Here is a 95937-nt window from a genome sequence, read left to right as displayed (position 1 = left end):
CCCATAGCCGCCGACCGCGAAACTTCGAACGTCCGTCCAACGCCACTGCAGGGATCCTTCTCAGCAGAAGAGAGGCCGCACCCCACACCGGATGCATGCCGCGCGTCAGCGTGGCGGCCGGAGGTGAACTGTTGGGGCCGCGACCGTGACGGTCTCCTGTCTCACAGGGGACACGTTGACGATCACCAGGCCCGGTTGTTCTGGTGTGCGGCGATCAGGTCGGGTTCGGGCTGCCCTCGCCTATCGCGTCGAGGTCGCGTCCGTGCCCCGCAGTTCGACCCCGCGCATCACGACTCCGGACAGGTCGGCACCGACGAACCGGGCGTCACGCAGGTTCGCGTCGACGAACTCCGCTCCTCGCAGCTCGTCTGACCCCGTGAACCTCGCCATGCCTGCTCCTCGTCGAGCACCGTCGCGGGCTGATAATCCGCCGACCGTAGTACTCGGTCGGCGCGTGCGCAGCCCCACATTCCCGGCCGCCTTGGAGTGCCGGTCGGGGTCGTCGGGCTTCCGGAGCCGCCGTCCTAGCGGCGGGCGTCGGCGGCGCCGCACAGCCGCAGCGCGCTCTGCAGGAGCAACGTCGCTGCCCTACCGGTGTTGAGGCGTCCGGCGGCGACCTGTTCGGCCGCGGTGCGGGCCAGCCCCACGATGGCCTCGGCGAGCCAGGTGGCGGGCAGCGTGCGGTCGAAGTCGCCGGCGCGCTGGCCCCGGCGGATGAGCTCTTCGAGCCGGGCGGTGCCGGCGTGATGCGATTCGGCCGCACCGGGCGGGTTGCGGGTGAGGGCGGGCGCGAGCAGGTAGGGGTAACGGCGGATGAGTTGCCAGCTGATGTCGAGGTACTGGCGCAGCGCGTCGACGGGCGGCGCGGTGTCGAGGCGGGCGGCGTCGATCGCGGCGAGAGTTTCGGCTCCCGCGGCCTGGATGAGGGCGGCGATCAGGGCTTCGCGTGAGGGGAAGTGCGCGTAGACGGTCTGGCGGGTGACGCCGGCCGTGGTGGCGATGTCTTCCATGCTGGCATCGGGTCGCTCGCCGAGAACCGTGCGGGCCGCGTTGAGGATGGCGTCGATGCTGCGCCGGGCGTCGGAACGGCGGCGGCGGGTCGGCGTGGTGTCATCGAGCGTTTCGGCCATCGGTAAGAAGATACCCGCTCGCGGTAACCTTGACACTATGTAAGAGCTGAAATAGCTTATACAGCATGTCAAAGAACGGGATGGCCGGAGACTGCCTCGCGATCGAGGCACACGGTCTGGTCAAGGTCTACGGCGAGACCCGGGCACTGGACGGGATCGACCTCGCGGTCCAGCGGGGCCAGGTGTTCGGGTTCCTCGGCCCCAACGGAGCGGGCAAGACCACCACGATCCGCATGCTGGCCACCTACACCCGGCCGGACAGCGGCACCGCCCGCGTCCTCGGTCACGACCTGGTGAGCGAGGCGGACGCGATCCGGGCCCGGGTGGCGGTGACCGGCCAGTTCGCCTCGCTCGATGACGACCTGACCGGGTACGAGAATCTGACCATCCTCGGCCGCCTTCACGGACTGTCCCGCACCGCCGGCAAACGGCGGGCCGACGACCTGCTCGCCGCCTTCGACCTGACCGACGCGGCCGCGCGCACCGTGGGTGGCTACTCGGGCGGGATGCGCCGCCGGCTGGACATCGCGGCCAGCCTGATCGTGACCCCCGACCTGCTGTTCCTCGACGAGCCGACCACCGGGCTCGACCCGCGCAGCCGTGGCCAGGTATGGGAGCTGGTCCGTCAGATCGCCGCGGTCGGCACCACGGTGCTGCTCACCACCCAGTACCTCGACGAGGCCGACCAGCTCGCCGAGCAGATCGCGGTCATCGACCACGGCCGGATCGTGGCCGAAGGCACCAGCGCCCAGCTCAAGTCCCGCGTCGGCTCGGGCACCCTGCACGTCCGGCTGCTCGACGGCGAGCAGCGTCCGCGAGCGCAACGCGTCCTGGCCCGCGCACTGGCGGGGACGGTCCACCTCGCCGCCGACCCGCTCGCCCTGTCCATGCTGCTTGCTAACCCGGCCGACGCGACCGACGTGGGCCGGCTGGTCGGGCACGCCATGACCCAGCTCGCCGACGCCCGGGTGGCGGTCGCCGAAGTCGCCCTCGGACAACCCAGTCTGGACGAGGCGTTCCTCGCCCTCACGGGCCACACCGCCAGCCCCACCACCGACCACGAGGACGTGAAGGCGTGAGTAGCCCGGCGACCATCGCGCGCCCCGCCGCGGCGGAGACCTACCAGATCGATGTGCTGCTCACCGCTGGCCAGCCGCGCCGGCGTGCCGGGGCACTCGCCGCCTCCGCGACGTTCGGCCGGCGAGCCATGCTCAAGATCAAGCACGATCCCAAACAGCTTGTCGACTCGGCCGCCATCCCGATCCTGTTCACCGTGCTGTTCACCTACCTCTTCGGCGGCGCCATCAGCGGCTCGCCCGCCAACTACCTCAAGGTCCTCCTGCCCGGCACGCTGAGCATGAGCATCGCCATCGTCACCATGTACGGCGGTGGCCGCCTCGCCAAGGACGTGACGACCGGAGCCTTCGACCGCTTCCGTTCCCTGTCCGTCTGGCGCGGCGCGTTCGTGCTCGGTGGCCTGCTCAGCGATGCCGCCCGCTACCTGTTCGCCTCCGCCATCGTGGTGGTCCTCGGACTCGCCATGGGCTACCGGCCCGACGGCGGCGCGCCGGGGGTGCTCGCCGCGGTAGCCCTGGTTGTCGCCTTCGGGCTGTCCCTGTCCTGCGTGTGGGCCGCGGTAGCCCTGCTCATTCCCGACCCGGCCGTCGTCATCAGCATCGCCAACGTCGTGCTGATGCCGCTCTCGTTTGCCAGCAACGTCTTCGTCGCGCCCCAGACGATGCCCGGCTGGCTCCAGGCCGTCGTCACAGTCAACCCCATCAGCCACGTCGCCGACGCGGCCCGGGACCTGATGAACAACAGCGGTGGCGCCGGCGGCCCGGTCGCCTGGTCCCTCATCGCGACCGCCGCCATCACCCTCGTGTTCGCGCCACTCGCCCTGCACCTCTACAGCAGGCAGAGGTGACCCGCGCCGTCGCACGTCACGTGCTGGCGCAACCGCGCTCTCATCAGACGGAGGGCGCGGTCTCGGCCACCCGGTCGGCGAGGAAGCGCTGTTCCGGCTCGGTCTGCGCGAGGTCGAGCGCCCGGCGGTAGGCGTGGTGGGCCTCGCCGTCGCGGCCGGCGCGACGCAGGAGTTCGGCGCGGGTCGAGTGGAAGTACCGGTAGTGGTCGAGGTCGAGGCGGTCGAGGATGGCCAGGCCGGCCTCCGGTCCGTCGATCTCGGCCACGGCGACGGCCCGGTTCATCTCGACGATCGGGGAGCCGGTCTGCCGGGCGAGCGTCCCGTACAGCGCGGCGATCTGCCGCCAGTCGCGCGGCTGGTACAGGTGCAGGTCCGCGATGGCCGCCTGGACCAGGTAGGGCCCGGTACGCCCTCGTGCCATCGCCCGCCTCAGCAGCGCGCGGCCCTCGTCGATTTGCCGCATGTCCCACCGGCCGCGGTCCTGATCGTCGAGGGGGACGACCTGGCCGTCGCGCAGGCGGGCCGCCTTGCGCGCGTCGTGCAGCAGCATCAGCACCAGCAGCGCGAGTACTTCGGACTCGTCCGGCATCAGGTCGGCGAGTGCCCGGCCGAGGCGGATCGCCTCCGCGGCGAGATCGACCCGGCCGCCGCCCCAGCCCTGATTGAAGATCAGATAGACCACGGCCAGGACGGCCGCCAGCCGGTCGGGTAGCTGGTGATCGGGCGGTACGGCGAACGGGATGCCCGCGTCGCGGATCTTGTGTTTGGCCCTGGTCAGTCGCTTGCTCATGGTGTCGAACGGTAGGAGGAACGCCAGCGCGATCTCCTCGGTGGACAGGCCGCCGAGGGTACGCAGGGTCAGCGCCACCTGCGCCTCGAGAGCGAGGGCCGGGTGGCAGCAGGCGAAGACCAGCTCCAGCCGCTCGTCCGGGATCGCGGCGGTGTCATCCATGAGTGCCTCCGGTCCGGCCGGCCCGGCCTCGAGGTCGCGGGCGAGCAGCTTCGTCTTGGCGGCCAGGACCTGCTGCCGGCGCAGCTGGTCGATAGCGCGGTTGCGCGCGGTCGTGACGAGCCAGCCGGTCGGGTTGGTCGGCTCCCCGTCGCGTGGCCACCGCTCGGCGGCGATGGCGAACGCTTCGGCGGCCGCGTCCTCGGCCAGTTCGAGGTCGCCGAGGATCCCGACAAGGGTGGCCAGCACCCGACCCCACTGGTCGCGGAAGACGGCGTCAAGCGCCACGGAAACGCCCGTCGAGGATGGGCCGCACCTCGATGGCCGTGCCGCACCTGGCCTCCCGCAGCATCTCCTCGGCGGCGGCCAGTGCCCCGTCGAGGTTGTCGGCCTCGACCAGGATCAGGCCGGCAAGATACTCCTTGCTGTCGATGAACGGTCCGTCGGTCAGCAGGATGCCGCTGCTGTCGTTGCGCAGCGTCGTGGCCGACCCGGCCGCGTGCAGCCGTGCCCAGCCGGAGACCTTCGGCCCGTCGAGCAGGTCGACAAGGCCGTCCGGAATCGGGCGCGATGCCCGGTCCGTGTCCTCCGGCGGGTCGTAGGCCAACAGGGCGTACTGCATGGGGTCCTCCAGTCGCGGGTGGGTGCCGGTTACGAGTATCGGACGAACGGCGCCACCGCAGACGGACAGAACCCGTCCAGGAAATTTCTCTCGGCGGTGGTGTCCGTCCGGGGCGTGGCCGTTCGTCACTGCTGCAGATCCGCCCACACCGACCCGGCCGACGTCCTCGTCGCCGCCCGACCGAAGGGACCACAATGCCCGACATCCTGCACCGCATCAGCATCGACGCCGCGCCGCAGCGGGTACACGACCTCATCGCCAGCACCGACGGCATCGGCCGCTGGTGGACCGGATGCCCGGCCGGCGGCGAACACACCATCGGTTCCAGCTTCAGCATCTCCTTCGGCAAGGCCGAAGCGCCGGCCGCCGTCATGGAGGTCGTGGCCGACACCCCGGAGCAGGTGGTGTGGCGGGTCACCGACGGACCCGACGTCTGGATCGACACCCAGATCACCTTCGCCCTGCGACCCAGCGGCCAGGGCGGCACGACCCTGCTGTTCACCCACGCCGGCTGGCGACAGGCCGACGAGTTCATGAGCGGATGCAGCACCAACTGGGGCGCCTACCTCACGAGCCTCAAGACCGGCGCCGAGAGCGGCGCGTTCGCGGCCTACCCCGCCGGCGAGATCAGCCGCTGGGGCTGAGTACGGCTCACGAAGAACGCCGGCCGGCCCGACTCGACCTTCTGGAGGAACGATGACCACCGAACCCACGCCCAGCCCGGACATCGCGCGGTTCGAGCGCACGTACGACGCTCCGGCGCAGCTCATCTGGGAGCTGTGGACCACCGCCGCCGGCCTCGACGAGTGGTTTGCCCCCGACGGCTTCACAAGCCGGGTGAGCGAGCTGGCTCTGCGGCCCGGCGGCCAACTGCGGTACACCATGACCGCGACCGCGCCGGAACAGGTCGCGTTCCTGCGCAACGCGGGCATGCCGCTGTCGAGCGAGGTGTGCAAGACGTTCAGCGAGGTCGCGGCGCCGACCCGCCTCGCCTACCGGTCACTGATCGATTTCGTACCCGGCCACGAGCCGTACGAGCACCTGACGACCATCGACATCGAGTCCGCCGGTGACCGTACGAACGTAGTCATGACGCTCGAACCCCTCCACGACGAAACCTGGACGCGTCAGCACCGCGCCCATCGCGTCGACGAACTCGACAACCTGGATGCGGCGATCAGGCGGCGCGGCGTCTGAAGCCCCGATGCCGCCGCGCGGCGTGGCACGCTCGCGGCGGCATCGGGCTTCGCGGCGCCGACGGCCCGCAGCGCCCATGACGGGCAGCGCCCTACGACCGGCCCGGTTCGTGCCGGGTCAGCGCCACCCGGGCCGCCGCCGCCAAGACAACACACTGGCCCAGGAGGATGGCGATGGACCGCCACCACGCGAACACCGTGTGTACCCAGAGCTGGTCCTGCACCGGTGCCAGATGCGTGAGGTCCACAGTGGACGCGGCGGCGGCGAAGCCCCAGCGGGTCTGGGCGACCCAGGACACCTGCTCCAGGACCCGCTGCCCGTTTGCCTCGAAGAGGCCACCGGAGAGGATCAGTTCTGCCATGACCACCATGACCAGTACCGGCGTGGTCTGCTCGACGGTCTTGACCAGCCCGCTGATGACCAGACCCAGGATGGTCGATGCGACGGCGACCAGGCCGACCGCGAGCATCACCTCGATCGTCGGGTTCGCGATGACCAGGTACTCGCTGGGCGCGCCGCGGCCGAACAGCGCGAGATAGACGAACACGACCACCTGCAGCGAGTTGATGAGCGCGAACACAGTGATCTTGGAGGCGAGGTAGGCGCCCGGCGAGAGGCCGACCGCCCGCTCCCGCCGGTAGATCGTCGCCTCCTGGACTATCTCCCGGATGGCCGGCGCGATGCCGAGGAACGCCGCACCCATCACCAGGACGACCAGCAGCCGCTGCGCCTCCAGGCTCCGGCCGTACAGCGGTAGCGGCGGGTTGGACAGTCCGTAGTCTCCCGGTACGGCGTGGGTGAGCACGGCCAACGCGACCGGCAGGCCGAGCAGGAACAACGCGTACCCCCGGTCGGCAACGATCACCCTGATCATCCGCAGGCACAGGGTGAGGTACTGGCGCACCGGTGCGGCGGGATGCACGGCCCGATTGCGCAACGGCAACCCCCGCAGGTTGGCCGTGTGTGGCCTGGCCCTACCGACGATGGGCGGCCCGGGGTCCCGGTCCACGGAGCCGGCCTGGCCCGCCGGTGCTGCCGATTCCGCGGCGTTCGGCGGGGCGCCGGTGGCCGGCGCGGCGCTGGACGGCGCGGCGCTGGGCAGCCCGGCGTTGAGCGGCGCGGTCACGGATTGCGCGGCCGTGCCGTCGGCGTTTGCCGTCGGCGTAGCGGCGAGGGCCGTGGGCGCGCCAGCGCCGGAGCCCGGCGACGCGGCGACCTCCGGCTTGGCCGCCCCCGCCTTGCCGTCCCCCGGCTTGGCGTCACCTGCCTTGCCATCCCCTGGCTTGGCCTCCCCCGGCTTGGCCTCCCCCGGCTTGGCCTCCCCCGGCTTGGCTTCGCCCGGTTTGGCCTCGACGGAGGCGGAGACGCGCACCCCGGCCGTCGCGTACCGGCGATAGTGCTCGGACTCCCGGTAGCGTCGGGTCCACTCCTCGGGCTTCTTGGTGATCATGTCGAAGACGTCGGCATAGTCCTCCGCCCCGAAGAACTCCAACACGTCCTCGGGCGGCCCGAAGTAGCCCATCGTGCCGCCCGGACACATGATCAGCACCCGGTCGCACAGGTCGAGGTGCAGCACGTTGTGCGTCACCACGACTGCGGTGGCGCCACGGTCCGCCAGTTGCCGTAGCTCCTGCATGACCTCCCGGTCCAGGGCCGGGTCCAGGCCCGAGGTGGGCTCGTCGAGGCAGAGCATGGACGGCTCGGTGAGCAGTTCGAGGGCGACCGAGGTGCGCTTGCGCTGCCCGCCGGAGAGCGTGTCGATGCGCTGCCGGGCGCGTTCGGTGAGGCCGAGGGTGGCGAGAACCTCGGCCACCCGGGCCTTGCGCTCCCGGCGCGGTACGTCGTCCGCGAAGCGCAGCGCGGCGGCGAACCGCAGCGCTCGCTGTACGGTCAACTGCCGGTGCAGCACGTCGTCCTGGGGCACCATGCCGATGCGGTAACGCAGTTCCGCATAGTGGGAGTACAGGTCCCGCCCGTCGTAGCGGACCGTGCCACCGCTCGCGGGTCGGATCCCGGTGACCGCTCTCAGCAGTGTGGACTTGCCGCAGCCGCTCGGCCCGATCACGCCCAGCAGGCTCCCCTCGGCCAGACCGAACCTCACCTTGGACAGCAACAGCTGGCGCCCGATGGTCACCGAGAGGTCGTCCACCACCAGCGAGGTCGGACCCGTGTCGAGGTACTCGTGCAACCGGTCGCCGTCGAAGACAAACTGGTGCCGTCCGATGGACAGCAGGTCGCCGGGCTGCAGCGGCGCGCGGGAGACCTGCTGGCCGTTGAGGTACGTGCCGTTGCTGCTGCCGAGGTCCACCACCACGTACCCGGTCTCGGACCGGCGCACCTCGGCGTGCCGGCGCGACACCAGCAGCTCCTTGAGCGCGATGTCGTTGCTCGGTCCGCGGCCGATGGTGATGGTGCCGTCGGCGTCGTAGGCCGCACTGGCTTCCCGGCCGGCCACGGCGGCGGGCATCACTACCCTGGCCCGCCCCACGACCCGGGGACTCAGCGGTTCGGGCGGCTGCGTGATCGTCTCCACGCAGACCATGATGCAGGGCCGGTGCCACCCCGGTTCGACGGGAGAGGGCCCTTGGCCGCCATAAGGCTAACTCCGACCAAGGGCCCCGTCGCGTTACTTGCCGGTCATGAACTCGTCGATCGACAGTGGACGGTTCACGATGCGGACGTCACCGATCCAGCCGTGGAAGATCTGGTCGATCTTGCCGCCGTACTCGTAACCGCCGACCATCCACGGCAGGCCGAGCGAGGCTATGCCGGTCGACACCGTGGAGGGGTTGTCGATGGTCGGGCAGCCGTCCACGTACATGACGGTGTGCTTGCCGTCGTTGACCACGGCCACGTGCCACCAGGTGTCCTCCGGCAGGCTGTGACCCCAGTTCGTCGTCGGGTAGGTCTGGTTCAGCGGGTAGATGTTGAACTGCGGTTCGCGGCCATCGGAGAAGCTGAGCGTGGCCACTGGCTCCTGCGGGTCGGTGTTGCGGCCGCTCTTGCCGGCCTGCCCGGCCTCGCCCCACCGGCTGAGCACCGCCGACCAGGCGTTGTTGCTGGAACTCCAGTCCAGCGGGAACTTCACGAACGCCTCGACGGTGTACCCACGGCCGAACGTCTCGGCATTCAGCGCCGCCTTCGCCGCCGTGGTCAGGTACGTGCCGTGCAGCGGGTTCTTGGCACCGGCAAAGCTCAGGCTGGCGTGGCCCGGCTGGTCGGGGTGGTGGTCGTCCGACCAGGTCAGGGCGTGGTTCGAGCCGTCGCCGAGGTCCCATTCGGCGAGCTGGACGAGCGGTTCGCCGGAGTTGGCGGTGATGTTCAGCCGGTAGTAGCCGTAGGCGGTCGTGTTGGTGAAGCTGTAGGTGTTGGCGACGAGCCTGCCGCTGAAGCTCTGACCCGTCCGGGTGTCCAGGTCGGTCCACGCGCTGCCGTCGTTCGACCCCTGCAGGGTGAAGTCCCTGGGGTCGCGGCCAGGCGTGTCGTTCGCGGACGTCAGGGAGTACGACGCCACCACGACGGGCTTGGCCATCCGGTAGGTCACCCAGCCGGACGGGCTGAACGCCAGCCACTTGGTCGACGGATCGCCGTCCTTGAGGTTCACGGCGACCTCGTTCGGCGCGTTCTCGGCACTCGCGGTGACCGCACTGACCTGGCCACGCAAGCTGCCGGGGACCGGGTCGCCAACCGCCTGGACGGTCAGGTCGTTGCCATGTCCGGACAGGTCCCGGATCGTCTGGCTCCCGGTCACCGGGGTGCCGTTCGCGCCACCGTTGTCGAAGCGCCAGTAGGCCAGGGTGCCCGGCACGACCAGCTTGTTGGCCGGCCGGGCGGAGCGCACCGGCACCGGGATGAATCGGGAGAAGCGCCCCTCAAAGTCGATGTCCATGGAGAAGTAGTCGGTGGCCGTGGTGAGCCGCGCCTGCTGGGCGGCCAGCGCGTTGCGCTTCTCCGGGTCCTGAGCCAGGATCCACGGTGCGATGGTCTCGACGTCGACGGTGTTGCGGGCCAGGTCGAAGTGGTACAGCCGAACCATGCCGGCACCACCGAAGTAGCGGTTCTGGTAGTTCGTGATGTGCAGGTGCACGTCATTGCCCGCGGCGTTCCGCTTCGTCATGCGCGCGGCCGGCCAGTAGTGGCCGTTGAGGGTCAGGAACACCTGGTCGTTGTTGTTGATCAGCTGGTCCCAGACCTGGTTGCCGTAGTCGGAGAGGGCGGCGTTGCTCTCCGGGTCGCCGAACTGGTACGGGTACACGTTGTCCCCGTACGTCGGACCGACGATCTCGTGTGCGGTCAGGATCACCGGCAGCTTCGGGTGATCCTTGATGAACTGGTTGGCCCACGCGAAGCCCTGCGCCGTGGTCCGCCAGTCCATCGCCAGCATCAGCCACTCGCGGTCGGCCGCCTGGAAGATGTGCGCGGTGTTGTATCCGGTCGGATCCGACCCGGCGAACGTCTTCGAGTGCTTGAACCGCTGCGGTCCCATGGTTTGCAGGTACGACGTGGAGCCCCGGCTGTCGTCACCGCTCACGTCGTGGTTGCCGGCCACCACGCTGTACGCGACGCCGTGCGAGTCCAGCAGGTCGAAGGTCTTGCCGACCGCCTGGAACGACGACGGGTCGGCGTCCTCGGTCAGGTCGCCGAGGTGCGCCATGAACACGATGTTGTTGCCGGAGTCGCTTCCGCTGTTGTTGATGATGTAGCGGAAGGACTCCTCCTGCGGCGCCGAGTTGATGCTGTTCTGACTGCCCCAGTACAGGAACTGGGTGTCCGGCATGACGGCGATGGTGAACTGTTGGCTGTTCGGGTCCGGGTTCCACCGGCCGATGCCGCCGCCCGGAGCGGCTGGCTGGTGGGCGCTGTCGGCGAACGCGGGCGTCGCACCGATGGCACCGAGGGTCGCGGCTCCCGCGCCGGCCAGCGCCGCGTTGCGGAGAAAGCCCCGCCGGTTCTGTCCCGTCGGCGTCGGCGGGTTACCGCCGTTGTGGTGAAGGCACATTGCTTCCCCTTCTGGGGGTAAAGAGTTTCAGCGCACGGACGCTACCCAGCACGGTTCAATGCCGGACAGACGTCAGGTGACGGGGGTTGATCAGCATTCTTACCGGGCATGGAAGCCACGGTTACCCTTGCTGATGGCCGGTTGGCCGATCTGGTCCTCTTTGTGTGGGTGGTCATGCAGCCCTTGCGTCACAGCTATACCAACGACACGCGCAGTGATGGGCGCGTTGTGGTGAAACGGTACGAGGGGCCCGATGCCGTGGCGCGGCGCGACCGTGAGCGGCTGATGCTGGCCACACTGAGTGGCCTGTTGCCGGTGCCGACGCTGATGGATGCTGAGGTCGGCGGCGAGTTGCGCATGGGATTCGTCGAGGGAGTGCACGGCCAGGAAATGATCGAGGCGGGCATGGCTGGGCCTGTGCTGCGCGCGTGCGGTCAGACGTTGCGCCAGATCCACGATCTGGACATCACGGAGGTATTTCCTGATCGGCGGCATCCGGTCGATGCGGTGCTCGTCCATGGAGATTACGGACCGAACAATGTGCTGCTGGACCCGGCCGGGTTCAGCATCGCGGCAGTGCTGGATTGGGAATGGGCGCACCCCGGCGATGCCGTCGAGGATCTGGCATGGTGTGAGTGGATCGTTCGGATGCATCACGGTGCGCACGTTCCGCTGCTGGATGAGTTCTTCGACGCCTACGGGTGGCACCCCTCCTGGGAACAGCGACGGGCGGCGATGGTGGCACAGTGCCAACGGCTGCTGGACATGTGCCGTCGCTGGAGTGCCGAAGCGGTGCGGCTCTGGCAGCACCGCTTGGACCTCACCGCCGGGTGGGCCGAATAGCGCCCCGTCACCATTAGCGCTTCATGTCACCGATCGTTTCGCGGGGGCCCATCCACCACACCGCTCTCCCACTGGAGACGCGTACAGCGGAGTCACCCGCCGCGACGAGTGTGGGGAGAACCCAATGCGTCATCGATTCCTGACCGGACTGGCCGCCATGGTCGCGTTCGCGCCCGGCCTGCTGGCGTTGGCTGTCTCGGGCACCGCCGCACAAGCCAGTCCGGCTGCCGCGGCCGACACCGTGGCCGCGAGCTCATCGCCGAGCCTCCCGCCCCTGGCTCCCCCGAGCCGGCCGTTCGCGTACAACGTGACCGACACCTCCGCCACCCTGGCCTGGTACCGCCACGACAACGAGTTCCGCTATGAGCTGGACCGTCTCGTCGACGGCGCCTGGCAGCCCTACTCGTTCCTTCCGATCAATTCGACAAAGCTGACCGGCCTTTCTCCGAGCACCACCTACACATTCGCCGTCTTCGCCTACGCCCTGCCAAACTCCGGCTACACCACCAGCCCGCTCTCCGAGCCCGGCAGCTTCACCACCCTGCCCCCGGGCGGCAACCCACCGCCCATCGGCGGGTTGTCCTGCCGAGTCGACTTCTCCAGCTACTACTCGGGCGGATTCAACGCGGCAGTGACCATCCACAATGGAGGTACCGTCACGGTCCCCAGTTGGACGGTCACCTTCACCCTCCCGACCAATGTGCGAGTGACCTCGGTATGGAACGGCGCATCCACGATCAGCGGTAGCGCCGTGACGATCGTCAACGCCGGGTGGAACGGCAACATCCCACCGACCGGAAGCGCGACGCTGGGCTTCGCGGGTACGGACGCGCCCCCGTTGCTTCCGCCCAACGACATCGCCGTCAACGGAGTCCCCTGCGCGGTATTCGCGCCCTGAGCCGGCCTCATCCGGCCCGGCCCGTACCGGGCGCCGACCCGCCCGGTACAGGCCGGCACGCGCGGTCACGCATGCGGACGGCGCTCAGCCAGCCGTGCGGTCAACCGGGCGCGCCGCTGCGGCCACTCGTCGGCCACGATGGAGTACATCGCCGAGTCCCGCAGCTGGCCGTCCTCTCCGGGAGTCCACGACCGCGACCAGCGGCGCAGTACGCCCTCGAATGTCCCGCCCACGCTCTCGATCGCCGCGCGGGAGCGGCGGTTGCGCGCATCGGTCTTCAGGTCGACCCGGGCCACCCCGAACGCGGTGAACGCGTAGTCGAAGAGCAGCAGCTTCGCTTCGGCGTTGATCCCCCGGCCCTGCGCCGACGCGGCCAGCCAACTGAAGCCGATCTCGATCGCGCAGAGCCCGGTGCCGTCCGGCCACGGCCGCGGATCCCAGTACGCGGTCGCTCCGACCGCGCGACCCGATGCCTTGTCCACCACGGCAAAGGGCGCCAGCCTTCCGGAATCCGCCCTGGCGAGCTGGGCGTCGATGTACGCGTCGACCTCGGCCGCGGTCGGCACCCAGGTGAACGCGTACGAGCTTCGGTCCTCCTCACACGCCGCGGCGAGGTCGGTGGCGTGCCGGTGCCCCAGCGGCTCGAGGCGGACCAGGCGACCCTGCAGCACCGGGCAGGTGAGGACGGTTGGGGACGACGGGACAGACATGCGTGGCCTCCGGACGAGGTATCGCGGCTTGCCCGGCGCACCGCGCGCCGGGCCGGGTCGTCACCCGGGGCACCCCACCCACGATTGGAGGGTTGCCGGCCAGCGAGCCGGGGCTTGATGCTGGCACTCGAGACCTCGTCGGCAATCTATCACCGGCCGGCGCGCCTGCCGGGATCGGTGAAACTACACAACCGGCTACCGAAGGTCGGTGAGCCGGTGGGCCATCGCGGTGCGCGAGCGCACGTCGAGCTTGGCGAAGATGCGGTTGAGGTGCGACTCGACGGTGCGGCGGCTCAGATACAGCCGGTCGGCGATCTCCTTGTTGCTCAGCCCGGTCGTGGCCAGCTCGGCGATTTCCCGTTCGCGCGGCGTGAGCGATACCTTGCCCGCCACCGGTGTGCCGGCAAGCATCGATGACAGCCAGGTGGCGCCGTGGTCGCGGTAGCCGGCGGCGGCACGGGCCAACGCCTGCCCGGCCTGGTGGGCCTGGCCCGCCGCCCGGTACGCGGCACCCGCGAGGTGGTGGGCGAGTGCCTCCTCCACCGGGGTACCCGCCGCGGCGAACCCACCGGCCGCCGCGTCCGCCGCGGCAACGGCCCGCTCGACCCGCCGCTGCCGGAAGGCGGCGAATCCCTCGCTCAGCCGGGCGAGCGCGTGCTCGTACGGGAGCCCGGTGGCCGCGTCGAGCGCGCGCCCCGCGGCATCCGCGGCCCCGGCGAAGTCCCCGGACTCCGCGTGCGCGAGCGCCGCGATCGCCGCCCGCGCCACCACGGTCGGTGGGTGCGCCGACGGCCGGGCCTCGTCCTCGGCGAGCAGGTCGAGGCCGGTGCGGGCGTGGCCGGCGGCGGCGTGCACGAGCGCCAACTCGTTGCGGTAGGTGCGCCGCCAGGCGCGGGAGCGCGGCAGCTCGGTGTCGCCGGTGCTGTCGGCAGTGACGGCGAGGACGGCGGCCGGGCCGGCGATCCACAGGTGCGAACGGAACCGGGCGGCGGTGGCCATGGCGCGCATCTCCGGGCTGCCGACCCGGTCGGCGGCGGCCAGCGCGTCCTCGGCGCTGTCCATCGCCCGGGCCAGCCGCCCGGTACGGGTGTGCAGCAAGGCTTCCATGCACAGCAGGTACGGCGACGCGCTGCTCGGCCCGAGCACGTCGAGGATTCGCCGGGCGCGGTCGAGGTGCCGGGTGGCGTCGGCGAAGTGGCCCAGTTGGATCTCGGTCAGCGCCAGCGGCGAGACGACCTCCACGTACGGGCGCAGGTCGGCGTCGCTGACGGCGTCGATGGTGCCGGCGGCGTCGACGATGTGACGGCGCGCGGCGGCGGTGTCCCCGGCATAGAGCGAGCCGAGCGCCAGCAGTGTCCGCGCCGCCCCGACGTGGACGCGACGGTCGGGGTCGAGCAGCGCGAGCGCCCGCTGGGCGTGGCACACGGTCGATGCCGGGTCCTCCCGGAACGCGTCGACCGCGGCGAGTTCGACGCGCAGCTTGGCCTCGCCGAACGGATCGAGGTCGCCGCGGGCCAGCCGCGCGTTCAGGGTCGCCGCGGCCTCGGCGAACCCGCCCAGCTGCCGGGCCACGGCCACGCCGAACGCCTCGGCCTGGGCACGGATCGGCGCTGGGGCGTGGCGCAGCCGCTGGAGCACCTCCCGGCTGCGTTCGAGCTGTCCGCCCCGGCCGAGCGCGCGGGCGTGCCACAGCTCGACGGTGGCGCGCTGTTCATCGCTGTCCGGCATGATGCGCAGCGCGGTGCCCAGCCAGCGGGCGGCCTGTGCCGGGGCCTCGTAGGCGAACGCGACGCCGGCCTCGACGAGGGTGGCCGCCGCGGCTTCGTCGCCGTACTGCGCGGACTGTTCGGTGTGGTAGGCCACGACGGGCAGCGGCGCGCGACGGGTACGCAGGAATTCGGCGGTACGGGCGTGGGCCTGGAAACGCCACGCGGACCCGGTCAGCGCGTGCGCGGCGGCGCGGATGAGCGGATGCCGGTAGAGCACCCGCGCGCCGTCGGTACGCACGAAGCCCAGCCGGTCCAGTTCGTCGATGGCCGCGACGACGGCCGCGACCGGCAGATCGGCGACCGCCGCGATGAGATCGATCGTGGCGTGGTCGCCGACCACCGCGGCGACGTGGGCGACCCGCTGCACGGGCGCGGCGAGGGCGGTGATCTCGGCGGCCAGGCCGGCGAGGATGCGCCGCTGCGAGCCGGCCAACCAGTCGGCGTCCGCCGGGCCGTGCCGCTCGGCGAGCGCCGCGAGGTCGTCGAGCGTCCGGTCGGGCAGCCGGGACAGTGCCGCGAGGTAGAGCGGGTTGCCGAGCCCGGCACGAAGAATCAGCGTGCGCCGCCGCCGCGGCACGCCGGTCAGTAGGCGCTGCACGTCGTCCGGGGCCAGCGGTGGGAGGTCGAGCACGATCGCCGCGGCACCCAGCCGGTCGATCGCGCCGACGAGCCGGGCGGGTGCGGCGGTGCCGCGAAACGCGATCGCGATCAGCAGGGGTACCCGCGGCGGCCGCCGGATCAGCTGTTCGGTGAGTTCCAGCGAGGCCGGGTCGGCCCAGTGCACGTCGTCCAGCAGTAGCGCGGTGCCGGGTGCGGCCGCCTCGGCGAGTATCCGGCGGGCGCCGTCGTGTACCCGCGACCGGGTGGCCGGCTCGCCCAGCTCGCCGGCCGGTACCAGGTCGGCGTAGACGCCGAACGGCACCTCCTGCTCGAACTGGGTGGCGTGGCCGGCGCGGACGAGCAGGCCCGCGCGGGCCGCCCGGCGTTCCAGCTCGGCCAGCATCCGGGTCTTGCCCATGCCGGCCTCGCCGCAGACCTCGACGGCGACGAACCGGCCGTCGAGGACCGCCGCAACCGCGTCGTCGAGCCGTGCCAGTTGCGTGTCCCGGCCCACCAGCGACATGCCGCCGCCTCCCCGAAGCAGTTCCGCCGTCCCACTGGCTGTTCTCGAAAGCCAATGGTCCCATCGATGGGTGACGATTACGGAACTGTTGGGGAGGCGACAGCCGTGCCGGATCGCTACGCCGTGGCGTACACGTAGAACGGATCACCGTCCAGCACCCGGTAGGGCGTGTAGACCTCGTTGGACAGGCTGCGGCCGAGGCTGACGTTGGAGGCCAGGTCGACGTGCCCGATCAGGCAGTGCTCGTTGCCGGTCCACCTGACCTCGTACCAGACCCACTGCCCGCCGGCCTGGGTGTACCCGACCTCGGCGCAGTTGGCGAACCTGAGGCCCAGTTCGCCGCCGCTCTGGTGGGTGCTCGCGAACGCGTACTCGTCGCAGGAGTCGGTGCCCCCGAACGAGATGAACCCACTGCAGACGGCGTTGCGGTTCGCGTCCATCCTGCCCTGGTCGGTCTGCCGGGTCAGCGGCGTGACCAGCCCCCACCCGTCCGGCAGGTACAGCTCGGCGATGTCGATGTTCAGCGCGGCGGCCCCGTACGCGGCGACCGACGCACCCCAGATCGGCGTCCACTCCGGGAAGACGCAGCCGGCTCCGACGTTGTTCAGCTCGCCGTCGCAGCGGATCGTGGGCGGCCCGTACCAGTAGAGCGGCCCGGTGGAGGCAGCGGACGGGACGAGCAACTGGAAGACGTATCCGGTGGCGCTGTAGGTGCGCGGGCCGAACGTCACTCCCTCGTACACGGTCTGGCCGTAGACGGTCTGCCCGGGGCTGATGAGGTTGTCCCAAGCGGACCCGTCCAGGAGTGTGCAGCTGCCATCGCAGTAGCCGACCATGGTCAGCTCGTGGGTGGTGTCTCCGAGCCCCCAGTAGTCGTAGAACGTGATCGTCTCGTTCTCGAAGTACGTCGTGCGGTTGTACTGGAGACTCAGATCCTGGTTGACCTGGAAGAACGCCTGACCGAGAATCTCACCGTCGTTGGCCTCGAAGATCGTCTCCGTGATGTAGCTGATCATGCATGCGCCGTCCCGCTGGTACCACCAGATTCCGGTCTCGAGGGAAGCGCAGGGCGGCACGACTGCCGGCGTCATGCCGCCCTTGGGCGGCATCGATCCGACGGTGGTGCAACTGACCGTCTTCTGTCCCTTGGCCGCGAAGGACTTGAGGTTCGCCTGCGCCGTCGCGCAATCGCCCTTGTTGGTCACGTTGGCTTTGCTGGATTTCATCGCCGGCTTCTTCGGCGCGGGCAGTGTGAGCTGGTGCAGCGTGGCGCCATTGCCTGGCTGCGCGGGCGCGGTGAACGCGGCGCCGGGCGTGACCGTGACCACGCCCAGCGCGACCATCGCGATCGCACCCGCGACCGCGGCGGTTCTGACTGTGCGTCGAAAGAACACTGACACCTCCTCCGGGGAGCATCGGATGTGCACATCCAGAGCGAATCGTCGGTGTTGGCGGGCGAACCCGAGTCGGTGAAAATACGCAACTGGCTACGGAATTCGCGACGGCGCGACCGTCAGGCGGCCGCAGGATCGGGATCACTCCGCCGTGGATCACTCTGCCGTGGCGGCGCCTTCACCCCCCGGGGGGAGGTGGCCGGCCCGGGGCCGGCGCGATGCTCAAGCCATGATCGACGTGTTTCGACAGGACAAGGTCCGACCGGTGCGGCGCTGGCGGCAGTGGCCGCGCTGGGTGGCCACGGCGACGTTCTGCTGGGCGGTCGCCTATGCCGGATTCGGCGTACTGGTGGCGGCGACCGGCACCCCCGCCCTGTATCACGGCCCGCATCGGTGGCCGGCCGGCTTCGACTGGGCCATTGTCGCGGTGGCCGCGGCGGTGGCGGCCGCCGCGCTTGCCGCCACCCGGCCGCGCCGGCGGCCGGGGGCCCGACGAGCCGTGCTCTCGTTGCTGTGGGGGCTCTGCCTGCCTGTCGCGATGCTGGCCTTCGGCCTGCTGATGGACCTCATCGAGCTGGTGTTCGCGCAGACCGTCGACAGTTGGCTCGCCACCGCGAATCAGGTTCTGGCCGCGGCGGGCGCCGTTCTGCTGATCGGAACCGCGCTCAGTTTCGGGCACGCGACCCGTGGCAGCTGTCCGCGCTGCGGCAGGGTCCATGACGCGTCGTTCGTCGCGGTACGACCGCAGCCGTCCACTCCCCCTCGGCGGGTTCGCCGGCTGGCATGGGCGGGAGCCGCCGGGTTCGTCCCGTACGCCGCCATGAAGACGACCTGGGCGGTGGGCGGCACGTTCGCGGGGATGAGCGGTGCGGAGATTGTCGCCGACTTCCGCCGCAACGGCACCTCCGGCCTGATCCTCACCCTCGAATCGTGGGGCATCGACGTCACCGCGCTGCTGGCCGCGCTCGGGCTGTTCCTGCTCTTCGGTCTGGTACGGCCGTGGGGGCAGGTCTTCCCCCGGTGGATCCCGCCGCTGCGCGGCCGGCGGGTACCGCGGTGGCTGCCGCTGATCCCTGCCTGGCTCGGTGCCGCCACGCTGGCGCCGTACGGGGCGGCGGGCGTCGTCTACTGCGCACTCGGTACGGCCGGCCTGGTCACCATGCCCCGCGGGCAGTTCCCGTCCTCGGGCGACGCCCTGCTGGTCGCCTGGTGCGGGCTGGGCCCGTTCGCCGTGTTCGGTGCGGCGCTGGCCGCTGCCGCCTGGTCGTACCAGCGGCGAACCCGACCGGCCTGCGGCGTGGTTACGGAAGGCCGTTCGGGTTCACGAAGCCCGACTCGTAGGCCGCGATGACGGCCTGGGTGCGGTCGCGACAGCCGAGCTTGGCGAGCACGTTGCGGACGTGGGTCTTGACGGTCTCGACACCCACGACCAGATGCTCGGCGATTTCCGGGTTGGAGCGGCCGGTGGCCATCAGCCGCAGCACCTCCGCCTCGCGGTCGGTCAGCCGCGCGGCGCGCACGCGATCGTCGCCGGACCCGCCGTACGCCCCGGCGAGGCGACGGATCGCGGCCGGAAACAGCACCGAGTCGCCGGCGGCGATCACCCGGATGGCCTCGACCATCTCCGCCGGCCGGGCGCGCTTGAGCAGGAAGCCGGCCGCCCCGGCGCGCAGCGCGTCGTAGACGTACTCGTCGTTCTCGAACGTGGTGATGACGAGCACCCGGGGTGGGTCGGCCGAGGTGGCGAGCAGGTGCCGGGTCGCCTGGAGGCCGTCGATCCCCGGCATCCGCACATCGATGAGCAGCACGTGCGGCCGGGTTCGCGCGACGATGTCGGGGACATCCGCGCCATCCCCGGCTTCCGCGACGACTTCCAGGTCCGGCTGTGCGCCGACGATGGCGCGTAGCCCGATCCGGATCAGTTCGTCGTCGTCGACGATGGCCACCCTGATGGTCACGGTTGCCTTTGTACCGGAAGCCGTACCCGAAGCCGCCACCGGCCTTCGTCGGGTCCGGCGCTCATCGCCCCGCCGAGCAGCGCCACCCGCTCCCGCATGCCCGCCAGTCCCCGCCCCTGTCCGGTCCTCCGGCCGCCGGTGCCGCCGGCGTTGGCCGCCTCGATCGTGAGCAGCCCACGTTCCACCGTGAGGTTCACGTCGACCGGTACCGGGCCGGCGTGGCGCAGTGCGTTGGTGATGCTCTCCTGCACGATCCGGTACCCCTCGCGGGAGACCGCCGCGGGCACCTCGGCGACCGCGCCGCGTACGATGAGCGACACCTGCGCCCCCGCCCGCCTGGCTTCATCGACGAGACGGTCGAGTTCCTCAAGCGTCGGCTGAGGTCTGTGCCGGTGCGGCTCGTCGTCGCGCAGGACGCCGAGGAGCTGGTCGAGTTCTTCCATCGCGCCGCGCCCGGTGTCTTCGATCGATTCGAGCGCCCGCCGGGCGAACGCCGCGTCGGTGTCGAGCAGTTCCCGTGCGGCGGCGGCCTGCAGCGTGGTCACGGTCAGCGCGTGCCCGATCGAGTCGTGTAGCTCGCGGGCCAGGCGGTTGCGCTCGGCGAGCCTGACCGCGCGGGCCTCAAGGGCGGCGACGCGTTCGCCCACGGACGGGCCGAGCAGGACCGGCGCCATCGTCGCGGCGAGTGCGCCGAGTCCCGCGACCGCGTAGCCGGCGGCCACCAGCACGGCGAACGCGAGCATCCACGTCAGCACGCTGTGCTGACGCGGGAGGGACACCAGCGCCAGCGGAACCGCCACGACAAGCGTGGCTCCGACAGCCCCACCGACCACGACATGCACCGCGAACCACAGCGCGGAGCGCAGCCGCGCCTCCCGTTCCGGCTCCGCCCGAGGCTCGGGCAGCTCGATGCCCAACAGCCAACGGACCGCCGCGATCTGCAGAGCGCGGGTACCGGACAGGAACGCGGGCACCAGGGTGACGGGCGTGACCACCGCAGCGACCAGCAGGGTGAGCGGGCGTTGCGTCCGGTGGTCAGCCAACAGGTGGGCGAAGGCGTCGACCAGCAACGCGTACGGCAGCGCCAGCACTCCGCCGAGCAGAAGGTAGACGCCACGACGGTACGTGGCGCCCCGCGTCAGCGGAGCGAGCATCCGGCGCATCACGACTACAGTCTGTCAGCTATCCGCGGCAGGGCGCGCGGTGAGCGTCGCGTCGTCGGGGCGGGGAGCACGGCGGCGACGCCGGTAGTAACTCACGGTCACGATGCCGAGCAGCGGGCCCCATGCCGCCAGCGGGGCGTACGCGATCGCGAAGGCAACGGCCTGCCAGCCGTGCACGACCAGACCGATGCCGCGGGTACCGTCGACCATCCGGCCCAGACTCACCATGACCAGGGTGTACGGGAAGATCAACGTCAGTGCCGTGGCTCCGAAGGCGGCCGGGATGACCGCGGCGCGGACCGGTACCCGGCGGCCACCCAGGCCGGGGATCCACCTCGGCACTGTCTCGCCCCACTCGCTGACCAGCCCCACGGTCAGGTACGCCAGCGTCTCGCTGACGAGGCTGAGCGCGACGGCGTACCACGCGCCGGTGAACAGCACCGGACCGTGATGGCGCGCGAGCGTCGTGGTGCGCTCCAGCAGCGGCCCGTGGAAGGGGATGGCGGCGATGCGCCAGACGCAGGACGGCAGCACGGTCAGGGTGGCCGCGTACGCAGCCCACACCGCCCAGCGGGGAACACCGGCCGCGATGCGTCCATGCGTACTCGCCAGCGCCGCGCGCGCGGTCGCGGATCCATGGGAAATCATGCGCTTCCTTCCGACGGGGAGAGACGGTCAGCACTGCTCCCGACGATCGCAGCAGAGCCGAGTCCCGGGCCTCCCCCGGCAGAGGGATCGGACCGGCCCGCGGAGGGATACCGGAGAACCGCGCCGCGGAACGTCCTCACAGTGACGGGCGGGCCTCCCGAAGAGGAGACCCGCCCGTCACGGCGCCGGCGCGTACCCTTGCCTCAGCGCACGGAGGCCGCACGGTTACTGGCCGCGGACCGTGCCGCACCAGGAATCGCGGTCAGCGATCAGAAATGCCAGAACTGGTCGGGGTTACCGGTCGCCGGACCGAGCCGCAGTGCCGCGCCGTTTGCCGTCGACCCATCCTTGACGCAGATGACCCAGAGCCCGTCATGGCTCGGGTCGAAACTGGCCTTGTAGTTGGCGATGTAAAGGGGTTCGGCGGGGTCGGAGAGGTACCCCCAGTACTGGTCCGGGTTGGACGGTCCGTAGCACGTTCCGGCTTTGATCGACGCGCCGTAGGCGGTGCTGCCGTTCTGGACCGCGAGACACTGACCATTGTTGTTGATCAGTTGCTGCCAGCCGTCGGCGTTGGGTGCCCCCCAGTGCCAGATCTGGTCGTCGGCGCGGCTGGAGCAGGTCAGGTCCACGGCGAATCCACCGCTGATTGCGATGCACCTGCCCTGAGCGTAGTTGTTGTGGATGGCGAAGGTGTCGCTGGCCGCCGCAGCGGGCGAAGCGAGGCTGACGACCGCAGTCAGCAGGGCTGCCGCGGCGATCGCCAGTGTCCGAAGCCGGCGGGGCGGGGATCCGGGGACACGCATCTTGCCTCTTTTCCATGGGGGGATGGGATGTGCGGGAGGCGCCTCAGATTCCAGTATCCTGATGACCGGACTTCAGACCATGTCGATGCCCGCCACGCGCTTGAACATCCGCGCCGGTCTCACTCTGCTGCCACTCTCGGCGGTACGCCCGCGGCGGCATCCCGTACGCCGCGGTGAAGGTACGTGTGAGATGCGGCCCGTCGGCGAAGCCGAACCTCATCGCGATCGCGTAGATCGGGACGTGGGCCTGGGCCGGGTCGACCAGGTCTTGCCGGCACCGTTCCAGACGCCGGTGCCGGATCCAGCCGGCCACGGTCAGCCCTTGCGCGCTGAACAGGCGATCCAATGTACGCGGCGCGATGTGGTGAGCCGCCGCCACCATGGCCGGGGTGAGCCGAGCGTCTTCCAGATGCCGATCGATGAACGCCTGTACGCGGGTCAGCAGGATCTGCCGGCCGACGTCCGGCGGCACGCCATCCGGAACGTTGAGCGCGTGCCCGAGCAAGGCGTCGATCAGGTTGACGACGGTGGCCGACAGCCGCGCCGCTTCGGATGCCGGGAAAGCGTCCGAGTCATCGACGATCTGGCGCAGCATCAGTGTCGCCAGTCGCCCGATCCCGCTGCTCGACGGCAGCCGGGTCGCGGTCAGCGACCGTACCGCGTCGGCCCGGGTGGCGAGCACGGATCGGGGCACGGAGAGCATGAGTAGACGGCCGGCACCGCCGTCGACTCTTCGCCAGCCATGATGTGGGCGAGAGGTGTCATAGAACGCCATTTCCCCCGGGCCGAGGATGATGTCCTGACGGTCCTGGCTCAGCGCGGTGCGTCCGCCGAGATTCAACAGCAGCCGGTACGCCTCCGGATCGGACTGCCGGATGAGCGCCGAGGTGCGGGCCACGTCCATGGCGAACCGCCCAGCCGTGGTCAACGACGTCATGGTGACCGGACCGAAGTCGATCAGATCGACCCTCACCGCGAGGTCGCACGCGCCGAAGAAACGAAAGTCGATCGGCTCCCGGGCTCGCAGCGATTCGTCTCTCAAGCGTTCGAAACGCTCCGCCGGAAGCAGATCGCTCCCGACCACCGCATCGGCCATCACCGACCGCCTTCCAGCGCGACCACTCACCAAGCATGGCACGCATTCATAACCGTCGCTGTCATCACGGCCCGCTCCGTTCGTGGACCGGCCGCCCGATCTCGGCGGACCACCGGATCCATGGTCGGCTCACCGGTCCGCGACGACATCGCGCCTGACACTGCTCGAAACGGCCACAGCCGCGAGCGCCGCGGCGTACCCGAGCAGGACCAGCGCGGCCCCCCACTGCGGGAGCGCGTCCGCACCGGCCATCGGAAGCCGACCCAGTGCCTCGCCGGCCGCGAAGGGCAGCCACTTGCCCGCGCTGCCCAGGAGCTGGCCGAGCACCCCCTCGACGAGCGCGATCCACGCCAGGGCGGCGGCGATCGCGCCGGCGAGGTTGCGGACCAGCGCCCCGACGCCGACGCCGACGGCGGCGAACAGTGCGCACGCGGCCACGCCACCGACCAGGGTGCGCCACAGCTCGCCGTCGGACAGGTCCAGCGAACCGCCCCGCGCGGCCAGCCAGATCGCGGCGGTAACCAGCGCCGTCACCGATCCGGCGATGCCGAAGCCGAACCCGGCGGCGGTGTACACGCCGAGCTTGCCGGCCACGACCCGGCCCCGCCGCGGCGTGCTCAGATACGTATCGACGATGGTCCGGTGACGGTACTCGCCGGCTACCGCGACGATGCCCAGGACGAGCGGGAACAACGCGGTCAGGCCGACGTGTGCCACCGCACCGACCGCGATGGCCGGGTCGTGCACGGCACCTCGGCGCAGCCGGCCACTAGCGCCGGCGACGACGACGGCCTGCGCGGCGGCCAGCAGCAGCCACGGGCTGCGGATCGTCCGCAGCTTGAGGACTTCGTTGCCGATCAGCTCGGTCATCGCGTGCTCCTCAGGTCGGCCCCGGCCGGGACTCCCTCACCGTCCGGTTCGGTCAGTTTCAGGAACGCGGCTTCCAGGGAGGTACCGGTCCGGGTCAGGTCGGAGAGCGGACCGGCGAATCGCAACCGGCCGGCATTGACGACCAGCACCCGGTCGATGGTCTGGGCGAGTTCGGCCAGTACGTGACTGGAGACCACGATCGCGCACCCCTGGCCGGCCAGCTCCCGCAGCAGGGTACGCAACCAGGCCATCCCCGCGGGGTCGAGCCCGTTGCCCGGCTCGTCCAGGACGAGTACCCGTGGCTCGCCCAGCAGCGCGGCGCCCAGCCCCAGCCGTTGCCGCATCCCCAACGAGTAGCCACCCACCCGCCGGTCGGCGGCGCCGGCCAGACCCACCTGGTCCAGGACCGCGTCGACGCGGGTCCGGGACACGCCCGCGAGCTGGCCGACGATGCGCAGGTGGTCGCGGCCGCGACGACCGGGATGGAACCCGGTCGCCTCCAGCACCGCCCCGACCGTGCGGCGCGGCTGCCGGAGCTGGTCGTAGCGCAGGCCGTCGATCAGCACCTGTCCGGCGGTCGGCCGGACCAGTCCCACCATCATCCGCAGGGTGGTGGTCTTGCCCGCCCCGTTCGCGCCGAGGAACCCGGTCACCTGCCCCTCCGGTACGTCGAAGGTCAGATCCTGTACCGCCCGTACGCCACCGAAACGCTTCGTCAGTCCGCGTACCGAAACCGCGCTCATCTTCGGACCCCCGACCTCGGGTCTGCCATCGCGACATCTCCTCCTGTTCACCCTGTCTGTCCCGCGCGCCCCTGCAGCGCTCCCCCGGGAATCCGTTCCCACTCTGGTCGCCGGACGGCTCGGGGTCGTCGCCCGGCCGCGGCATCTTCGCCGTACGCGCCGCCTCGCGCGTCGCCGCCGCCGTACCGCGCCGGCGGTACCTCACCGCTACGGCGAACGGACGACGCCGCCGCGGCCGGCGGTCGCCTACCGTGGTGAGCGTGGCGGCGAACCAGGGCAACCGCGCGGCCGGATCCAGACTGTCGGCTCCGGCGGGCGGCGGCGCGGCCATCGTGAGTTCCCGGCAGGGTCACGGTGTGCTTCACCGGGTGCGCCGTGCCGCGCACCGCAGGCCACACGCCGACATCGCGATCGCGGCGATCCTGTTCGCGGTCGTCCTGCTCACCGCCGTCGCCGGACCGCCACAGGGTCGCGAGCCGCTGGATGCGACCTGGGTACTGGCGGCCGTCGCCTGCGCGGCGTTGACCGTACGGCGACGGTGGCCGTTCCCGGTTCTGGTGGTCTCGTCCCTGACCGCCGAGGCGTACCTGGCGCCGCAGGCCGGCCACGACGGCGTGCTGCTGCTGGCCGCGCCTCTGATCGCGTTGTACACCGTCGCCGAAGCCAGCGCCCGCCGCCGCGCACTGCTCATCGGCGGCCTGGCGGTACTGGCCCTCGGTGGCGCGCACATGCTGTTGAAGCCGACCGCCTGGATCGGCGCGGAGAACATCGCGCTCGCGGCGCTGGGCGGGCTCGCGGTCGCCGCCGGCGACGCTGCCCGCAACCGCCGCGCGTACCTGGCCGAAGTCGAGGACCGGGTGCGCCGCGCCGAAGACGACCGTGAGCGGGAGGCTCGCCGGCAGGTCACCGATGAACGGCTACGGATTGCCCGCGACCTCCACGACGTGGTCGGCCACCAGCTCGCTCTGATCAACGTCCAGGCCGGGGTCGCCGCCCACGTCCTCGACGAGCAGCCGGACCAGGTGCGCCAATCGCTGGTACACATCCGGCAGGCCAGCCGCACCGCGCTGGAAGAGTTGCGCGACACGATCGGCCTGCTGCGCGAGTTTGACGAGCCGGATCCGCCGACCCGGCCCACCGCGGGGCTGGCCGGCCTGGCCGACCTGATCACCTCGTTCCGCGACTCCGGACTGCGGATCGACGACAGGGTCGAGGGCGTGGTACGCCGGCTTCCACCGGCCACGGATCTGACCGCGTACCGGATGATTCAAGAGTCCCTGACCAACGTCCGCAAGCACGCGGGCGCCGTGACCGCGCGACTGCGCCTGGACTACCAGCCGACAGTGCTGCGGATCGTGGTGGACAACGACGTGAACGATGCCGCGCTGGCGCGATCGGCGGACGCCGCCCGGCCGGCCCCCGCGTCGCCGGACGGAACGGGGCACGGCATCGTCGGCATGCGGGAACGCGTCGCCGCGCTCGGCGGCGACCTGCGTGCCGGCCCGCGCCCCGGTGGCTTCCAGGTCTGCGCCACTCTGCCGCTGCCCGCACTGCCGCTACCGACACTGCCGCAACCGACACTGCCGCAACCGACACTGCCGCTGCCCGGCCGGGCGCGACCGGATCCCGAGGGTGCCAGTTGACCATCCGCGTCCTGATCGCCGACGACCAGCCCTTGTTGCGCGGCAGCTTCCGACTGCTCATCAGTACCGTGCCGGACCTTGAGGTGGTAGGCGAGGCATCGACCGGGCGGCAGGCGGTCGAGCTGGCCCGGCAGCTGCGCGCCGACGTGGTGCTCATGGACATCCGGATGCCCGACCTGGACGGGCTGACCGCCACCCGAATGATCACCGAGAACGACGACCTCGCCGGCGTGCGGGTGCTCATCCTCACCACGTTCGAGATCGACCAGTACGTGTTCCAGGCCCTGCGGCACGGCGCCAGCGGGTTCCTCGGCAAGAGCGCGGAGCCCGAGGAGTTGCTGAACGCGATCCGGGTGGTCAGCCGGGGAGACGCCCTGCTGTCACCGGCCGCGACCCGGAGCCTGATCGCCCGCTTCCTGCGGTACCCGGACCAGGACGACCCGCCGACGCCGCAGCGCCTGGCCGTACTCACCGACCGCGAACGGGAGATCCTGACGCTGGTCGCCACCGGACTGTCCAACGACGAGATCGCCGCGCATCTGGTACTGAGCCCCGCGACGGTGAAGACGCATGTCAACCGCGCCATGGTGAAGCTGGGCGCACGTGATCGCGCCCAGCTCGTCGTGATCGCGTATCAAACCGGGCTGGTCGCGCCCGGCCCGCGGTGAACCCGCCCGCCCCTATCACGAGGACGAGCGCCGCTACGGGTATCGCGCGTCGATGGTCGTGGTGACGCGGCCGGTCGCGAGGTCGTACACGTGGCCGGAAACGCTCACCTTGGGCGAGAGCAACGGTGAGGTGAGCAGGCGCTCGACGTCGGCCTTGACGGTGGCGCTCGGGTCGGCGACCGCGGAGGCTTCCAGCGTCCCTTCGGAGAGGCCGGTTGCCTCGGCGGCCCTCTTCCGGAAGTTCGGATCGGCGAGGAAGGCGGTTCCGCACTGGGTGTGGTGGATGACGGCGACTTCGAAGAGGGTGTCGGTCGCGCCCTGTCCGCCGAACAGCTGCTCGGCGAGGAAGGCGAGATAGGCGACGTCGTCGATGACGGCCTGGGTGACGCGTCCACCTGTGTTGCGGATGACGGGAGCGTCTCCGAGCTGGAGTCCGAGGGTGATCGCGGGATCGACCCGGTGGTCGAGACAGGTGACGACGAGCACGGGTGCGGTGGGCACGCCGAGTGCCGTGGGGACGAAGGTACGGGCGAACCGCTCGTTGTGTTCGAGCAGTCGAGTCAGCTTGGTCACGGTGACTCCTTCGAGGGCTGGTGTCAGTTGATGGGGTCGGCCCGGATGTCCACCCCGCGCGGTTAGTGGACGCTGTCCACATTAACGAGACAAGTGGACGCTGTCCACTTGCTATCCTGTCGTCGTGACAACCGGCCAGGCAGCGGGAGAGACACACCAGGCAGAGCGCCGACGCCGTCCCCGGGGCGCCGTCCGCGACAGCCTGGTCTCTGCCGGGCTCGAACTCGCCCGTGCCGGTGGCCCGGATGCCGTCCTGCTACGTGAGGCGACCCGGCTGGTGGGTGTCGTACCCAACGCCGCCTACCGGCACTTCGCCGACCGGGACGAACTCCTCGCCGCGGTGTGCGCGGCGGCGATGCGTGAGCTCGCCGACCGCATGGCCGCCGGTGTCGCCCGCGTACGCGGCAAGCACGGCGACGCCGCCGCGGCTCGCCGCCGCCTCGGCGCGATCGGCACCGCGTACCTGGAATTCGCCCGTCAGGAACCGGGGCTGTTCGCCGCCGCGTTCGCTGTGCCGCAGCAGCACGCCTACGCCAATGTGGACGATGAGACCGGGCAGGACCGTTCGCCCCTGGGCCAGCTTCGCGCCGTCCTCGACGAACTGGTCGACGCCGGCGTGCTGGACCGGCGGCGCCGCGACGGCATCGAGTACCCCATCTGGTCCACCGTCCACGGCCTGGCCGTGCTCGTCGGGCAAGGACCCCTGCGCGACACCCCCGACGCCGCCCGGCATCACCTGGAGCAGCTGACGCTCGGCTTCATCGCCAACGGCCTGACGACGGCCTGATCCAGGCGCAGGCGCTGCGCTACGCGTCTTCCTGGCGGCGGACCGTGCCGGCGCTGCCGACCAGCGTCCCGACCAGGCCGATCACCAGGGCGACCAGGATGCCCAGACCGGCGAAGGCCCACGAACCCTGCTTGCCGCCGAGCCCGAGCGGACCGAGCAGGTATCCCTGCCAGTCCAGCCAGCCGGCGTACGTGTTGGTGACCAGGCCCCAGCCGATCGCCGTGCCTCCGACGACTAGCGTCAGCGGCAGTGCGCGCAGGTTTCCGTAGCGGCCGCGCGGGTCGAACAGCTCGTCCTCGGCGTAGTCGCGGCGGCGCAGCGCCACGTCGGCCAGCATCACGCCGGCCCAGGCCGCGATCGGGACGCCCAGCGTGATCAGGAAGCCCTGGAACTCGCCGATGAAGGTGCTGCCGAAGAAGACCACGTAGATCGTTCCGGCGATCATGATGACGCCGTCGACTCCGGCGGCCAGGTAACGCGGGATGCGGACGCCGGCGGTCAGCAGGGCCAGGCCGGACGAGTAGATGTCCAGTACGGCGCCGCCGATCAGGCCGAGGACGGCAGCGATCGCGAACGGCACCAGGAACCAGGTCGGCAGCAGCGTGGTCAGCGCGCCGATCGGGTCCGCGCCGATCGCGCCGGACAGGCTCTCCGAGGAACCGGCCAGGAGCAGCCCGAAGACCAGCAGGACGACCGGTCCGAGCGCGGCCGCGAACGTGGTCCAGCCGAACACGCTGCGACCGGACGCGGTCCGGGGCAGGTAGCGCGAGTAGTCCGCGGCGGCGTTGACCCAGCCCAGACCGAATCCGGTCATGAGGAACACCAGCGCGCCGATCACGTGCTGGGTGGAGCCGGCTGGCAGCGACGAGACGGTCGACCAGTGGATGTGCCCGGCGGCCAGCACCATGTAGACGACCGTGAGCACGGCCGTGACCACGGTGATCACCGTCTGCAGGCGCATCACCACGGCGAAGCCGGCCACGCCGGCCAGCACGGTGATAGCCGAGACGACGACCAACGCGACGACCTTCGTACCAGTGCCACCGCCCCAGCCCAGCCGGGTGAACACGGTCGCGGTGGCCAATGTGGCCAGGATGACCAGTACCGTCTCCCAGCCCACCGTGAGCAGCCAGGACAACGCGGCGGTGAGGCGATTACCGTTGACGCCGAAGGCGGCCCGGGACAGCACCATCGTCGGTGCCGAGCCCCGCTTGCCGGCGAGCGCGATCACGCCGCACAGCGCGAACGAGACCACGATGCCGACGATCCCGGCGATCACCGCCTGCACGAACGAGACCCCGAAGGCCAGCGTGAACGCGCCGTAGCTGACGCCGAGCACCGAAATGTTCGAGGCGAACCAGGGCCAGAACAACGACCGCGGCTGTCCGGAACGCTCGCTCTCGGCAATGACCTCGATGCCGTTCAGCTCGATCCCGGTGCCGGCCACGGCTGCCGGCGTCACCTCTTCCGTGCGGGCCATCGTCCACCCCCTCGCGGGCCCTCCCATGAGGGCATCCACGTCCCATCCTGCCGTCACTGATCCCAGGTTGGTATCAGCGGTTCCGGCCTTTCGGGAGGGGAATATCTCAGTCGACGACGACCTGGAAGTTCACCGGGCGGTTGCCGGGGAACGCGATGCGCCCGGACGCGTCTTCCATCTTGAACCGTACGAAACAGAAGCCCGGACTGTTCGGAGCCGTCACCGCGACCTCGATGTCGACGATCTGGCCCGGCTCGGTGTCCTTGATCGGTACGTCCGTGATGGTCTGGCACTGGTCGCGTTGTTGTGGAAGGTCGATGCGATGCAGCGCGTACCCACGCCACGGCACCTTCCCGATGTTCTTGAATCGCCAGATTTTGGTGAATGTGCTGCCGCGCGGGACGTGCGTGCAGTCCGGCAGCGTGATGTCTCCGATGAAGGCGCCCGCGTCACCCGGGTTCGGCGGCGTCGCGACCGGCGGGTTGGACTGCTGCACCGGACAGTCGCTCGCGGTCAGCGGCCGGGCAGTCGCTGGGGAGCCATGCCGGGACTGCGGGTTGCCCCCGCCGGACGCGGCCACACCGATCACCACCGAGCCGGCCACCAGCGTGCCGGCGAAAGCCGCTGCCAGGACGACGAGGCGGGGCCAGCGTCGAGGCGCCCGTACGGGAGCATCCGGCGGGGCATCCGGCAGGCAATCCGCCGCGTCCACCTGACCGCTGTCGTCCGGGCTGTCGTCCGGGCTCTCGCCGGGCTCTGAGGTTTCCGGTGATCCGGCCACTGACCGGACTATCTGATTCGCCTGCTCCCACCGCTCGCGGAAATCGGCGGGGTCGGCGAGGCATGCCTTGACGAACTCAGCCGTGGTCGGCCAGCTCGGCAGGCGGTGGCCCTGCACGGCGTCGTGCAGTGTCGTGTGCGAAATGGCGTGCGATCGTCCGGACATCGTGCGGAAGGACGGTGAACCCGCCGCAGCACGCAACGCGCGAAGTGCAGCCGCGAACTCCTCGATCGCCTCCGCGCGCGGCATCGCCACACGGTCGACCACACCCTGCTCCTGCCACTCGTTCTCGCGCCGCAGCCTGAACAGCCCGGGAGTGAGGTTACCGCGCATTCGAGGAGCGAGATAGAGGTTGATCGTCAGGAGTGGATGTGCTGGAGCGCCGGAGGGCCGCCGGCCATACACGTTCTGGCCTGCGGCGGCCCTCCGGCCACCCGATCGGTTCAGCTCACGATGTCAGGGTGATGTTGTCGTAGTAGTAGTTCAGGATCGTCGAGTAGCTGTCGCCGGCATTGGCCAGGTCACGCGAGCCGTACTGGGACATCCAGTCACCGGTGACCCAGCCGCCGCAGGCGGTGGTCGTCGAGCAGTAGTGGGCCTGCAGGATGGCCCCGCCGCGCGTCATGCGGGTGCCCCACGTGGCGTCGACCGCGGAATTGGTCGCCGTCGTCGCCGAACCGGGCTTGTAGACCTGACTCGACGTGTTGTCGTAGACGTCGAAGCATGCTCCGCCCGAGGTCTTGTTCGTCGAATGCAGGGCCCAGTACCAACCGAAGCTCTTGACCGCCATCGCTCCGGCCTTGAGCGACTCTGCCGGCCAGCTCGAGATCCACTCGTTGGGCAGGACATTCTTGACGTAGGTCTCGAAATCGACCCGGTCGACTCGTCCGAGCGAGACTCGGTACACGAGGATGGTCGTGGGCAACTTGGTGTTCGTGCCGTCGGTCGTGCATCCGGTCGGCGGTGTCGAGCTGAGGAACTGGTGGGAGGCGTTGTTGTTCTTCAGCGTCGCGTTGAGGTTGCCCTTGGCCCCGGCCGCGAAATCCTGGTACGACCCGGCATAGCCGCTGTTGTAATACACCCGCACGGTCTGGCTGCTGCGGTTCCACACCGACGCGGCGTTGTTCTTCACGCAGAGACCCTGGCCGGCGCCCGCACCCTTGAAGTCGTAACAGCTTGGCTCGGTGGTGCCGTAGTCGCTGACCGAGCCGGTGAAGTCCGACACCGAGCCGAGCTCGCCGCTGTTGTAGTAGTAACAGAACTCGCCGCTGTCGCACACGCCGTCACGCGAGGCCGCGGCGGCCGCACTCGCCGGCGCGGTCAGAAGGGCGCCGCTCAAGACAAGGACAATCGCTGCGAACAGTGAGGTCAACGCCGCTCGTCTTCGTACCGTCATCGGTGATGTCCCGTCTCTAGAAGTGGAGCATGTGTTGGAAGTCGGCCTGGGCGCTGCTCACGTGGACGTGTGAACGGGTGCCGTAGGCGAGGGGGTTGTTCCAGTTGTATTCCTCGACGTCGAACGATCCGTCGCTGTACACCTTGTTGACGTAGGCGACGTGGCCGACCTTGTGCACGTCATTCACCGCGATCGCGCCGACCGTCGGCGTCGTGTTGACCGTCACGCCCGCCGCCCGAGCCGCGTCGTCCCAGTGCCCGGCGTCACCCCAGACCTGGCCGTGCCAGGTGTTGCTGAAACTGGGCACGCCCAGCCGGCTGGCGATCCGGTACGCGGCGAAGGCGGTGCAGTTGTTCTGCGCGAAACCACGGGCGTTGCCGTCGTAGTCGTTGCGCGGAGTCTGGGCGCCGCCACCCGATGAGGTGAGGAACTGGTGTGAGGCGTTGTTGTTCTTCAGCGTCGCGTTGAGGTTGCCCTTGGCCCCGGCCGCGAAATCCTGGTACGACCCGGCGTACCCGCTGTTGAAGTACACCCGCACGGTCTGGCTGGTGCGGTTCCACACGGACGCGGCATCGTTCTTGATACAGAGCCCCTTGCCGGCGCCCGCACCCTTGAAGTCGTAACAGCTTGGCTCGGTGGTGCCGTAGTCGCTGACCGAACCGGTGAAGTCCGACACCGAGCCCTGCTCGTCACTGTTGTAGTAGTAACAGAACTCGCCGCTGTCACACACGCCGTCACGCGAGGCCGCGCTGGCCGGTTGGGCAAAGAGCAGCACGGGTGCGGCAAGTGCCAGGGTGGTCGCCGCACCGGTGAGGATGCGGTGGAGCATCTTCATTCCCTCGTACTCCTTCTTGTCTCATCGACTGCTGTCTGGCGGCCTTCGCGAGCACGTGGTCAGGCGTGCGTGGTCACGGCCGGCGGGCGGAAGGGTGGACAGTGCGCAGTGGTTGCGATCCATGGCCGGGCGGCCGGTCAGCCGCCAATGTCAGGACATTCATGATCGTGGACGGGCACGTGCGCGCACGGAAGACCGGAGGGTGTCCGAATCGCAGGGCGGCCTGTCAGCATGCCCGCCACCTGGGCAGATTCGGTGTTGTCAGAACCGCGTCCGGGTCCGTCTTACAGTCCGGGTGTGGCCGCGACTCACTGTTCAAGATCACGCGTTAACTCATCGACGGCCGCCGGCCTCGATGCCGGCGGCCGTCAGCGGACAAGAGCGTCAACCCCGACAGCGCGAACCCGTCAGGTCGTCTGCTGTTCCTCGCGGCGCTCGCCCGGAAACGAACGGAACTCCACCACGGTCAGCCCGACCGCGACGGCCGCCTCCTCGGCCCGCACGTGCCACTGCGCGAGAACCTCGTCGGGCACACCCCGGTACGCGTCGAGGTGGATGGCCCAGTCGTCCTCAGTGTCCTCGTTCCGCCACAGGTCCAGCTCCAACCCGCCGGGGATGACCCGGGTACCCAGGTGCGCGTCCTCCCGGTCGGTCAGCCGGCCCATCGGGCGCAGTTCCAACCGCCCGCGCAGCTCATCCAGGCGCGCCTGATCCAGTCGACCGGCGAGGATCAACAACCAGTGCGGCTCCGACCTCATCTCGCCTCCGTCAGCGGGGTTCGTGAATGCGAACCGCGCCTGCAGCGCGGCATTCAGGTTGTACACATAGCCGGGGTGGTCGGGGTCGTCGGCCCCGGCCCGGGTGAACGGATCCACCTCGGCCGAGGCCGCCGCGGTCAGTGCAGGTTCTGCACCGGGCCACCGGTGAACGGGATCGCGTAGACCGTCCGGATCCCCGCACCGTCGGCGCTCTCCGTCAGGCCCCAGATCTCGTCGGTGGTCATCGGTGCGACCCGCGGCCAGTACGCGAGATCCTCCGGTGGACCGGCGGCCCAGTTTCCTCCGCTCGCGCAGGTCGTGGTGTCCCGCAGGTCACCGACCCAGGACACGGAGAAGACACCAGGGCTTAGCCCGCAGCCCTTCTGGAACGCGAAGTTCAGCCGGCCGTTCCCGTCGGTCCACGTCATGCCACCCTGCAGCCCGTCATAGTGGACCGCCCGGTAGGCGTCCTGCACCACGGTTTTCCCGCCGCTGGTCGTCAACAGGCCGGGATTGGTCGCCGCGCTGGCCGGGTTCAGCTGGTACCGGACGATGCGGCCACCGTTGACCCCGCCGTACCACTCGCCGGTCACGAGCTTGTACGGCGCCGCCCCGGTCTTGTCCAACGACAGCCAGGAGAAGCACAGGTAGTTGGGGTCGATCGGGCCGGCGGAGGCGCAGGACCCGGGCGTCTGCGGCTGGAAGTACCGGTGGACCTCCGGCACGACGTACGCATAGCCGCAGGCGCTCGACTTGCCCGAGCTGATGCCGACCGTGGTGACGTTCGATCCGTACGTGGTGACCCTGGCGAGCTTGTTCAGGTCGAAGACGCGGATGCCGTGTGTGGTGTCGGTGACGTAGATGTAGTCGCCGTACCAGGCGATCCCGCCACCGTGGCCAGTGACGAAGGTGTAGTTGCTGGCTGTGCTGCTCGTACTCGTCGGCTCGACGAGCAACACATGGCGGTACTCCTTCGTGTCGCGGTCGATCAGGGTGAGCTTGAGCAGGTTCTGGGTCTGGCAACCGCTGCCTCCCGATCCGGACGCGGTCTGGTAGTGCCAGCTGACGGCGACGACCCGGTCACCTTGGATCGCCCCGTCGGAGCCGTCCGCGTCGCCGGTGGTGGCGATGCCCTGGGGATCCCATGCCGCGGTGGTGTCGTCGGCGTGGGAAGGCGACCAGCACCACGCGACCGTGGTGGGCACCGTCGGCAGTCCGGAATCGCCCGCGGGGCACGAGGTCATCGTGCGCAGGTTCATCCAGGGGTCGGTCGCGCCGGCCGAGTTCGTCGTGAAATTCGTGGTGATGACGTCGGTCAGCGTCGCGTGACTGGTCAGGTAGGCGGAGTAGAGGTGGTTGGTGGCCGCCGCGTAGCTGGTGTCGGTGAGTTGGAACTGTCCCGAGGCCAGGCTCACGGCCGCGATGTCGGAGGTCGTCTCGGCGTTGACGGGTTCCTGGCCGGCCAGAACGGTGACTGTGCAAGCGACCGCCACGCCGATGATCAGGCGGCGGGTTGCGGAACGAAGAACCACGGGTGGTGTCCCTCCGGTAGCCGAGCATGATCCATCGACCGTAATGGTTCTCTCGGCTTGCCACCACCTTCCGTCGCACCGCCGTGTCACGGGGCTCGGGGCCTGGGGCTCGGGGCCCCGTGACACGCTGCGGCCGGGCGGATCGGCGTCCGGTCGGCGGCGGGCTCGGTGTCAGGCGTCGATCGCCTGGTAGAGCGTGGTCCAGAAGTCGTGCATGAGCCGCACCGGATCCGGGACGGACGCCCCGACCTGGGTGAGCAGGATGCCGGTGAGCTGGTTGTCGGGGTCGGCGTAGGTCGAGGTACCGCTTCCACCGTCCCAACCGAACTGGCCGATCGGCGCGTAGTCGCCGCGGTAGGTGCGCACCGCCATCCCGAAGCCCCAGCCGCCGTGCTGACCCTGGCCGAACGATACGTGGACGTTGTTGCGGGCCAACGCGTCTCGATCGGCCTGCTGCTCGGGCGTGAGGCGGTTGGTGGTCATCAGCTCGACGGCGGGCCGGGACAGGATCCGTTCGCTCCCGTGCATCCCGCCGTTGAGCAGCATCCGGAAGTAGGCGTGGTAGTCGTCGGCGGTGGAGACCAGCCCCCCGCCGCCGCCCTGGAACGCCGGAGGCTTGCTGTGGCGTCCTCCCTCGGCCTCGTCCCACACCAGGAACTCTCCGGTCTCCGGGTGGGGGGCGTACAGGGGTGGCAACCGGTCCAGCTTGTCGGCGGGTACGTGGAAACCGGTGTCCTTCATCCCCAGCGGATCGAAGATGCGTTCGCGCAGGAACGTCTCGAACGACTGGCCCGAGACCCTGGCGACGAGCACCCCGAGGAGATCGTTGCTGATCTGGTACTGCCAACGCTCTCCGGGCTGGTGCATCAGCGGGAGCGTGCCAAGGCGGCGCATCCACTCGTCCGGCTCGGGCATCGGCTCCGGGAGATTGGGCGTGAGCCCCTGCTCGAAGACCTTGTTCATGATCGGAGTGCCCAGCGACGTCATGTCCATCCCGAGCCCGAACGTGGAGGTCAGTACGTCCCGCACGGTGATCGGCCGCCGCGCCGGGACGGTGTCGTCCAGCGGGCCGTCGACCCGCTTCAGCACCTGCCGGTTGGCGAGCTCGGGCAGCCACGACTCCACCGGGTCGTCCAGCCGCAGCCTGCACTCGTCGAGCAGGACCATCGCCGCCGCCACCGAGACCGGCTTGGAGGTCGAGGCCATCCGGAAGATCGTGTCCCGGCGCACCGGCGCGCCACCGTCGTGGCGCATCGTCCCGATCGTTTCGACGTGCGTCTCGTCGCCCCGGCTGACCAGGGCGACGAGCCCGGGAATCCTCCCGGAATCGACAGGCCGCGCCAGCACGTCGCGCAGTCTGCGCAACCCCGCCTCGGAGAAGCCGCGCTGCTCGGTATGGGTGATGGACATGGTTGGGTACTCCTTTGATCGAACGAGGGATGGTGGAAAGCGTCAGCAGCCGAGCCGGTCGGCGATCACATCCAGCATTTGCCGCAGGTCGCGCGACATGCGGGTACGCAGGCCGATCTCGGCGATCCCGGCCGCGAACCCGGGATGGTCGGGCAGGACCCGGTGGACGCGATGGGTCACCCGGGTACCCGCGGGGCAGGCGGTGGCGGCGTGCACCCCGGCGTACCAGCTCTGCACCGCCACCCTGGACCGGGTCCAGTCCACCTGGATCTCCACCGGTCCCACCGGCCCGGCCAGCTCGGCGCGGTACCCGCCGGAGCCGGACCCGGCGACGACGGTCATCGCCCCCTGGCGTGCCGCCGAAGCCCTGGCCAGTACCAGCAGGTTGTCATCGCCAACCCGCCCCTCGGCGACGGCGAGCAGGAGCGCGGCGACCGCCACGACGGGCGCGGCGAGTGTCGCCTGCACTTCCCAACGGGCGGGCAGCGCGTCCAGTTCGGCGAGCAGGGACGGTGTCGTGTGCATGGCGAAGAGCCTCGACGCGGCGGCCGGTCCGGGACAACCCGCGCCGCGCCTTCCGGGACGCGGGACGCCCCACCGACAGCCCGCTGACCTGCGCAATCATCCCCGGCGGATGGCTGTCAGGCGGGTGTCCCGGGACGGGACGGGACACCGCGCCGCCCGTGGGACAGGCTCAGGAAACCCGGGCCAGACCCGTTCGCGCCGCCGACACCAGATAGTCGAGGCCGTGCGCGGTGGCGATCTCCAGCGCCGCCTGGAAGTGCCGCGCCGCGACGTCCCGGTCGCCGGTGGCCAGGCATGCCTCCGCGTACGGGAGGAGGATGCGCGCCATCCGATGCGGCTCGCCGGCCCGTTCGAGAATCCGCATGGCCTCGGCGTGCCCGGACGTCGCCTCCTCGGTACGGCCGAGGTGGCGCAGGACGACGGCGGTGTCCGTGAGGCTGATCGCCTCGAAGATCGGATGGCGGGTCGCCCGGTTGAGCGCGACGGCCTGCTCGGCGAGGTCGAGGGCGGTCTGGGTGTCACCCAGGCCGAGCGCCGCCCGGCCGAGCACGTCCAGGCACATGCGCTCCTTCTGCCGGTCCAGCCCACGCGCGGTCTCGATCACCTCCGAGACGACCTCGCGGGCCTCGCGGTACTCCCCCAGCTGCACCAGCGCCTGGCCGAGACCGGCGCGCACCCGCACCTGGGCGGCGGTCTCGCGGGGTGGCAGCAGCGCGGTCGCCTGGCGCAGGAGTTCGGCGGCACCGTCGGGGTCGGAGACGTACAGCCGGATCTCCGCCAGCTGTTCGAGGGTGATGACCTCACTGACGATGTCGCCTTCGGCGACCATCAGCACGCGGGCCGCCTCAAGCTCCGGTACCGCCTCCTTCAGCCGGCCGAGACGCATCAGCGCGGCGCCCAGCAGGTACCGGTGCGAGGCGAGCACCCGGGGTACGCCGAGGCGTTGCGCGGCGGGCATGCTGACCTCAAGCCCGCGACGCAGCTGCGCCATCCCACCGCGTCGCGCGTGAGCCATCAGGGCGAGCTGCCCGAGCCCGACCGCCGGCGCGTCGATGCGCAGGTGGACGGCGAGCGAGAACGTCGCGGTGAGGTTGGCCCACTCGGTGTCCATCCAGTCGACGGCCGTGTCGTGGTCGGCGAGGTCGGGAAGCGCGGGGGGTGGCTGTGACACGACGACCGGCAGGGAGATGACGATCTCGACCAGCTTCTTCACGGCCAGCATGCCGCTGAGGTAGTAGTCGCCCAGCCGGGCGATCGGCGGTACGGGATCGGCGGCGGCGTCGTCGGCGCGGGCGGCCTGCCGCAGCAGGTCGTGCATCCGGTAGCGACCCGCCGCCGGCTCCTGGACCAGATGGACGTCGACCAGGTCCTCCAGCAGGGAACGGGCGTTGGCCAGCGGGATCCCGGCGAGGGCGGCCGCGCCGTACGCGTCGATGTCCTCGCCCGGCACCAGGCCCAGCAGTCCGAACATCCGCCGCTGGGCGGGGTCGAGCTGCCGCAGCGACATCTCGAACACGTCCGACACCGCCAGCTCGCCGTCGCGCAGCCGTTCCACCAGGGTGTCGAGCGTCCACGCGGGCCGGTGCCGCAGGCGCGCGGCGGCCACCCGGATGGCCAACGGCAGATTCCCGCACCTGCGCAGCACCTCGCCGACGTCACCGGGCCGAGTCCCGCCCACGGATTCGACGAACAGCTGCGCCGCCTCCTCGGTCGGCAGAACGTCCAGCGAGACCGGCTGGACGCCGTCCAGCTCCACCATCCGCCGCCGGCTGGTAATCAGGACGAAGCTCCGGCCGGCGCCGGGCAGCAGCTCGCGCACGTGGTCGGCGTCGGCGGCGTTGTCCAGCAACACGATCGCGCGCCGCGTGGCCAGTTCCGACCGCCACAGCGCGGCCCGCTCGGCGACCCCGTCGGGAATCCTGCCGGGTGGCAGGCCGAGCGCGGCCAGCAGCACCCGCAGAGCCTCCCCGGGCTCGACCCGCTCCCGGCCCGGAGTGAACCCGTGCAGGTCCAGGTAGAGCTGGCCACCGGCGAAGTCGGCGGTCAGCAGGTGCGCGGCGTGTACGGCCAACGCGGACTTGCCCACCCCGCCCATGCCGTCGATCGCCACCACCGACGTGGTGCGCGCGGCGCCGAGGAGGGCGTCCAACTCCGCTCGGCGCCCGGTGAAGGCGGTGATGTCGTGTGGCAGGTCGTTGCGCACCGGTGCCGTGCCAGCCGTGCTCACCGATGGCCCGTCCTTGGCCCGCTCCCACACCTCACGCAGTGGCCTGGGGTCGCGACCGGCCGCCTTGCACAGCGCCACCACGGTCGGCCACGGTGGAACGGCCTGGCCGGAGAAGTACCGCGACAACGAGGAACTGCTGACGTGGATGTCGCGGGCGAGCTCGCGCAGGCTCCGTCCGGTCAGGTCACGCAGCTGCCCTAGCCAACCCGCCAACTCCTCGTGCACCCCTGCCAGCCTTTCTCCACTCCGCGCGCTGATCCTAGATGGAGGGGTTAGGTCCGTTTCCGGCCATCCCTCGGTAGATCGCGGGTAGCCTGGGCGAGTAGGAAGGACGCCGACGAAATCCCGTGGCGTCAGACGAAGAAGCTGTCGTGGCGGACGAAGAACTCCGCACGTTCGGCATCGTTGAGATCTGCGAGCTGGGTGATGCCCTCGAAGTACTCCTCGCGAGGGGCACCGGGGGCGAACAGCATGAGCATGGAAGCGGGTTCGCCGGACTCGTTGCGGAAGGCGTGCAGCCCACCGACCGGGACGTACAGGTAGTCGCCGGCGGTGGCGTCGATCCACCGTAGGCCGTCGAACAGCCGCATGGTGCCCGACAGGATGAAGAACGACTCCGACATCGCCTTGTGGAAGTGGGTACTCGGTCCGCCGAACTCGGGACCCATGTCCACCCGGTACAGGCCGTACTCACCGTTGGTGGAGGACGTCGTGGACAGGTAATGGTAGGCGGTTCCTTTGCCGACGGTAGGGCCAGAGGAGAGGACAGGCCGCGAGAGGTAGTCGGGCTCGGCGGTCGCGGGCCGGAACAGGGCGCTGACTTCCCCGTGGTTGCCGAAAAAGCGAGGGTCGGGGTAGCTCATCTGGTACTCCCTGGAGGTGTCAGCCGTGGTCGTGGATGTGTGTGCCCGCTTGTCCCATTTCCGTAGCGTCACCAGGCTATGACGACCGGCCACGCGGGGAATCTGTCGCCTGACTGGTCCCACCGGTGACCGATAGCAGTCAGGCGCGAATTGTGATCGATAGCTGGTGCACGCGCACCGCTCGCAGCGTGCCGGGCAGGGTCGGCGCGCCGACGAGATCGAGGGCGGCGTCCGCCGCGGCTTTATTCCCACCCGGGCCGGCAGCCGCCGGCCGACCATCACCGATCTGAGGTACCGAGCGATGCGAGCAGTGCCGATTCGCGGGCGGTCGGCTCGTACGGCAGGTCGGTGTTGGCGCGAAACCAGGCGAACGTCTCGGCCAATCCGGTCGCGAGCCCGACCGGTGCCGGGATTCCCGCGCGGCGGCCGGCGCTGGTGTCGAGGATGAAGTTGTAGTCCCGGAACGGGAAGTACTCGCGCGCGGCAATCGTCCGGTCCTCGACGTGTATCACCGTGGCCCTGCGTACACCGGCCGCGCCGGCCAGTGCGACGACGTAGTCGTCGAAACTGTAGGCCGCCGGCTCGCCGACGTTGTAGACGCCGGCGGGTACCTTGCCCGCGACGGCGGTGACGACCGTCTCAGCGAGGTGGGCCACGGGACAGAATTGGATGCGGGTCGTGCCGTCGCCAGGCACCAGGACCGGTCGTGCCGCGAGCATCCGGGCCCACAGGAACTGTTCGCGTTGCTCGTTGTTGCCGGGGCCGTAGACATAGGGCGGCCGGAGCATGACCAGTTCGCTGAAGTCGTAGTGGCGCAGCAGCCTTTCGCAGTCGGCCTTGGCCGTGCCGTAGGTGCCCCAGATCACATCGCCGGGGGTGGGTGCGTCCTCGGGGAATGGCAGCGCCGTGGTGGTGCTGTCGTAGACGGCGCCGGAGCTGATGAACACGTAACGTGGAACGCCCAGGCTCCGCAACAGCGGCGCGGTGCTTTCGATGTGGCGTGGTTCCGTGCCGGAGACGTCGACGACGGCGTCGAAGACGGCCCGGACGGCCGCGGACATCGAGGCGGGATCCGTGCGGTCGGCGACGAGCTGGGTGACCCGCGCTCCCCAGACCGGGTTCGTGCCCCGGTTGAGCACGGTGACCCGGTGCCGTTCGTCGAGCAGCGCCCGCACAATGTGTCGGCCGACGAAATTCGTCCCGCCCAGCACGAGGACGTCCATCCCTACCGGCACCTCCGAGGCAGCTGAGCCTGTCCCGATTCGAACGGACCGGGTCGAGTGGGTTTCACCCTAGCCCGAGGCCAGGTGTCGCGGTTGGTGCCGAACAGGTCACTTCCCGGTTCGGGGCGAGCCAAAGCCAACGGTGCCCTCGGCGATCCTGCCCGTGCTCATTACTCCCGGATCCGGTCGTTACGCACAAGGCGTGTCCGTCATCGTGGTTACCGATGGGTCCCTCACGACAGCACCAGCTGGGTTCGGAAAGTCGCGGTGTCGTCGCAGGGGGCCGATGAGTAGCACCAAGATGCTCAGAGTGGTCGCGATGGCTGCGATGATGATCACCTCACGTGGCTCGAAGACCTGGCCGAGCAGAGCCCCGGTCAGCGCCCCGAGTGGGATGCTGCCGTAGGACACCAGACGGGCCGTGGCCGTCGTCCTTCCCAGCAGGTAGGTAGGCACGTAGGTCTGCCGGAAGCTCGCGGTGATGATGTTGGAGGCGACAATGCCTGCCAGCGGGATCACGGCTGCGATCAAGAAGAACACCAGCCGGCTTCCCGGTCCCGTCAGGGGCATGAGCAACACGAACGGGACTGTGCAGACCTCACAGAGCAGCATGCCGCGTGCGGTGCCGAACCGCCGCGCGACCGACGAAGACAGCATCGCTCCCACGACGCCGCCCAGACCCCTCGCCGCGATCAGCACACCGACGACACCCGGCTCCAGGCCGACAGATCGAACCAGGAACACCACGAGAACGGCCTCCATGATCGATTCCGAGTAATTGCCGGCCGCCGCGTAGGCCGTCAGCACTCGTAGATAGGGGTCCCGGACGATGAACCGCAGTCCCTCCGCGATCTCGCGGCGCAACGCCTGGCGTGGCTGGTCGCGATCCTGCCGCGGTTCCGGCGAACGAACCCGTAACAGGGACAACGCCGAAACCGCAAACGTCAGTGCGTCACCCAGCAGCCCAGTGACCGCGCCGAACAACTGGGCCACCACGCCCCCGAGCCCCGGACCGACCACCCCGGCTGCCGACTCACTGCCCTGCAACTTCGCGTTAGCCTCGGGAAGGTCACGCGCGGGCACCAGCGACGGCAGGAAAGGCTGATAGGCCGTGGAAAACAACACACTCGCCACACCCGCCAGCAACGCCGCGACCATCAACCGCGCCGTCGTGAGCACCCCCAGCCAGGCCGCCACCGGAACGCTCACGAACACCACAAACGACACCACGTCGCAGACCAGCAACACTCGCTTTTTGGGCAAACGATCGATCCACGCACCAGCTGGCAACCCGAACAACAACCACGGCACCCAGGCAAACACCTGAAGCAGACCCACGACGAACGTACCCGCATTAAGAACAAGAACAGCGACTAGCGGCATCGCCACACTGGTCATCGCCGAGCCGACCCTGCTCGTCGTCTCACCGAACCAGAACCAGCGAAAGTTCCGATCCCACAGCAGTCCACCAAGGCGGACCCGGTCCGCGCTCGAGTTCGGATTCCCTGCCACCGTCACACTCCCTCGATGTCGCTCGACAGTCTTTAAGCAACTCCCCACGTCGGCGAACCCGTCTCAATACCTGTCCCCGCATCGTCGAACCCGTCTCAATACCTGTCCCGCGTCGTCGAACCCGTCTCGTTATCCGAGAAGGTCACCGCGCCGGCGGGGCGTGAAGGGTGGAAACTCGGGCTAACTTGCCTGTACAGCCGGTGGCTTCGAAGCCCGGAGATGGCCGACGTGTCGGCCGTCGCCGACCCGAACACGGGCGTGGCCGTCTACGACACCACCGCGTACCAGTGGTGCACCGCCCGCACCGGGTGGGACGGCCCCACCGGTCTGGGAACCCCCAACGGCACCGGCGGCTTCTGACCTGACATCGCCCCTGGTGCGACGTGATCCCCACGCCGCACCAGGGGCATCGTCTCCCCGTAGGGGCACAACTCGACGGGATCGCGAGGATCAGCTGCGGGTCGCGGCCCGCGCGTGAGCGGTGGCGGCACCGGTACGAGCCATCCGATGCCAGCGCAACCGCCCGCCGAGCAGCGCCATCACGGTGGACTGGAACACGACCAGGTACATCAGTTGCCGGTACACGACCTGCTGCAGGGGGAGGCTCCACAGCGGCCCGTACCGCTCCCGGTCCAGACGCAGCGCATACCCCGCGGTGGCGACCTGCACCGCGGTGAACCCGAGCCACACGGCGGCCACCTTGGTCAGGGGCAGGAAAAGCAGTCCGTACAGGCCGTAGACATCGACCATCGGCGCGCTCAGCGGCAGGAGTACCTGGAACAGCAGCAGATAACTGAGCCCACGCCGGCCCAACCGTCCGGCGGCGCCGCGCTGGACCAGCGCCCGGCGGTGCTTCCACATCGCCTGCATGGTCCCGTAGCACCATCGGTACCGTTGCCGCCACAGCTGGCGCAGCGAGGACGGGGCTTCGGTCCAGGCGATCGCGGCCGGCTCGTACACCACCCGCCAACCTGCCCGGATCACGGCCATGGTGAAGTCGGCGTCCTCCGCCAGGGTCTGCGCGGACACCCCGCCCACGTCCCGTACCGCCGCCCGGCGGAACGCGCCGATCGCCCCGGGTACGGTCGGCATGCACCGGGCGATGTCGAACATCCGCCGGTCCAGGTTGAACCCGATGACGTACTCCAGGTGCTGCCAGCGACCCAGCAAACCCTTGCGGTTGGCCACCTTCGTGTTGCCTGACACCGCACCCACCCGGCGATCGCGCAACGGCTGCACCAGCCGCCCGACCGCGTCCGGCTCGAACACGGTGTCCCCGTCCACCAGCACCAGAATCTCGCCGCGGGCATAGCGGATGCCGGTGTTGAGCGCGGCCGGCTTGCCGGCGTTGTCCTGCCGGACGACGAACACTCCGGGCGCTCGCATGCGCTCGACGATGTCGGCGGTGCCGTCGGTGGAACCGTCGTCGACGACGATCACTTCCAGCCGCGGGTAGTCGCTACCGATCAGCGACCGGACCGTGGCGGCGATGTTGGCCGCCTCGTTGTACGCCGGCACGATCACCGATACCGGACCGAGAAACTCCAACGGCTGCCGCCACCGGCGGTGCACCCGGCGAATGTGTGCCCAGGCACAAAACACCTGGACCAGCAGGCGCAGGCCGGCCAGTACCACCGCGACCAGCATGAGCACGGTCATCGCCCGCGCGAGCCAGGATCCGCCCAGCTGAGCGAACCGCAGCGCGTAGCCGCGCCACCGCCCGGCCGCCGAGGCGCGTGGCGCCGCGGGCAGTCCCAGCCCCTCGGACACGGTGACGAACCGGTACCCCTGGGCCTGCAGCCGCGGAATGAGCAGGTTGAGCGCCGCCACTGTCTGCGAGCGATCGCCACCGGAGTCGTGCATCATGACCACCGCCCCGGCCCCGCCGGCCGGCTGCGCGGCCGTCGCGATCGCCGCCGCACCGGGCCGGCGCCAGTCCTGGGTGTCATGGTCGGCCAGCACGACGAGGTATCCCGCGGCACCGATGCGCCGCAGCGCGGCGAAGTCCGCGCCGGTGACCGCGTCCGGCTTCGACGAGTACGGCGGACGCAGCAACACCGGCCGGCGACCGGTCGCGGCGGCGATCGCGTTGCTGGTCAGGGTCAGCTCAGTATTCAGTCGCCAGGCGGGCGTGTCGCCCGGCTGCACGTGGGTGAAGGTGTGCGAGCCGATCTCGTCGCCCGCGGCCACGATCTGCCGGGAGACGGCGGGGTACTGGTTGACCCGCGAGCCGATCTCGAAAAACGTGGCGTGGGCATGGTATCGGGCAAGCACCGCCAATATCCGCGGAGTCCAGGTCGGGTCCGGGCCGTCGTCGAAGGTCAACGCGATCGTCTTGGCCGGCATCCCCCGGCTGGTCACCGACCCGCCCGCACCGACCCGCTGGACCGCCGCCCCGCCGGTGACTGTGCCCGGCGCCGCACCTCCCGCGCCGGGCACCTCGGTCGGACCGCTGCCCTCGGCACCGACGTGAGACACGTACCCGTTGAAACACAACTCCGCCAACAGCACCAGCATGAACAGGCACAACAGCAGCCAGTGCGCCCGCGGCTCGCGCCGCCGAACTCGCTTACCCATCGACTAATGCCGCTTGGACGGGTGCGCGGTGGGCGTCTGCGTAGGTACCTTGCGGTGGCTGGTGGCTGCCGGAGCCGGCGCGGTCGGCGGCGGTGCCGCAGGCGTGGTCCGCGGTACCGCGGTGCCCGCGGTCGTCGAACGGGAAACTCCGGCCGGCGTCGCGGTAGCCGCGGCGGCCCCACGGCTCGGGTCGCCGGTGGCCGAGATGCTGCCGGATGAGTCGGGCTTCGGTACCGCCCGCTGAACCTGTCCGGCGCCCGGCCAACCCGGCGCCGAACCGGGTCCAACCCCGGTGAACCCAGCCAGCAGCGCCAGCACCGCCAGCACGAGCACCAGTCCACCGACCGAACCGGCCACCACCAGCAGCCGACGGCGTCGACCGGTGCCATCCACGAAGACCGGATCGCCGCCGCGTCCACCTACCCGCACTCTCGTCCCTTTACCTTGCACGCCGGCCTACAAGCCCACCCCGAACACCCCGGCACAGGCATGCCCCTGTCCGTACCGGGGTGCCGGCCCCTTCCACGCGCCATTGCTTTCGGAGGAACGCGCGGTCAGGACGACTACGGGGTGCCATGGCTCTCCTGATGTGAACCGGGAGTGGGATGGCCGTTGCCGTTTCCGTTCGCGGTGCCCTGACCGCCCGGGTGGCTCGGGGTCGCGGTGGCCGCCCCCGGATGTGCCGGCGCCACGCCCGCCGACGGTCGCCCATCCGGCGAGGGGGTGAGCAGCGCCGCACAGAACGCCGGTACCCGCGACTGACCGCCAGCCACGGCGAACAGCGCCCGATGAGCCTGTGCCGTCATCGCCTTGCCACGCGGATCCTCCCGCTCGGCATCCCACGCCTCGCACTGGGCCAGGGTTGCCGGATCGCTCGAACGCGGGGTGGTGCCTCCCGCGCGTGGAGTCGGGACAGCCGACGTCGACGGCCGCACAGATCCAGCGACGCCGGCCGGCCCGGCACCGGTGGACCGACCACCGGAATCGGCAGCCGGCACGCCCAGCGACGAGAACATCCTGTGTGCGCGCTGCTGCGCCCCGGCCGGGAGGTTGCCGGTCTCCGCCGCCGCGGTACCACCGACCGCCAGGACAGCCACTCCGGCCGCCACCTTCACCGCGACCCCCTTGGCGGACAGCGGTACCCACGCACTGCGTCTTCCCCTCGGCACACTTGCTGGCACGGCACCCCGATACGCCGCGGCGAACCCGGCCACCGCCGCCCGCTCACCAGCCAGCTCCTCCTCTGAGGCGGGAGCCTTGGCCATGTTCAGCAGTGCGCCCAGCCCTGGATAGCCGGGACTGGGCGGATCACCGGCAACCAGCCGGTCCGCCTCCGTCAGGCCGATCCGACCAGGTCGCCACGTACGCATCGCACCCCAAAGAGCGCGCCGCCACCGCATCGCGTTACATCCCCTCCGACGCGCTGGCGGCCGCCGCGTCGCCGGATCCCACGCCGCCGTCACGGGCCCGCACCCGAGGATCCGCCGCTAACCGCCGCAGACCCCTCATCGTCGCCACCCGCACCGCCCCCGCTCGCCTACCCAGCACCTGGGCCGTCGAGGCCACGTCCAACCCGGCGACGACCCGCAACATCACCGCCTCGGCCTGATGCTGAGGAAGTGTCGCGATCAGCTCCAGCGCCCACGCGGTGTCCATCTCCTCCAACACCTCGGCGGCCACATCCCGAACCGGAGACCGGGCGGCCCGCTCCTCCAGAGAGTCCGTCGACTCCTCCCGCCGCCGGCCGGTTCGACGCAGCTCGTCGATTCCCCGATGCCGGGCAATCCTAAACAACCAGGCACGAAACGCCGGGACACCGCCGTCGAACCCCCGCAGGTCGCGGGCAGCCTGAAGCCAGGTCTCCGACGCGACGTCCTCCGCCGCGCCACCAACCACGACCCGCAGGTACCGCAAAATCGCGGGCTGCAGAGACCGCCACAGAACGGCGAAGCCCGCCTCGTCTCCAGCGATCGCCAACTTCAGCGATTCGGCGAGATCATCGTCCGCTACCACCGTGTTTCAGCCGATTCCCTATCCGCGCCGCCACTCTCGCCCGACAAGGCCAGCACGGTACACGCACAACGGCGCCACGCGGTCATCTCGCCGGCCAGCTTTCCGAGGGGAAGGCAGCGACCGCTCACAGACGGGCCTATGTGACGGTGCGCCGATGAGTGCCGCTACTTATAGCGGGACTTGACCGTGCCACGGGAGAGACACGCATGACGGACACAGCGGGGTGGACACCCGCGCTTGCCGCCCCTACCACGCCTGTCGCGGTTGCCGCCGCGGACGCGGCACAACAAGTGGCGGGCTTGGAGGTCGGCGTGACGGCATTCGCGTCGCCGACAGCCGGATGGGCGTTCGTCGGCGCGCCAGCCGTTTGCCGGCTGCTCTACACCGATGACGGAGGAACGACCTGGCGCACCCAACTGGCGTGGGAGGGCAGTATTCTCGGCCGGTTGGCCGCGTTCAGCGCCTGCGAGGCGGGGCTGGCGCTGGGCCTGACACCGCGCGCCGACAGCCTGAACGGATGCCCGGTCGGGAACGGCGACTACACCGCGGTCTTCGCTCGCACCCACGACGGTGGCGCCACCTGGACCGTCACCTCACCGCCGGATCCCATAAAGACGTTCACCGGCCTGTTTCATTACCGCACACCACGGCACCTGTGGGCGGTCATGCAGCCGTTCGGTTATCCCACCACGAGGCTGGTGGCCCAGACGAAGGATGGAGGCGCCTCCTGGCAGCTGGCCCGCAGTCACGCCGACCTACCCCCGACCCGGATCGCCTTCTCCTCTCCCGCCGACGGGGTAGCGGTGGCCGGCGACGGACTGCATTCAGACACGTTGTATGTGACCGGTGATGGCGGCGGCACCTGGTCGCGCACTGTGCTGCCGCCGCCACCGGTGCCGTCCAACGCCGTGGTGACACTGAGCCCCGTGGTGCGCGCGGGTACACCGATGCTCCTGCTCATGCGGGTGGAACCCGACGCGAGACAGGCTCCGGCCGGTTGGACCGGCACCTACGCGTACCTTCGAGAGGGGCAGGAGTGGTCGGGCCCGCACCGGCTCCCGAGGACGCACGCCGGGCCTGAGCTTGCCGTGGTCGGGGCGGACGGGCGGTTCTGGGCGGCGTCCGGGCAGGACTTGTGGGTCGCCGACACCTTGGCCGGACCGTGGGAACACCGGCGGGTACCGCTGCCCGGCGAGCACCTGCGCACCCCGCCCTGGGATCTGCGGCTGGTGCCGCTGCCGTCCCTGGAGGTCATCGCCGACATCGCACCGTTCGATAACGGGGTGGTATGGCTGACCACCACGCACGGCGCGCCGGTCGGCGCGGTACCCAGCGGACAGCTCTATCGCAGCGAAGATGACGGCGTCCACTGGACCCGTCTCGCGGTCGAATCCCGCCGATTGGGCCCGAAGTGCACCCGTGCATGAATGAGCGGAGACCCCGCCACGGCCTTACGCATTCCGGACCCGTGCGGTCCGCCGAGTCGTCAGAGGATACATTGACGCCTCGTGAGCGCGGACGAGTGGGACAGCAGCGGACTGAGGGTGGGTCCATGGGTCACCGGCGGCGCTCGTCGACACCCGGATGAACCTCCGCAGAGTCCTCAACGCCCGACGCATCACGACACGCCGGTCGCACCACCCGACGGCACTGCCCACCCGTCCCCGAGCAACGATTCGCCGGACCCCGATGGCGAGCCGTCCGGTGGCACCGCGGATTCTGGCGCCTCGTCCGAGGAGACAGTCCCCTATCGCGGGCACCGCCCCCTGGCAGCGTCGACCAGACGACGGTGGGTCGTCGTCGGAGCACTCGTCGCGGCCGTGGGTGCGGCCGTGGCGGTGCCGATGGCGCTCACGTCTTCGCCGCCGCACCCGGCCCAGATCGGTACCACGAACGGACTGTCCGGGTCCGGGATGCCGACCAACCCGGTCGTCACCGGCGCCCCTTCCGGACCTGGCGCACTCCCCCTGGCTGTGACTCCCAGCAGGACCCTCAGCAGCACCCCCAGCCACTCACCGTCGCACCCACCCAGCTCGCCCCGGTATGTGCCGGTCAGCTACGAAGCCGAGGCGCCGTCGAACATCCTGACGGGCGCGGCGTCGGTGACAACGTACCCGGGCGCGTCGGGCGGCAGGATCGTGGAGAACGTCGGCACCTGGGGTCCCGGTGCGAAAAGGCGCGGCACACTGACGTTTCCCGACGTTGCCGCGCCGACCGACGGCACGTACACGCTGACGCTGTATTACGTCGACACCGATGGCACATCGACGTCGACCGCCGCAATTGCCGTGGCCGGCGGCGAAACTGTCACCGTCACACTCGAAAGCGCATCGACGTGCTGCGCCACCAAGGCCGTGAAGATTGCCCTCAGCAAGGGCAACAACAGGATCACCTTCAGCAACCCGGACGGCCAGGCACCCTCCATCGATAAGGTCATAATCGGTCGACCGTGAACTGCTCCCCTCAACAAGGCATCGGCGTCGAGTCAGGTTGCGAATGGGGGACATCGCGCGGCGCCAAGGGCGTAGGACCTTGTGGCTCGGGCCGAACGGGCTGACAATGGTCACTGCTGTCGATGCTTGGGGCCCCGCGCGGGCGGCGCGTGAGCAAAACTCCTCCGCCGACCGGTCAACCCGCTGAGTTTCCCGTGCATCGAAAGGACTCCCCTCATGCACGCCCTCCCCCGTCCTCGAACTCGACTCGCCATCGCCGCGGTCGCCGGCATGGTCCTGGCCGGCACGGCCATCGCGATCTCCGCACACGCCGCCACGGTCGGCTGCTCGGTGACGTACACGGTCACCTCGCAGTGGCCCGGCGGATTCGGTACGAACGTGTCCATCACCAACCTCGGCGACCCGGTCAACGGCTGGACGCTGACCTGGTCGTACGCGGCCGGACAGCGAGTCACCCAGGCGTGGAACGCGACAGTGTCGCAAAGCGGCGCCCAGGTGACGGCGCGCAACATGAGCTACAACGCCAGCATTCCCACCAACGCCAGCGTGGGGTTCGGGTTCAACGGATCCTGGACCGGCAGCAACCCGACACCGACCAGCTTCACGCTCAACGGCACCGTCTGCACCGGCGGCGTCGGCGGTTCACCCACGCCGGGATCGCCCACACCGGGCTCTCCCACGCCGAAATCACCCACGCCATCCCCCACGCCGACAAGCGCCTCGCCGACGCCGTCGTCCTCGTCTCCCCCGCCCGGCAACGGAGACTGGCCGACCTACCACCGGGACAACACGCGGGCCGGGAACGCGACGGATCTCGCCCCGCTGTCCACCCTGTCGGTCAGCTGGAACTCGACTCTCGACGGTGCCGTCTACGGCCAGCCGCTGGTCGTCCGGGGACACATCTTCGCGGCCACCGAGAACGACACGGTCTACGCGCTGAATCCGAGTACCGGCGCCGTCGTCTGGTCGGCGCACGTCGGCACACCCGAACCACTGTCCGACCTGCCCTGCGGCGACATCAGCCCGCTGGGTATCACCAGCACGATGGTCTACGACCCGGACACGAACCGGGTGTTCGCCGTCGCCGAGACGACCGGCGGCGCGCACACCCTGTTCGGAATCAACGCCGACACCGGGGCCGTGGAGGTGCGGACCGCGGTCGAACCGCCGCTGGGCGACGCGAAGGCGCACCAGCAGCGCAGCGCACTGACCCTGCTGAACGGGCGCCTCTACATCCCGTACGGCGGCCTGTTCGGCGACTGCGGCAACTACATCGGCTCAGTGGTCTCGGTGACCACCGCCGGCGCCGGCAAGCTGAGCTACTCGATCCCGACCACCCGCGAGGCCGGCATCTGGGGAACCGCCGGCGCGGTCGTCGACAATGGTCATCTGTTGTACGCCGTCGGAAACGGCGAGTCCGTCAGTGGCGGCTACGACGGCAGCGACTCGGTCATCGCCCTGTCACCCGACCTGCAACGCACCGACTTCTTCGCCCCCTCCGACTGGGCGACGCAGAACGCTGGCGACCAGGACCTCGGGTCCATGACCCCGGCTGTGGTCGGCCAGTACGTCTACACGGACGGCAAGGCCGGCATCGGTTACGTGCTGCGACGCGACAGCCTCGGCGGCATCGGCGGCCAGGTCGCCCAACTGAACAACGGCTGCGACGCTTTCGGCGGCAGCGCGGTCTCCGGAAACACCATCTACCTGCCCTGCACCACCGGACCGCGCGCGGTCACCATCGACGCCGACGGGACGCCGCGTGAACTGTGGCGGGCCAGCAACAGCGTGCCCGCCGAAGGCTCCCCCGTCATCGGCGGTGGCGCGGTCTGGGTGGTCGACTACTTCGGCGGCGTGCTCTACGCACTCAACCCCGCCACCGGGGCGGTCCTGGCGCAGATACGGGTCGGCCAGGCACCGAACTTCACCTCACCGACCCTTTCTGGCAGCCACGCCTACGTCGGCACCCGCACCGGAGTCACGGCCGTCGGCGGCGCCTGACGAAGCCGGGCCGTGCATGGACCGAACACCGGTCCGGGCCGGCCCCTCTGAGCGACGCAAGGATCCGGGCCGTGACTCACGAAAGTGGGTCACGGCCCGGATCCGTGTCAGAGCGAGGGTTTACGCCGCCGTACAGGTCGGGGTCGGTGATGTGTTGCTGCCATTCCAACTGCCGAGGAACCCGAACTCCGTGCTGGCTCCGGCGCCGAGCGCGCCGTTGTAGCTGACGTTGCGGGCGGTGACAGTCGAGCCGCTACTGGTGATCGTGGCGTTCCAGGACTGGGTGATGCTCTGGCCGTTGGCGTACTGCCACGCCACGGTCCAGCCGCCGATCGACGCGCTGCCCGCGGTCACCTTGACCGATGCCTGGAAGCCACCGGACCACTGCCCGGTGACACTGTACGTGGCGGTGCAGCCGCGGGGACCGGATGGCGTGGTCGGCACGGTGGTGGGTGAGGTGGTAGGCGAGGCGGTGGGTGACGCCGTGGTACGGGTCGGGGTCGGGCTCGGGCCGCCCACACTGCCGATGCTGCCCGGTACCGACAGCAGCGCGCTGAACCACGTGGCGGCCATCTTCTCGTACCCACCCGCGTTGGGATGTACGCCGTCGGCCAGGTCGGCGGCGGTCAACGCGCTGTGCATGTCCACCAGGTGCACGTGCTTGCCGGCGCTCACCTTGCTCTGCACGATCCCCGGGATCGCCGCGTTGAACGTGCGGACGTTGGCCTCCGAGGTGGCCGAGCTCAACGGGATGATGGTGGCTACGAACACCTCCGCGGTCGGGGTCGTCGCGGTGATGTGATCGATCAATGTGGACAGTCGCGCCGGAGCGCTGGACAGGTTGTAGTTCTGTAGGACGTCGTTGGTGCCGATGTGCAGCAGGACCGTGTGTGGCGTATAGGTGTTCAGCCAGTTCACGATGTTCGCGTCGATCTGGTCGATGCGCCAGCCCGAGTGGCCTTCGTGGTCGTGGTCGCCCAGGCTGGCCGGCCCGTTGGTCAGGGAGCCGACGAAGTCCACCCGGTACCCACCGGTCTGGAAGCGCTGCCACAGACCGATCCGGTACCCGCCGGGCACGGTCAGGCCGTCCGTGATCGAGTCGCCCAACGGCATCACCTTGGTGCCACCGTTGGACTCGGCGTTCGCGTTGGCGATTCCGGTCAGCACGGCCGCGGCGACGGCGAGCGCCGCCACCGCCGCCATCCACCGATGACGTGTGCTCATGGTTCACCTCCACAGGTTCGAAATTCCGTTCGCCGGCTCGAAGGCGCCGAGAAGGGGCCGGTCTACCGGCCCCTCGCGGCAGGTGAGCGGGATCAGGGGCTGGCGCAGCCGACCACGGTGGGGTTGTTCGCCCCGTTGCCGGTTCCGGTGAAACCGAAGGTGGTCGCGGCGTTGGCGCCGAGACTGCCGTTGTACGCGGCGTTCTTGACGCTGATGGCGCCGCTGGTGCCGGAGTTGACGCCGTTCCAGAGGCTGCTGATGGTCTGTCCGCTGGCCAGGGTCAGCTGGACGGTCCAACCGTTGAGCGTCGTGGGGCCGTTGTTGGTCACGGTGACCTCGCCCTGGAAACCACCGGACCAGGTGTTGACCGTCCGGTAGCTGGCGGTACAGGTGCCGGCCTGCCCGGCGGGGGGCGAGCTGGGCGGTGCGGTGGTGGGCGGTGCCGTCGTGGGCGGTGCCGTGGTGGGCGGTGCCGTGGTGGGCGGTGCGGTCGTCGGGGATGTGGTGGGTGTCGGCGACGAGCTGGCACTGGGCGGCGGGCTCGTCGCGGGGCCACCGGTGATTCGATAGGTGACCTGCGACCGGGCGGGAATGGTGGCACTGAACGCTCCGCCGGACAGCGACACCGCCGCCTGGGCGGCCATGCTGTTGCCGTCGTTGGTCAGGTAGGGCGCGACCGTGCCGCTGGAGACGCCGGCGTTGCTGACCGTGTAGCTGGTCGAGATGGCGCTGGCGCCGGTGTTGAGGACCACGACGACGAGGGAGCCATCGCTGTTGCGGTACGCGCTGGCCTTCAGGTTGGCGTCCCCGCTGCTGGCGGCGATGCGTACCGCACCCGGGCGGATGTAGCGGCTGTAGCCGGCCAGAGCGTAGTACCGCTTCGACGGGGTCAGCGTCGAGCCGCTCAGCCCGATCAGCGAGCTGTCGTGGCTGGTGTTGCTGATTCCCCACCAGTACAGGAACGCGTTGAGGTTGGCGCCGGTCATACCGGCGTAGATGCGCTGCGCCCAGGTGATGCCGGATGCCTCGCTGGTGCTGTCCCAAGCGGTGGTCCAGGTGGCACCGTTGACCGACCACTCGGACTCCCACAGGTGCCGGCTGCCGGTGCTGACCGGTGTCGTGGGCGCGTTGGAGTAGCCGTGGCTGGTGAACAATCCGGTACCCGCGTTGGCGGCCGAGTTGCCGGAGATCGCCGTCAGGTAGCTGGGCAGCAGGTTGAACCCGACGGTGTCGCAGCACGCGACCTTGGTGGCCAGCCCGGAGGCGCTCATGGCCGGGCCGAGCACCGACAGGAAGCTGGCGGCCTGTGACGCGTTCACCAGCATGCTCGAGTACGTGGTCGTCAGCGACGGCTCGTTGACGAACCCGACCGCGCTCGGCGTGACCCCGGCCGAAGCCCAGTACCTGCTGTGCTGGACCAGGTAGTTGGCGTAAGCCTGCCGCCAGTCGCCGCTGCCGCAGGACGCGCCCGGAGTGCCACACAGCGAGCCGCCGTTGGCATCGCTGCCGTTGGTCTTCATGAAGCCCGGGGCACTCCACGCGTCGTTGTAGAACGTCGTGACGCCGTAACCGCTCTTCGCCTGCTTGGCCAGCCACAGCTGCCCCTGGTCCTGGGCGTCGCCGCCGCTCCAGACGTACGTCGGCGTCGCCGACGGGCTGGCCGGGGCGTGGGGTTCGATGCTGTTGGCGTCGGACGGGATGAGGCTGCGCAGGATGCTGAACCCCGCGCCGCTGGTCGGGCTGAACAGCAGGTCCAGCGCCTGTTGCCGGGCAGCGGTGCCCAGGTTGCGGATCGAGTCCGCCTGACCGAATGCCTCGGAGACGCCGAAGCCATCGATCGTCTGGTACGTGGTGCCACCGTTGACCGACACCGTCGACGCGGCGCTCGCGGGCACTTGGCCGACCGCGATGACCGCGCCGATCCCCACGAGCCCGGCGGCTGCCGCGGCGGCGGTGAGCCGGATACGGCGTGTTGTTCGAGACATCCGAGCCTCCATGTCTCCCCCGTCCAGCGACCATCCGAGATTGATGATCACGGATGTCTTGACTGAACCAAGAGTCGAGCAGGTTGCCGGCGCGCGTCAATACCGTTCCGAATGTCTTTCGAGTCATTACCGAGCGTGATGACCGCCGGGTGCCGCGCCGCTGAGCACGGCAAACCAATCGACGCGGAGGACGCGCTGGCTGGGATCCGCTGTCACGCGGTCCAACCAGCACGGCCGTGCCGGGGCGGGTCCCGGAAGCTTTTCGATAACAGGTACCGGCGAGGCGGGACGAGCGGCGTCACCGGGCGGCCACCCGCTGGGCGATCGTCACCGCCTTCAGCCAGGCGGCCGTGAGCCGTTGCAGTTCCCGCCAGTCGGCGGGTGGGATGTGCCGGGTGTCGGCGCGGAGGATCTTCAGCGCGGTCGCGTCCAGGTGGACCCGATCGGCGCAGCGGGCGTCCTGCACCGCGAGGTTGATCTCCTGTTGCCGCAGCGCGTCGGAGGGTCCGTCGGCCCGGTACCGCGCGTCGAGTCGCGCGCGGACATCCGCGGGCGTGGCGTACCGCTGCCCGCCGGTCGCCATGCAGTCGCTCCACTGGGCCAGCACGGCGCGGTAGCGGCTGTCCTGTTGCTGTTGAACGGTGGCGGCCTGGTTGACGTTCTGCGGGATGTAGGTGATCTGTGCGTCGACGACGAGGTCGCCGTAGAGCCGCTGTCGGGCCTGTGGCTCGCAGCCGTGGCGGGGGTAGGCGATCTGCTGGCCGGTACCGAGCTTCAACCCAGCCCTGTCGGTGTCGTCGCCGCGCAGTGCGGTGCGGTAACGGCGCTGCTCGGGCTCGGGTAGATGCGCCAGGTAGTAGTCGTTGCTGCCGGGCTGCGCGGCTGGGCCGCCGTCTGGCGTCTTCGACGCGTACTGCTGGTAGAGCCCGTAGCCGATCCGGCTGCGGCTGGCGAGGTCGTTCGCGCTGCCCGGCGTCGTGGTTGGCGAGGCCGCGGGCGGTATCACGTAGGGCAGGTGTTGGGCGTGCATGCAGTCGGCGATCAGGTGGTTCTCGGCGTCGGTCAGGATCTGGGCGCGCTGCGAATAGCTGCCGGTGCGGGTGACCAGGTCAAGCACTGCGGCGTCCCCGGGCGGGGTCGTCGACCCCGCCCGGCAGCCGCTGAGGCTGGTTGTGGCCAGCACCGCCGCAAGACCCAGAGCGATCAGGCTCGCTGACCGCATCACGGGCCGGTGCAGGTGGAGTTGGTACCGAGGTCAGGTGTGCGCCAACTGTTCGAGCTGATGGCGTCGTTCCACAGGTGTTCCTGGTGGTTGGTGTCGACCCATGCGTACCAGGTCAGGTCGCTGAGCGTTTCGCCACGACTGACGAAAATGTAATGACCCTGGTAGCCGGTGTCCCACCACCCGACCGCGGTGCAGTTCACCCCCTGGTTGTCCACCGAGGAGGCGCAGTCGTTCCAGTTGCCCGTACGGCACTGCGGGTTCGGGAGCTTGGTCCAGTCGGCATTCTTGGCGCTCAGCTCGCCGTAGAATTTGCCAAAGTTGATGTCTACCCAGAAGCAGAAGTCGCCCGACGGGCAGCCGAAGCCGTCCGCCGCCGGGGCCGCCGACGTGGAGTTCGACGCGGTGACAGTCAGCGCCGCACCGGCCGCCCGCGGGCTCGCCGCCTGAGCGGGGGCGGCCAGCGCCAGAACCGCGACGAGAGGAACCGTCGCAAGCGGCGCCCAGCGCCGCCAACTCCGGCGGAACCGGGCACCGCGTGACGGCGCTGGCCCGGCAACACGCGAGTCGCGGATGCCTGATGTAGTCATGGCTAGGCTAGCTCCCTTCGTTCGGAGAGACCCTTGTGGTCACTCCGGATCGCCCGATGAGACATCGGGCCTAGTCGAGCCTGCGGAAGCGATGTCGGCAACTGGCTCGGCAGTACGGTCGGCACCGAGATTGATCCGGACGGATGCAACACGCCACCGGCAACCCACCGACCGCCCTCACCCGCCACCAGGCGCCTGCCTTATGTGCCAGCATGTGCGGATGGCGAGTTTCCAGCATCCCAGCGTTGGCTATGACGACCGCGCCCAGCGATACGCGGACAGGTTCCAGGACGAGGCACTGCCGATGTTCCCGCTGGATCGGAACATGATCCGCATGCTGGTCGACCTCGTGGGTCCACACCCGCGGGTCCTGGATGCCGGATGCGGTGCCGGGCAGGTGACGAAGATGCTGCGCAACTGGGGGTGCGATGCCTGTGGCATCGACGCCGCCGAGAAGCTCATCGAGTTGGCCCGCGGCGCCTATCCGGGCCTCGAATTCACCGTCGGCGACCTGCGCGCTCTGCCGTACCGGGACGAAGACTTCGACGCCGTGGTGGCCCGCTATTCGGTGATCCACACGGAGCCGGTTGAAGTACCTTCGGTGCTGGCCGAGTTCACGCGGGTGCTGCGCCCCGGCGGCTGCCTGCTCGTGGAGTTCCAAGCCGCGGGAGGCGGCCCCACCCAACCGTTCGACCATGCCGCCGCGCCCGCGTGGGCATGGAATGCGGACGAATTCGCGGCACTCCTCAATCACGCCGGCCTCGTCGAGCGAGCGCGGCTCGTGTGTCCGGCTCAACCCGACCTCAGGTACGCGCCCACGCCGGAGGCGCATCTCCTGTTCCGCAAGCCGGGCCCCTCCCTCAGTCCCGAGCCGCAGGCGGCCTGAGGCGGAAGCACGATTGGCGAAGGAGAACACGTGGGAGAGCAGACGCGGCAGGACCAGGCGAGCCCCGAGGTTCGGGAGCGCATCCGTGCCAGCTTCGAGCGCCAGGGACTGATGGCCCACCTCGGTGCACGGATAACGCACATCGCGCCGGGGCGAGTGCACATCGTGCTTCCGAGCCGCCCCGAGCTCACTCAGCAGCACGGCTACTTCCACGCGGGCGCCACCAGCGCCATCGCGGATACCGCCGGTGGCTACGCGGCCTACACGCTGTTCCCCGACAACACCGAGGTTCTCACCGTCGAATACAAGATCAATCTTCTCGCGCCCGCCACCGGCGACCACCTCGAAGCCGTCGGAACCGTCCTGAAATCCGGACGCACGCTCACCGTGTGTCAGTTGGAGGTGTTCGGCGTCGGGAGTGAGCGGCGCACCCTTGTCGCGAACGGACAGCAGACCCTCATCCGCGTCGCACGGCCGGAGAGGTGACCCGGCAGCAGCCGCCATCCTGTGTCCGCTTCTACCCTCGGCGTACGTTCGCCGGCCTCCGTACGCCGACCGGCGTAGAGGACCAGCCATCGCCAGTCAGATGTCGGCGACAGTCCGGGTACCGCATCCTGGAAGCGCAACCGAATCCGCGCCGCCACGAGGAGACCACGCGATGACCGACCGCCTCTTTCGTTTCGGCGTCGTGGCCGGGTCGGCCCCGTCCGCGCAAGCGTGGCTGACCATGGGCCGCCGGGCCGAGCAACTCGGGTACAACGTCCTGCTCGTACCCGACACCCAGAACACCCTGTCCCCGTTTCCGGCGCTGGCGGCACTTTCCGCGGCGACCAGCGCGCTGTGCGTCGGCACGTACGTGCTCAGCGCGCCCAACCGGACGCCGGGCACCGTGGCCCATGAGACGGCCAGTCTCGACATGCTCTCGGCCGGCCGCTTCGAACTGGGCCTCGGCGCCGGACGGCCCGGCGCACAGCACGACGCCGCCCGGCTCGGTGTGCCGTTCGGTACCCCGGGCCAGCGGGTACAGCGCCTCGCCGACACGATCCGCGAGGTGAAGCAGTCGGGCGAGGGGACCCGTACGACGGGGGTCGAGCGTGCGGTCGCCCAGCCGCGTCCACCGATCCTGGTCGCCGGTTCCGGGCCCCGGGTGCTGCGGCTCGCGGCGGAACAGGCCGACATCGTCGCGCTGGGTACTCCCCCACAGGCCCCGGAGGAGGAACTCGCGGCGAAGGTCGCGGACTTGCGCCGCTTCGCCGCAGGCCGCTTCGACCAGCTGGAGATTGCCGCCAACCTGGCAGCGGTAGCCGATCGTCTTGAGGATCTGCCCGGCGACGGCTGGTTGGCACGCCAGGTCGGCGGCGATCCCCGCATCATGGCGGCCACCGGCGGCACAGCGTTCCTCATCGGTACGCCGGCACAGCTGGCCGACACCCTGCGCCGGCGCCGCGACACCCTCGGGATCTCCTACATCACGGTGAGCGGGATGTTCCTCGAACAGTTCGCGCCGGTGGTGGAGCGCCTCGCCGGTACCTGAGCCGCAAGCGGCGCCGACTCACACGCCCGCTCACGTCTGGCGGCGCAGGACGGTGTCGGTCTGCTGGTCGGCGGGGAAGAACAGCTCGATAGAGAGGTCCGACAGGGTGACGTCCATCGGGGTCCCGAATGTGCTCAGCATGATGAACATCGACAACTCTCTCCCGCCGAACTCCAGATGCCATGGCAGGACCGGGTCGTCCGCCTCGTCGGAAGAAAGGTGGCTCCAGGTATGGCGTTCGGGAATGGCGGGCCAGGTCGCGATGTCGTCGGCGAGTCCGGCAAGGCGGGGATCCTGGGTCCGCACGACCGATCGGTCGAGCCGGCGGAGCAGGTAGGCGGACCATTGCGGGAAGTTCCGGGTACGGCCGGCGAGCCCGGCGGGGTGCAGGGCTGTGCGGAAAATGTTGGTCGGCACGCCGCGTACGTCCTCGGGGATGCCGGCGACCAGCCGGCGCGCGGCGCGGTTGCTCAGTTGCACATTCCACTGGAGGTCGACGGCGAAGCCGGGGAACGGGTCGTGCGCGTCCAGTAGCGCCTGCAGCGAGGCCCGGACCCGGGAAAGCGCCGGCCCGGTCAGGGGCGTCTCCGGATAACGGGGTGCGTATCCGGCCGCCAGCAGCCAGTCGTTGCGCTCTCGCAGCGGCAGGTCCAGATGCTGTGCGATCGTCATCAGCAAGGCGGCACTCGGCTTCGACTTGCCCAGCTCGACGAAGCTCAGGTGACGGGGCGAGATGCCGATCTCGTGCGCCAGGTCCAGCTGGCTGCGCCGGACCAGTCCCCGTTGCCGGCGGATCAGGTGTCCGACGTTCGCGGTTGTCACGAAACGTCACGATAGCCGGGCGGCGCGCGCCGAAACGAGTACCTGCCAGGTATTCGCAATCGCGTCACCCGGGCGTGCAGGATGGCTACGTTCCCCAGTTCCGACAGGAACCGAGAGTGGCACTCGAGAAATCGGCAGAACCCTGGAAAGAGGCACGAATGCTCGACGCGGCCCTCGGCACCGGCAGGACCGTGGCCCTGCCCAGCGGCCGGGTCGCCTACACCGAGCGCGGTTCCGGCCCACCCGTGGTGTTCGTGCACGGCCTGCTGGTCAACGCCAACCTCTGGCGCAAGGTCGTGCCGGCCGTCGCGGACGCGGGCTTTCGCTGCCTCGCGCCGGACTGGCCGCTCGGCTCGCACCGGATACCCATGCCGGCCGACGCCGACCTGACGCCCTCCGGGATCGCCGGGATGATCGCGGAGTTCCTCGATGCGCTCGACCTGACGGACGTCACCGTGGTCGCCAACGACACCGGCGGCGCACTCACCCAGATCCTGATGGCCAACCATCCGCAGCGGCTCGGCCGGGTTGTGCTCACCCCGTGCGACGCGTTCGAGGACTTCTTTCCCGAGCCGTTCACCTCGCTGCCCAAGCTGGTGGGGTTGCCCGGTGCGATCTGGCTGGGCAGCCGACTGCTGCGGCTGCCGGTCGTTCAGCGGCGGCCGTCCGCGTTCGGCTGGTTGGCCAAGCGTGGCATCCCGGCCGGGATCCTCGACTCCTACCTGCGGCCGGGCTACGACAGCCGCCGGATCCGCCGGGACACCAAGCGGTTCATCGGTGGTGTGCACAACAGGTACACGCTGGCCGCGGCCGAGGCCCTGACCGGATTCGGCAAGCCGGTGCTGCTGGTCCGTGCGCGGGACGACCGGATCTTCCCTGCCCGGCTCTTCGAACGACTCGCGGCAACCCTGCCCGACGCACGACTGGTCACTGTCGCCGACTCGTACACCTTCGTGTCAGAGGATCAGCCGGCCGAACTGGCCCGGCTGATCGTGGAGTTCGCCGCGTGAAGACGGCTCGGGTCTCCACCCGTGGTTTGATTCCTGGCGACCTACGACTCCCGCTGTAGCCGACGTCGGCGCAGGCCAACCATGCCGGGCAGCTCGCTCAACGCGATCAGGCCTCGGGATCCGTCAATGGGCCGCCCGGACCTTTTTCGCCGAAAGATCCGTAGGCCTCTACCATCACACCGAATGTCTCTCGCCGACTGGAAGGGGTGAATTGTGCCCGCGAGACAGACCGTCGCCACAAGCATGCGCCTGCTGGTACGAAACTTTGAACTCGACCTCGACACGATAGTGACGCAGGACGTGGAGTCGATCCGGGAACGCGTTGACCTGCTTGGCCGGCTGTCGCTGGCCGACCTCGTGCCAGGCACCCGGACCCTGTTCGAACACGCGGCGGCGGCCGTGCGCGAGTTGCGGGAGCCCACCGGGGCGGAGCTGCGCAGCGCGGCGGCGGTTGCCGCCCTGCGCGCCGAACAGGGCATCCCCAGCGACACCATTCTCCTCGGCATGCAGCTTCACGTCAGTGACGCGCTGGTTCGGGCCGTCCGGTACTGTCGCGCCTCCGACCTGCCCGAAGGCGTGCTGACGGCGTTCACCGGCGCCCTGCACCAGTGGTCGGCGACGGTCAGCACCCGGTTCATGTCCGCGCACCGTGCGACATTGGAGCGCCTCGCCGGCCCGCGCCGCGGGCAACGGGACGTGGTGGATCAGCTCCTGCACGGCCGGCTCAAACTCGCCGAATTGAGCGCGGCGGCACTGAGCTGGCTCTTGGAACCCGGCAGCCGGGTGTACGCCGTACGCGCGCACGCTCCCACACAGTCCGGTCGACGCCGGTTGCGCGATGCGCTGGTGCGCCACGGCGGCCCGGGCGTGCTGGAGGAGATCGAGGGCGACGTGTGCGGCGTACTCACCCGCCCGCCGACCGGACTCGCTGATCATCCGATAGCCGTGGCCGGGCCGGCCCCGCTGTGGGACGTGCCCGCCTGCTTCGGTCAGGCAACCGAGGTGCTGGCGGCGGCGCGGGCGTTCGGGCGGACCGGGACGGTGACTCGTGCGGATCTGGCCCTCGAACTGGCGATGCTCCGCTGCGGTGATCTGGGCGAGGCGTTGGCGGGGCGGATCGATCCGTTCCTGGACGCGCTGCCCAACACCGAGGAGTTGGAAAGCACGGTACAGCGCTGGCTCCTGAGTGGTCTCGACGTCGTCGCCACCGCGGAGAGCCTGCACGTGCATCCGAACACGGTGCGGTACCGGCTGCGGCGATTCGCTGAGGTCACCGGCATGGCCCTCGACCACCCGCGTACCCGCACCGAAGTGATGTGGGCGTTGAACCATCGCAACCTGCGTGGCCGGCAACCCCGACCGGTGATGGGCGCGGCGTAAGCCGCAACGCACCACGGTCATGGCAGCACTGGCTCCTCCTGCTCCGCATGGTCGTCCTGCCTCGTCGACACGGACACCGGTGGCGTCGCCCTGCCGGGCAGCCACCGCACCACCAGCAGCCCGGTGACGGTCAGCGCGGCGACGGCGACAAGCACGGTCAGGTGCATGGCCGACAGGTAGGCATGCTGCGCCCGATCGGCCAGCGCCGCTCCGCCCGACGCCAGCCCGCCCGGGCGGTGCGCGGCCTCGGTGAGAGAGGTCGTCGTGCCGCCCAACGAGTTGGCGGCTCGGGCGCGCAGGTCGTCGGGGAGTGCGTCGACCGCGGTGCCGAGCCCGGAGTGGTACCGCTGGGACAGAACCGAGCCGAGTACCGCGACACCCAACGCCGCGCCCACCTGCCGCAGGGTGTTGTTCACCCCGGCGCCGACGCCCGCCTTGTCCCTGGGTACCAGCGTCATGATGCTCGACGTCGCCGCACCCATCACCAGACCCATACCCAGTCCGGAAAGGCTGAGCGTGGCCTCGAGCTGCCAGCGCGGGGTGGCGGCGGTGACCACCGACAGGCCCGCGAAGGAGCCGGCCAGCAGGACCAGCCCGAGCACAATTACCGGCCGGGCTCCCCAGCGCCGCAGCAGGCCGTGGCTCGCCCCGGACGACAGCACCGAGCCCGCGGCCACCGGCAACAGCGCGAGGCCCATCTTCAGCGGGGAGAAGGCGAGAACGATCTGCAGGTAGAACACCAGCACGAACATTCCGCCGGTGAGCGCGAAGAACGACACAGCGACGCTGCCCGTGCACGCGGCGAACGCGCCGTCGCGCAATGGGCGTACGTCAAGCGCCGGGGCCGCGGCCCGCCGTTCGAACCAGACCAGGGCGGCGAGCAGCACGCCGCCCCCGATCAGGCTTCCGGCGACGCCGGGGCTGGTCCACGCGGCCGCCTCCCCGCCGCGGATCACGCCGTACACCAGCAGGCCGGTGCCTCCCATGGACAGCAGTACCCCGGCGAAGTCCAGCCGATCGCGTCCAGCCGCCCGGGAGTCCGGCACCGCCAGCAGGATCAGCACCGAGCACACCGCCACCATCGGCACGTTGACCAGAAAGACCGATCCCCACCAGAACTTTTCCAGCAGGAAGCCTCCGGCGATCGGCCCGAACGCGATCGACAGCCCACCGATCGCCGACCACACCCCGATCGCCTTGCCGCGTCGGTTGTCGGGAAAGACGTCACTGATGATGGCCAGCGTCGCCGGCGGTACCACCGAGCCGCCCACACCCATCGCGCTGCGCCAGAAGATGAGCTGATCGGCGCTGTGCGACATCGCGGAGAACGCGGAGGCGATCCCGAAGACCAGCAGCCCGGCCACCAGTACGCGGCGCCGTCCGTACGAATCGGCCAGACTGCCGGCGGAGAACATCAGCGACGCGTAGACCAGGATGTACGAGTCGAGCGTCCACTGTAGCTGCGAGGTGCTCGCGTGCAGGCTCTGCTGGATGTCGTTCAGCGCCACGTTGAGGATCGTGTTGTCCATCATGACGACCAGGAAGCAGCAGCCGAGCGTCGCCATGATGAGCACCTCGCGGCCGGTTCCGCCGGCCGCCTTGGTGGCGGTGCGCCGCACGGTCATCGCGGTACCCCAGTCACAGCGAGGCCCATGCGCTCACATAGTCCGGCTGTCCCATCGGCAGCCCGGCGATGAAGTTGTCCACGCCCAGCCGCTTCCTGATGTCCGGGGCCTCCAGGAACAGGCGCGTCGCCTGCCGCTCGATCCGGTCGTCCAGGCCGGTCAGCTCGTCCGGCCTGAGCACGCCCTGCCCGGCATACCAGGCGGCGAACTCGCGCACGAGCAGCATTCCGAACAGCTCAGCGACCTCTGGGGCGTCCCGCTCCAGGCCGGCGACAGCGATGCGCAGGCCGCGGGTGCGCGCCAGGTCGTGGGCCCGGTTCAGGTTCGCTTGCCAGCTACCGTTGGCCAGGCGGCTGGCAAGCTGGTCGTACAGCATGCGCTCGCGGACGGCCAGCAGCCGTGAGTACGAGAGGATTCCCCCCTCCTCCACCGCCTCGGCACCCTCCAGTGTTTCGACCGGCGGCCGATAGGTGGCCGAGCGCATCATCGCCCTGGCGACCTGCAGCGACAGCGGCAGGGCGTCGCCGTCCGCGGTGTTGGCGTGCATCGAGCTGATGAGGTAGGTGGACAGTCGATTGCGCTCCATGTAGGCGTGCGAACCGCAGCGCTCGGTGCAGGTCGTGATGGCGTCCACAACCAGCGGGATGCTGGTGTACTTCGCGATACTCACGATGTCGGCCGCCTCCGCTTGAACCCATGCGGGCAGCGGGAGCCCCGCCAACTTGTCCGTCGCCAACCGGTAGAGCACGTCGGCGGCACGGTACTTCGCGTACGCCGTCATCAGCGGAACCTGCTGGCTGACCAGGTAGCCGACCGGCAATCGCAGCGGATTGTCGCGGCCGGGGGCGACAATCGTGCGCTGCGCGGCGAATTCCAGCCCCAGTGCGAGGCTGATACGGGCCATCCGCACAGCGCCGGTGATGAGCGAGAGCTTGGCGAAGTCTAAGCGACTCATGGTGTTGAGAAAGATGGCCCGTTGATCCGGGAGGTCGGTGTGGAAGGTGCCGTCCTCCGACACGCTGTTGTGCCGGCCGCCCAGGAACATCCGACGCGGTACCCGCACGTGGTCGAATCGCGTGATGGCGTGGTCCAGCGGGTCGGGTGTCATCCGGTCGACCACCGCCCGAACGGTGACCCCCGGGAACGTGGCCCCTTCCGCGCCCCGGATCGGCACGATGAACGGGTGGACGCCGCAGTCGCGGTCACCGACCCACAGGCGGGCGTAGACCAGCGCTGTCTTGGCGACTCCCGGCAACCCGGTGTAGCTGATGAACTTCAGCGCGCCGTCGTTGGGAGTGTGGATGTCGAATTCCTGGCTGTCGGGTAGGAACCGGGCCTCGGTCTCCAGCGACTGCACGTTGTTGCCGTAGCCCAGCTCGGTCAGAAGCGCGGGGCAGATGGCGTCGAGGCTCATCAGCTGGTCGATGACCTCGTCGAGGTCGTCGCGCCCCTCGGCCAGGTGCAGGATCGTACCCAGACAGATGACGTAGTGCGTGATGAAAATCAGTGCGAGTGACGTGTCCACTGAGATGGCGTCGGTGTCGAAGAGTTCGACCACCGGCATCCCGTCCAGAATGTCCTGGCGAGTCAACACGGCGGCCTTTGCCATCGCCCGGAACCGCTCGTACGAGAGCCGGATCTTCTCCTCTTTGGAGAGTCCGCTCTTGTCCCGTGTGAACAGCGTGGTCGTCCGCAGCTCTTCCAGACGCCTCGCCCGATCTGCATCCATAGCGGAAAAGGCTGGTCAATCATGAACCAACGATCAATGGAGTGGGTGCCAAACCGGGCGGCTTCCCGGTTGTCGGCGGCGACAAACGCACCATCCGAGCGCGGGCCGCAGCAGTGGACGACGCCGGAGCCTGCTTCAGTCGCGGGTGGGGCTCCCATGCGCCGGGTAGCTGACCAGCCAGCCTCGCAGCCACAGTGTCGCGCATACGGCGGCGACCGCGATAGCCGTCACGACAGCCGTCGTGGCTGCCCCGGTCCACCATGTCGCGGCCGGTGCGAGCGACCAGGTCGACCACTGCTGATCGATTGCCAGCGACCGGTGAGTGGTGGCGAGCAGTAGCACCGGGCCCAACAGAATGAGCGCCGCCCACCAGCCGCGCGGGTCTCGCCGTACGCCGAGGACGATGGCGGTGATGACGGAAACTGCTGCCAGGCACAGCCCGGCGTACGGCAGCGTGGCGAGCAGCGTGTAGTAGAACTTTGCCACTCCACTCCGTGCTGCCAGCCCGGCGGTCGCCGCCGTCACGGCCAGACCGACCCCACTGACCGGCGACCAGCGTCGGGCAGGCACGGCCAGCGCGACCATGCCGAGCGCGATCTGCGGCACCAACACGAACAGCGGCGGCCGCACGTATGAGGTCAGCGTGGCGACCGGTACGAGCGCCGCTGTGGTGAGCAGGGCGAGCGCGACCGCCGGCCGGCCGAACCCGAGGAGAGCGGCGGCGGGCGTAAGCAGCCAGGCGATCCACGCGGCGGCGCCGAGGGTGACGAACGGCCCCGGCGAATGCCACAGGAAGTCGCCGGGCACGGTGGTCCGTTCCGCGAGGACGAGCCACAGCGCGGCGAGGACGGTGGCAGTCATCAAGGCGAGGTTCGCCGCGATCGGCAGCGCGTCCGCGAGTCCGAGCGAGTGGCGGGCTCGAAGGTGCGCACGCACGCATCCGCGGATGAGGTCGACCACATCACTCGGGTGCGGTCGCCGCTGTCCCGGCGCGGCGAGGTCCAGGTACGTCTCAACGATCTCGTCACCGCGTTCGGTGCGGTAGTCGGTCGGATACCAGCGCAGCAGCGCGCGATAACGGTTGCGCAGTTCGTCGCTCACGAGGCACCTCCGGCGAACCGGATCGCCGGAGGTGCCGATCGTCGCCTGCGGTCTCGGCCACCCGCATCGCTGGCGCTGGCCGTGCCGTCGGCCGGTCGCAGCCTCGCGCGGTCAGCAAGTCGGCGGGTCGCGGCTTGTACGGTGCGGCGCAGGCGCTCGGTCTCGGCCCGGAGCGCGGCGTCGCCTCGCTCGGTGAGGCGGTAGTACTTGCGGGCGCGGCCGTCGACTACCTCCTCTCGATCGAGGATGACAAGCCCGTCGTCGGTCAGCCGGTCCAGAGCGCCGTAAAGCGTTCCGGGACGTAGCTCGAGTGCTCCTCCGGAAAGCTCGGCGACCTCAGTGATCAGCCCGTAGCCGTGCAACGGTGTGCGCGCGAGCGCCGTGAGGATGAGGAATGTCGGTTCCCGCAGAGGTGCGACCATGACCGAAACATATATCAGCTAACAGGATATCTTGGCAACGATGGTATCCGTCCGATCAGCCTCGATTCGCCGACCCGCACAGTGCATCGCCGACCAGGGTGTCGGCCGCAGCCTGCTGGCGAGCGAAGTCGCCGAGGTCGCTGGACACCGACAGCACCACGCTGCGCCGGCCATCGGCAGTGACCCCGTCGTCGGTGATGTAGCCTTCGTCACCGCCGGGGTGGCTCCAGTAGGTGCCACCGCACGGCAGTGGGCGTTGGAACAGTCCGAGGCCGTAGCGGGCGCCAGGCAGGATCTGCTCGAGTTCCCGGCTGATCGGGACGGTCCTGGTCATCTCGGCGAGTTGCGCCGGCCGCAGCAGCTGGCCGCCGAGCAGCGCCCGGAAGAAGCGGTTGACGTCGCGGGTGGTGGAGATGATGGCGCCCTCCGGGTCGATCACGACGTGATCGGTGACGTCGACCTGCCCGTCGGCCCCGAGCGGCTGGTAGGCGTGCGCGTACGGCTGCGGCATGGTGGGTGAGAAGCCAGGCCAGGAGGTCTGGCTGAGCCCGAGCGGCTTGACGATCCTGCGGCTGACCTCGTCGTACCAGGAATGCCCGGTGACCTTTTCGATGATCATGTCCATGAGCAGATATCCGGTCGTGCAGTAGCCCCACCCCGTCCCCGGCGCGAAGTCGGGTTGGTGCCGCATGGCCCTGGCCACGATCTGCTGGGGTGTGTAGATGTCGTGCCGGTGCTGGTAGAAGTCCGCCGCGCTGGTGGTGAAGTCGGGGAAGTCGTCGTGGATGCCGCTGGTGTGCTGCAGGAGCTCACGAACGGTGATGCGGTTCCCGTCGTTGCCGTTGCCCCGGACGACGCCGGGCAGCCAGTGCTCCACGGTGTCGTCGAGCGAGAGCCGGTGTTCGCCGACGAGTTGCAGAGCCACCGTGGCGATGAGCGCCTTTCCGGTGCTGGCGACGCGGAAGTGGCCGTTGGCAGGTACCGGTCGCTTCGTGGTCACGTCGGCGACGCCGCTCGTGGCGACGTACTGCCTGCCATCGGCTGTGACCAGGCGGGCCTGCGCTCCGGAGAGGCCGAGCCTGTGTATCGCGTCGACGTCCCGTTGCAGGCGCGTGCTCTGCGCTGGATGGCTGACGGCCCTGGCCACCGGCCCGTCACCGACGGCCACCGCGATACCGGTCAGAGCGACCACGGCGCATACGATTGAAGTTCTCATGGGCCGAACGCTAGGTGGCGCAACGGCTGTGTCCGATACCGCTCACTGCCCAGCAAAAGGTACCCCGGGCTGTAGTGCCGTCCCGCCACGCCGCCTGATAGGAGTGTTCGGGTGGGACAACGATGGGTTCGGACGCGGCGGGCAACGGTGTACCTGTTCACCACGCTCGGTACCGCCGTGATGACGGTTCTCGTACTGCCGCTGCTGTGGCATCCGGCGCTGGCGGCGCCGTGGGCGCGGTGGCACCGAGACCGTGCCGCACGGCTGCGCGGGCAACCGGTGCGCTCGCATCCGATCCTGTGGCGGTGGTCACTGCGCTGGTTGCCCGCGCAGGTGGCAATCGGGCTGCCGGCCGGCGTTCTCGCGGTGCTCTGCGTGGGCAACCTGCTGACCGCCGTCGTGGTGATTCCGGCCTGGTGGATGTTTCCGGCGGGTGAACCGCCCCACCTGTTCAGCGAGGTCGCGGTGACCAGCTGGGGGACGGCGCTGGTCGTGGGTCTGGCGCAGCTGGCGTCGATGGCGGCGGTCGCCTACTGGGTGTTGCCGTTGCTGGCCGCTCTGCACGCCCGGGTCACGTTGGCGGCGTTGGCGCCGTCCGCGGCCGAGAAACTCACCGAACGGGTCGCGGTGCTGACCCGGACCCGGACCGGCGTGCTGGAGGCGCACGGCGCGGAACTGCGCCGGATCGAACGCGACCTGCACGACGGTACCCAGGCGCGGCTGGTGGCCATCGCGATGCGCTTGGCGGTGGCGCGGCAGGCTCTTCCCGACGGCGCGGGGGCGGTCGCGGATTTGCTGCGGGAAGCACACGAGGGTACGGAGGAGGCGATGACCGAGTTGCGTGAGGTGATCCGCACCATGTACCCGCCGATCCTGGCCGACCACGGACTGGCCGGCGCGCTGCGGATGGTCGCCGGCCGTGGCGGCATACCGGCCACAGTAGACCTGGGCGACCTGGGGCCGGTACCGGCCGCGGTGGAGGCGGTGGCGTACTTCGCGGTCACCGAAGCGCTCACCAACGTCGCCAAACACAGCCACGCGTCCGGCGCCACCGTCGCGGTCCGCCGCACCGGCGACCTGCTGTCCATCGAGGTCCGCGACGACGGGATCGGCGGCGCCGACGAACGACGCGGCACCGGCCTCACCGGGATCAACCGGCGGGTCCAGGCACTCGACGGAACCCTCACCGTCGCCAGCCCGATCGGCGGGCCGACCGAAATCCTCGTGGAGTTGCCGTGCGGGTAGTCATCGCCGAGGACAACGTGCTGCTGTCCAGCGGACTGGAACTGTTGTTGCGCAGCAAGGGACTTGAGGTCGTGGCGGTGGCGACCGACGCGCGGTCCTTTCTGGCCGCGGTCGACGCACACCACCCCGACGTCACCATCGTCGATGTCCGGCTGCCGCCCTCGTTTCGCGACGAGGGCATCCGCGCGGCGCTACAGGCTCGCCGCGACCATCCCGGGTTGCCGGTGCTGGTGCTTTCGCAGTACGTCGAGGTGGTGTACGCCGCAACGCTGCTCGCCGCCCCGAACGGGATCGGGTACCTGTTGAAGGATCGGGTCAGCCGGGTGGACGAGTTCGTCGACGCGCTGAATCGCGTCGCGTCCGGCGGCACCGCCCTCGATCCCGAGGTGGTCGCGCGGCTTCTGACTCACCGCAGCGACCCGGTGGCCGCACTCACCCGCCGTGAACGCGAAATCCTCGCGCTCATGGCCGAGGGACACGACAACACCACGATCGCGTCCCGGCTGGTCATCACCGACAACGCCGTCCACAAGCACATCGGCAACATCTTCAGCAAGCTCGGCCTCGCCCCCACGGACAGCGGACACCGCCGGGTGCTCGCCGTGTTGGCCTACCTCAATACCCAGAGTTGACGGCGCCGGTTGGAGGGCCAGCCGGGGCCGAAAGGCCGGGCCGGCCGCGGGGACCACCGAGTTGTTTCGATGACGAGCTGCGGAGTGTGTCCCGCGGTGTCTTCGGCTACCGCCGTTCCTTTCAACCGCAGCTGTTGAGGGTCGTCGTGGTGTTGATGTCCGGGTTCTTGCGCCAGGCCCGCCGCAGCGCGATGTCCGAGCTGTGCGGGCTGCCGGGATCCTCGCCCCCGACTGTGCTCTCGACGAAGTCGTAGCCGAGGTCGAGGTGGATGCCGTCGGGGTTGGTCAGGCCGGCGCTGCTGTACCACGTCTTGTCGGCTTCGGGGTGCGGGCCGACGACGCCGACCCGCCCCGAGCCGTACGTCGCGATGACGGCTGCGGCCGCACCCGTGGGATACGTGGCGATCACCGTGGCCGGCGCGTTGGCGCGAAGGGTGAAGGCCGGGCCGTCCTGGAAGTACATGTTGCGCAGCCGACCACGCCAGCGGACCTGAACGATGGTGTCGTCCTCGGTGCGCACGGTGGCGCCCGGGGTGCTGATGTATTCGTCGGTGTTGCCGGGTAGCAAGGCAAAGCCGGGTGTGGCGCCGGCAAGGTACGCCCCCAGGCAGAAGCCAAGATAGTGCCCGCCGCCGTGGACGAAGTTCCGGATGTCATCGGCGTGGCGACGCAGCTTGCGCCACGCGGAGTCCACCGTTCCGCCGCCGGGCTGGACGTAGACCGCGGCTTTGGCGAGCGTCTGCGGCGAGATCTCCAGGTCCTCGTTGGGGCCGCAGAACTCGGTGTGGAAGCCGTTCTCCATGTTCTCCAGGAGGGCGGCCACCGACTCTGAGCAACCGGAGCAGGAGGCCGGGCCACGGTAGATCAAAGCCAGTGGCCGATCCTGGGAGGTGAGAGCGTACCCGCCGATACCGAGCGCTGCCAGGATGCCGGCGGCGCCCGCGCCGATCAGAATGCGTCGTCGGTTCATGATCCCTGCCTCCTGGCTCGCCGGGCAATCTCCACTGTCATGAGGACGTGTCGGGCGGCTCTCGACGAGGCGGTCGGCGCGCGAGGCGTCGCCTGCCCGCCAAAGCTCGAAAGTCGCCTGGTTCTATGGTCTGGGCGCAATGCCTTCTCCGTCCTGCGGTTGAGCGGGCACGATGACCGCACGCGGTGCCCGGTGCGACCCCGCGGTCGCCCATCGTCGGGCGCGGTTGGCCAGCATGGTGACGAGCCCTTCCAGAGGGCCTCGGCCCGCGGTTGCCCGCCAGGCGAGCCCTATCAGCAGTACGGCCGCGACCTGTAAGAAATAGCCGGTGTGGGCGTCGTAGGTGTCGTAGTCGGAATTGATGAAGATGATGTGCGCGGTGTAAAGGGTCAACGTCATGCTGCCGGCGGCAGCCAGCGGCGCCTGCGCCATGGTGGTCAGCCGACGCAGGACGGGCCAGGTGAAATGGCCGATGAGCAGCATGATGCCGAGCAGGCCGATGGCGCTTCCGGCGGTACCCAGAAGGTCGAGCGGGGTACCGGTGTGCGGGGAGTCGACCGCGAGCCACCACCAGGACGAGGCGGGGACGGTGCCGTCACCACCGAGCCTGAGTACCTCGGTGGTCTCGGGTACCGTCAGCACGCTGTTCGGCTGGGCGGCCCAGATGTGCGCCAGGCCACCGTACCGATTCAGCAGCATCGACGACGCGACGGCCGCCCCGACGGCGAACCCGGCTCCGGTCCCGATCAGCAGAATGGCCACCCTCAACCTGGCCAGGTTCAGCCGCCCGATGACCAGGCCGACGCACAGGTAGGCCATCCACGACACCGCCGGGTACTCCCCCGTGATCGCGATTTCCGAAATCAGTCTGCCGGGGAAGTCAACGAGGTACCCGAACGAGTAGTTGTCGAGTTCCGGGACCGGTAAGTGTGGGATCAGCACGTGGGTGATCGCCGGCACTCCGGCCGCGGTGAGCGTGCCGACCACCGCGACCGTCCAGGTCGGCAGGAAGACCAGCGGGATCGCCAGTAGGAACATCAGCGCGTAGTAGGGAAGGATCACGACTGCCAGATCGCCGTCGGTGTAGCCCAGCGCCAACCCGATCGCGCCGATGACCAGCGCTCGGGTCATGAGCGTGAAGGCCGTGGCCCGGCCGGCGGAGCGGTCGACCCGTTTCCGACCGGTCATGAAGGCGATGCCGATCCCCGCCAGCACGGCGAACGCCGCGGCAGCCCTGCCGCCGAAGATCATGAACGGTATCGTCGGATGGCCTTGCGGATCGGATTCGTACAACGAATGCACCGCGATCATCCCGAGCAGCGCAACGCCTCGGGTGGCGTCCACCGCTACCAACCGCGCCCGTCCGCGCCAGGCGATGTTCGGTCCGGGCGGCACGCCGTTGATCGGCTGAACCGTGGCGACCTGTTGGAGCGTCGCCGGTGTCGTGGGCAGGCTCACGACGCCATCACCGTTTCGACCAGGTCGAGTCCGAGGTCGCCGGCGAGTCTGCCGGTGACGACCAACCCCGCATCGGTGTACCAGTCATCCGTGGCCTCGGGGTGCGGGCCGACGACACCGACCCGACCCGAACCAAACCCGGCGACCAGAGCGGCGACGGTGCCGTTGGGATAGGTGGCCATCACCGTCACATCGGCATCGGGACGGATACAGAAGTACGGGCCGTCCTGGAAAAACAACGTCCGCTGCCGCCCTCGCCAACACACCTCGACCAAGGCGTTGTCATCGGAGCCGACGGTCGCGCCGTCGGACGCGATGTAGCGATCGGTGTCCCCGGGCAGCAGCGCGAAGCCAGGGGTGGCACCGGCCAGGTAGCCGCCGAGGCAGAAACCCAAGTATCTTCCGCCGGAGCGGACGAACTCCCGGATCTCCGGGCGATTGCGACGCAGATGGTGGTAGGCGTGTTTCAGAGTGCCGCCGCCGGGCTGCACGTACAGCGCCACGCCGGCCAAGGCCCGGGCGGACAGCGGCACGTCCTCGTCCGGTCCGACGTAACGCACGTCGAACCCACACCTGCTGGACTTCAGCAGAGCCGCCACCGCCTCCGGACAGCCAGGCAACGACGCCGGACCCCGGTACACCAGCGCCACCGGCGACTGCGCCAGGTCGTGGCCGGGCTGCTGGGTCGGCCGGGCTCGCCTGCCAAGCCGCCAGATTCGCGCGTAGTTCGGGGACGACTCGTGGAGCCTCACGACAGCTTCCCGGTTGGGTTGTCGAGGGTCAGGGCGGTGCAGCGGACACCTCCGCCGCCCTTGGCGAGTTCGGTCGTATCCAGCTCGACCACCCGCAGGCCACGGGCGCGCAGCGCGGCGGCCAATCGCGGCGTGCCCCGCGTCATCGTCACCGTGGTGCCGTCGCTGATCAGATTGAGCGCGAACCGCTCGGCCTCCTCGACCGACACCTCAATCAACTCCAGCCCGAGCCCGCGAAGACCCCTGCGGCTGGGCTCGTCGAAGGCATCCGGGCAGTAGGCGAGGGTGCGTCCAACCTCCACGACCGCGAGCGCCAGGTCGAGGTCGTACCAGCGTGAGCTGACCGTGCGCAGCGGCACCACTTCGTACCCCAGCTCCCGGGCCAGCACCGCATGCATCCTTCGGTCGGTGCGCTGTCCGTAGCCGGCCAGCAACAGGTCCCCGCACGCCAACGCGTCCCCCTGTCCGCTGAACGGGTACGGCGCCTCGATGACCTCGAATCCGTGGCGGACCAGCCAGTCGTGGAAGTACGGCATCTCCGCCTTGCGTTCGGCCGGCGGATATCCCAGTACCGCCCGGCGACCGCGTACCACCGCGGCGTTGGCGGTGAAAACCATGTCCGGGCACTCCGAAGCCGAGCCGATGTATTGGACATGACGGCCGGCTGCACGGTGCGCCGCGACGAGCGCCCGGTGCTCGGTCACCGCCGCCGCCAGATCGGGTTGATCTTCCGTGTGCATGTAGGGGTTGATTTCGTAGTCGACCCGGAAATGGGCCGCATCACTAACCAGCAGTTCGAAATTCACTGCGCATATCACCTTTCAACGGGTTGTACCTGTGAAACTGAACGGATTCGCATCGGCGGCGCGTACGCGACGTGCCGAGGAGGGCATCAGGCGGCGATCTCCTCGGTGATGCCGTGGGTGGTCACCGCCTCGGCGGGGATGCCTCGCCACCGGCTGCCCGGGGTCAGCTGTTCGCCCTTCATCAGCAACGAGAGCGACCCCAGTGACACGTCCTCACCGACGATGGCGTCATAGAGCACGATCGCCCGAGTCCCGACGGTGGCACCGGTCCCGATGGTGACGACGGACATCTTCATCACCCGGTCTTCGAACAGATGGGTCTGCAGCGACACATCGGTGCCCACGACGGCGTCGTCGCCGATGTGCACCAGGTCGAACTCGGTGAGGTAGGTCGTCCCGATCCAGGTGCGCCGACCGATGCGGGCGCCGAACCAGCGCAGCACCGGCGGCAGAAACGGTGTGCCGACAAGCAGGCCAATCCCGGCCGGCACCGCGGCGGCCTCGTAGAGGCCGGTGACGAACTCGGTGCGGCGGACGAAGTTGCTCCACAGCGGTTCCACTCGCGGCCGGTAGGTGCCGATCATGTTGCGGGCGGTGGCGGCGCAGAACGCGATAACCGCGAGGCTGGCCGCGATGGCGATGAACGGCGAGACCAGCGCCGGCACGGGCAGGTCGCGTCCGTTGGCCAGGACGGACAGGGCAAGCAGGTAGAGGTAGATGCTGGCGCTCAACAACGAGGCGGGCAGGGTGGCTCGGAAGAATTCGATCCCCAGCCTCTGCGCGACCACCCTGCGCGGTGGGCGGAACGTCTGATCTTCTGAGTAGGAACCACTGCTCTGGCGTCGCGGCAGGAGCATCGCGGGTGAGCCCAGCCATGACGTGCCCTGGGTGACGCCATCGTCGGGTGGCAGGGTACTGACGCCGATCAGGGACCCGTCGCCCAGCACCGTGCCGGCGGGCACGAACGCGGCGTTGCCGACGAACGCCCGGCTGCCCACCTCGGTGGGCAGGAAGGCGACCCGGCCGTTGGCATAGGTCGCGGCGCCGACGCTGGCCATGTCTGCCACAAAGCTCTCGCTGCCCAGGGTGAGCAGATCCGGATCGAGGTGCGCGGCGGTGGAGACCTCGGCTCGCTGTCCCACCCGGGCGCCGAGCAGCCGCAGCCAGGGCCCGGTGTAGAGCGTGGCGTACAGCGAGTTGGTGAACATCAGGCTGAACTCGAGCAGCTTGTCCGCGATCCACTTGCGCAGACCGAGGCCGGAACGCGCCGGATAGATGCCGACCGGCACGTGCGGCAGCACGATTCGCTTGCCGGCGGCCACCATGACGCAGACGGTGATGACGTACACCGGACCGGCGGGCAGCGTGGCAAGCAGACCGGCGAGTACTCCCCAGCTCAGCAGCGCCCACCACACCAGCGCCACGCTGGGCACGATCGTCGCGATCGCGGTGATCTCCAACCCGACGAGGCCGAGCACCGCGGCGGCGATGTGGTGCACACGCCAGCCACGCATGTCGCGGGCACGCCCCAGCATGAGCTCCACCGTGGGCGCGAGCTTCTCGGCTGGATGAGGCGGCGACCCGGACCAGCGAGCGCCGATGGGGATGGACTCACCTGCGCCGAGAACGGACTGCTCGCCGAGCCCGGCTCTTTCGCCGATCGACGCGCCCGGCTCGACAACGGCGTTCGCCCCGACGAACGCGCCAGCTCCGACGGTGATCGGGGCGACGTGTACGCAGCCGTCCTCAACGTGCCAGGCGCGAAGCGAGACGCCGTAACCGATCGACGCGTCCGAGCCGATGGATATCAGTCTGGGCAAGCTGATCGCGCTGGTCGCGATCGTGGTGCGGCGACCCACGCGGGCGCCGAGCAGTCGCAGATAGGTCGCCATCAGCGGAGAACCGCTCAGCACCGGCAGCGGCCCGATGGCCAGCAGCAGATCGAGCGCCCATAGCCGGACGTAGGTCGGGCCCCACAGCCGATATCGGCCCGGTCGGATGCCGCAGGCCAACGGTCGGGTCAGCAGGACCGGTACCAACCACCGCACTCCGAGATAGCTGACCAGGATGGCGCCCATCAGCTGCAGGAGTACGTGGACCGACACGTGACCGTTGTTCTGGGTGTACACGTACGACACAGGCAGCGTGATCATCAACAGCAGCAGGTAGAGCACTGCCGCCTGGCCGGCTCCGGCACACGCGATCCGTCTGCTGGAATGGCGCAGCGGCGCCGGTCGGGGCGGCGCGGATTGGCCGCTCGGTCGCGTGGACGCGCCAAGGTGTGCCGCCAGACCGCGGATCGTGGGGTGGTCGTAGAGCTCGCGAAGCGCCGGGTTCACCCCGATGTTGCGGGCACGCAGCAGCGAAACGGCCCTCGCCGCGAGCAATGAATGCCCACCCAGCTCGGTAAAGAAGTTCGCCTCGACCGACAGCGACTCCGGCTCGACCCCGAACGCCTCCGCCCACGCCGCGCGTACCCGCACCTCGAGTTCGCTTTCGGCAGCCACGACCGGACCGTCGGCGCGGACCAGCCGGCGCCCTCTCGGAGCCGGCAAGAGCTTGCGGTCCACCTTCCCGCTGGCCATCATCGGCAGCGCGGCGACGACATCGAGGAAGGACGGCACCATGTAGCCCGGCAGGCTCTGTTGCAGTTGCTGGTACAGCCGCCGAGTCAGCGCCTCGTCCCCCTGCTCGCTGCCGTCGTGGCAATCTCCGCGCGGCGCGGACCTGACCAGATAGGCGGCCAGTTCACGCGGCGCGTCGGGAGTGGCGGACACGGGGACGAGCGCGGCCACCGCCTCGGACACGGCCTCGTCTTGCATCAGTACGCTCTCGATCTCGCCCAGGTCCACGCGGTGGCCCCGAATCTTGACCTCGGCGTCGGCCCGTCCCAGATACTCGATCTCACCGTCATCGGTGAGCCGGCCCAGGTCTCCGGTGCGATACAGCCGGCCCCCTGGTATCGACGCGGACGCGATGAACCTGTCCGCGGTCAGCTCGGGCCGGCCGACATACCCGCGCGCCACCCCCGGTCCCCCGATGCAGATCTCGCCGACCTCCCCGTCGGCGACTGGCCGCCGATGCTCGTCAAGCAGCACGATCGAGTAGGTTGGCAGGGGTCGACCGATGGTGACCGGACGCCCGGGCAACAGCTCGCACCAGGTCGCTGTGACCGTGCCCTCGGTCGGCCCGTACGTGTTGAGGATCCGGCGGGCGGGCCGGCTCCACCGCTCGACCAGTTGCCCCGGGCATGCTTCTCCGCCGACGAGCAGGTTGCGGATGCGCGGTAGGTCGCGGGGGATCGTCGCCAGCAACGTGGGCACGCAGTACAGGACCGTGATGGCCGCATCGTCCAGGAAATCCGCCAGCTCGGCACCGAGACGACGGGAGTCGGTCGGACCGGCCACCAGCGTTGCGCCGACAGACCAGGTCGGCCAGATTTCTTCGATCGAGAAGTCGAAGGCGATGGTCATCCCCTGGTACACCCGGTCGCTGGGGCGCACGTCGTAAACCGTCGGTACCACGTCGAGGAAATTGCAGATGCTGGACTGCGCCACCTCCACACCTTTCGGGCGACCACTCGACCCGGAGGTGTAGATCACGTAAGCCGCGGGGTCGTCTGGCTCACCCCGATCGAGGCCGAGTAACGGCCGGCTGGTCGGCGCCGCGGCCAGCTCGGCCTCGCACTGGTCGACGAGCAGGACCGGGCATTCCAGCCCGGAGGCACACTCGACGAACTGCGATGAGGTCAACAGCAGGTCGACATTGGCGTCGCCGGCGATGTAAGCGACCCGGTCCGATGGGGACTCGGGGTCGATCGGCACGAACGCGGCGCCGGCCTTGCCGATTCCCAACAGTGCCACATACGTCTCGATCGAACGCTGGAGCAGGATGGCCGCCCGCGCGCCGCCCGCGACTCCGAGACCGCGCAAGTGATGGGCCAAGCGATTGGCACGCTCGTCCAACTCCTGGTAGGTCAACGACATACCGCCGCATTCCAGCGCGATCGCCGACGGACTCCTGTCACACGCGGCCTCGAATACGTGCTGCAAACGCCTTGTATCGACTCCGCCACCATCGGGCCGCTCGTCGCCTTGCGCGTCGAGGGCAGGCGACCTCACGACGACGCCACCATCGCCGCGGCCGTTGCGGGAACTGCCCTGAGGCGGCGGTGGTGGCGCGATCCCGATGGGATGTGCCTGACTCACTAACCGATTCCTCTCTTTGCTACAGACTTGCGACTACCTCAGACGGCGTGCGGCGTCGACTGACGGTCCTATGTGGACCGGCTTCAGGAGTGTGTGTTCCCCGGTTGGCCCGGCGTGTCGGTGCTGGCGGCAAAGGGTCAGAGCGATCTGACCACCCTGCGAGTCCACCCATGACCTGGCCGCACGCGAGGCGATGCCTTTGACATTACTGTCGGGCGGCGACTGTGGAATCCGCCGTCTGCAGCAGATCGTCTACGCATTTTGCAGGACTGCGACCCCGCGGCGTATCCAACGCTCACCGCTGCGTCGAGCGGAACCCGTGCCGAAACGCCAGTGCTGTCAACTCGAGCGTGGTGTGCACGCCGGACTTGGCCAGCAGGTTCTGAATGTGGGTTCGCACCGTGTTGGTCGTCAGATGCAACCCGCGCGCGATCTGATCGCGGGTCATGCCGTTGACCAGGCACTGCAGGACTTCAGTTTCCCGTGGCGTCAAAGCCGCGAGGGCACCTGGGGTCTCGGGAGCACGGTGCACCAACGCGGTCAGCACCTGGCCGAGCACGTCCGGGGCAAACCATGCCTCGCCTCGGGCAACCCCACGAATGGCGCGTACCAAGTCATCTGGCCTGACCGTCTTCGACAGCCAGGCGCGCACCCCGCAGCGCACCGCGGCAACTATCGCAGTGGCCGGCTCCACCCCGCTGAGTATCACCACCCGGGTCTCCGGCGAGATCTCCCGAACGTGACCGGCCAGCGCTACGCCACTGACACCGGCCAAGGCGATGTCGAGCACCACCACACGAGGGCGATCGCGAGTGACCCTCGCGCGCACCTGCTCGGCGTCGTAAGCGATGCTGATGGGGTGCAAGTCCGCCTCGCGACCGAGCCTGACTTTGAGCGCTTCGGCAAAGATGGCGTGGTCGTCACCAAGCAGCACCGAGATGTTGGACGCCGCAGCCTGCTGGTGGGCGTGCGTCCAGACACCTCCCAGATCCGATGGTGCTTCCTGTCTCACCACGACGGACCCGCGCGCCTCGCGTAGAGGTCGAACGCGACCCGTGCGATGCCGGCGGCCAGCAAGCCACCATCGGCCAGAAGCCGCACGCTTCCCGTCGACCTGCGCGGGGAGCGGTCCGCTACGGCCGTGCGGAGAACATCCCTGGGAAGGTATGCGCTCGAACCTCGCAGCTCGCCGTGGGCAACGGCGCCGCAAGCTTTCCAGGTGAACATGGTGAAATCGGATCCGCCGAGCTGATACTTGCCTGCCGATCGCACGATCTCCGCATACGACGGACACTGCTTGATTCGCTCGGGGTCGATGCCGACACCGCTGGCGGCGGCGGCAAGATCTACGAAGTGATCGTCGATGGTCCCGGTCGGCGGGAAGCCGCGCGTCGCCCGCTGATGCTCTCGCCAGTCGGTTTGCAGTCGACGCAGGATGCGTTGTGCCGAGTCCTCGGGCTCCAGGAGCCAGACCGCCATCGACGCGTTCTCGATCGCCCCTCGCGCCAGCGCAAGGTGTCCGTGGACGTGTGCTGGAGTCTCCTGCGGGTCGTCGGCCGTCAGCCGAAGCACGGAGTCTCGAAGACAGTCGAGGTGACTGACTGCCGCGGTCGCGGCCGCCCAGATCGCGGGGCTGAGCTCGTAGGGCTTCGCGACGGCGTCATCGTCGGCGAGCTCGCTGCCCTCCCTGGTCCTCCACGCGTCGAGAAGGCCGCCGCTCGGGCTCAGCCACTCGTCCAGCACGCCCAGCTCCGCGCTCAGCGCCCGCAGATGGTGCCGCTCACCTGCGGTCGCGGCCTCGGACCAGATACCTGACAACAACGCGCACAGCCGTCGCGCGCGTGAACTCAACCGGTCGCGCAAGCTCGTCGCGAGGAATAGCTCCGACATTCTGACTTTTCTGGTTGGCGATCTTTTCCTTCACAACGAGCAGCCGCAACGCGTGTCACGGGCCTTGCGGGCTTCCCCCCAGAGTCGAGGACACCGACGCGGCAGGTACTGCAAATTGCGTAGGCGCTCTGCCGCAGACAGCGGATTCCGTAATCCCGGCTTGTCGGTAGCGTCCGTGCATCACCTTGCCTCCTTGTCATTCCGGTACTGCTTGTCACGATCGTCATCATCGTCCGGGGGGTAATTCCGTGATCTCACCTGAGGGCGCCGACCCGGGCCCGGTCGGGGCCGGCCGTAACTCCGCCCCTTTGGCCCGAGCCCGGCGGGCCGAGACGACGGCCGGCGATCGCCTGTCCGATCGCGTCGCGCTGAACGTGTTGCTCGCGACGTTCCCACCGGAACTGGTGGACGACGTGCTTGCCCTCAACGGGCGCCAGCAACGTTCGCGATCGTTCCCGCCGCAGTTGGTGGTGTACTTCGTCATGGCAATGTGCCTCTTCGCCGGGTGGGATTACAACGCTGTCGCCCACCTGTTGACCGAGTGCCTACCCTGGGCGCGGCCATCGGATGGCCGTGGTGACACGCCAACGTCTGCCGCGATCTCGCAGGCTCGACAACGGTTGGGGATAGCACCGTTGCGCACGTTGTTCGCGAGGGTCTGCCGGCCGATCGCGAAGGCATCGACAGCGGGGGCGTGGTACCGCGGATGGCGCATGGTCGTGGCAGACAGCGCAACGTTTGACGTGCCGGACACGCCGGCGAATGTAGCTGTGTTCGGCCGGACCGGTGGGCAAGGCAAGTCGGCGTGCCCGCGGATGCGGGTGATGGCGGTGGCGGAGGGGGGCACGAACGCCGTGTTCGCGGTGAGGACCAGCCGGTCGGCCGTCAATGACGGATGGTTGGGGCGGCAGCTGTTCAGCTCGTTGGCACCGGGAATGCTGATAGTGGTGGGGCGGGGTTTCGCCGCGTTCGAACCGTGGCGCGCCGCGACCGATGGCACCGAGCTGCTCTGGCAGGCGCAGGCGCATCAGGAGTTACCGGTCCTGACTCAGCTGGCCGACGGCTCGTACCTCTCGCACATCATGGCGGCACGTCACCACAACGAGCGGGTTGAGCCCATCGCCGTACGGGTGGTCGAATACGTGACCGACAAGGGCGCGGACACCTCGGTCCACCGACTGATTACCACGATTTTGGATCCGGAGGCGGCACCCGCCATGGACCTGGCCTCAACCTATGTCCAGCGGTGGGAGTTCGACACCATGCTGGATGAGTTGAGGATCCGCCAGCGTGACGGGCGGCCGACCCTACGGTCTTTCAGTCCGACAGGCGCTGAACAGGAGGTCTACGGTCTCTTGCTGGTGCACTACGCGATCTGTGCTCTCGTGCAACGAAGCACACCGAGTGTCAGCCCGCGCCTTGACCGGCCCCACGCCGTTCGCGTGATACCCCGGCAGGCACCAACCAGTCTCCGGTTTCCGGGCTGATCAGGCCGCACCGGACGGCGGTGGTTACCGCTTCCAGCCGGGAATGCGCACCCATCTTCTTGAGTACCCGCTGGATGTGGCATCGTGCGGTTGTCGGCGTCACCCCGAGAGTACGGGCCAATGCGCGGGTGTCGTCGCCGCCAACGAGTGCGCTCAACGTCGCCCGCTCGCGTGGCGTGAGGAAAGTGGCGAGCCGCTGCGCGTCCTCCAGCTGCCCCACGTGGACCGGACGGCCGCCCCGGACGGGTGCGACGGAGGGGAACACCTTCTCGCCGGAATGCACCCGCTGGAGCACCCCGAGGACCTCCTGAGTCAGGCATCCCTTGTCGGTGACGCCGTGCACGCCGGCCCTGCGCGCTGTCGCGAGGAGTTCGGCGTCGACTCGTCCGGTGAGCAGGACGATCCGCGTACCCCTTGCGAGGCGCACGAGATCGCCCAGCCGAGGCAGTACCGAGTCGTGCCCGAACATCACGTCGAGCAGACAAATGTCGAGCGGCTCGCCGCTCATCACCCGCACGGCACCGGCGGGATCCGTGGCCACGGCCGCGACCTCAAGGCCAGCAGCGGTCAGCAGATCGGCGAGCGACTCGGCAAATACCACATGGTCGTCGCAGATCAGCACACGCATCACGCCGCACGTCCGTAAGCCAGCGGAGGTCGCAGCGGCGCACGCACAGGGATACGCAGCCGGACACGGCTGCCGCCGAGCCTGCTGCGCCCGACCTCCAGGCCGCCGCCCCACTCCGCGGCGAGCTCGCGCGCGATGCTGAGGCCGAGCGCTTCGAGTCCGGGAGGCCCGGCCCCGAAGCCGGGCCCGTTGTCATCGATGTCGGCCACGGCCCAGCGGGAGCCGACAGTGATGTGCACCCCGACCGCGCCGGACGGTCCGGCCGCTCGTACCGCATTGCCCAGCACGTTACTCAGCACTCGCCAGACCGCCAGCCGGCTCGCGTAGGCAGTGACCGCCTCGGCTCGCAGGTCGATCCGGACGGTGCCGGACAGGCCGATTGCCTCGACGACCTCGGCTGCGATCAGGTCGAGTCGGATATTCTCCAGCGGCTCGGATCGGATGTTCTCCGGCGGCAGGCACCAGACCGCCTCGGACGGTTCGAGCAGCCACCCGTCGTAGGCTCGCTGCAGCTGCTCGAGCCAGCGGACTTCATTGACGATCGATCGGGCGCGGGCGCGGTTTTGGTCGCCGATCTCGGGGGCCGCGTTCAGCATCGTGGCAAGCAGGGAGATCGTACTGAGCCCGTGACGGATGTCGTGGCTGATTTGACGGCACACGAGCGCTGCCGGTGGAGGTTCGGGTGACGGCCGGACGCTTTCGGATGATGCCCGCGGTCGCACGTCGACCGAGGAGCGACCGCGGCCGCCCGCCGCTCGCCGGTCGGCCGAGTTCTGTCTACCCTTGCCGTTCACGCTCATCGCTTCCCCTGTCGTCATGGCATGCCGGCCTCACGTACTGTCGCTCGTCACGGCACGATCTCCGATCGGCCGGCCGATGACTGGTCGACGGTCCAGTCGCCGCGGAGGGTCCTGGCGGTTCAGCCATCGTGGTAAGCCAACCCAGCCAATTCGAACCGCGCCACGCCGTCGTCGCGGCGGCCGACACGGCAGTAGACCTGCGGCGGCCAATGCCGTTCCAGGTCCCCGCCATGGTCGGCCAGCGGCTCCAGATTCGGCAGGATCACCCACCACTCCGCGTCACACCGAACCTCGACTTCAGCGCCGTCCGCGGTCCCGCCGATCAGCTCGGCCTGCTCGTAGCGTTCATGACACGCGTAGTCAGGTTCGCCGGCGGCCTCCCCCCATGGTGGTTGGAGTGGTTGATTGGGCGATGGTTCGGTCACTCTTCGAGTCCCTCTCTTACGATGGCGTCGTCAACCGACCGGCCAAGCGAGCCGGTGGCGGCAATAGTGAAGTCAGCCTGGAGTGGTGGTCACTGACGACCGTGGCCATCCGCGGTTTGGGCCCGGCCGGGATCGGGCCGCGGCCGAATCGGCCCGCCGTACCGGTCGTGGCTCACCATGCGGGAGATGCGAAGACGCCGAGTATCGCCAGTCCGGTCAGCAGGACGCTGCCACGCATAGCTGCCGTTGCGGCGGTGCGCCGACTGGTGGCTGGCAGCATGCCGTAGGTCACCGTGGACGCGGCAGTTGTGTACGGCGGTTGTGCGAACGCGGCATGACTCGCCTGCCGGCGAACTCGCGCTGAAGAGGCGATGCCGGCCAACCCGACCGGCGGCAAAAGTGTGGGCGGGCCAAGCAGGTTGGCCGCCATGAACCGAATTCGTTGTGGTGCGGTCAGAACCGGGAGCATCGCAATGCCCTTCACTGATTTCCCAGAATCGATACCGTCTGGACTTGATATGGAGATAGGTCACCGAGGAAGCGGGTCAACCAGCATCAGGGATTCGGAGATGTCCTCCTATCGGAGGAGATATAGCCCGAATCTTCACGGCACATGTTCCAACGACGGAATGCCCATTTGCGTCACGACCGGTCCTGACAGGCTGTAAGGCGCAACGGTAGGTGAACGTGAAGAGTCTTTGGCGGCGGAGGGGTGAGGCCCGGCTCCGCGGCGGAGCCCGCGCGAGGCTGTCTCACGTACCGGCGCGGCACGCGTCATTGATGTGAATGCGTACGCGCTTCACAACTGGACGGCTGCGGCTCCGCGGGCTTGAGCTTGACCCGTCTTATCGACCACAGCCAAGATGAGATGTGGCGGTCGGCGAGCGGTGGACGCATCACCGGTGGAGAGCGGGAATGACACCAAGTCTTGATCACTGGCGCGGTGTATGCACTATCAGTCGCCATGCCGTAGCCTCAAGGCGTAGGCGCCCTCTCGATCTTAAAAGGGCACCTCCGAGGCGACCGGCGCATCTATATAAAGATGCCGCGTGATGGACTGATCAACGACGCTCGATCGAAGTGATCGCGTTGTCGCCAACGTGCATCAGCCAGCGCAACATACGCCTGTCGTACCGGGAACCTTGGCAGTTCGAGGGCTGGCAGTTCGAGGGCGGGTTGCTCCGACCAAAGAGCGTCTGACGGTCCAGATCCGGGCTCGATCCCGCCCGGCTGGGCGGCGCTTCCCTCGTCAGCCGATGACCTCGCCTCGTTCTGAACCAGGTGCACCGATGTCTCACGGGCCGATGACCAACAAGCGGACTGCCGCATCAGACCAGAGCTGTGACGCGACCGCCGGATCGCTACGGCCCCGACGATTGACTGGAAAGGCGCAGCATGATCAAGAGTTCGGCGGACGAGGTCGCTGGCATTCGGCCGACTCTGGCGGACCTTGCGGTGCTTATGAGAGACGCCTTCGAACGCGTCCGGTCATCGGGACGAACGGACTGGAACGTCATGACCGTGCCCGTCCTGAAGAACCGCCTGCTGCACATGACCGGTCGCCAGTTCTCAGAAATCTCCTACGGTGCGCACTCGATGTCCGAGCTGATCGGGCAGTTTCCCGAACTGCTCGAGATCGACACCTCGGTTAAGCCTCCGAAAGTGAGGCTTCGAGAAGGCGGCGGGCAGCCGGCCGAGGCGTTCCCTGCCAGGTACCAGATCCGGCGCGACCTCTGGAACGCGGTGGTCGACTTCGATCGCGGCGAGCCGTACCTGTGGACCGGAACAGTGGCGTTACCCGAGAGCGAGTGCGGTGAGGCGGAGCGCCTGAGCGAGCTCCCCACGTTGACGCGGGAGGCAGAAACCGCGTGGCGGGCCGACTTTGCGGCAAGCGTTGCCGACGGACTGGACGACAATGATCGCGACAAGGTCAACGTTTGGCTTGAACGGCAGTTGAGCACCAGGGCGCTGCCGACCGATGTCCAGGGCACCTGGAATGATCATCTAAGGGCACGTGTGCTCGACCGGCTCCGCCAATGGTTCCACGATCATGACATCGACGAGCCGGCGGACCTTCTGGTTGCCGCTTCGAAACCGGCTGACCGCCGGGACGGCCCCGGCCTCGACGAACTGCGCGCCTTCGTTATTCGTTGCGTCCAGAACATGAACTTCGAGGAGTTGTCGGAGTTGCGGTTACCTCCGCAGGCACTTCTGCGGACCGAGCGTCGGCCACATCCGTGGCGCGGTGACGCCGCGAAGTGACCGGCGCGATCAGGCGTTGCGAACGGGAACGAGGAGAGCCTCGCCGACGCCAACACCAACCCGAACCGCTGGCGTCGGGCGCCAGGCCCATGTCCGTCCCTATTGTCGCCATCGCCCGAAACTTCGGCCGACAGTCGCACACGCCTCTCTACTACAGCGTGTAAGAAGCGTTGCCGAGCCATTCGGTGTTACACCCGGCGGCCAGTCTCGTCACCAATCGCGAATACCAGGGGCAGAGACTGGCGCTCGGCCTCAAAGCCACTCGATCAGAGCCTAGCGTGAGCGCATGACGGGATCTTCGAGGCCCAGATCGGGTTCCGTGCCATCCGCATCGGTTCCGATCCGAGCCTGCTGGAATCCGACCCGGCGCAATGCCACGGCCGCCCCCGACAAGCTGGCGCAGCTGCGTGCCCTCGTTATCGGATGCGTGCAGAATATGACTTTTGAAGAACTGTCCGAGTTGCGGCTACCCTCTCAGGCGCTATTACGCGCAGCGAGCCTCGGCCACGTATATATCGATGATGACGACAATAGATGTTAACCGATAGATCGCGGATGGCGCGCGACCATCGCTGCGCGACAGTCATCATCGGCAGCCGCCGACCCTCTCCCTCGCGGCATCATCGACAGCGCCGTGTACCAACCCATGCGCGCCCCATCAGGGCAGCGGCCAAAACCGCAGGCCACCTGGAGGGGTCAAACACCCAAAGGAAGCCCGGGTAGACATTGTGGAAGAAATTCGGGAGAATTTCCCGAACACCGACGCGAGCCGTTCGGCTGGGCAGATAAACCGTCTTGCCCCTATTGTCGCCGCCGGCCCAAAACCAACTGATATTCGCACCACAGTCGCGCCGGAGGGCGCCAAAGAGCGATACACGACGACCAGGCGTTACACTCGCCGGCCAGTCCGATCACTAATTGCGAATACCATGAGCCGATGCTCATATTCGACGACCGCCGGTCGATGAACGCCTAATGTGTGCGCATGACGGGATCATCTTCGAGAGCAGCCTTGAGTTCCGTGCCACAGGCACCGGTTCCCGTCCAAGCCCGCAGAACTCCGGCCCGCTCCAATTCCGTGGTCGCCCCCACCGGCGATTCAGGACAGCCGAGCTCCCTCACGCCCCGATCTGCGCCCAGCACAGATATCGATGTGCCTCGAATCGCATCCAGGCCGGGAAGCGTTGTCAGATCCGGATGGGTGTTACCGAACAGGCCGCGGCGCGTGGCCCCCGGCGTCCATGTGTACCGGGTGCCAGAGCGACTCGACGATCGTGGCTGGCTGACCCCGATACTCGAACGGGTGCGGGAGTTCGACGACCGGTCCCGGACCGTCGCACTGATCCGGATCAGTGCCTGGGCACGCGATCAGCACCTCGGCGACAAACTCTCGACGGTTCACATGGCTCTGGCGATTCTGCTCGCCCTCCCGGACGGTGCTACCCACGTGAGCGTCGAGCCGCGCGGCGACCTCGTGTAGCTGGTACCCGGCTGATGACCTCGTCGGAGTCCTCGCCACCGGTGCAGCCGCGAACAGTACGCGGACGTTCACTCGCGTCCCACCGTCGATCGACCCGCCGGCCGCCACCTGCCCACCTCACCGCCGCCCGATGAGCGCGCAGGGAAGGGGACTCCGTACGATCAAGGTGTCGGGCGATGGGAACCTCACCGACGCCCTCCACTCGGCAGTGGCGGGTGACGCGGTCGGCTTCGCGGCACTGTGGCGGTCGCTTCAGCCCGACATTCTGCGATACCTGCGGGTGGTCGTCGGTCACGCCGCCGAAGACGTCGCGTCGGAGACGTGGTTGCAGGCGGCCCGCGATCTGAACCGCTTTGAGGGCGACTTCTCGGCGTTCCGCGTGTGGCTGTTCCGGATCGCGCGGCACCGCGGGATCGACGAACGACGTCGGGCGCTGCGGCGCAAGGAGGAGCCCGCGGATTTCTCCGGCGAGGAGATCGGGGACCCGCAGGTCCGGGACGTCGCACTGGAGGTGCTGGAGGATGCGGACACGGCATGGGCGCTCGCCGTGATCGCGTCGCTGCCGCCGGATCAGGCCGAGGCGGTGATGTTGCGTGTCGTGGCCGGGCTCAGCGTCGCCGCGACGGCCGAGGTGTTGGACAAGCAACCAGGCGCGGTACGGGTGGCCACCATGCGCGGCCTGCGGCGGTTGGCCGCCCACCCGCAGGTCCAGGAGCGCAACGGCAATGTGAAGCCCGACGGGCTGTCCGACACGTCGGCAAGTCCGGCCCGCTCGGACGGAGAGTACCGCGGATGAGATGGTGGCGCGCTGTTCGGCGGATGGTACGAACACGGCGAACTGATCGGATCGGCCCGACGCAAACGGAGCGTCTGATTGCCGGGCCCCATCCCGGCAGACAGTTCCAGGGATTGAACGCGCTGCTGAAAGCGGCCAGATCCCCCGCCTCGGCGAAGGAATTAGTCAATGAGTCAGCGGCCGTCGCCGGTTTCCTCGCGGTGTACGGCCATGCGGCACCGACCACCGCGACGACGACGAGACGGCATAAACCTGTACCAGTGTCCAGAGCGATCGTGACGAAGACGTTGGCGGTGACCATGGTGGTGACGGGCGGCGGTAGCGCTCTGGCCGCGAGAACCAACCACCTCCCCTCCAGCGCGCAGTGGGGCGCCCATCGCGTGCTCGCACCATTCGGCGTGCCGGCACCGAGCGTGTCGCGACCGCGTGGCAGCACCAGTCCGGGCGTCGGCGTCCGGCCCTCGCCCCCGCCGGCCCCGACCGCAAGCGTTGCGACCGTCGATCCGAATGGGCCGGAAGCGGTAGCGCTGTGTCGCAAGTGGACGTCCGCTGACAAGAACCCGCACGGCAAGCCGATGGACCCGGAGCTTGAGCGGGCCCTGTCCGTGCTCGCCGGTGGCGAGTCCCGAGTAACGACCTTCTGCGCCGACCTGCTCACCCGTCCATCGGATGGGAACCCGTCCTCGGGCAAGCCGGCGACGTCCCCGGCGACCACAGCGCCCGCGACACATCCGGGCAAGGCTAAAGGAAAGGCGAGCCCGGCCGGAATCACGAAGACGACGGGGAACGGGAAGGCGATCGGGCACGGAAAATCCCACGACGCCGGCCACCCCGACAAGTAGCGCTACCGACGTAGACGCTTGAGCGGGGCCGCCCCTGCGCAGGACGACCGGCGTGCTCAGGGGCTCGGGTGATTTTTGACGGCAAGGTCGGCGGCGTGCTGGACGAGCGCGATCCCCGAGGCCTGCGTCGGGTTGTGGTTGGACAGGACGACGATCAGCCAGTCGTGCCCGGGCTCGACGATCCGGCCGATGCTGTTGATGACCCAATCGCTCGGGGTGCTGCGGGTCATCCAGCCGTTCTTGACGTAGACGCCGGTCACCTGCGCGCCGGCCGCGTCTGGTATCCCCCACCGCTGGTCGCTCTCCACCTGACTCATCAGCCCGAGCAGATATGACCGCCTGGAGGAGTCGAGCGGCCCCGACGGATCGGCGATCAGCTCAAGCAGCCGGAGCTGGTCCGCCGCGGTGGTGGTGGTACGGCCCCACCACCCGTGCTGTCCCGGTGTGGTCCCGGTCAATCCGAACAAGGCGTTCGCCTTGGCCAGGCCGGAGGCCGCGCCGATCTGATTCCAGAGGGCAGTGGCCGCGTCGTTGTCGCTCTTGGTGATCATCTCGGTCGCCAGCCGCTGTTGCGACAGGGACAGTCGCGCACCGGACTGCTGATCCCGCAAGAGCAGAGTGGCCAGGATGTCGACCTTGACGATGCTCGCGGTCTCGAACGGAATGGTCTCCTGGTAGAGGATCTTCTCACCGGTGACTCGGTCTAGCAGGGCAAAGGAGGCGTGCGAACCGTACTGAGCCAGATAGGCGGCGACCTGCGCACGGACGGCCACGGCAGAGTCAACGGACGGGGACGGGGACGCCGACGGGGACGCCGACGGCGACCCAGGTGCGGACGCGGACGGCGCGGACGCGGACGGCGCGCTCGCGGCCACCATGTCCGACGCGTGCGAATGGTTCGCCGTCATCAGCACCGCGGTAGCGACAACGATCGGAGTGACGAACGCACCCGTCGTGGCGATACGTTGAGATCTGCGCGACATGGCTGGAACACTACAAACAGTAGGACGCGAATGTCCGAGCTTCACCGAAGAACGTCGGATTCCAGTCGTTGTCGCAGTGCTCGGCGTTCATGTCCCGGAGCCGGGGCCGCCGGGCAGAGGCCGGCACGGCACCGTCGGCGGCGCCAGGGCGACGCCACGGGTGGCGCGAATTTCGGCTCTGGCGTTTCCCGACATCGTTCGACAAGGATGGATGCCATTGCCGGAGCCGACCAACGGGGAGTGCGATGACATCCGTCATGGGAAACCACGCCGAAGAGCTGCCGTCGCTGCCGTTGCCCGACGAGCAGCGGTGCCCGTTCGCGCCGCCGCCGGAGTATGAGCGGCTGCGGGCCGATCATCCGGTCATCCGGGTGACCTGTCCGACCGGGGTGCGGGCGTGGTTGGTCAGCCGGTACGCCGACGTGCGGGAGGTGCTCGGCGACCCGCGCCGGTTCAGCAACCGGCCCGGGACCGCGGCCCACATTCTGCTGGGATTCAGCGGCGCCGAGCCGGTCGGCGAGGGCGAGTTTCCGCGCATGGACGGCGGCGAGCACCTGCGGTTTCGGCGGCACATGGCGCCGGAGATGTCCAACATGAAGCGGATCGGCCAGCTGCGCCCACTCGTGCAGGCCATCGTGGACCAGCGGCTCGACGCGGTGGCGGCGGTCGAACCGCCGGTCGATTTCTATGCCCAGTTTGCCCGGCCGGTGACGACCGCGGTGATCGCCGAGTTGCTCGGCGTGCCGGAAGGCGACCGGGGACTGTTCCAGAAGGCGGCCGAGGCGCTGTTCACGGGCGCGTTGACCGCCGCCGAGGTCGGCGAGGCGATGCGGCCGCTGTTCGAGTACCTGTACGCGACCGTGATGACACGCCGGGCGAACCCGGGCGAGGACGTCATCAGCCGCATGATCGTACGCAGCGACGGGACCGAACGGCCGTTCACCGACGCGGAACTGGTCAGGATGAGCGCCGCCATGCTCCTCGCCGGGTATGACACCACCGCCAGCATGATCAGTCACGGGCTGCTGGCACTGCTGGAGCACCCGCAGGAGCTCGATCGCCTGCGCGCCGACCCGGGGCTGGCCGCCACGGCGGCCGAGGAACTGGTCCGCTACCTCGGCGTCGGCGGCGGACTGCTGCGCGAGGTCACCGAGGACACCGAAATCGCCGGCCAGCCCGTCAAGGTCGGCGACTACGTGGTGGTCGCGATCCAGTCGGCCAACCGCGACTCCGCGCTGCACCCCGACGGCGACCATCTCGACGTCAGCCGCCCGGCCGGTGCGCACCTCGGATTCGGCCACGGCCCGCACCAGTGTGTCGGCCAGCAGCTGGCCCGGCTGGAGCTGACCACCGTCCTGGCCACGGTCGCCCGGCGCATCCCCTCGCTGCGCCTGGCCGTCCCGTTCGACGACATCCGCTTCAAGGTCGACACCGCGGTTCTCGGCCCGGTCGCTCTCCCGGTGACGTGGGACAAAGTCCTGCCGGCGGCGGAGGGCGGCGCCTGATGCGGATCGACATCCACGCGGAGCGCTGCATCGGTTCGGGCGTCTGCGCGCTGATCGCCCCGGAACTCTTCGACCAGCGCGACGACGACGGGGTGGTCGTGCTGCTCGACCCGGACCCGGCGCCGGAGCAGCAGGAGAATGCCTACGAGGCCGCCACCCGCTGCCCCGCCTCGGTCATCGAGATCCACGAGGAGGGCTGACAACGCCCGACCTCAGGCTCGCTCGACGCGACCGGACGTCCCCGCCGCGGTGATGTTCCACCGTGACCCGCAGGTGTAGACGCCTTCGAGCACGATCTCGCCCACCTCGTCGGGTACACGCGGGTCGATCTCGACCCGACCGTTGCGCGCGGCCAGCCCCACCATCGACTTCAGGAACAGCATGGGCGCCGCGCTGGCCCACGCCTGCGGGTTGCACGCGGTGGGGTACCGGACCGGAAAGCGGGTAGCTTCGCGTGGATGCCCGGAGAGGGTCTCGGGCAGCCGGTAACCGGAGTGTTCCGCGGCCTCGAACAGCGCCATGGTGATGCGGTTGGCTTCGTCGCGGTACCCGTACCGGGCCAGCCCCGCGGCGATGATGGAGTTGTCGTGCGGCCACACGGTACCGTGGTGGTAGCCGATCGGGTTGTACCCGACGTCCAATGTGGACATCGTGCGTACGCCCCAGCCGGAGAACAACTCCTCTGACATGAGCCGGTCGACAATCGGTTGAGCGCGTTCGGGCGGGACGATTCCCGACCAGAGCAGGTGCCCGATGTTGGAGGTCAGGGAGTCGATGTGGTGCTTGTCGCCGTCCAGTCCGATGGCGTAGTAGCCGCCGCGTCCGTCGATCCAGAAGTCGCGGTTGAACTGATCGCGCAGCGTGGCCGCCTGCTCCCGTAGCCGGGTGGCAAGTTCGGGATCGGCCAGCGGCCCGTCGGCGAGTTCGGCGACGCGCAGCTTCGCGTCGTACACGTAGCCCTGAGTCTCGCAGGTCGCGATGGGCAGCACGGGGATGCTGCCGTTGGCGTACTGGACGCCGTCCCAGGAGTCGCGCCAGCACTGGTTGCCCAGGCCGGCCGAGGACCGGGTCTGGTACTCGACGTATCCGTCACCGTCCCGGTCGCCGTACTCGTCGATCCAGTTCAGCGCGGCCATGGCCGGGTCGCGCAGGTCCCGTACCAGATCCTCGTCGCCGGTCCACCGCCAGTATTCCGACAGCAGGATCAGCCACAGCGGTGTCGAGTCGGCGCTGCCGTAGTACGGGTTGTGCGGCTTGTGCCCCAGCCTCGTCAGTTCACCGTCTCGGTACTCGTGCATGATTTTGCCGGGTTCTTCGTCCCTGAAGCCGTTGCATTCCTGGCCCTGCTTCTTCGCCAGGGTCAGCAGAGAGGCCCGGGCGAGGAACGGGCCGAATGACAGCGCCTGGTACGCGGTGATGATGGTGTCCCTGCCGAACAGGCTGAGAAACCACGGCAGGCCCGCGGCCGGCAGGCGAACCTCCTCATCGAACACGATGCCGGCCATCCGCAGCGCGATCATGTCCCGGCCGGTCGTCTCGACGATCCGGGTGATCAGTTGGGAGTCGCTGCGCAGGTGGACTATCTTCTTGCGCCAGATGCTGACCGGGTCGTCGGCGGGGGCTTCGAGGTTGCCGCCGAACGTGCGGGCCGGCGGCCTTGTCTCGCTCGGGCCGAACTCCAGCGGTACGTCAAGCTCGCACTCCCACTGTTCACCCGGTGCCAGCCGCAGCCGCCACACCAGGTCATCGCCGTCGATGAGGTCGGCCGGCGGTTGCGCGTCGACGGTCGTGTGCGCCTCGAAGTCGCCGCTGCGGTACCCGAACCGCAGGCGGCAGTCGTCCTCGGAGTGCTCCCGGACGATCTCCGAGGAGCGGTCCCGTACCCGGTCCTTGATCTCGAAGATGTCGGCGAAGTCGTTGCCGACCGACACGCGCAGCTCCAGGTCGAGCGGCTCGTTGAGGAACGACCGTAGCTCGATCCGTTCCCGCAGCGCGTCGCCCAGCAGCCGCTGCCGGTGGATGCCGACCGAGTACGGGTTCAGCCCGGCCAGCGGCGGGTTCGTCAGGTAGAACGCGGCCCAGTAGTGCTCGATGAGCTGGGCCTGCACGGCCAGGGGGCGTGCGCCGTTGATGGTCAGCAGCCACTTGTTCAGCAGCCGGGTGTCGGAGTGCACCAGGCCGCCGATGGTGCCGCCCTGAATATCGCCGATGCCGTCGGAGTACATGAACGTGCGACTTTCGAGGATGGCGACCGCGTCCGGACCGAGTTCGGGGGGCAGCTTGCGCCCTTCGGTGCTCGGCATGCTCTCGTCGATCGTCACTCCCGGCATGGGGTCGGCCGGGGTGGCGCGGCGCCCGGCACTGTTCTGCCCGGCCATCTCACCACTCCCCTCCCGACGCTGCGCACGATTCGGTGCTGCCCCGAGAGAGGAGTACCCCACTTCATTCCGCATAGGCGACCTCCGCGGCGCTGCGTTACCCGAAGCCCCGGCGCTCCCAGCGGGGATTCCGCCCTTCGCGAGCACCACTGCGCTGTTTCGGACCGTCCGCGCGCCTTCGCGGCCTTATCTCGACTGCCGGATTCTCTCCTACCCGCTGTGGTCGAGGCCGAGGGCGACAAGCAGCTCGTTACGAGACGACGTCGGCGTTCCACTCGCGCTTGGTCGCCTGCCAGACATCCTCGTCCGCGCCGAGCCTCCAGTACCCACTGATCGACAGCGCGCTGGGCGGCAGTCCGCGATCGATGCGCAGGTACCGTCGCAGCGCCCGCACGAAGTGCGCCTCGCCGTGGACGAAGACCCGCACCTCGCCCTCGCCGAACTCGGCCGCCGTCACCGCCTCGACCAGGGCCTCACCGACCCTGCGCGTACCGCGATGCAGCCAGACGATCGCCACCTCGGCCGCCGAGTCGATCGCGATCTCCTCCTCGGGTCCGCTCACCTCGACGAACGCCCTGACCCGCGCGCCCGAGGGCATCGCCTCGATCGCCGCGGCCATGGCCGGCAGCGCGCTCTCGTCACCGGCGAGCAGGTGCCAGTCGGCCACCGGGTCCGGCGCGTACGCCCCACCGGGCCCGGTGAAGATCAGCTCGTCACCGGGCTTGGCCCCCGCCGCCCACGGGCCGGCCAAGCCGACGTCGCCGTGGTACACGAAGTCGATCGTCAGCTCCCGGGCCACCGGGTCCCACCTGCGTACCGTGTAGGTCCGCGACCGCGGCCACCGCTCGCGCGGCTCATTGGCGCGGATGGCCGCGATGTCGGCGGGGTCGTCGTAGGTCACCCCGGGCGGCGGGAAATGGATCTTGACGTAGTGGTCCGTGAACGCCCCGGCCTCGAACTCCTGCAGCCCGTCGCCGCCCAGTACTACCCGAACCATGTGCGGCGTGAGCCACTCCGTGCCGAGGACCCGTCCCCGATGCGCCACGATCGATCTCCCCGATGAATTCCGTGCCGTCAATGCAGACGCGGCTGCCGCCGACAGGAATGCGTCGTTTCGGCCGAGGTACCGATCGAGACCCGCACTCCATCTCCGGCCTACGGCCGGGCGACCACCCCGCGTGCCCCACAGTACCCACTGGGTTCCGCTACCCGATCATCGAGCGTCGACCCGAAGCGCCGCTTTGCCCGTTCTCATCCTAGATGGACTCATATTTCCTACTATGTAGCCTGTGAGTCCTCTTCGGGTTCTTGTACGCAGCGGGCGTTTCCGCCGGGCGGTCGCGGCCTCCGCCGCGTTGCTGATCGCCGGCTGGCTGCCGCTGGTCGACTCGGCGCCCGCCAGCGCCCAGTCCGGCCGCGCGCCGGTCACCGAAATCTTCACCGGCGCGCCGCCGCCGTCCACCACCGTGAGCGTCGCCTCGCTCGCCCTGCTGAAGACCGCGACTCCGTCGGTGGTCACCACAGCCGGGCAGAACGTCGACTACT

85 protein-coding genes and 1 riboswitch are annotated in these 95937 nt (G+C 69.3%); of the genes, 29 read left to right on the top strand and 56 right to left on the bottom strand.

The window, feature by feature from the left end; translation table 11 throughout:
• Positions 1–240 precede the first annotated feature (240 nt).
• On the bottom strand, positions 241–390 hold the full coding sequence (locus Raf01_RS25255; RefSeq protein ID WP_203920478.1) for a pentapeptide repeat-containing protein: 150 nt from the start codon (positions 388–390) through the stop codon (positions 241–243).
• 134 nt (positions 391–524) lie between these two features.
• Positions 525–1130, bottom strand: coding sequence for a TetR/AcrR family transcriptional regulator (locus Raf01_RS25250; protein ID WP_203920477.1), 606 nt, complete (start codon positions 1128–1130; stop codon positions 525–527).
• A 65-nt stretch (positions 1131–1195) separates the two neighbouring features.
• On the opposite strand from Raf01_RS25250, the gene Raf01_RS25245 reads away from it, so the two are divergent.
• Positions 1196–2209 carry an ATP-binding cassette domain-containing protein gene (locus Raf01_RS25245; protein ID WP_239133891.1) on the top strand — a complete coding sequence of 338 codons (1014 nt, stop codon included), beginning with the start codon at positions 1196–1198 and terminating at the stop codon, positions 2207–2209.
• Positions 2206–3054: an ABC transporter permease gene (locus Raf01_RS25240; protein ID WP_203920476.1), complete on the top strand. Its 849-nt coding sequence runs from the start codon at positions 2206–2208 to the stop codon at positions 3052–3054. Before Raf01_RS25245 ends, Raf01_RS25240 begins: the two co-directional genes overlap by 4 nt.
• 43 nt (positions 3055–3097) lie before the next feature.
• Here the strand turns inward: Raf01_RS25240 and Raf01_RS25235 are convergent, their stop codons facing one another.
• Both Raf01_RS25235 and Raf01_RS25230 read right to left on the bottom strand, forming a co-directional pair.
• On the bottom strand, positions 3098–4291 hold the full coding sequence (locus tag Raf01_RS25235; protein ID WP_203920475.1) for an RNA polymerase sigma factor: 1194 nt from the start codon (positions 4289–4291) through the stop codon (positions 3098–3100).
• Positions 4281–4625: a YciI family protein gene (locus tag Raf01_RS25230; RefSeq protein ID WP_203920474.1), complete on the bottom strand. Its 345-nt coding sequence runs from the start codon at positions 4623–4625 to the stop codon at positions 4281–4283. Before Raf01_RS25230 ends, Raf01_RS25235 begins: the two co-directional genes overlap by 11 nt.
• Before the next feature lie 194 nt (positions 4626–4819).
• Between Raf01_RS25230 and Raf01_RS25225 the strand changes: the two genes are divergently transcribed.
• Positions 4820–5269, top strand: a complete 450-nt coding sequence (locus tag Raf01_RS25225) for an SRPBCC family protein (protein ID WP_203920473.1) — start codon at positions 4820–4822, stop codon at positions 5267–5269.
• A 52-nt stretch (positions 5270–5321) separates the two neighbouring features.
• Positions 5322–5822: an SRPBCC family protein gene (locus Raf01_RS25220; RefSeq protein WP_203920472.1), complete on the top strand. Its 501-nt coding sequence runs from the start codon at positions 5322–5324 to the stop codon at positions 5820–5822.
• Positions 5823–5913: 91 nt separating this feature from the next.
• On the opposite strand, the gene Raf01_RS25215 is transcribed toward Raf01_RS25220, so the two are convergent.
• Together Raf01_RS25215 and Raf01_RS49790 are read right to left on the bottom strand one after the other, a co-directional pair.
• The gene (locus tag Raf01_RS25215) at positions 5914–8355 is read right to left on the bottom strand and encodes an ATP-binding cassette domain-containing protein (protein WP_203920471.1); all 2442 of its coding nucleotides are present in this window, start codon (positions 8353–8355) and stop codon (positions 5914–5916) included.
• Between the two features lie 93 nt (positions 8356–8448).
• On the bottom strand, positions 8449–10821 hold the full coding sequence (locus Raf01_RS49790; protein ID WP_239133890.1) for a LamG-like jellyroll fold domain-containing protein: 2373 nt from the start codon (positions 10819–10821) through the stop codon (positions 8449–8451).
• A gap of 108 nt (positions 10822–10929) precedes the next feature.
• Here Raf01_RS49790 and Raf01_RS25200 point away from each other — a divergent pair, with 108 nt between their 5' ends.
• The gene (locus Raf01_RS25200; protein ID WP_203920470.1) at positions 10930–11664 is read left to right on the top strand and encodes a phosphotransferase family protein; all 735 of its coding nucleotides are present in this window, start codon (positions 10930–10932) and stop codon (positions 11662–11664) included.
• A gap of 124 nt (positions 11665–11788) precedes the next feature.
• Positions 11789–12562: a cellulose binding domain-containing protein gene (locus Raf01_RS25195; protein ID WP_203920469.1), complete on the top strand. Its 774-nt coding sequence runs from the start codon at positions 11789–11791 to the stop codon at positions 12560–12562.
• Between the two features lie 65 nt (positions 12563–12627).
• On the opposite strand, the gene Raf01_RS25190 is transcribed toward Raf01_RS25195, so the two are convergent.
• The 3 genes from Raf01_RS25190 to Raf01_RS25180 all read right to left on the bottom strand — a co-directional run bounded on the left by Raf01_RS25190 (position 12628) and on the right by Raf01_RS25180 (position 17558).
• A complete protein-coding gene (locus Raf01_RS25190) occupies positions 12628–13272 on the bottom strand; it encodes a GNAT family N-acetyltransferase (protein ID WP_203920468.1) in 645 nt (214 codons plus the stop codon).
• A gap of 19 nt (positions 13273–13291) precedes the next feature.
• Positions 13292–13407, bottom strand: a riboswitch (SAM riboswitch).
• Positions 13408–13467: 60 nt separating this feature from the next.
• The gene (locus Raf01_RS25185) at positions 13468–16164 is read right to left on the bottom strand and encodes an ATP-binding protein (RefSeq protein WP_203920467.1); all 2697 of its coding nucleotides are present in this window, start codon (positions 16162–16164) and stop codon (positions 13468–13470) included.
• A 116-nt stretch (positions 16165–16280) separates the two neighbouring features.
• Positions 16281–17558 (bottom strand): hypothetical protein, encoded by a 1278-nt coding sequence (locus Raf01_RS25180; RefSeq protein WP_203920466.1) that lies wholly within the window; start codon positions 17556–17558, stop codon positions 16281–16283.
• Positions 17559–17787: 229 nt separating this feature from the next.
• Here Raf01_RS25180 and Raf01_RS25175 point away from each other — a divergent pair, with 229 nt between their 5' ends.
• Positions 17788–18909: a hypothetical protein gene (locus tag Raf01_RS25175; protein ID WP_203920465.1), complete on the top strand. Its 1122-nt coding sequence runs from the start codon at positions 17788–17790 to the stop codon at positions 18907–18909.
• On the opposite strand, the gene Raf01_RS25170 is transcribed toward Raf01_RS25175, so the two are convergent.
• The 7 genes from Raf01_RS25170 to Raf01_RS25140 all read right to left on the bottom strand — a co-directional run bounded on the left by Raf01_RS25170 (position 18860) and on the right by Raf01_RS25140 (position 24842).
• Complete coding sequence (locus Raf01_RS25170; RefSeq protein ID WP_203920464.1) at positions 18860–19516, bottom strand: response regulator; 657 nt, start codon at positions 19514–19516, stop codon at positions 18860–18862. The genes Raf01_RS25175 and Raf01_RS25170 overlap by 50 nt on opposite strands.
• A complete protein-coding gene (locus Raf01_RS25165; RefSeq protein WP_203920486.1) occupies positions 19513–20679 on the bottom strand; it encodes a sensor histidine kinase in 1167 nt (388 codons plus the stop codon). The genes Raf01_RS25170 and Raf01_RS25165 overlap by 4 nt, the downstream gene beginning before the upstream one ends.
• Positions 20680–20694: 15 nt before the next feature.
• Positions 20695–21327: a hypothetical protein gene (locus tag Raf01_RS25160; RefSeq protein WP_239133889.1), complete on the bottom strand. Its 633-nt coding sequence runs from the start codon at positions 21325–21327 to the stop codon at positions 20695–20697.
• A gap of 269 nt (positions 21328–21596) precedes the next feature.
• Complete coding sequence (locus tag Raf01_RS25155; protein WP_203920463.1) at positions 21597–22133, bottom strand: RICIN domain-containing protein; 537 nt, start codon at positions 22131–22133, stop codon at positions 21597–21599.
• A 43-nt stretch (positions 22134–22176) separates the two neighbouring features.
• Entirely contained in the window at positions 22177–23175 is a 999-nt protein-coding gene (locus tag Raf01_RS25150) for a helix-turn-helix domain-containing protein (RefSeq protein ID WP_203920462.1), read from the bottom strand.
• A 183-nt stretch (positions 23176–23358) separates the two neighbouring features.
• Positions 23359–24099 (bottom strand): ABC transporter permease, encoded by a 741-nt coding sequence (locus Raf01_RS25145; protein ID WP_203920461.1) that lies wholly within the window; start codon positions 24097–24099, stop codon positions 23359–23361.
• The gene (locus Raf01_RS25140; RefSeq protein ID WP_203920460.1) at positions 24096–24842 is read right to left on the bottom strand and encodes an ABC transporter ATP-binding protein; all 747 of its coding nucleotides are present in this window, start codon (positions 24840–24842) and stop codon (positions 24096–24098) included. Before Raf01_RS25140 ends, Raf01_RS25145 begins: the two co-directional genes overlap by 4 nt.
• 260 nt (positions 24843–25102) lie before the next feature.
• On the opposite strand from Raf01_RS25140, the gene Raf01_RS25135 reads away from it, so the two are divergent.
• Together Raf01_RS25135 and Raf01_RS25130 are read left to right on the top strand one after the other, a co-directional pair.
• Complete coding sequence (locus Raf01_RS25135) at positions 25103–26485, top strand: sensor histidine kinase (RefSeq protein WP_203920459.1); 1383 nt, start codon at positions 25103–25105, stop codon at positions 26483–26485.
• On the top strand, positions 26482–27153 hold the full coding sequence (locus Raf01_RS25130) for a response regulator (protein WP_203920458.1): 672 nt from the start codon (positions 26482–26484) through the stop codon (positions 27151–27153). Before Raf01_RS25135 ends, Raf01_RS25130 begins: the two co-directional genes overlap by 4 nt.
• A gap of 33 nt (positions 27154–27186) precedes the next feature.
• On the opposite strand, the gene Raf01_RS25125 is transcribed toward Raf01_RS25130, so the two are convergent.
• Complete coding sequence (locus tag Raf01_RS25125) at positions 27187–27726, bottom strand: carbonic anhydrase (protein ID WP_239133888.1); 540 nt, start codon at positions 27724–27726, stop codon at positions 27187–27189.
• A gap of 124 nt (positions 27727–27850) precedes the next feature.
• Between Raf01_RS25125 and Raf01_RS25120 the strand changes: the two genes are divergently transcribed.
• Positions 27851–28513 (top strand): TetR/AcrR family transcriptional regulator, encoded by a 663-nt coding sequence (locus Raf01_RS25120; RefSeq protein WP_203920457.1) that lies wholly within the window; start codon positions 27851–27853, stop codon positions 28511–28513.
• A gap of 19 nt (positions 28514–28532) precedes the next feature.
• On the opposite strand, the gene Raf01_RS25115 is transcribed toward Raf01_RS25120, so the two are convergent.
• From Raf01_RS25115 to Raf01_RS25060, 12 genes are all read right to left on the bottom strand, one after another.
• On the bottom strand, positions 28533–29993 hold the full coding sequence (locus Raf01_RS25115) for a purine-cytosine permease family protein (RefSeq protein WP_203920456.1): 1461 nt from the start codon (positions 29991–29993) through the stop codon (positions 28533–28535).
• A 106-nt stretch (positions 29994–30099) separates the two neighbouring features.
• The gene (locus Raf01_RS25110; RefSeq protein ID WP_203920455.1) at positions 30100–31107 is read right to left on the bottom strand and encodes an NBR1-Ig-like domain-containing protein; all 1008 of its coding nucleotides are present in this window, start codon (positions 31105–31107) and stop codon (positions 30100–30102) included.
• Positions 31108–31222: 115 nt separating this feature from the next.
• Entirely contained in the window at positions 31223–32113 is an 891-nt protein-coding gene (locus Raf01_RS25105; protein ID WP_239133887.1) for a SpoIID/LytB domain-containing protein, read from the bottom strand.
• A 73-nt stretch (positions 32114–32186) separates the two neighbouring features.
• Positions 32187–33005 (bottom strand): CHAP domain-containing protein, encoded by an 819-nt coding sequence (locus tag Raf01_RS25100; protein WP_203920453.1) that lies wholly within the window; start codon positions 33003–33005, stop codon positions 32187–32189.
• Between the two features lie 407 nt (positions 33006–33412).
• Complete coding sequence (locus Raf01_RS25095; RefSeq protein WP_203920452.1) at positions 33413–33880, bottom strand: hypothetical protein; 468 nt, start codon at positions 33878–33880, stop codon at positions 33413–33415.
• A 20-nt stretch (positions 33881–33900) separates the two neighbouring features.
• Positions 33901–35295 carry a hypothetical protein gene (locus Raf01_RS25090; protein ID WP_203920451.1) on the bottom strand — a complete coding sequence of 465 codons (1395 nt, stop codon included), beginning with the start codon at positions 35293–35295 and terminating at the stop codon, positions 33901–33903.
• 171 nt (positions 35296–35466) lie between these two features.
• Positions 35467–36705, bottom strand: coding sequence for a serine hydrolase domain-containing protein (locus Raf01_RS25085; protein ID WP_203920450.1), 1239 nt, complete (start codon positions 36703–36705; stop codon positions 35467–35469).
• Between the two features lie 42 nt (positions 36706–36747).
• Positions 36748–37230 (bottom strand): hypothetical protein, encoded by a 483-nt coding sequence (locus Raf01_RS25080; protein WP_203920449.1) that lies wholly within the window; start codon positions 37228–37230, stop codon positions 36748–36750.
• A 169-nt stretch (positions 37231–37399) separates the two neighbouring features.
• Positions 37400–39682 (bottom strand): ATP-binding protein, encoded by a 2283-nt coding sequence (locus Raf01_RS25075; protein ID WP_203920448.1) that lies wholly within the window; start codon positions 39680–39682, stop codon positions 37400–37402.
• A gap of 128 nt (positions 39683–39810) precedes the next feature.
• A complete protein-coding gene (locus tag Raf01_RS25070; protein ID WP_203920447.1) occupies positions 39811–40320 on the bottom strand; it encodes a cupin domain-containing protein in 510 nt (169 codons plus the stop codon).
• 278 nt (positions 40321–40598) lie between these two features.
• Complete coding sequence (locus Raf01_RS25065; RefSeq protein WP_203920446.1) at positions 40599–41543, bottom strand: NAD-dependent epimerase/dehydratase family protein; 945 nt, start codon at positions 41541–41543, stop codon at positions 40599–40601.
• A 189-nt stretch (positions 41544–41732) separates the two neighbouring features.
• Positions 41733–43055, bottom strand: a complete 1323-nt coding sequence (locus Raf01_RS25060) for an MFS transporter (RefSeq protein ID WP_203920445.1) — start codon at positions 43053–43055, stop codon at positions 41733–41735.
• A 219-nt stretch (positions 43056–43274) separates the two neighbouring features.
• On the opposite strand from Raf01_RS25060, the gene Raf01_RS25055 reads away from it, so the two are divergent.
• Complete coding sequence (locus Raf01_RS25055; protein WP_203920444.1) at positions 43275–43415, top strand: hypothetical protein; 141 nt, start codon at positions 43275–43277, stop codon at positions 43413–43415.
• 90 nt (positions 43416–43505) lie between these two features.
• Here Raf01_RS25055 and Raf01_RS25050 read toward each other — a convergent pair whose 3' ends face one another.
• The 4 genes from Raf01_RS25050 to Raf01_RS25035 all read right to left on the bottom strand — a co-directional run bounded on the left by Raf01_RS25050 (position 43506) and on the right by Raf01_RS25035 (position 47645).
• A complete protein-coding gene (locus Raf01_RS25050) occupies positions 43506–45632 on the bottom strand; it encodes a bifunctional polysaccharide deacetylase/glycosyltransferase family 2 protein (protein WP_203920443.1) in 2127 nt (708 codons plus the stop codon).
• 3 nt (positions 45633–45635) lie between these two features.
• Entirely contained in the window at positions 45636–46061 is a 426-nt protein-coding gene (locus tag Raf01_RS25045) for a hypothetical protein (protein WP_203920442.1), read from the bottom strand.
• A 134-nt stretch (positions 46062–46195) separates the two neighbouring features.
• Positions 46196–47002, bottom strand: a complete 807-nt coding sequence (locus tag Raf01_RS25040) for a hypothetical protein (RefSeq protein WP_203920441.1) — start codon at positions 47000–47002, stop codon at positions 46196–46198.
• Positions 47003–47036: 34 nt separating this feature from the next.
• On the bottom strand, positions 47037–47645 hold the full coding sequence (locus Raf01_RS25035) for an RNA polymerase sigma factor (RefSeq protein ID WP_203920440.1): 609 nt from the start codon (positions 47643–47645) through the stop codon (positions 47037–47039).
• A 206-nt stretch (positions 47646–47851) separates the two neighbouring features.
• Between Raf01_RS25035 and Raf01_RS25030 the strand changes: the two genes are divergently transcribed.
• The 3 genes from Raf01_RS25030 to Raf01_RS25020 all read left to right on the top strand — a co-directional run bounded on the left by Raf01_RS25030 (position 47852) and on the right by Raf01_RS25020 (position 52099).
• Entirely contained in the window at positions 47852–49072 is a 1221-nt protein-coding gene (locus tag Raf01_RS25030; protein WP_203920439.1) for a WD40/YVTN/BNR-like repeat-containing protein, read from the top strand.
• Between the two features lie 618 nt (positions 49073–49690).
• Positions 49691–50098 (top strand): carbohydrate-binding protein, encoded by a 408-nt coding sequence (locus tag Raf01_RS25025; protein WP_203920438.1) that lies wholly within the window; start codon positions 49691–49693, stop codon positions 50096–50098.
• A 216-nt stretch (positions 50099–50314) separates the two neighbouring features.
• On the top strand, positions 50315–52099 hold the full coding sequence (locus Raf01_RS25020) for a cellulose binding domain-containing protein (RefSeq protein ID WP_203920437.1): 1785 nt from the start codon (positions 50315–50317) through the stop codon (positions 52097–52099).
• Positions 52100–52219: 120 nt separating this feature from the next.
• On the opposite strand, the gene Raf01_RS25015 is transcribed toward Raf01_RS25020, so the two are convergent.
• The 4 genes from Raf01_RS25015 to Raf01_RS25000 form a co-directional block, all read right to left on the bottom strand.
• Complete coding sequence (locus tag Raf01_RS25015) at positions 52220–53323, bottom strand: cellulose binding domain-containing protein (protein ID WP_203920436.1); 1104 nt, start codon at positions 53321–53323, stop codon at positions 52220–52222.
• A 92-nt stretch (positions 53324–53415) separates the two neighbouring features.
• A complete protein-coding gene (locus Raf01_RS49785; protein ID WP_239133886.1) occupies positions 53416–55308 on the bottom strand; it encodes a cellulose binding domain-containing protein in 1893 nt (630 codons plus the stop codon).
• A gap of 298 nt (positions 55309–55606) precedes the next feature.
• Positions 55607–56530 (bottom strand): hypothetical protein, encoded by a 924-nt coding sequence (locus tag Raf01_RS25005; RefSeq protein ID WP_203920435.1) that lies wholly within the window; start codon positions 56528–56530, stop codon positions 55607–55609.
• Positions 56530–57120 (bottom strand): peptidase inhibitor family I36 protein, encoded by a 591-nt coding sequence (locus Raf01_RS25000; RefSeq protein WP_203920434.1) that lies wholly within the window; start codon positions 57118–57120, stop codon positions 56530–56532. The genes Raf01_RS25005 and Raf01_RS25000 overlap by 1 nt, the downstream gene beginning before the upstream one ends.
• Positions 57121–57340: 220 nt before the next feature.
• On the opposite strand from Raf01_RS25000, the gene Raf01_RS24995 reads away from it, so the two are divergent.
• From Raf01_RS24995 to Raf01_RS24985, 3 genes are all read left to right on the top strand, one after another.
• Positions 57341–58006, top strand: coding sequence for a class I SAM-dependent methyltransferase (locus Raf01_RS24995; RefSeq protein ID WP_203920433.1), 666 nt, complete (start codon positions 57341–57343; stop codon positions 58004–58006).
• A gap of 30 nt (positions 58007–58036) precedes the next feature.
• Positions 58037–58492 (top strand): PaaI family thioesterase, encoded by a 456-nt coding sequence (locus Raf01_RS24990; protein ID WP_203920432.1) that lies wholly within the window; start codon positions 58037–58039, stop codon positions 58490–58492.
• Between the two features lie 172 nt (positions 58493–58664).
• On the top strand, positions 58665–59540 hold the full coding sequence (locus Raf01_RS24985; protein WP_203920431.1) for a TIGR03621 family F420-dependent LLM class oxidoreductase: 876 nt from the start codon (positions 58665–58667) through the stop codon (positions 59538–59540).
• Between the two features lie 30 nt (positions 59541–59570).
• Here Raf01_RS24985 and Raf01_RS24980 read toward each other — a convergent pair whose 3' ends face one another.
• On the bottom strand, positions 59571–60362 hold the full coding sequence (locus tag Raf01_RS24980; protein ID WP_203920430.1) for a helix-turn-helix domain-containing protein: 792 nt from the start codon (positions 60360–60362) through the stop codon (positions 59571–59573).
• A gap of 158 nt (positions 60363–60520) precedes the next feature.
• On the opposite strand from Raf01_RS24980, the gene Raf01_RS24975 reads away from it, so the two are divergent.
• Entirely contained in the window at positions 60521–61372 is an 852-nt protein-coding gene (locus Raf01_RS24975) for an alpha/beta fold hydrolase (protein ID WP_203920429.1), read from the top strand.
• Between the two features lie 213 nt (positions 61373–61585).
• A complete protein-coding gene (locus tag Raf01_RS24970) occupies positions 61586–62752 on the top strand; it encodes a PucR family transcriptional regulator (RefSeq protein WP_203920428.1) in 1167 nt (388 codons plus the stop codon).
• 17 nt (positions 62753–62769) lie between these two features.
• Here Raf01_RS24970 and Raf01_RS24965 read toward each other — a convergent pair whose 3' ends face one another.
• The 5 genes from Raf01_RS24965 to Raf01_RS24945 all read right to left on the bottom strand — a co-directional run bounded on the left by Raf01_RS24965 (position 62770) and on the right by Raf01_RS24945 (position 68845).
• Positions 62770–64377: an MFS transporter gene (locus Raf01_RS24965; RefSeq protein WP_203920427.1), complete on the bottom strand. Its 1608-nt coding sequence runs from the start codon at positions 64375–64377 to the stop codon at positions 62770–62772.
• Between the two features lie 13 nt (positions 64378–64390).
• Entirely contained in the window at positions 64391–66106 is a 1716-nt protein-coding gene (locus Raf01_RS24960; protein ID WP_203920426.1) for an acyl-CoA dehydrogenase family protein, read from the bottom strand.
• Between the two features lie 135 nt (positions 66107–66241).
• Entirely contained in the window at positions 66242–67207 is a 966-nt protein-coding gene (locus tag Raf01_RS24955) for a hypothetical protein (protein ID WP_203920425.1), read from the bottom strand.
• Entirely contained in the window at positions 67204–67629 is a 426-nt protein-coding gene (locus Raf01_RS24950) for a PadR family transcriptional regulator (protein WP_203920424.1), read from the bottom strand. The genes Raf01_RS24955 and Raf01_RS24950 overlap by 4 nt, the downstream gene beginning before the upstream one ends.
• 55 nt (positions 67630–67684) lie before the next feature.
• A complete protein-coding gene (locus Raf01_RS24945; protein WP_203920423.1) occupies positions 67685–68845 on the bottom strand; it encodes a serine hydrolase domain-containing protein in 1161 nt (386 codons plus the stop codon).
• Positions 68846–68956: 111 nt separating this feature from the next.
• On the opposite strand from Raf01_RS24945, the gene Raf01_RS24940 reads away from it, so the two are divergent.
• Both Raf01_RS24940 and Raf01_RS24935 read left to right on the top strand, forming a co-directional pair.
• Complete coding sequence (locus tag Raf01_RS24940; RefSeq protein ID WP_239133885.1) at positions 68957–70090, top strand: sensor histidine kinase; 1134 nt, start codon at positions 68957–68959, stop codon at positions 70088–70090.
• Positions 70081–70722: a response regulator gene (locus Raf01_RS24935; protein WP_203920422.1), complete on the top strand. Its 642-nt coding sequence runs from the start codon at positions 70081–70083 to the stop codon at positions 70720–70722. Before Raf01_RS24940 ends, Raf01_RS24935 begins: the two co-directional genes overlap by 10 nt.
• 121 nt (positions 70723–70843) lie before the next feature.
• Here Raf01_RS24935 and Raf01_RS24930 read toward each other — a convergent pair whose 3' ends face one another.
• The 7 genes from Raf01_RS24930 to Raf01_RS24900 form a co-directional block, all read right to left on the bottom strand.
• Entirely contained in the window at positions 70844–71692 is an 849-nt protein-coding gene (locus Raf01_RS24930; protein ID WP_203920421.1) for a BPL-N domain-containing protein, read from the bottom strand.
• Between the two features lie 123 nt (positions 71693–71815).
• The gene (locus Raf01_RS24925) at positions 71816–73150 is read right to left on the bottom strand and encodes a heparan-alpha-glucosaminide N-acetyltransferase domain-containing protein (RefSeq protein WP_203920420.1); all 1335 of its coding nucleotides are present in this window, start codon (positions 73148–73150) and stop codon (positions 71816–71818) included.
• Complete coding sequence (locus Raf01_RS24920; RefSeq protein WP_239133884.1) at positions 73147–73902, bottom strand: BPL-N domain-containing protein; 756 nt, start codon at positions 73900–73902, stop codon at positions 73147–73149. Before Raf01_RS24920 ends, Raf01_RS24925 begins: the two co-directional genes overlap by 4 nt.
• The gene (locus Raf01_RS24915; protein WP_203920419.1) at positions 73899–74708 is read right to left on the bottom strand and encodes a dimethylarginine dimethylaminohydrolase family protein; all 810 of its coding nucleotides are present in this window, start codon (positions 74706–74708) and stop codon (positions 73899–73901) included. The genes Raf01_RS24920 and Raf01_RS24915 overlap by 4 nt, the downstream gene beginning before the upstream one ends.
• A gap of 86 nt (positions 74709–74794) precedes the next feature.
• Positions 74795–78829 carry a Pls/PosA family non-ribosomal peptide synthetase gene (locus tag Raf01_RS24910; RefSeq protein ID WP_275413041.1) on the bottom strand — a complete coding sequence of 1345 codons (4035 nt, stop codon included), beginning with the start codon at positions 78827–78829 and terminating at the stop codon, positions 74795–74797.
• Positions 78830–79211: 382 nt separating this feature from the next.
• Positions 79212–79928 carry a response regulator gene (locus Raf01_RS24905; RefSeq protein WP_203920418.1) on the bottom strand — a complete coding sequence of 239 codons (717 nt, stop codon included), beginning with the start codon at positions 79926–79928 and terminating at the stop codon, positions 79212–79214.
• Positions 79925–80806, bottom strand: a complete 882-nt coding sequence (locus tag Raf01_RS24900; RefSeq protein WP_203920417.1) for a hypothetical protein — start codon at positions 80804–80806, stop codon at positions 79925–79927. Before Raf01_RS24900 ends, Raf01_RS24905 begins: the two co-directional genes overlap by 4 nt.
• 308 nt (positions 80807–81114) lie before the next feature.
• Between Raf01_RS24900 and Raf01_RS24895 the strand changes: the two genes are divergently transcribed.
• Complete coding sequence (locus Raf01_RS24895) at positions 81115–82293, top strand: IS4 family transposase (protein ID WP_203920416.1); 1179 nt, start codon at positions 81115–81117, stop codon at positions 82291–82293.
• Here the strand turns inward: Raf01_RS24895 and Raf01_RS24890 are convergent.
• The 3 genes from Raf01_RS24890 to Raf01_RS24880 all read right to left on the bottom strand — a co-directional run bounded on the left by Raf01_RS24890 (position 82214) and on the right by Raf01_RS24880 (position 84146).
• Entirely contained in the window at positions 82214–82921 is a 708-nt protein-coding gene (locus tag Raf01_RS24890) for a response regulator (RefSeq protein WP_203920415.1), read from the bottom strand. The two genes, Raf01_RS24895 and Raf01_RS24890, sit on opposite strands and share 80 nt — an antisense overlap.
• The gene (locus Raf01_RS24885) at positions 82921–83721 is read right to left on the bottom strand and encodes a sensor histidine kinase (RefSeq protein ID WP_203920414.1); all 801 of its coding nucleotides are present in this window, start codon (positions 83719–83721) and stop codon (positions 82921–82923) included. The genes Raf01_RS24890 and Raf01_RS24885 overlap by 1 nt, the downstream gene beginning before the upstream one ends.
• Positions 83722–83840: 119 nt before the next feature.
• Positions 83841–84146, bottom strand: coding sequence for a hypothetical protein (locus Raf01_RS24880; RefSeq protein WP_203920413.1), 306 nt, complete (start codon positions 84144–84146; stop codon positions 83841–83843).
• Positions 84147–85541: 1395 nt separating this feature from the next.
• Between Raf01_RS24880 and Raf01_RS24875 the strand changes: the two genes are divergently transcribed.
• The 4 genes from Raf01_RS24875 (at position 85542) to Raf01_RS24860 (ending at position 89526) form a co-directional block, all read left to right on the top strand.
• The gene (locus Raf01_RS24875; RefSeq protein ID WP_203920412.1) at positions 85542–86408 is read left to right on the top strand and encodes an OST-HTH/LOTUS domain-containing protein; all 867 of its coding nucleotides are present in this window, start codon (positions 85542–85544) and stop codon (positions 86406–86408) included.
• Positions 86409–87660: 1252 nt separating this feature from the next.
• Positions 87661–87888, top strand: coding sequence for a hypothetical protein (locus tag Raf01_RS24870; protein WP_203920411.1), 228 nt, complete (start codon positions 87661–87663; stop codon positions 87886–87888).
• Between the two features lie 166 nt (positions 87889–88054).
• On the top strand, positions 88055–88684 hold the full coding sequence (locus tag Raf01_RS24865; protein ID WP_239133882.1) for an RNA polymerase sigma factor: 630 nt from the start codon (positions 88055–88057) through the stop codon (positions 88682–88684).
• Between the two features lie 113 nt (positions 88685–88797).
• Positions 88798–89526, top strand: coding sequence for a hypothetical protein (locus Raf01_RS24860; protein ID WP_203920409.1), 729 nt, complete (start codon positions 88798–88800; stop codon positions 89524–89526).
• A 56-nt stretch (positions 89527–89582) separates the two neighbouring features.
• Here Raf01_RS24860 and Raf01_RS24855 read toward each other — a convergent pair whose 3' ends face one another.
• The gene (locus tag Raf01_RS24855; RefSeq protein ID WP_203920408.1) at positions 89583–90509 is read right to left on the bottom strand and encodes a serine hydrolase; all 927 of its coding nucleotides are present in this window, start codon (positions 90507–90509) and stop codon (positions 89583–89585) included.
• 245 nt (positions 90510–90754) lie between these two features.
• Between Raf01_RS24855 and Raf01_RS24850 the strand changes: the two genes are divergently transcribed.
• Together Raf01_RS24850 and Raf01_RS24845 are read left to right on the top strand one after the other, a co-directional pair.
• A complete protein-coding gene (locus tag Raf01_RS24850) occupies positions 90755–92014 on the top strand; it encodes a cytochrome P450 (RefSeq protein ID WP_203920407.1) in 1260 nt (419 codons plus the stop codon).
• Entirely contained in the window at positions 92014–92214 is a 201-nt protein-coding gene (locus tag Raf01_RS24845; RefSeq protein WP_203920406.1) for a ferredoxin, read from the top strand. The genes Raf01_RS24850 and Raf01_RS24845 overlap by 1 nt, the downstream gene beginning before the upstream one ends.
• Before the next feature lie 12 nt (positions 92215–92226).
• Here the strand turns inward: Raf01_RS24845 and Raf01_RS24840 are convergent, their stop codons facing one another.
• Together Raf01_RS24840 and Raf01_RS24835 are read right to left on the bottom strand one after the other, a co-directional pair.
• Positions 92227–94392, bottom strand: a complete 2166-nt coding sequence (locus Raf01_RS24840; protein ID WP_239133881.1) for an amylo-alpha-1,6-glucosidase — start codon at positions 94390–94392, stop codon at positions 92227–92229.
• Between the two features lie 250 nt (positions 94393–94642).
• Entirely contained in the window at positions 94643–95437 is a 795-nt protein-coding gene (locus Raf01_RS24835) for a siderophore-interacting protein (protein WP_275413039.1), read from the bottom strand.
• A 244-nt stretch (positions 95438–95681) separates the two neighbouring features.
• On the opposite strand from Raf01_RS24835, the gene Raf01_RS24830 reads away from it, so the two are divergent.
• A partial coding sequence (locus Raf01_RS24830; RefSeq protein WP_203920405.1) for a hypothetical protein occupies positions 95682–95937 on the top strand: 256 nt, incomplete at its 3' end.

This window comes from Rugosimonospora africana (assembly GCF_016862975.1).
Classification (GTDB): domain Bacteria; phylum Actinomycetota; class Actinomycetes; order Mycobacteriales; family Micromonosporaceae; genus Rugosimonospora; species Rugosimonospora africana.
This window is presented reverse-complemented; position numbering and strand designations above follow the sequence as displayed.

Coding starts and splice junctions, on each gene's coding strand:
- Raf01_RS25040 (WP_203920441.1), bottom strand. CDS start 47,002: ATGCGTACGTGGCGACCTGGTCGGATCGGCCTGACGGAGGCGGACCGG.
- Raf01_RS25015 (WP_203920436.1), bottom strand. CDS start 53,323: ATGAGCACACGTCATCGGTGGATGGCGGCGGTGGCGGCGCTCGCCGTC.
- Raf01_RS25255 (WP_203920478.1), bottom strand. CDS start 390: ATGGCGAGGTTCACGGGGTCAGACGAGCTGCGAGGAGCGGAGTTCGTC.
- Raf01_RS24855 (WP_203920408.1), bottom strand. CDS start 90,509: ATGTCGCGCAGATCTCAACGTATCGCCACGACGGGTGCGTTCGTCACT.
- Raf01_RS24885 (WP_203920414.1), bottom strand. CDS start 83,721: ATGAGCGTGAACGGCAAGGGTAGACAGAACTCGGCCGACCGGCGAGCG.
- Raf01_RS25050 (WP_203920443.1), bottom strand. CDS start 45,632: ATGGGTAAGCGAGTTCGGCGGCGCGAGCCGCGGGCGCACTGGCTGCTG.
- Raf01_RS24850 (WP_203920407.1), top strand. CDS start 90,755: ATGACATCCGTCATGGGAAACCACGCCGAAGAGCTGCCGTCGCTGCCG.
- Raf01_RS25065 (WP_203920446.1), bottom strand. CDS start 41,543: ATGGACGTCCTCGTGCTGGGCGGGACGAATTTCGTCGGCCGACACATT.
- Raf01_RS24950 (WP_203920424.1), bottom strand. CDS start 67,629: ATGGTCGCACCTCTGCGGGAACCGACATTCCTCATCCTCACGGCGCTC.
- Raf01_RS25055 (WP_203920444.1), top strand. CDS start 43,275: ATGGCCGACGTGTCGGCCGTCGCCGACCCGAACACGGGCGTGGCCGTC.
- Raf01_RS25030 (WP_203920439.1), top strand. CDS start 47,852: ATGACGGACACAGCGGGGTGGACACCCGCGCTTGCCGCCCCTACCACG.
- Raf01_RS25100 (WP_203920453.1), bottom strand. CDS start 33,005: ATGAAGATGCTCCACCGCATCCTCACCGGTGCGGCGACCACCCTGGCA.
- Raf01_RS24930 (WP_203920421.1), bottom strand. CDS start 71,692: ATGAACCGACGACGCATTCTGATCGGCGCGGGCGCCGCCGGCATCCTG.
- Raf01_RS25185 (WP_203920467.1), bottom strand. CDS start 16,164: ATGTCGCTGGTGGGCCGGGACACGCAACTGGCACGGCTCGACGACGCG.
- Raf01_RS24965 (WP_203920427.1), bottom strand. CDS start 64,377: ATGACCGTGCGGCGCACCGCCACCAAGGCGGCCGGCGGAACCGGCCGC.
- Raf01_RS25070 (WP_203920447.1), bottom strand. CDS start 40,320: ATGAGCTACCCCGACCCTCGCTTTTTCGGCAACCACGGGGAAGTCAGC.
- Raf01_RS25155 (WP_203920463.1), bottom strand. CDS start 22,133: ATGCGTGTCCCCGGATCCCCGCCCCGCCGGCTTCGGACACTGGCGATC.
- Raf01_RS24985 (WP_203920431.1), top strand. CDS start 58,665: ATGACCGACCGCCTCTTTCGTTTCGGCGTCGTGGCCGGGTCGGCCCCG.
- Raf01_RS24975 (WP_203920429.1), top strand. CDS start 60,521: ATGCTCGACGCGGCCCTCGGCACCGGCAGGACCGTGGCCCTGCCCAGC.
- Raf01_RS25165 (WP_203920486.1), bottom strand. CDS start 20,679: ATGCGCCGGATGCTCGCTCCGCTGACGCGGGGCGCCACGTACCGTCGT.
- Raf01_RS25220 (WP_203920472.1), top strand. CDS start 5,322: ATGACCACCGAACCCACGCCCAGCCCGGACATCGCGCGGTTCGAGCGC.
- Raf01_RS25020 (WP_203920437.1), top strand. CDS start 50,315: ATGCACGCCCTCCCCCGTCCTCGAACTCGACTCGCCATCGCCGCGGTC.
- Raf01_RS25225 (WP_203920473.1), top strand. CDS start 4,820: ATGCCCGACATCCTGCACCGCATCAGCATCGACGCCGCGCCGCAGCGG.
- Raf01_RS25145 (WP_203920461.1), bottom strand. CDS start 24,099: ATGACCGAGCTGATCGGCAACGAAGTCCTCAAGCTGCGGACGATCCGC.
- Raf01_RS25175 (WP_203920465.1), top strand. CDS start 17,788: ATGATCGACGTGTTTCGACAGGACAAGGTCCGACCGGTGCGGCGCTGG.
- Raf01_RS24840 (WP_239133881.1), bottom strand. CDS start 94,392: ATGGCCGGGCAGAACAGTGCCGGGCGCCGCGCCACCCCGGCCGACCCC.
- Raf01_RS25195 (WP_203920469.1), top strand. CDS start 11,789: ATGCGTCATCGATTCCTGACCGGACTGGCCGCCATGGTCGCGTTCGCG.
- Raf01_RS25005 (WP_203920435.1), bottom strand. CDS start 56,530: ATGCGGTCAGCGAGCCTGATCGCTCTGGGTCTTGCGGCGGTGCTGGCC.
- Raf01_RS25160 (WP_239133889.1), bottom strand. CDS start 21,327: ATGATTTCCCATGGATCCGCGACCGCGCGCGCGGCGCTGGCGAGTACG.
- Raf01_RS25115 (WP_203920456.1), bottom strand. CDS start 29,993: ATGGCCCGCACGGAAGAGGTGACGCCGGCAGCCGTGGCCGGCACCGGG.
- Raf01_RS25230 (WP_203920474.1), bottom strand. CDS start 4,625: ATGCAGTACGCCCTGTTGGCCTACGACCCGCCGGAGGACACGGACCGG.
- Raf01_RS24890 (WP_203920415.1), bottom strand. CDS start 82,921: ATGCGTGTGCTGATCTGCGACGACCATGTGGTATTTGCCGAGTCGCTC.
- Raf01_RS49785 (WP_239133886.1), bottom strand. CDS start 55,308: ATGTCTCGAACAACACGCCGTATCCGGCTCACCGCCGCCGCGGCAGCC.
- Raf01_RS25200 (WP_203920470.1), top strand. CDS start 10,930: ATGGAAGCCACGGTTACCCTTGCTGATGGCCGGTTGGCCGATCTGGTC.
- Raf01_RS24900 (WP_203920417.1), bottom strand. CDS start 80,806: ATGTCGGAGCTATTCCTCGCGACGAGCTTGCGCGACCGGTTGAGTTCA.
- Raf01_RS24875 (WP_203920412.1), top strand. CDS start 85,542: ATGATCAAGAGTTCGGCGGACGAGGTCGCTGGCATTCGGCCGACTCTG.
- Raf01_RS25080 (WP_203920449.1), bottom strand. CDS start 37,230: ATGCACACGACACCGTCCCTGCTCGCCGAACTGGACGCGCTGCCCGCC.
- Raf01_RS49790 (WP_239133890.1), bottom strand. CDS start 10,821: ATGTGCCTTCACCACAACGGCGGTAACCCGCCGACGCCGACGGGACAG.
- Raf01_RS24995 (WP_203920433.1), top strand. CDS start 57,341: ATGGCGAGTTTCCAGCATCCCAGCGTTGGCTATGACGACCGCGCCCAG.
- Raf01_RS24945 (WP_203920423.1), bottom strand. CDS start 68,845: ATGAGAACTTCAATCGTATGCGCCGTGGTCGCTCTGACCGGTATCGCG.
- Raf01_RS25000 (WP_203920434.1), bottom strand. CDS start 57,120: ATGACTACATCAGGCATCCGCGACTCGCGTGTTGCCGGGCCAGCGCCG.
- Raf01_RS24845 (WP_203920406.1), top strand. CDS start 92,014: ATGCGGATCGACATCCACGCGGAGCGCTGCATCGGTTCGGGCGTCTGC.
- Raf01_RS25140 (WP_203920460.1), bottom strand. CDS start 24,842: ATGAGCGCGGTTTCGGTACGCGGACTGACGAAGCGTTTCGGTGGCGTA.
- Raf01_RS25245 (WP_239133891.1), top strand. CDS start 1,196: ATGTCAAAGAACGGGATGGCCGGAGACTGCCTCGCGATCGAGGCACAC.
- Raf01_RS24960 (WP_203920426.1), bottom strand. CDS start 66,106: ATGGATGCAGATCGGGCGAGGCGTCTGGAAGAGCTGCGGACGACCACG.
- Raf01_RS25250 (WP_203920477.1), bottom strand. CDS start 1,130: ATGGCCGAAACGCTCGATGACACCACGCCGACCCGCCGCCGCCGTTCC.
- Raf01_RS25190 (WP_203920468.1), bottom strand. CDS start 13,272: ATGTCTGTCCCGTCGTCCCCAACCGTCCTCACCTGCCCGGTGCTGCAG.
- Raf01_RS25085 (WP_203920450.1), bottom strand. CDS start 36,705: ATGTCCATCACCCATACCGAGCAGCGCGGCTTCTCCGAGGCGGGGTTG.
- Raf01_RS25110 (WP_203920455.1), bottom strand. CDS start 31,107: ATGCGCGGTAACCTCACTCCCGGGCTGTTCAGGCTGCGGCGCGAGAAC.